The sequence below is a fragment of the Trinickia sp. Y13 genome, assembly GCF_029522115.1.
GTDB lineage: Bacteria > Pseudomonadota > Gammaproteobacteria > Burkholderiales > Burkholderiaceae > Trinickia.
The window spans coordinates 1-115,343 of sequence record NZ_JAKWFK010000013.1; the positions used below are offsets into that span (position 1 = coordinate 1).

General features: G+C 62.6%; 103 protein-coding genes and 1 tRNA gene (1 of these 104 running past the window's edge). 45 read left to right on the forward strand and 59 right to left on the reverse strand.

What is annotated here, in order from left to right; genetic code table 11:
• Window positions 1-109 precede the first annotated feature (109 nt).
• Window positions 110-1,015: a LysR substrate-binding domain-containing protein gene (locus MMB74_RS20680; RefSeq protein WP_277430663.1), complete on the forward strand. Its 906-nt coding sequence runs from the start codon at window positions 110-112 to the stop codon at window positions 1,013-1,015.
• Between the two features lie 843 nt (window positions 1,016-1,858).
• Here the strand turns inward: MMB74_RS20680 and MMB74_RS20685 are convergent.
• The 5 genes from MMB74_RS20685 to MMB74_RS20705 form a co-directional block, all read right to left on the reverse strand.
• Entirely contained in the window at window positions 1,859-2,476 is a 618-nt protein-coding gene (locus MMB74_RS20685) for a hypothetical protein (RefSeq protein WP_277430526.1), read from the reverse strand.
• Window positions 2,477-3,713: 1,237 nt separating this feature from the next.
• Entirely contained in the window at window positions 3,714-4,439 is a 726-nt protein-coding gene (locus tag MMB74_RS20690) for an amino acid ABC transporter ATP-binding protein (protein WP_277430527.1), read from the reverse strand.
• A 56-nt stretch (window positions 4,440-4,495) separates the two neighbouring features.
• A complete protein-coding gene (locus MMB74_RS20695) occupies window positions 4,496-5,155 on the reverse strand; it encodes an amino acid ABC transporter permease (protein ID WP_277430528.1) in 660 nt (219 codons plus the stop codon).
• A gap of 47 nt (window positions 5,156-5,202) precedes the next feature.
• Entirely contained in the window at window positions 5,203-6,000 is a 798-nt protein-coding gene (locus tag MMB74_RS20700; RefSeq protein WP_277430529.1) for a transporter substrate-binding domain-containing protein, read from the reverse strand.
• A 54-nt stretch (window positions 6,001-6,054) separates the two neighbouring features.
• Window positions 6,055-7,272, reverse strand: coding sequence for a MalY/PatB family protein (locus MMB74_RS20705; protein WP_277430664.1), 1,218 nt, complete (start codon window positions 7,270-7,272; stop codon window positions 6,055-6,057).
• A 144-nt stretch (window positions 7,273-7,416) separates the two neighbouring features.
• On the opposite strand from MMB74_RS20705, the gene MMB74_RS20710 reads away from it, so the two are divergent.
• Window positions 7,417-8,313, forward strand: a complete 897-nt coding sequence (locus tag MMB74_RS20710) for a LysR family transcriptional regulator (protein ID WP_277430530.1) — start codon at window positions 7,417-7,419, stop codon at window positions 8,311-8,313.
• A 79-nt stretch (window positions 8,314-8,392) separates the two neighbouring features.
• Here MMB74_RS20710 and MMB74_RS20715 read toward each other — a convergent pair whose 3' ends face one another.
• From MMB74_RS20715 to MMB74_RS20730, 4 genes are all read right to left on the reverse strand, one after another.
• Window positions 8,393-9,061: a cupin domain-containing protein gene (locus tag MMB74_RS20715; protein ID WP_277430531.1), complete on the reverse strand. Its 669-nt coding sequence runs from the start codon at window positions 9,059-9,061 to the stop codon at window positions 8,393-8,395.
• 44 nt (window positions 9,062-9,105) lie between these two features.
• A complete protein-coding gene (locus MMB74_RS20720) occupies window positions 9,106-9,405 on the reverse strand; it encodes an FCD domain-containing protein (RefSeq protein WP_277430532.1) in 300 nt (99 codons plus the stop codon).
• A gap of 61 nt (window positions 9,406-9,466) precedes the next feature.
• Complete coding sequence (locus MMB74_RS20725; RefSeq protein ID WP_277430533.1) at window positions 9,467-9,715, reverse strand: Arm DNA-binding domain-containing protein; 249 nt, start codon at window positions 9,713-9,715, stop codon at window positions 9,467-9,469.
• A gap of 137 nt (window positions 9,716-9,852) precedes the next feature.
• Window positions 9,853-9,943, reverse strand: a tRNA-Ser gene (locus MMB74_RS20730).
• 163 nt (window positions 9,944-10,106) lie between these two features.
• On the opposite strand from MMB74_RS20730, the gene MMB74_RS20735 reads away from it, so the two are divergent.
• Window positions 10,107-11,609, forward strand: a complete 1,503-nt coding sequence (locus MMB74_RS20735) for a DHA2 family efflux MFS transporter permease subunit (RefSeq protein WP_277430534.1) — start codon at window positions 10,107-10,109, stop codon at window positions 11,607-11,609.
• Window positions 11,610-11,696: 87 nt separating this feature from the next.
• On the opposite strand, the gene MMB74_RS20740 is transcribed toward MMB74_RS20735, so the two are convergent.
• The 3 genes from MMB74_RS20740 to acs all read right to left on the reverse strand — a co-directional run bounded on the left by MMB74_RS20740 (window position 11,697) and on the right by acs (window position 16,209).
• Window positions 11,697-13,715, reverse strand: coding sequence for a sodium:solute symporter family protein (locus MMB74_RS20740; RefSeq protein WP_277430535.1), 2,019 nt, complete (start codon window positions 13,713-13,715; stop codon window positions 11,697-11,699).
• Window positions 13,712-14,026 carry a sodium/substrate symporter small subunit gene (locus tag MMB74_RS20745; RefSeq protein WP_277430536.1) on the reverse strand — a complete coding sequence of 105 codons (315 nt, stop codon included), beginning with the start codon at window positions 14,024-14,026 and terminating at the stop codon, window positions 13,712-13,714. The genes MMB74_RS20740 and MMB74_RS20745 overlap by 4 nt, the downstream gene beginning before the upstream one ends.
• A gap of 200 nt (window positions 14,027-14,226) precedes the next feature.
• Window positions 14,227-16,209 carry an acetate--CoA ligase gene (gene acs, locus MMB74_RS20750; protein ID WP_277430537.1) on the reverse strand — a complete coding sequence of 661 codons (1,983 nt, stop codon included), beginning with the start codon at window positions 16,207-16,209 and terminating at the stop codon, window positions 14,227-14,229.
• A 389-nt stretch (window positions 16,210-16,598) separates the two neighbouring features.
• Here acs and MMB74_RS20755 point away from each other — a divergent pair, with 389 nt between their 5' ends.
• The 6 genes from MMB74_RS20755 to MMB74_RS20780 all read left to right on the forward strand — a co-directional run bounded on the left by MMB74_RS20755 (window position 16,599) and on the right by MMB74_RS20780 (window position 22,222).
• The gene (locus MMB74_RS20755; RefSeq protein WP_277430538.1) at window positions 16,599-17,501 is read left to right on the forward strand and encodes a DMT family transporter; all 903 of its coding nucleotides are present in this window, start codon (window positions 16,599-16,601) and stop codon (window positions 17,499-17,501) included.
• A 146-nt stretch (window positions 17,502-17,647) separates the two neighbouring features.
• The gene (locus tag MMB74_RS20760; protein WP_277430539.1) at window positions 17,648-19,183 is read left to right on the forward strand and encodes a fumarate hydratase; all 1,536 of its coding nucleotides are present in this window, start codon (window positions 17,648-17,650) and stop codon (window positions 19,181-19,183) included.
• 174 nt (window positions 19,184-19,357) lie between these two features.
• Complete coding sequence (bfr, locus tag MMB74_RS20765) at window positions 19,358-19,840, forward strand: bacterioferritin (protein ID WP_277430540.1); 483 nt, start codon at window positions 19,358-19,360, stop codon at window positions 19,838-19,840.
• A gap of 33 nt (window positions 19,841-19,873) precedes the next feature.
• Complete coding sequence (gene murI / locus MMB74_RS20770) at window positions 19,874-20,752, forward strand: glutamate racemase (protein ID WP_277430541.1); 879 nt, start codon at window positions 19,874-19,876, stop codon at window positions 20,750-20,752.
• A 205-nt stretch (window positions 20,753-20,957) separates the two neighbouring features.
• Window positions 20,958-21,200 carry a (2Fe-2S)-binding protein gene (locus MMB74_RS20775; RefSeq protein WP_277430542.1) on the forward strand — a complete coding sequence of 81 codons (243 nt, stop codon included), beginning with the start codon at window positions 20,958-20,960 and terminating at the stop codon, window positions 21,198-21,200.
• Between the two features lie 263 nt (window positions 21,201-21,463).
• Window positions 21,464-22,222 carry an energy transducer TonB gene (locus MMB74_RS20780; protein ID WP_277430543.1) on the forward strand — a complete coding sequence of 253 codons (759 nt, stop codon included), beginning with the start codon at window positions 21,464-21,466 and terminating at the stop codon, window positions 22,220-22,222.
• Window positions 22,223-22,673: 451 nt separating this feature from the next.
• Here the strand turns inward: MMB74_RS20780 and MMB74_RS20785 are convergent, their stop codons facing one another.
• A complete protein-coding gene (locus MMB74_RS20785; protein ID WP_277430544.1) occupies window positions 22,674-23,678 on the reverse strand; it encodes a LysR family transcriptional regulator in 1,005 nt (334 codons plus the stop codon).
• 125 nt (window positions 23,679-23,803) lie between these two features.
• Here MMB74_RS20785 and MMB74_RS20790 point away from each other — a divergent pair, with 125 nt between their 5' ends.
• From MMB74_RS20790 to MMB74_RS20805, 4 genes are all read left to right on the forward strand, one after another.
• A complete protein-coding gene (locus MMB74_RS20790) occupies window positions 23,804-24,676 on the forward strand; it encodes a pirin family protein (protein ID WP_277430545.1) in 873 nt (290 codons plus the stop codon).
• A gap of 133 nt (window positions 24,677-24,809) precedes the next feature.
• Entirely contained in the window at window positions 24,810-25,235 is a 426-nt protein-coding gene (locus MMB74_RS20795) for an OsmC family protein (protein ID WP_277430546.1), read from the forward strand.
• A 40-nt stretch (window positions 25,236-25,275) separates the two neighbouring features.
• Entirely contained in the window at window positions 25,276-25,758 is a 483-nt protein-coding gene (locus MMB74_RS20800) for an SRPBCC family protein (RefSeq protein ID WP_277430547.1), read from the forward strand.
• Window positions 25,759-25,912: 154 nt separating this feature from the next.
• Window positions 25,913-26,206: a hemin uptake protein HemP gene (locus MMB74_RS20805; protein WP_277430548.1), complete on the forward strand. Its 294-nt coding sequence runs from the start codon at window positions 25,913-25,915 to the stop codon at window positions 26,204-26,206.
• Window positions 26,207-26,538: 332 nt separating this feature from the next.
• On the opposite strand, the gene MMB74_RS20810 is transcribed toward MMB74_RS20805, so the two are convergent.
• The 5 genes from MMB74_RS20810 to uvrB form a co-directional block, all read right to left on the reverse strand.
• Window positions 26,539-27,951 (reverse strand): 4Fe-4S binding protein, encoded by a 1,413-nt coding sequence (locus tag MMB74_RS20810; RefSeq protein ID WP_277430549.1) that lies wholly within the window; start codon window positions 27,949-27,951, stop codon window positions 26,539-26,541.
• Window positions 27,948-28,790 (reverse strand): FTR1 family protein, encoded by an 843-nt coding sequence (locus MMB74_RS20815; RefSeq protein ID WP_277430550.1) that lies wholly within the window; start codon window positions 28,788-28,790, stop codon window positions 27,948-27,950. Before MMB74_RS20815 ends, MMB74_RS20810 begins: the two co-directional genes overlap by 4 nt.
• A 48-nt stretch (window positions 28,791-28,838) precedes the next feature.
• Complete coding sequence (locus tag MMB74_RS20820; RefSeq protein WP_277430551.1) at window positions 28,839-29,174, reverse strand: cupredoxin domain-containing protein; 336 nt, start codon at window positions 29,172-29,174, stop codon at window positions 28,839-28,841.
• Window positions 29,175-29,205: 31 nt separating this feature from the next.
• Window positions 29,206-29,754: an iron transporter gene (locus MMB74_RS20825; protein ID WP_277430552.1), complete on the reverse strand. Its 549-nt coding sequence runs from the start codon at window positions 29,752-29,754 to the stop codon at window positions 29,206-29,208.
• Window positions 29,755-30,033: 279 nt separating this feature from the next.
• Complete coding sequence (uvrB, locus tag MMB74_RS20830) at window positions 30,034-32,124, reverse strand: excinuclease ABC subunit UvrB (protein ID WP_277430553.1); 2,091 nt, start codon at window positions 32,122-32,124, stop codon at window positions 30,034-30,036.
• A 310-nt stretch (window positions 32,125-32,434) separates the two neighbouring features.
• On the opposite strand from uvrB, the gene MMB74_RS20835 reads away from it, so the two are divergent.
• Window positions 32,435-33,634: an amino acid aminotransferase gene (locus tag MMB74_RS20835; RefSeq protein WP_277430554.1), complete on the forward strand. Its 1,200-nt coding sequence runs from the start codon at window positions 32,435-32,437 to the stop codon at window positions 33,632-33,634.
• A 126-nt stretch (window positions 33,635-33,760) separates the two neighbouring features.
• Here the strand turns inward: MMB74_RS20835 and MMB74_RS20840 are convergent, their stop codons facing one another.
• Together MMB74_RS20840 and MMB74_RS20845 are read right to left on the reverse strand one after the other, a co-directional pair.
• Window positions 33,761-35,005, reverse strand: coding sequence for a patatin-like phospholipase family protein (locus tag MMB74_RS20840; RefSeq protein WP_277430555.1), 1,245 nt, complete (start codon window positions 35,003-35,005; stop codon window positions 33,761-33,763).
• Window positions 35,006-35,014: 9 nt separating this feature from the next.
• Entirely contained in the window at window positions 35,015-35,812 is a 798-nt protein-coding gene (locus tag MMB74_RS20845) for a 3-hydroxybutyrate dehydrogenase (RefSeq protein ID WP_277430556.1), read from the reverse strand.
• 193 nt (window positions 35,813-36,005) lie between these two features.
• On the opposite strand from MMB74_RS20845, the gene MMB74_RS20850 reads away from it, so the two are divergent.
• Window positions 36,006-36,977: an aldo/keto reductase gene (locus MMB74_RS20850; protein WP_277430557.1), complete on the forward strand. Its 972-nt coding sequence runs from the start codon at window positions 36,006-36,008 to the stop codon at window positions 36,975-36,977.
• Between the two features lie 142 nt (window positions 36,978-37,119).
• Window positions 37,120-37,965: a 23S rRNA (adenine(2030)-N(6))-methyltransferase RlmJ gene (locus MMB74_RS20855; RefSeq protein ID WP_277430558.1), complete on the forward strand. Its 846-nt coding sequence runs from the start codon at window positions 37,120-37,122 to the stop codon at window positions 37,963-37,965.
• Between the two features lie 79 nt (window positions 37,966-38,044).
• Here the strand turns inward: MMB74_RS20855 and MMB74_RS20860 are convergent, their stop codons facing one another.
• The 3 genes from MMB74_RS20860 to cueR form a co-directional block, all read right to left on the reverse strand.
• The gene (locus MMB74_RS20860; RefSeq protein WP_325340050.1) at window positions 38,045-38,323 is read right to left on the reverse strand and encodes a hypothetical protein; all 279 of its coding nucleotides are present in this window, start codon (window positions 38,321-38,323) and stop codon (window positions 38,045-38,047) included.
• Between the two features lie 325 nt (window positions 38,324-38,648).
• On the reverse strand, window positions 38,649-38,795 hold the full coding sequence (locus MMB74_RS20865; RefSeq protein ID WP_277430560.1) for a DUF3563 family protein: 147 nt from the start codon (window positions 38,793-38,795) through the stop codon (window positions 38,649-38,651).
• Between the two features lie 206 nt (window positions 38,796-39,001).
• On the reverse strand, window positions 39,002-39,433 hold the full coding sequence (gene cueR, locus MMB74_RS20870; RefSeq protein WP_277430561.1) for a Cu(I)-responsive transcriptional regulator: 432 nt from the start codon (window positions 39,431-39,433) through the stop codon (window positions 39,002-39,004).
• 145 nt (window positions 39,434-39,578) lie between these two features.
• Between cueR and MMB74_RS20875 the strand changes: the two genes are divergently transcribed.
• Entirely contained in the window at window positions 39,579-39,794 is a 216-nt protein-coding gene (locus MMB74_RS20875) for a copper ion binding protein (RefSeq protein WP_277430562.1), read from the forward strand.
• 135 nt (window positions 39,795-39,929) lie between these two features.
• On the opposite strand, the gene MMB74_RS20880 is transcribed toward MMB74_RS20875, so the two are convergent.
• From MMB74_RS20880 to imuA, 3 genes are read right to left on the reverse strand one after another with little or no spacing between them, the layout of a single operon-like run.
• Window positions 39,930-43,079: an error-prone DNA polymerase gene (locus tag MMB74_RS20880; protein ID WP_277430563.1), complete on the reverse strand. Its 3,150-nt coding sequence runs from the start codon at window positions 43,077-43,079 to the stop codon at window positions 39,930-39,932.
• Window positions 43,080-43,085: 6 nt separating this feature from the next.
• The gene (locus MMB74_RS20885; RefSeq protein WP_277430564.1) at window positions 43,086-44,561 is read right to left on the reverse strand and encodes a DNA polymerase Y family protein; all 1,476 of its coding nucleotides are present in this window, start codon (window positions 44,559-44,561) and stop codon (window positions 43,086-43,088) included.
• Window positions 44,491-45,198 (reverse strand): translesion DNA synthesis-associated protein ImuA, encoded by a 708-nt coding sequence (imuA, locus tag MMB74_RS20890; protein ID WP_277430565.1) that lies wholly within the window; start codon window positions 45,196-45,198, stop codon window positions 44,491-44,493. Before imuA ends, MMB74_RS20885 begins: the two co-directional genes overlap by 71 nt.
• A 327-nt stretch (window positions 45,199-45,525) precedes the next feature.
• Here imuA and MMB74_RS20895 point away from each other — a divergent pair, with 327 nt between their 5' ends.
• On the forward strand, window positions 45,526-46,422 hold the full coding sequence (locus tag MMB74_RS20895; protein ID WP_277430566.1) for a LuxR family transcriptional regulator: 897 nt from the start codon (window positions 45,526-45,528) through the stop codon (window positions 46,420-46,422).
• Between the two features lie 179 nt (window positions 46,423-46,601).
• Here MMB74_RS20895 and MMB74_RS20900 read toward each other — a convergent pair whose 3' ends face one another.
• Both MMB74_RS20900 and MMB74_RS20905 read right to left on the reverse strand, forming a co-directional pair.
• Window positions 46,602-48,116 (reverse strand): hypothetical protein, encoded by a 1,515-nt coding sequence (locus MMB74_RS20900; RefSeq protein ID WP_277430567.1) that lies wholly within the window; start codon window positions 48,114-48,116, stop codon window positions 46,602-46,604.
• Between the two features lie 95 nt (window positions 48,117-48,211).
• Window positions 48,212-49,984 carry a hypothetical protein gene (locus MMB74_RS20905; protein WP_277430568.1) on the reverse strand — a complete coding sequence of 591 codons (1,773 nt, stop codon included), beginning with the start codon at window positions 49,982-49,984 and terminating at the stop codon, window positions 48,212-48,214.
• A gap of 12 nt (window positions 49,985-49,996) precedes the next feature.
• Here MMB74_RS20905 and MMB74_RS20910 point away from each other — a divergent pair, with 12 nt between their 5' ends.
• Entirely contained in the window at window positions 49,997-50,317 is a 321-nt protein-coding gene (locus tag MMB74_RS20910; RefSeq protein ID WP_277430569.1) for a hypothetical protein, read from the forward strand.
• Window positions 50,318-50,956: 639 nt separating this feature from the next.
• On the opposite strand, the gene MMB74_RS20915 is transcribed toward MMB74_RS20910, so the two are convergent.
• The 8 genes from MMB74_RS20915 to MMB74_RS20950 all read right to left on the reverse strand — a co-directional run bounded on the left by MMB74_RS20915 (window position 50,957) and on the right by MMB74_RS20950 (window position 62,967).
• Complete coding sequence (locus tag MMB74_RS20915; protein ID WP_277430570.1) at window positions 50,957-51,442, reverse strand: hypothetical protein; 486 nt, start codon at window positions 51,440-51,442, stop codon at window positions 50,957-50,959.
• A gap of 872 nt (window positions 51,443-52,314) precedes the next feature.
• Window positions 52,315-53,379: a hypothetical protein gene (locus MMB74_RS20920; RefSeq protein ID WP_277430571.1), complete on the reverse strand. Its 1,065-nt coding sequence runs from the start codon at window positions 53,377-53,379 to the stop codon at window positions 52,315-52,317.
• A gap of 14 nt (window positions 53,380-53,393) precedes the next feature.
• Window positions 53,394-54,569 (reverse strand): cytochrome P450, encoded by a 1,176-nt coding sequence (locus tag MMB74_RS20925; protein WP_277430572.1) that lies wholly within the window; start codon window positions 54,567-54,569, stop codon window positions 53,394-53,396.
• Window positions 54,570-54,628: 59 nt separating this feature from the next.
• Window positions 54,629-55,261 carry a CatB-related O-acetyltransferase gene (locus MMB74_RS20930; protein ID WP_277430573.1) on the reverse strand — a complete coding sequence of 211 codons (633 nt, stop codon included), beginning with the start codon at window positions 55,259-55,261 and terminating at the stop codon, window positions 54,629-54,631.
• Window positions 55,262-56,071: 810 nt separating this feature from the next.
• The gene (locus MMB74_RS20935; protein WP_277430574.1) at window positions 56,072-56,383 is read right to left on the reverse strand and encodes a hypothetical protein; all 312 of its coding nucleotides are present in this window, start codon (window positions 56,381-56,383) and stop codon (window positions 56,072-56,074) included.
• 335 nt (window positions 56,384-56,718) lie between these two features.
• Window positions 56,719-61,536 carry a trehalase family glycosidase gene (locus MMB74_RS20940; protein WP_277430575.1) on the reverse strand — a complete coding sequence of 1,606 codons (4,818 nt, stop codon included), beginning with the start codon at window positions 61,534-61,536 and terminating at the stop codon, window positions 56,719-56,721.
• Window positions 61,537-61,673: 137 nt separating this feature from the next.
• Window positions 61,674-62,504 (reverse strand): CHAP domain-containing protein, encoded by an 831-nt coding sequence (locus MMB74_RS20945; protein ID WP_277430576.1) that lies wholly within the window; start codon window positions 62,502-62,504, stop codon window positions 61,674-61,676.
• 190 nt (window positions 62,505-62,694) lie between these two features.
• Window positions 62,695-62,967, reverse strand: coding sequence for a hypothetical protein (locus MMB74_RS20950; RefSeq protein WP_277430577.1), 273 nt, complete (start codon window positions 62,965-62,967; stop codon window positions 62,695-62,697).
• Between the two features lie 223 nt (window positions 62,968-63,190).
• Between MMB74_RS20950 and MMB74_RS20955 the strand changes: the two genes are divergently transcribed.
• On the forward strand, window positions 63,191-63,826 hold the full coding sequence (locus MMB74_RS20955; protein ID WP_277430578.1) for a DUF3455 domain-containing protein: 636 nt from the start codon (window positions 63,191-63,193) through the stop codon (window positions 63,824-63,826).
• A 3-nt stretch (window positions 63,827-63,829) separates the two neighbouring features.
• Here MMB74_RS20955 and MMB74_RS20960 read toward each other — a convergent pair whose 3' ends face one another.
• The 3 genes from MMB74_RS20960 to MMB74_RS20970 are packed head-to-tail and all read right to left on the reverse strand — an operon-like array spanning window position 63,830 to window position 68,183.
• The gene (locus MMB74_RS20960) at window positions 63,830-65,221 is read right to left on the reverse strand and encodes a polysaccharide pyruvyl transferase family protein (protein WP_277430579.1); all 1,392 of its coding nucleotides are present in this window, start codon (window positions 65,219-65,221) and stop codon (window positions 63,830-63,832) included.
• Window positions 65,218-67,086 carry a 2-succinyl-5-enolpyruvyl-6-hydroxy-3-cyclohexene-1-carboxylic-acid synthase gene (gene menD / locus MMB74_RS20965; protein WP_277430580.1) on the reverse strand — a complete coding sequence of 623 codons (1,869 nt, stop codon included), beginning with the start codon at window positions 67,084-67,086 and terminating at the stop codon, window positions 65,218-65,220. Before menD ends, MMB74_RS20960 begins: the two co-directional genes overlap by 4 nt.
• The gene (locus MMB74_RS20970; RefSeq protein WP_277430581.1) at window positions 67,083-68,183 is read right to left on the reverse strand and encodes an aromatic ring-hydroxylating dioxygenase subunit alpha; all 1,101 of its coding nucleotides are present in this window, start codon (window positions 68,181-68,183) and stop codon (window positions 67,083-67,085) included. The genes menD and MMB74_RS20970 overlap by 4 nt, the downstream gene beginning before the upstream one ends.
• Window positions 68,184-68,570: 387 nt before the next feature.
• On the opposite strand from MMB74_RS20970, the gene MMB74_RS20975 reads away from it, so the two are divergent.
• A complete protein-coding gene (locus tag MMB74_RS20975; protein WP_277430582.1) occupies window positions 68,571-69,542 on the forward strand; it encodes a response regulator transcription factor in 972 nt (323 codons plus the stop codon).
• A 34-nt stretch (window positions 69,543-69,576) separates the two neighbouring features.
• Here the strand turns inward: MMB74_RS20975 and sctC are convergent, their stop codons facing one another.
• The 13 genes from sctC to MMB74_RS21040 all read right to left on the reverse strand — a co-directional run bounded on the left by sctC (window position 69,577) and on the right by MMB74_RS21040 (window position 82,894).
• Window positions 69,577-71,421, reverse strand: coding sequence for a type III secretion system outer membrane ring subunit SctC (gene sctC, locus MMB74_RS20980; RefSeq protein ID WP_277430583.1), 1,845 nt, complete (start codon window positions 71,419-71,421; stop codon window positions 69,577-69,579).
• Window positions 71,422-71,506: 85 nt separating this feature from the next.
• Window positions 71,507-72,961: a helix-turn-helix transcriptional regulator gene (locus tag MMB74_RS20985; RefSeq protein ID WP_277430584.1), complete on the reverse strand. Its 1,455-nt coding sequence runs from the start codon at window positions 72,959-72,961 to the stop codon at window positions 71,507-71,509.
• A 266-nt stretch (window positions 72,962-73,227) separates the two neighbouring features.
• Entirely contained in the window at window positions 73,228-74,259 is a 1,032-nt protein-coding gene (locus MMB74_RS20990) for a hypothetical protein (protein WP_277430585.1), read from the reverse strand.
• Between the two features lie 143 nt (window positions 74,260-74,402).
• Window positions 74,403-74,702, reverse strand: coding sequence for a hypothetical protein (locus MMB74_RS20995; protein WP_277430586.1), 300 nt, complete (start codon window positions 74,700-74,702; stop codon window positions 74,403-74,405).
• 34 nt (window positions 74,703-74,736) lie between these two features.
• On the reverse strand, window positions 74,737-76,650 hold the full coding sequence (locus MMB74_RS21000; protein WP_277430587.1) for a hypothetical protein: 1,914 nt from the start codon (window positions 76,648-76,650) through the stop codon (window positions 74,737-74,739).
• Between the two features lie 222 nt (window positions 76,651-76,872).
• Window positions 76,873-77,685, reverse strand: a complete 813-nt coding sequence (gene sctT, locus MMB74_RS21005) for a type III secretion system export apparatus subunit SctT (protein ID WP_277430588.1) — start codon at window positions 77,683-77,685, stop codon at window positions 76,873-76,875.
• Between the two features lie 19 nt (window positions 77,686-77,704).
• A complete protein-coding gene (locus MMB74_RS21010) occupies window positions 77,705-78,217 on the reverse strand; it encodes a type III secretion protein SctO (protein WP_277430589.1) in 513 nt (170 codons plus the stop codon).
• A gap of 2 nt (window positions 78,218-78,219) precedes the next feature.
• Entirely contained in the window at window positions 78,220-79,551 is a 1,332-nt protein-coding gene (gene sctN, locus MMB74_RS21015; RefSeq protein ID WP_277430665.1) for a type III secretion system ATPase SctN, read from the reverse strand.
• 75 nt (window positions 79,552-79,626) lie between these two features.
• Entirely contained in the window at window positions 79,627-80,376 is a 750-nt protein-coding gene (gene sctL, locus MMB74_RS21020; RefSeq protein WP_277430590.1) for a type III secretion system stator protein SctL, read from the reverse strand.
• Window positions 80,361-81,074 carry a type III secretion protein HrpB4 gene (locus MMB74_RS21025; RefSeq protein WP_277430591.1) on the reverse strand — a complete coding sequence of 238 codons (714 nt, stop codon included), beginning with the start codon at window positions 81,072-81,074 and terminating at the stop codon, window positions 80,361-80,363. Before MMB74_RS21025 ends, sctL begins: the two co-directional genes overlap by 16 nt.
• Complete coding sequence (gene sctJ, locus MMB74_RS21030; protein ID WP_277430592.1) at window positions 81,074-81,865, reverse strand: type III secretion inner membrane ring lipoprotein SctJ; 792 nt, start codon at window positions 81,863-81,865, stop codon at window positions 81,074-81,076. The genes MMB74_RS21025 and sctJ overlap by 1 nt, the downstream gene beginning before the upstream one ends.
• A 27-nt stretch (window positions 81,866-81,892) precedes the next feature.
• The gene (locus MMB74_RS21035) at window positions 81,893-82,276 is read right to left on the reverse strand and encodes a type III secretion protein HrpB2 (protein ID WP_277430593.1); all 384 of its coding nucleotides are present in this window, start codon (window positions 82,274-82,276) and stop codon (window positions 81,893-81,895) included.
• A gap of 33 nt (window positions 82,277-82,309) precedes the next feature.
• Entirely contained in the window at window positions 82,310-82,894 is a 585-nt protein-coding gene (locus tag MMB74_RS21040; RefSeq protein ID WP_277430594.1) for an HrpB1 family type III secretion system apparatus protein, read from the reverse strand.
• Between the two features lie 374 nt (window positions 82,895-83,268).
• Between MMB74_RS21040 and sctU the strand changes: the two genes are divergently transcribed.
• The 11 genes from sctU (at window position 83,269) to MMB74_RS21095 (ending at window position 92,794) form a co-directional block, all read left to right on the forward strand.
• The gene (gene sctU / locus MMB74_RS21045; RefSeq protein WP_277430595.1) at window positions 83,269-84,372 is read left to right on the forward strand and encodes a type III secretion system export apparatus subunit SctU; all 1,104 of its coding nucleotides are present in this window, start codon (window positions 83,269-83,271) and stop codon (window positions 84,370-84,372) included.
• Window positions 84,373-84,382: 10 nt separating this feature from the next.
• A complete protein-coding gene (sctV, locus tag MMB74_RS21050; RefSeq protein WP_277430596.1) occupies window positions 84,383-86,467 on the forward strand; it encodes a type III secretion system export apparatus subunit SctV in 2,085 nt (694 codons plus the stop codon).
• 29 nt (window positions 86,468-86,496) lie between these two features.
• Window positions 86,497-87,138 carry a type III secretion system protein SctP gene (gene sctP, locus MMB74_RS21055; protein WP_277430597.1) on the forward strand — a complete coding sequence of 214 codons (642 nt, stop codon included), beginning with the start codon at window positions 86,497-86,499 and terminating at the stop codon, window positions 87,136-87,138.
• A gap of 168 nt (window positions 87,139-87,306) precedes the next feature.
• Window positions 87,307-88,470, forward strand: a complete 1,164-nt coding sequence (gene sctQ / locus MMB74_RS21060) for a type III secretion system cytoplasmic ring protein SctQ (RefSeq protein WP_277430598.1) — start codon at window positions 87,307-87,309, stop codon at window positions 88,468-88,470.
• Window positions 88,454-89,104, forward strand: a complete 651-nt coding sequence (gene sctR / locus MMB74_RS21065) for a type III secretion system export apparatus subunit SctR (RefSeq protein WP_277430599.1) — start codon at window positions 88,454-88,456, stop codon at window positions 89,102-89,104. Before sctQ ends, sctR begins: the two co-directional genes overlap by 17 nt.
• A 30-nt stretch (window positions 89,105-89,134) precedes the next feature.
• On the forward strand, window positions 89,135-89,398 hold the full coding sequence (sctS, locus tag MMB74_RS21070) for a type III secretion system export apparatus subunit SctS (RefSeq protein ID WP_277430600.1): 264 nt from the start codon (window positions 89,135-89,137) through the stop codon (window positions 89,396-89,398).
• Complete coding sequence (locus MMB74_RS21075; RefSeq protein ID WP_277430601.1) at window positions 89,395-90,207, forward strand: hypothetical protein; 813 nt, start codon at window positions 89,395-89,397, stop codon at window positions 90,205-90,207. The genes sctS and MMB74_RS21075 overlap by 4 nt, the downstream gene beginning before the upstream one ends.
• 152 nt (window positions 90,208-90,359) lie before the next feature.
• The gene (locus MMB74_RS21080) at window positions 90,360-91,625 is read left to right on the forward strand and encodes a secretion protein (RefSeq protein ID WP_277430602.1); all 1,266 of its coding nucleotides are present in this window, start codon (window positions 90,360-90,362) and stop codon (window positions 91,623-91,625) included.
• Window positions 91,626-91,644: 19 nt separating this feature from the next.
• Window positions 91,645-91,887: a type III secretion protein gene (locus MMB74_RS21085; protein WP_277430603.1), complete on the forward strand. Its 243-nt coding sequence runs from the start codon at window positions 91,645-91,647 to the stop codon at window positions 91,885-91,887.
• Window positions 91,888-91,996: 109 nt separating this feature from the next.
• Window positions 91,997-92,188 carry a hypothetical protein gene (locus MMB74_RS21090; RefSeq protein ID WP_277430604.1) on the forward strand — a complete coding sequence of 64 codons (192 nt, stop codon included), beginning with the start codon at window positions 91,997-91,999 and terminating at the stop codon, window positions 92,186-92,188.
• Between the two features lie 138 nt (window positions 92,189-92,326).
• Entirely contained in the window at window positions 92,327-92,794 is a 468-nt protein-coding gene (locus MMB74_RS21095) for a CesT family type III secretion system chaperone (RefSeq protein WP_277430605.1), read from the forward strand.
• 73 nt (window positions 92,795-92,867) lie between these two features.
• Here MMB74_RS21095 and MMB74_RS21100 read toward each other — a convergent pair whose 3' ends face one another.
• Entirely contained in the window at window positions 92,868-93,383 is a 516-nt protein-coding gene (locus tag MMB74_RS21100; RefSeq protein ID WP_277430606.1) for a hypothetical protein, read from the reverse strand.
• A 222-nt stretch (window positions 93,384-93,605) separates the two neighbouring features.
• Here MMB74_RS21100 and MMB74_RS21105 point away from each other — a divergent pair, with 222 nt between their 5' ends.
• Window positions 93,606-94,220 (forward strand): GNAT family protein, encoded by a 615-nt coding sequence (locus MMB74_RS21105; protein WP_277430607.1) that lies wholly within the window; start codon window positions 93,606-93,608, stop codon window positions 94,218-94,220.
• A gap of 84 nt (window positions 94,221-94,304) precedes the next feature.
• Window positions 94,305-95,831, forward strand: coding sequence for a hypothetical protein (locus MMB74_RS21110; protein ID WP_277430608.1), 1,527 nt, complete (start codon window positions 94,305-94,307; stop codon window positions 95,829-95,831).
• Between the two features lie 195 nt (window positions 95,832-96,026).
• Here MMB74_RS21110 and MMB74_RS21115 read toward each other — a convergent pair whose 3' ends face one another.
• Window positions 96,027-98,141 carry a winged helix-turn-helix domain-containing protein gene (locus MMB74_RS21115; protein ID WP_277430609.1) on the reverse strand — a complete coding sequence of 705 codons (2,115 nt, stop codon included), beginning with the start codon at window positions 98,139-98,141 and terminating at the stop codon, window positions 96,027-96,029.
• Between the two features lie 667 nt (window positions 98,142-98,808).
• On the opposite strand from MMB74_RS21115, the gene MMB74_RS21120 reads away from it, so the two are divergent.
• Window positions 98,809-99,966, forward strand: coding sequence for a hypothetical protein (locus tag MMB74_RS21120; RefSeq protein WP_277430610.1), 1,158 nt, complete (start codon window positions 98,809-98,811; stop codon window positions 99,964-99,966).
• A 92-nt stretch (window positions 99,967-100,058) separates the two neighbouring features.
• Here MMB74_RS21120 and MMB74_RS21125 read toward each other — a convergent pair whose 3' ends face one another.
• Window positions 100,059-100,523: a lytic transglycosylase domain-containing protein gene (locus MMB74_RS21125; protein WP_277430611.1), complete on the reverse strand. Its 465-nt coding sequence runs from the start codon at window positions 100,521-100,523 to the stop codon at window positions 100,059-100,061.
• A gap of 450 nt (window positions 100,524-100,973) precedes the next feature.
• On the opposite strand from MMB74_RS21125, the gene MMB74_RS21130 reads away from it, so the two are divergent.
• Window positions 100,974-101,681 carry a DUF3455 domain-containing protein gene (locus MMB74_RS21130; RefSeq protein ID WP_277430612.1) on the forward strand — a complete coding sequence of 236 codons (708 nt, stop codon included), beginning with the start codon at window positions 100,974-100,976 and terminating at the stop codon, window positions 101,679-101,681.
• A 36-nt stretch (window positions 101,682-101,717) separates the two neighbouring features.
• Here MMB74_RS21130 and MMB74_RS21135 read toward each other — a convergent pair whose 3' ends face one another.
• Window positions 101,718-104,963, reverse strand: coding sequence for an autotransporter (locus MMB74_RS21135; RefSeq protein WP_277430613.1), 3,246 nt, complete (start codon window positions 104,961-104,963; stop codon window positions 101,718-101,720).
• A gap of 559 nt (window positions 104,964-105,522) precedes the next feature.
• Here MMB74_RS21135 and MMB74_RS21140 point away from each other — a divergent pair.
• The 5 genes from MMB74_RS21140 (at window position 105,523) to MMB74_RS21160 (ending at window position 109,201) form a co-directional block, all read left to right on the forward strand.
• Window positions 105,523-106,020, forward strand: coding sequence for an HD domain-containing protein (locus MMB74_RS21140; protein WP_277430614.1), 498 nt, complete (start codon window positions 105,523-105,525; stop codon window positions 106,018-106,020).
• Between the two features lie 487 nt (window positions 106,021-106,507).
• Complete coding sequence (locus MMB74_RS21145; protein WP_277430615.1) at window positions 106,508-106,978, forward strand: hypothetical protein; 471 nt, start codon at window positions 106,508-106,510, stop codon at window positions 106,976-106,978.
• Window positions 106,979-107,026: 48 nt separating this feature from the next.
• Window positions 107,027-107,725, forward strand: a complete 699-nt coding sequence (locus tag MMB74_RS21150) for a 2OG-Fe(II) oxygenase (protein WP_277430616.1) — start codon at window positions 107,027-107,029, stop codon at window positions 107,723-107,725.
• A gap of 14 nt (window positions 107,726-107,739) precedes the next feature.
• Complete coding sequence (locus MMB74_RS21155; RefSeq protein WP_277430617.1) at window positions 107,740-108,417, forward strand: hypothetical protein; 678 nt, start codon at window positions 107,740-107,742, stop codon at window positions 108,415-108,417.
• A 64-nt stretch (window positions 108,418-108,481) separates the two neighbouring features.
• Window positions 108,482-109,201 (forward strand): 2OG-Fe(II) oxygenase, encoded by a 720-nt coding sequence (locus MMB74_RS21160; RefSeq protein ID WP_277430618.1) that lies wholly within the window; start codon window positions 108,482-108,484, stop codon window positions 109,199-109,201.
• A gap of 49 nt (window positions 109,202-109,250) precedes the next feature.
• Here the strand turns inward: MMB74_RS21160 and serB are convergent, their stop codons facing one another.
• Window positions 109,251-110,381 (reverse strand): phosphoserine phosphatase SerB, encoded by a 1,131-nt coding sequence (gene serB, locus MMB74_RS21165; RefSeq protein ID WP_277430619.1) that lies wholly within the window; start codon window positions 110,379-110,381, stop codon window positions 109,251-109,253.
• Window positions 110,382-110,632: 251 nt separating this feature from the next.
• On the opposite strand from serB, the gene MMB74_RS21170 reads away from it, so the two are divergent.
• Window positions 110,633-111,511, forward strand: a complete 879-nt coding sequence (locus tag MMB74_RS21170) for a LuxR family transcriptional regulator (protein ID WP_277430620.1) — start codon at window positions 110,633-110,635, stop codon at window positions 111,509-111,511.
• Between the two features lie 32 nt (window positions 111,512-111,543).
• Here the strand turns inward: MMB74_RS21170 and MMB74_RS21175 are convergent, their stop codons facing one another.
• Window positions 111,544-112,257 carry a hypothetical protein gene (locus MMB74_RS21175; RefSeq protein WP_277430621.1) on the reverse strand — a complete coding sequence of 238 codons (714 nt, stop codon included), beginning with the start codon at window positions 112,255-112,257 and terminating at the stop codon, window positions 111,544-111,546.
• 117 nt (window positions 112,258-112,374) lie between these two features.
• Here MMB74_RS21175 and MMB74_RS21180 point away from each other — a divergent pair, with 117 nt between their 5' ends.
• Window positions 112,375-112,509, forward strand: a complete 135-nt coding sequence (locus MMB74_RS21180; protein ID WP_277430622.1) for a hypothetical protein — start codon at window positions 112,375-112,377, stop codon at window positions 112,507-112,509.
• A gap of 473 nt (window positions 112,510-112,982) precedes the next feature.
• A complete protein-coding gene (locus tag MMB74_RS21185; RefSeq protein ID WP_277430623.1) occupies window positions 112,983-113,918 on the forward strand; it encodes a helix-turn-helix transcriptional regulator in 936 nt (311 codons plus the stop codon).
• Window positions 113,919-113,976: 58 nt separating this feature from the next.
• Here MMB74_RS21185 and MMB74_RS21190 read toward each other — a convergent pair whose 3' ends face one another.
• Window positions 113,977-114,768, reverse strand: coding sequence for an autoinducer binding domain-containing protein (locus MMB74_RS21190; protein ID WP_277430624.1), 792 nt, complete (start codon window positions 114,766-114,768; stop codon window positions 113,977-113,979).
• 127 nt (window positions 114,769-114,895) lie between these two features.
• Here MMB74_RS21190 and MMB74_RS21195 point away from each other — a divergent pair, with 127 nt between their 5' ends.
• Window positions 114,896-115,343: the 5' end (the start) of a LuxR family transcriptional regulator gene (locus MMB74_RS21195; RefSeq protein WP_277430625.1), read on the forward strand. Its footprint extends 452 nt past the window's final position; 448 of the gene's 900 nt are visible here — the first part of the coding sequence; the start codon lies at window positions 114,896-114,898; the stop codon falls past the right edge of the window.

Sequence of the window (115,343 nt, forward strand, 5' to 3'; positions counted from 1 at the left end):
GCCGGCTTCCGCGCGCTTGAGCGCGTCCATGATCTGGCTATCCGTGAACTTCGACTTCTTCATTGCGTAGAACTCCCTTTGCTGGAAATTCTACTTCTGATCCCGCTTACTGCAGGGGAGGATTACCCTGGCACTGTCCTCGTTTGAAGCGGCAGCACGCCACCAGAGCTTCACGAGAGCCGCCGATGAGCTCGCGGTGACGCAAAGCGCAATCTGCAGACAAATCGCCTCGTTGGAGGATTTTCTCGGTCTCAAGCTTTTTCGTCGAGATAGACGAGGGGTGGTGCTAACAGAAGCCGGGCTTGCCTACAGCCGCAAAGTGGCCGCTCGCCTCGACGACGTCGAACGCGATACGGTGGAGTTGATGGGCAGAGGCGGTACCGGGGGTACGCTCGAAGTTGCGGTTGTACCTACGTTCGCTACGAAGTGGCTGCTCCCGCGCATGCCGAAGTTCATGTCGGCCCATCCGGACATCACGCTCAACCTCACGACGCGCACGCGTCCGTTTCTGTTCGACGATACAGAGTTCGACGCTGCCTTATACGCGGGACCGGCAACGTGGCCCGGCACGCGAAGCCAGTTCCTGATGCGTGAGAGTTTGATCGCCGTGTGCAGTCCCGATCTCATCGCACCCAGAAAAACGCTGAAAACCTCCGATTGGCCCCGCTATCGTTTGCTGCAGCAAAGCACGCGACCATATGCGTGGCGCGATTGGTTCGCGTCACGCGGCATGCAGGTGGACGGCGACATGTCGGGGCCAAGGTTCGAGCTATTTTCTATGCAGACAGAGGCCGCCATTCAAGGGATGGGTATCGCGCTGATTCCACGCCTGCTGATCGAGGATGAGTTAAGCCGCCGCGTGTTGATTCCAGTCGTACAGCATGAATACCTGAGCGATCGATCGTACTTCCTCATCTATCCTGAGCAGAAATTGGACAGTGCGTCCCTAACAACTCTTCGTAAATGGATTGAGCGGGAGGCACGCAGCTATCGGGAGCCACTGGGCTTGGGGTGACCAGCGGCGCGGTCGGCGACGCGATCCGCCGTGGGCCATCGTAGTCGTGACAAGCGCAGCGATCGAAGTTCGGCGGCGGGGCGCTACCTGTTAGCGCCGATGTAAAAATGCCCCGTCCGTGCCGCATGCTTTTCATAGACAACACGCGTGTAGACGTCCGTACGCTTGAAGAGGAAGTAGTCCAAACGCGTACTGACCAAGCTGTAATTGGCATCACCCTTTCCGCCTGCTTCGCCGTTGCTCACCTGGCGGCTGCTGTTGCGAGCAACTCCGACGGCGGTCAGGTGCTGTCTGTTCACGGAACGGCTTTGATTGGTGACGGATAACGGCGCCCAACCGCATCGCCCGGTGCGTCGGCAAATCCAGGGGACTGGGCCGGACGGTGAGAGTCAGGAATTGCACTTATGTGCGCTTTGAGATCGAACTCGCGATCGGCATGCGCGCATCGGTGAGGGACCAACGCGTCCGACCAACATTCCCTGTATGGCCCGCTTCCGCGCGCACCTCTCGGCTATTCAAGGGTTTAAGAGATTGCCTGAGAATCGGCGAGAACGCGTGAGACTGGCGGAGAGAGGGTGAGACAAATGTCGGCCGGAAACCCGCGCCAGATATGAATTCCATCTTGTCGGGTGTGGCGCACCCACAACTCTACCCACAAACCCGCGCCCCGTTAAGTTCGCATAGCCCGCGTGCCTACGGAATTCTCACGAGCGTTGTCGCAATTGATCTTGACGAGCAGCCCCGGCTCCACGGCGCCTCCGCTACGGCCTACATCCTCTCCGGCACGACCGCGCTGATTTGCAGGGTTCGCGCGCCAACCTGCACCCGCTCCGAGATGAACCCCTACTTGCAGTTAGCCTGACCGCACTTGAAAAAGGATTTCACGGCGCCTGCCGTCTTGTACGGAAAGGTAGTCTCTTCGCCCTCTTGATACCCATCCATTCCCGTCATTGCGCTGTTGTCGACCACGCTTTTATTTTCGACCAGTCGTCCTTGCTCATCCTTGGTGTATGCATATACTTGATAGTACTTTCCATACGTGCCAATGCCACGAGAATTGACATTCCAATGGACAATAGTGAAAATATTTGACTTACCTTTGAGATTCATAAAGAAAATTGAGTCGACATTCGGCGCCCCACCCTCTATCGAGTACTTCGCGAATGTCGTTTTTTGACAGCTGCTTGAATTCTGCCTATAAATTGACACACTTATCGTCTGATCCGTTTCATCTTTTTCGATTGAAACGACAGAATCTTGATATATTTTACCCGCAGAAAACACTCCCGTCGACGGCGACACAGCCGGGCATGCGGCAGATTTCGTCTCGCTCGCATAGGCGATGGAAGCGGATGAAAGAAAAACACAGCACGCAAGGCCACAAAGAAAACGCCTAGTTGGGCTCTTGCGGAAGTCCCAAAAGCGGTGCGACTTTGTTGTATGCAATAAATCTTTCAGCATGTCTATTCTGGCCTCCGTTGATCTGCTGTGTCACTGCGGCAACATCGCCCGTATCTGCCACTGAATTTACGCTTCGAGTCACGACCCAATAGACGAATGCAGATTCCACTCCATACTCGAGATTCGAGAGAAGGAGATCGGGGTTAGCCACAAAATCTTTCTGATCATCTGGAAAACGACGATTGTGCTCTCTATTGAATATTTCGTAGTTAGCCTTGAACGTGGTTTGGATAAGGCCACGCCCCCTGTATTTATAGCCATCACCACTCGTCTCCGGACCGTTGTGGTATCTGTCTGCATAAACAAGGTTAGCCAGATACTCAGGACTGTGCGCATAGCGATCAGGATTGGTCCATAGCGCAGGTCGAAGTTGTCAGAAATTGCATACCACATCATCGTTGACTATATTGAATTTAGCCACATGATTCCCGCGAGGCGGCAATTTACACCCATAAACCTCTTTCATTCTTTTTTCGGAGCAATCCAACCTCTCTTCAATATTCTTGAATCCGCTCTCCGTCGCAACTTGAGAGAGAAAGTGCGCAATTCTTCTCGGCGTTGTTATCCCATACCCCTTCGCGTATTTGTTCAAATACGGCAAGATCTGTCGCGCGCGGACGGACCGTTCGTACGCTTGAGTGAGAAGGGATAAGTCCAACTTTCGACTTTCGTTGGCTGCTCTGGTTGTTGTGACACGCGTAATCCTTTTTCTTTTTTTCTATCTACTCTCATAGATAGCCGATCCGCTACCCGAAGGAGCCACGGGACGGATCGGCCTGTCGCTATTGTATGACGAGAACTGCTTACTGCGTCGAGTCGGGCCGGCAAAGCGGGCCGGGCGGGCCGTCGCCTCGATTTGTCCGGCGCATGAGTCTCAATATTGGCACCCCTGATTCGGGCATATGCGCCGTCAGAGCCCGGCAGATTGTTTTGCTCGCGTGTCGATTCCCCTGTTGTTCGAAATCGCCCGCCCACGCCTCCCAACCATCGCGATGTCGATCGCAACGGTCACGCTCGACAGCATGCAAGTCCCTTCCCGTTCGCAAGGCAATACCCCGCCGCTGTTATGCAACGCCTTCTCGAATGATCCGATCGTTGTCGACAGAGGTACCACCCAACTCTCATTCGGATCAAGAGCCGCCCTACGCTGGTGCCAAGCGCGGCCCTTCTCGCACGGACCTGACTGCTGCGGGGGCAACGCGCCGGGCCCGCGCCGGCCGCGATTGCCTCCCGTAAGTCAATGCAGAACCTTCGCGAGAAAATCTCGAGCGCGACTCGAACGGGGAGTGCCGAAGAAGCTGTCTTTGACGCAGTCCTCAACGATTACGCCTGCATCCATAAACAGAACTCGATCTGCGACCTTTTTGGCGAAGCCCATCTCATGGGTCACGCAGACCATCGTCATCCCCTCTTGTGCGAGCTCGATCATCACGTCCAAGACCTCGTTGATCATCTCGGGATCGAGCGCGGATGTCGGTTCGTCGAACAGGATCGCTGTCGGGTCCATCGATAACGCCCGCGCGATGGCCACCCGCTGCTGCTGCCCACCCGACATCTGCCCCGGATACTTGCTGGCGTGCGATTTCAGCCCCACGCGATCGAGCAGCGCCAATCCCTTCGCATCCGCTTCCTCGCGAGAGCGGCCCAGCACCTTCACCTGGGCCAGCGTCAGGTTCTGCAGCACACTCATGTGCGGGAACAGCTCGAAGTGCTGGAAGACCATTCCGACTCGCGTGCGCAGAGCGGTAAGGTCCGTTTTCGAATGCCCTACGCTCACGCCATCCACGGTGATCGAGCCTTTCTGAAAACTCTCCAATCCGTTGATGGTCTTGATCAGTGTCGATTTCCCAGAACCCGAGGGTCCGCATACAACGACCACCTCGCCCTTCTGAACGACCGTGCTGCAGCCATCCAGCACGCGGTGTTGGCCGTACCACTTCGAAACGTTATTGATGTCGATCATGTCATCTTCCGCGAACTGTATGTTTGCTCGATAGAGAGCAGCGCTTCGTGCGCTGCCTAATGCCGGGTCTGCAACGCAAGCCGCCCTTCCAGGCGACTCTGAACGGCAGACAGCAGCGAACTCAATACCCAGTACAGCGCGGCCGCGCCGAGATACAACGGCAACGGCTGAAACGTCGTTGCGATGACCTCTTGCGCAGAGCGAAGCAACTCCTTCACGGTGATCACGGAAACGAGCGACGTATCCTTGATCAGGCTGATGAGCGTATTGCCCATGGACGGCACCGCAAGGCGCAGCGCCTGCGGGCCCACCACGTAACGCAGCGTTTGAACGTAGGTCAGCCCCAAGCTGTGCGACGCGCTCCATTGCCCGCGAGCAATGCCCAGAATCGCGCCTCGCATGCTCTCTGAAAGATACGCACCGGCATTCAAAGTCAGCGTCAGGATCCCGGCTGTAGTTGGCGACAGCGAAATCCCCACGTCGGGCAAACCGTAGTACACGACGAACATCTGCACCAGGAGCGGCGTGCCCCGCATGACGCTGACATAGGCTTGCGCAAGACGATCCAACGCGCGATTGCCGCCGATTCTCAACACGGCCGTGAAGGCGCCGAGCACGAGCCCGAACGCCATCGCTGCAACCGCGAACTTCACGGTCAATACGACGCCCATCAACAACGTCGGGGCGTAATTCATCACCAAATTGAACTGGTCCATCTCGTCATTCTCCGGCTGGCCACTCGACCTGACTATCGACTAACGCATCAATTGCCGACAGGACGGCTGACATCCACACCGAACCATTTCTTCGAAATCTCGGCCAGCGTGCCGTCGTTTCGCATGGAAGTGAGCGCGTCGTTCACCGCAGCCGAAAACTTCGGATTGCCCTTGCGGAACGGAATGCCGATTTCATCGCTCGTGTTCTTCAACAGAGCGCCCCCACGAATCGGCACGTTCGACGTTTTGATGAGATAAGGCACGAACAACCGGTCGTTCAGATACGCATCGGCGCGACCGCCCACGAGATCGCTGAGCGCTTCAGACATGCCGGGGTAAGTTTGCACGTTGATGTCGGGGACCGATTTGGCCAAGTCCGCGAAGTTCGAACCGAGCGTGACCGCGACGCGCTTACCCTTCAGGTCGTCGAGACTCGGGTACTCGCTCTTGTCGTCCTTGCGCTCCAATACCTGAACCGCCGAGTAAGCATACGGAGGGCTGAAATCAAGCGACTCCCGCCGCTTTTGGGTGATGGTCACTTGATTGATCACGACATCGAACTTACCGGCCTGCAGGCCGCCGATCAGGCCCGACCATTCGCCGGTATAAAAGTCCGGCTTGACACCGAGCTTTGCGGCAAGCGCCCTAGCGACATCAACGTCAAAACCCTGCAAGATCCCGCGCGAATCGCGATAGTCGAACGGAGGATAGGTGCCCTCCATGGCGATCATCAGCGTGCCCCGCGCCTTGATCGTGTCGAGCAGATCTTGCGCATGTGCCCCGAAGGATACGCATGCAGCCGATACCGACAGCGCCGCCACCAAAACGGCCTTTTTAATGTTCATGATTTTGTCTCCAATGTAATAGGAATAAACGCTATGAGTGGGCTTGTCCGCCGCTCACAGTCCCGCCACCACTGCCGTAAGCCTGCGAATCGCCTCGTCCACCGTGGCGCGAGGGCAGCCGAGGTTCACCCGCATATAGCCATGTCCCTCGATGCCGAATTTTTGTCCCTTATCGAGCCAAAGGCGCGCTTGGGTCAGCATAAATTTGTCGAGTGCAACTGCATCCATCCCGAGCGCACGGCAATCCATCCACGCCAGGTATAGGGCGTCCGCCGGTAGCACCTTGATCTTCATCGTCGCCTCGTTCACGGCGTTTCGGAAGTGAGCATGGTTCGAGCGAAGGTAGGTCAGCATCTCCTCGAGCCACGGCTCGCCGTGTGCGTAGGCCGCCTCGGCCGCGACCATCCCGAGCGTGTTCACCAGCGGGAACATGTTTCTGTCGTACTGCCTAAGCAATTCGTCGCGCACACGCCGGTTCGGTATGAACACGTTGGCGCTTTGCAAACCGGGCAGATTGAATGTCTTGCTGGGCGCCGTGCAGGTGATACTGTTTTGCGCGAACTTGTCCCCTAGGGAAGCAAAGGGAATGTGCTTTTTCGCCGGGTTGATGATCAAGTCCTGATGGATCTCGTCAGAAATGACGAGGACGCCATGGCGCAGACAGATCTCGCCCATCGCACACAGCTCGCCCTCGGACCACACGTTGCCCGTCGGATTGTGTGGATGGCTGAGGATGAAGAGTTTCGTGTTGCCACGAATCGCCGCTTCGAAGGTCTGTTCGTTGAAGCGATAGCCTGTCTCGGTACGCTCGAGGGGAGCGAGCGCGAGGTGACGGCCATTCATCAGCACGTCATTGTGGAAGTGGGCGTAGACAGGCGGCTGAATCAGCACCGAGTCGCCAGGCGCGGAGAACGCTTGTACGGCTGTCTTCAATGTGGTGATGATGCCGGACGTCTGCGCCACCCATTCCTTGGACACTTCCCAGCCGAATCGCCTCGCTTGCCAGCTCACAACCGCATTCAGGTAACTATCGGTCGCACCACCGGGATAGCCGAAGATGCCGTGTTCTACCGCTTCATGAAGGGCGTCGATCACGGGCTGGGGGGCACGGAAATCCATGTCCGCGACCCACATGGGCAGCGGTTGCGCTTCGGCCTCGTCGGCCGACAGCAGCGTCTCCGCGATCGCCCATTTCATCGAGTTCGAGTTCTTGCGATCCGTCACCTGGTCGAATACGCAAGCAATGTTGCCGGTAGTGGCGCCTTCATTCATTGCTGCGGAGTATGCGTTCACATTTCCCTCCTGTTCGGTTGGGTGGCACGCGTGGGACGCGGCCTCGAATTTCGGTCAGAATAGCAACGCAATCCCATGAGCAGAAATGGTATGTTTTCATGGATGCATGAGCGGAGATCATAGATGCTAGACCGTCAACAACTTGCCGTCCTGCTGGAGGTCGATCGTTTGGGCAGCGTCACTGCCGCTGCTGAACGGCTTAACGTCACGCAGTCCGCGCTTTCGCACATGGTCCGAAAGATTGAAGAGCAGCACGGCGTCAAGATATGGACAAAGAACGGCCGGGCATTGCGGTTCACGCAAGCCGGGGCGTATTTGCTCGCCTTGGCGCAGCGCGTGTTGCCGCAAATCGATCACGCCGAACGGGTTCTTAGCTATTTCGCCGAGGGCCGGCGTGGGGCACTGCGCGTCGGCATGGAGTGCCATCCTTGCCAAAAGTGGCTGTCGCGGCTGACGCCTTCGTATCTGGCGGCCTGGCCGGACGTCGATTTCGATGTACGGACGGCCTTCCGATTCGACGGCGTCGCAGCGCTTCTCGGCCATGAGATCGACCTGCTCGTCACGCCCGATCCAATCGATTTACCGGAGATCCGATTCACGCCTGTGATCGACTACGAACTGGTTCTCGTCGTGCATGAGAAGCACCCTTTGGCCGCGCGTGCATTTGCGCAACCCCGAGATCTTGTCGGCGAAGAACTGATCACGGTTCCCGTGAGCGAGGAGCGACTCGATATCTACACACGGTTCCTTATCCCCGCTCATTGCAAACCCAAGAATCACCGAACCGCCGAAGCCACCGATCTCATGCTCCAGCTTGTGGCGGCGGAACGTGGAGTTTCCGTCCTGCCCGACTGGCTCGTTCGTGAAGAGGGGGCAGGACTGCCGGTTCGTCCGGTGCGGCTTGGCAAGCGCGGCATCACCAAGAGCATCAACCTGGGCGTTCGCCGCGGGGAGGAGGAAATCGCTTATATCGCCGGGTTCATGGCCATCGCGCGCGAAATGGGGGTCAGTCGGAGGTAATGCAGGCAGAGGGCCAAAGATCGAGATCGGCAGCGTCGCCGCACGCGGTTGGGCGCGGCGACACGCGTTGCTTGAATGCTTACGGCCCGACGGTGCCTTCGACTGCGGAGCAGGTCTTCATATAGAACGTCGCACCCATGCTGCCGGCCGCGATCGCCGGACATGCGCCCTGCGGTGCTCTAACCCAGGTACCGCGGTCATAGGACTGTGCTCCTATCACGACCTCTCCCTCCAGCACCAGCAGTTCGACGCTTTCCGTTGCGTCCGCGTAGGCCACTTCGCTCGCGCCAAGACGGCGGAGGCAAACGTGCTCGGTATCGTTCGAGAACAACGGACAGATTTCCCCATCCTGCCGGCGTTGCCAGGACCTCGGATGAGTCGTATCGATACGCACCACGCCGGTTTCACTCAGCTTCATCTGTCGAAGCTTGACGAAGATGACCGCGCCCTCTCTGCTCGACGGGCGATGGCTCGACCCCGGCGGGTTGCGCAAATACGAGCCTGCCGGATAATCCATACCTTCTTCAGAGAAGGTGCCGGAAAGGACGAAAATCTCCTCTCCCAGCGGATGCTGATGGCGCGGGAAAACGGAACCGGCTGCGTAGCGCACGACGCTCGTTGCTCGCGCTTCTTCGTCGCCCACGCGGTCCAACATCACGCGCTCTACCCCCGCTTGCGGGGAGGCGATCCATTGATACTCGCTCGGCCTAACGACAGCCCAGGCCGAAAAATCTGCGTTCACAAGCATGGGTGTTTCCCCTTGGTTCGCTTGTACAAGCTGCGCCGACGAGACTACAAGATCGCCAGCGATTCCGTCATGTTTTGCCGCATGTAGTCGAGAAACCGCTTCTGGAACAGCATCGTGTGCTCGTGCGCGGCTCTTTCGGCGGCATCGGCATCTTTCCTTGCGATCGCATCGATCAGTTCGTCATGGTCGCGCCCGAGCTTAGGTGTATCGACGTCGCGCACATCGGCCTTGTCGATAATCGGATAGGCATAGGTAGCGAGCGTGTTCTCCCACTGCTGGGCGTACTTCTTGTTTTTCCAACTGCCCTTATGGCGCGCAATATAGTCCACCGCCTGGCTGAACACCAGCCCCCCCGGCGACGCTAGGGCTGCGCGTTCGCGATTGGCCTTCTGCGCATCTATAGGATCAGCGCCATCGGCGACCGAGCTTGCGACAGCGGGCGGCCTCCACACGCGCTTCAGCGAGAGAGATAGCTGAAAGCGGCCCGAGCCCCATCCACCCGGAACGCCGCTCGATCATGTAGCGAAAGATCCAAGACCGAGCGCCGCTCGCCGATATCTGCAAATAGAGCCCACCACCGTCGGGGTAATAGCCCGGCGCGATCTCCCGCGAGATGCGCAAAGCATTGAGGCGATAAAGTTGTTTAGAGTCCATGGCCTACCCACAAACCATGCTGCGATTATGTGGGTAGCCCTGGGAGGCGGCAAGAACATTAAGACCAACAAAACGCCCGTCAGATAAGGCTGAGCGAGATTTGCTGAGAATCGGCGGGACCGCCTGAGAAGCTTGACTGGCGGAGAGAGGGGGATTCGAACCCCCGATAGGCTGTTAACCTATACACGCTTTCCAGGCGTGCGACTTAAACCGCTCATCCATCTCTCCGAGAGCCGAGGATTATAGCAGAGTCTGCAAGTGGTGCGCATGCGCTCGGCACAATCCACACGAAGGCCCGCTCGCCCCTCTACATCGGCCCACTTCGCCCAGCCTCCAAACGGATTCGTCATAGAATCGGACCCGTCCTCGAACACCGCCCCGGGAGTTCCCCATGACGCATTCGATCCAAGGCAACAAACGCTGGCTGGCGCTCATCGTTCTATGTCTCGGCGTGCTCATGATCGTGCTCGACACCACGATCGTCAACGTTGCGTTGCCCTCGATCGCCGCGGACCTCGGCTTCACCGAAACCTCGCTGGTGTGGGTCGTGAACGCCTACATGCTCACCTTCGGCGGTTGCCTGCTGCTTGGCGGACGCCTCGGCGATCTTTACGGCCATCGCAAGCTGTTCCTCGGCGGCATCACGCTCTTCACGCTCGCCTCCCTCGCCTGCGGCCTAGCGAACTCCCAGGCGCTACTGGTCTGCGCCCGCGCCGTCCAGGGCTTGGGCGGCGCCGTCGTCTCCGCCGTTTCGCTCTCGCTCATCATGAATCTGTTCACCGAGACCGGCGAACGCGCCAAAGCGATGGGCGTGTATGGCTTTGTCTGCGCGGGCGGCGGCAGCATCGGCGTATTGCTCGGCGGCTTGCTGACGAACCTGCTCAGCTGGCACTGGATCTTTCTCGTGAACCTGCCCATCGGCATCGCCGTCTACGCACTTTGCATGGCCCTCCTGCCCCAGGCACCCGGCCATGCTCACGGCGAACGGCTCGACGTGGCCGGCGCCGTGACCGTCACGGCTTCGTTGATGCTGGCCGTCTACGCCGTCGTCAACGGCAACAAAGCCGGTTGGACCTCGGTGCAAACGCTCGGCCTCTTGCTCGCGGCGCTCGTGCTCATGGCAGCGTTTCTAACCATCGAAGCCCGCGCGCAGCATCCGTTGATGCCGCTCGCCCTCTTCCGCCTGCGCAACGTCGCAACCGCCAACGTCGCTGGCGTCCTGTGGGCCGCCGCCATGTTCGCGTGGTTCTTCATCTCCGCGTTGTATCTGCAGCGCGTCCTCGGCTATCGCCCCTTGCAAGTCGGCTTGGCGTTCTTGCCGGCCAACCTGATCATGGCGTTGTTTTCGCTCGGCCTGTCGGCGCGCGTGGTGATGCGCTTCGGTCTGCGTCTTCCGCTGGCAGTAGGCCTGCTGGCCGCGGCGTGCGGTCTAGCGCTGTTCGCTCGCGCGCCCGTAGACGGCACCTTCGTATTCGACGTGTTGCCCGGCATGGTCCTGCTCGGCGTCGGCGCAGGCATCGCCTTCAATCCCATGCTGCTCGCCGCCATGAGCGACGTCGATCCGAGCGATTCCGGCCTCGCATCGGGCATCGTCAACACCTCATTCATGATGGGCGGCGCGCTCGGCCTCGCGGTGCTGGCAAGTCTCGCCGCCGCGCGCAGCGACGCGCTGCAGGCCTCGGCAAGCGCAGCGACGGCGCTCAATAGCGGCTATCACGTTGCGTTTTGGTTCGGGGCTCTCTTTGCTGCCGCAGCAGGCGCGATTGGCGGCTCGCTGCTGCGGCCGGGTCGACCCAGCGGCGCCGGCATGCAATCGGCCGCGGACCACGACAGCGCAACGCCAACCGGCCCCGCACCGACTAACCGAAAAGAAGCCACGAGGGAACACTACTGACCTGACCGCTCTGGGCACGCGCGGCCTCGCTCCGCCGCCATCCACTGCGCGTGCAACAGCGCGCCTTCGTCGTCTGAGGGTGCGCCTTTATGGATGCCGAATGTAATCGACGAGTGCCTTCGTATAAGCATCGGGCGCTCGATCGAGCAAGCTCACCACGATCGTCGCCGCGAACCCAGCCGGTACACCGAATACGCCGGAACTGATCGGATCGATGCCGAACCAGCGCGCCCCCGCGAACCCTGTCAGCTGCCTGAAATACGGATACGTCGAGACGATGTAATACACGCATACGCCCAACCCCGCGAGCATGCCCGCCACGGCGCCGCGCTGCGTCGTGCGCTTCCAAAACACGCCGAGCACGAGCACGGGGAAAAAACTCGACGCCGCAAGAGAAAATGCCGCGCCCACCAAGAACAAGATGTTCCCCGTATTGAGCGAGGCCACATACGACGCGAACAACGCCACGCCCAGCAGCAATATCTTCGAGATCGTCACGCGCCGCTGACTAGACGCCGAGGGATCGACCATGTGGTAGTAGACGTCGTGCGATAACGCATTGGCGATCGTCAGCAATAAACCATCGGCGGTCGACAACGCCGCTGCCAATGCCCCCGCCGCAACCAAGCCGGAGATGACATACGGCAACCCGGCAATTTCCGGCGCCGCCAGCACGATCATATCGGGCTGCATTCGAATCGCCGACCAGCGGATCACGCCCTCGCCGTTCCCGTCGCCAATGCTGAGCAGCGTCGGCTCCGCACGATGCCACTGCGTCACCCACGCAGGCCAGTCGGACATCGGCCGCCCCACGAGATGCGTCAACACCTCATACTTGATGAGCACCGCCAGCACCGGCGCGCTCACATAGAACAACGCAATGAAGAATAACGTCCACGCCACCGAACGCCGCGCAGAGCCGACGGACGTCGTCGTGTGATAGCGCGTCAGAATGTGCGGCAGACTCGCCGTGCCGAGCGACAAGCACAGCAATAGCGACAAAAAATTGCGTTCGTGCGTGCGCCGTTCGTCATCGTTAGGCGCGGGAAACGGTTCGTGCATCGGCACGGGATCGGTGGCGCGCGCGAGCAGGTCGTCACGCGCCTGCGTCCAAACGATACGGGCGGCGTGCGCATCGCGCGGAAATGCTTCGAGCGCGGCCTCGCGCTGATGAATCTCCCTGAGCGGCCCATTGCGTCGACGCAGGGTGTCCAACTCGCGCATGAGGCTCGCTTTCTCGTCGAGATACGAACCTGGCAACGCAGCGATTTGTGCGTCGATGTGAGCGGCTCGGTCCCGATACGCTGCGCGCACGCTGCGTTCTTCAGGCGCGTCGCGCACCGCGCGGTCCAGCTTCTCCATGCGCTGCATCAGCCGGCCATAGGTCAGTTGCGGCACCCATCCGAGGCCATCTTTGTGCGCGATCATCGACACCGGTATCAAGAACGCGCTGATGAGAATGATGTACTGCGCCACCTGCGTCCACGTCACCGCGCGCATGCCGCCAAGAAACGAACAGACGAGGATGCCGGCCAGCCCGCATGCGATGCCGATCGCAAAGTCCACGCCGATGAAACGCGTCGCGATGATCCCCACGCCTTGGATCTGCGCGACGAGATAAACGAACGAACACAGGATGGCCGCCATCGCGGCGATACCCCGCACGACGTTGCTCGAATAGCGTGTGCCCAAAAAATCGGGAATCGTATAGCGCGCGAGCTTGCGCACGTAGGGCGCAAGCAAGAACGCAACGAGACAGTAGCCGCCCGTCCATCCCATCAGATACGCGAGCCCATCGTAGCCCGTCGCGTAGATCGAGCCGGCCAAGCCGATGAAGGAAGCCGCGGAGAGCCAGTCCGCCGCTGTCGCCATGCCGTTGAATGCCGCGGGCACGCGCCGCCCCGCCACGTAGTATTCGACCAGATCGGATGTGCGCGACAGCAAGCCGATCACGGCATACACGGCGATCGGCACGAATAGGAATACATAGCCGACCCAAACACCCGGCCCCGCCGCACGTTCGACACGCCACATCGCATAGATGAACAGCAGGAAGCCGAGCGTATAGAGCGCATACGCGCGCACCAGCCGGTTCACGAGCTTCATCGCGCGGCGTCCTCAGTGGCGTCCCTAGTGGCGCCGCTCGCGGCATCGGTCACGACATCGGCATCGGCGGCCAGTCGCAAGCGCTGGTCCGCGCGCGTCATCGCCGCGATGTAGATGACGATCAGCAGCAGATAGATGAGAATCGCGCCTTGAGCGCCGAGGTAGAACGGCAATCGAAACCCGGCCACACGCACACTCGACAACGTCCGCGCGAAGAGGGGGACGACGAACGAGACGGCGAAGCCGATCAGCATCAGCACACTAATCAGCATCACATTGAAGCGCCAGTAACGCCGATGGGCAGCAGCCATTGCGCGCGATACCGGAGGCGGTTCGAGCGAGGTTTGTGCAATGGGATCGAAGGAGCGTGGCGCGGCCATGCGCCTATGTATCAAAAAGGCGCGGCACGGGCAATCGGGATTGTCCGCGCCGCGCCTGATCGCCGCGCCGCAAGTGGCCTAAAACGAGCACCGCACGCGCCGCTACGACGGGCGCGACGCGGCGCCGCCCGTCAACGCACCTGCGCGAGCTGATCGAGAATCGCGGGATTCTCCAGCGTCGAGACGTCTTGCGTGATCTCTTCGCCCTTGGCCAGCGAGCGCAGCAAGCGCCGCATGATCTTGCCGGAGCGGGTCTTCGGCAGGTTCTCGCCGAAGCGCACGTCCTTGGGCTTCGCGATCGGCCCGATCTCCTTGCCTACCCAAGCGCGCAACTCGTTGGCGAGCTTGACCGCCTCCTCGCCTTCCGGACGCGGCCGCTTGAGCACGACGAATGCGACAACGGCTTCCCCCGTCGTATCGTCGGGACGGCCCACCACGGCCGCTTCGGCGACCATCGGATTGGACACCAACGCCGACTCGATCTCCATCGTCCCGAGGCGGTGGCCCGAGACGTTGAGCACGTCGTCGATGCGGCCCATGATCGTGAAGTAGCCCGTTTCCTTGTCACGCACCGAGCCATCGCCAGCCAGATAGAGCTTGCCGCCCAACTCCTCCGGGAAATAGCTCTTCTTGAAGCGTTCGGGGTCGCCCCAGACGGTGCGCAGCATCGCCGGCCACGGCCGCTTCACGACGAGAATGCCGCCCTGCCCGTTCGGCACGTCCTGGCCCGTCTCGTCGACGATCGCAGCCATGATGCCCGGCAGCGGCAAAGTGCAGGAGCCCGGCACGAGCGGCGTCGCCCCCGGCATCGGCGCAATCATGTGCCCGCCCGTTTCCGTCTGCCACCACGTATCGACCACGGGGCAACGCGCACCGCCCACTTGCTCGTGATACCAGATCCACGCTTCAGGATTGATCGGTTCGCCAACGGTTCCGAGAATGCGCAAGCTCGACAAGTCGTAGCTCTTGGGATGCACCTTGGCGTCCGCCTCGGCAATCTTGATCAGCGAACGGATGGCCGTGGGCGCCGTATAGAAGATGCTGACCTTGTGCTTCTCGATCATGTTCCAGAAGCGGCCGCCGTCGGGGTAGGTCGGCACGCCTTCGAACACGACCTGCGTCGCGCCGAGCGCAAGCGGCCCATAGGTGATGTACGTGTGGCCCGTGACCCAGCCGATATCGGCCGTGCACCAGAACACGTCCGACGGCTTCCAGTCGAACGTCCATTTGATGGTCTGCGCGGCCCACAAGAGGTAGCCGCCCGTGCTGTGCTGCACGCCCTTGGGCTTGCCCGTCGAGCCCGACGTATAGAGCACGAACAAGGGATGCTCGGCGCCGACCCATTCGGGCTCGCAGGTATCGGCTTCCTGCGCGACAGCCTCGTGCATCCAAAGATCGCGCGATGCATCCCACTCGACCTTGCCGCCCGTGCGGCGATAGACGATCACGCTCTTGACGGCTTCGCATCCGCCCATCGCAAGCGCTTCGTCGGCAATCGCTTTGAGCGGCAGCGCCTTGCCGCCGCGCATTTGCTCGTCCGCCGTGACGAGCGCAACCGCGCCGACGTCCACGAGCCGCTCGTTGAGCGACTTCGACGAAAATCCGCCGAACACGACCGAATGCGGCGCGCCGATACGCGCGCAAGCCTGCATCGCGATGACGCCTTCGATCGACATCGGCATATAGATGACGACGCGATCGCCCTTCTTCACGCCGCGCCGCTTGAGCACATTGGCGAAGCGGCAGACGCGTTGCAACAAGTCCTGGTACGTGACGCGCGTGACGGCGCCGTCGTCGGCCTCGAAGACGATCGCCGTGCGATCGCCCTTGCCCGCTTCGACATGACGGTCCAGGCAGTTGTGCGACGCGTTCAGTTCGCCGTCCTCGAACCACGTGTAAAACGGCGCATTCGTTTCGTCGAGCACCTTGCTGAACGGCTTGCGCCACGTGAGGGTGTCGCGCGCGAGCTTCGCCCAAAAGCCGTCGTAATCCCGCTCGGCCTCGGCCATCAGCGCCCGGTATGCGTCCATTCCCGAAATCGTCGCCCCGGCCACGCTTTCCGCGGACGGCGCGAACACCCGACTTTCGTGAAGAACAGATTCAATCGCAGACATCGACAACTCCCTTATGGACAAGATGAAATCTGAATCCGGCGCCGGCCGATTTCGGCAGCGAACACATGCCGCGAAGCCGCGCGAGAAAGCATGAATGCCGCATCGCAACGAAGCCGGGCGCAATAACGCAGTATGCGGCAACGACCGGCGCTCCCGGCGCCGCTCACCGCCCAACATGACGCGAGGCGCCGCACCCCGCTCCGACAATAGTCACCGCACAGTAAAGGCAACAACTTACCGGCTACTTACAGTGCGCGCCATAGACCGTTCGGACAGTTCGGTAGATCGCGGAGCGCGTTGCAGGGCCTCGCTTCGAAGCCTCCTGCGGGTTTACGCTGCCACACGCATACCCCTACAATGCTAGCCGAACTTTCCCCCTGAGTTACAGCGTGAATCGATACGCCTGGTTCCTCATCGCCGCGATGCTGCTCGTCGGCAGCAACGTCGGCATCGGCAAGTCGATCGTCGCTTTCGTCCCCGTGCTCGTGTTCGCACTGCTGCGCTTCGTCATTGCGCTCGCCGTGCTCTGGCCGCTGCTGCGGCCGTCGAAGATGCGACGGGTCGCACGCGGCGAATGGCTCAATTTGTTTCTACAAGCGCTGTTCGGTACATTCGGGTTTACGCTGCTCATGCTGAGCGGCGTGGCGCGAACGAGCGCCGTCGCCGCCGGTGTCATCACGAGCACCATCCCCGCCGTCGTCGCGCTGTTCGCATGGGCGTTCCTCGGCGAACGGCCCAATCTGCGCGCAGTTGCGTCGATCGTGCTCGCAATGGTCGGCATCGTCGCGGTCAATCTGTCCCACACGCAGGCATCGGAGGGCGCAGCCGCCCAAGCCGGATCGCTGGTCGGCAACCTCATGGTGCTCGGCGCCGTCTGTTGCGAATCGCTCTATGTCATTTTGTCGCGGCGGCTCACGCAAACGCTCGCCGCCATCGATATTTGCGCCTACACCCATCTGTTCGGGTTTTTGCTGATGCTGCCGCTCGGCATCAAAGCGCTGGCGGGCTTCGACTATCGGGCCGTGCCGCCCGGCATCTGGGCGCTGACGCTCTGGTACGGGCTTTCGGCCAGCATCTTTTCCTTTTGGCTATGGATGAAGGGCATCCGCCACGTGCATGGCTCGCTCGCGGGCGTGTTCAGCGCCGTCCTGCCGATCGCGGCGGCGGCCTACGGCATCGTGTTCCTCCACGAGCGCCCGACGCTCGCCCACGGCATCGCGCTGGCGTGTGTCGTCACGGGCATTGCGATCGCGAGCGTCAACCTCAAGCGCGCGCCGCCCGTCGCACCGTGAGAGAAGTTCGGTCAGCGGCGCGGCGGGACGGCCGCTTGCGCAGCGCGGTACAATAACCCGATTTTTTGCGCCCTTTCAACGCCCTTCCGGCGCGCTGAAAAGTGCGATTGTTTCGACTTGCCGCTCCGTCCCCACAGCATCCAGCCATGACAGTCATCAAACAGGAAGACCTCATCCAGAGCGTCGCCGACGCGCTGCAGTACATCAGCTACTACCACCCGCTCGACTACATCCAGGCGCTCGGGCGTGCGTACGAGCTCGAACAAAGCCCCGCTGCGAAAGATGCGATCGCGCAGATCCTCACGAACAGCCGGATGTGCGCCGAAGGCCACCGGCCGATCTGCCAGGACACCGGCATCGTCACGGTCTTTTTGAAGATCGGCATGGACGTGCGTTGGGGCAGCGAGGCCGGCGCGGCCACGATGAGCGTGACCGACATGGTCAACGAAGGCGTGCGCCGCGGCTATCTGAATCCCGACAACGTGTTGCGCGCCTCGATCGTCAATCCGCCCGAAGGCGCCCGCAAGAACACGAAGGACAACACGCCTGCCGTCATCCACTATGAGATCGTGCCCGGCGACAAGGTCGACGTGCAGGTCGCGGCCAAGGGCGGCGGCTCGGAAAACAAGTCGAAGTTCGCGATGCTGAACCCCTCGGATTCGATCGTCGATTGGGTCCTGAAGACGGTGCCGACGATGGGCGCGGGCTGGTGCCCGCCCGGCATGCTCGGCATCGGCATCGGCGGCACGGCCGAGAAGGCGATGCTGATGGCCAAGGAATCGCTGATGGATCCCATCGACATCCAGGACATCATCGCGCGCGGTCCGCGCGATTGGATCGAAGAGCTACGCGTCGAGTTGCACGAGAAGGTGAACGCGCTCGGTATCGGCGCTCAGGGCCTCGGCGGCTTGGCAACGGTGCTCGATGTGAAGATCATGGCAGCGCCCACGCACGCGGCATCCAAACCGATCGCCATCATCCCGAACTGCGCGGCGACGCGCCATGCGCACTTCACGTTGGACGGCACGGGCGCGGCCCATCTCGAAGCGCCGCCGCTCGACGCTTGGCCGAAGGTGCATTGGCAGCCGAACACGGAGACGAGCAAGCGCGTCGATCTGAACACGCTCACGCCCGAGGAAGTCGCGAGCTGGAAGCCGGGGCAAACGCTGCTGCTGTCGGGCAAGATGCTGACCGGGCGCGACGCGGCGCACAAGCGCATCGCCGACATGCTGGCCAAGGGCGAGAAGCTGCCCGTGGACTTCACGAATCGCGTGATCTATTACGTCGGCCCGGTCGATCCGGTCCGCGACGAAGTGGTGGGGCCCGCAGGCCCGACCACGGCCACGCGCATGGATAAGTTCACCGAGATGATGCTCGCGCAAACGGGGCTCATCTCGATGGTCGGCAAGGCCGAGCGCGGCCCCGTCGCCATCGACGCGATCAAGAAGCACAAGGCGGCCTACCTGATGGCAGTGGGCGGCGCGGCGTATCTCGTGTCGAAGGCGATTCGCGGCGCGAAGGTGCTCGCGTTCGAAGATCTCGGGATGGAAGCCATCTACGAGTTCGACGTCGCCGATATGCCGGTGACGGTCGCCGTCGATTCGACCGGCACGTCGGTGCACCAAACGGGTCCGAAGGAGTGGCAAGCCAAAATCGGCAAGCTCCCGGTCGTCACGGCATAAGCGGCCTATCTCGAAAGAGAAGGCTGTGTTTGACGAGGAAAGCCGGGTGAATTCCCGGCTTTTTCGATGGTGCGCTTGGCCGTTCGGCCGGCTACAGGCGTCAAACCTTGGCTTTTGCGGGTTGAGCGTTTATCGTTGGCGTTCAACAAACACAGCCCACATGAAGGAACCGACATGCAAGGCGACACGAAAGTCATCGAATATTTGAACGCGCAACTGAAGAACGAGCTGACGGCGATCAACCAGTACTTCTTGCATGCGCGCATGTACAAGCATTGGGGGCTCGAAAAGCTCGGCAAACACGAGTACGACGAGTCGATCGGCGAAATGAAGCATGCCGATATGTTGATCGAACGCGTTTTCATGCTCGACGGCCTGCCCAATCTGCAGGATCTGCACAAGCTCTTGATCGGCGAAGAAACGAAAGAAATCCTCGAGTGCGATTTGAAGCTCGAGCAAGGCTCGCAAGCAACCTGCAAGGAAGCGATCGCCTACTGCGAATCGGTTCGCGATTTCGTCTCCCGCGGCATTTTCTCGACGATCCTCGACGACACCGAAGAGCACATCGATTGGCTGGAAACGCAACTCGATTTGATCGACAAGATCGGCATCCAGAACTATCAGCAATCGGCGATGGGCTCGTCGTCCGAGTCCTGATCGAGCCGATGACGCACGCTTGAGCCGCCAGCCATGATCGTTCAGCACGAATCCCCCTCCTCCGCGCTCGCCACACCGAGCAACCAAGCGCCGATCGGCATTTTCGATTCGGGGCTTGGCGGGTTGTCGGTGCTACGGGCCGTACGGGCGCTACTGCCGCATGAAGCGCTGCTCTATGTCGCCGATTCGCAGCACGCGCCCTACGGCTCGCGCGACAACGAGTTCATCACCGAGCGCACGCTCGCCATCGGCAAATGGCTCGTCTCGCAAGGGGCCAAGGCCCTCGTCGTCGCCTGCAATACGGCAACCGCCGAGGCGATCGCGCTTGCGCGCACGCAGCTGTCGATCCCGATCATCGGCGTCGAGCCCGGCATCAAGCCTGCAGCCAGTCAATCGGCTTCCCGCATTGCGGGCGTGCTGGCGACACAAGTCACACTGCGCAGCGAGCGCTTCCGCTCGTTGATCGAGCGTTACGCAGCCGATTGCCGGTTCATTTGCCAACCGGGGCACGGGCTCGTGGAAGCCGTCGAGCGATGCGAGACCGACACGCCCGCAGTGCGGGCGTTGCTGGCAAGCTATATCGAACCGATGCTGACAGCCGGGGCGGATACGCTCGTGCTGGGTTGCACGCACTACCCGTTTCTCGATGCCCCGATACGTGCGATCGCCGGGTCGCGGCTCACCCTCATCGATACCAGTGTGGCCATCGCGAGGCAACTCGAGCGGGTGCTCGATGCGAACGGTCTGCGCGCGCCCGCCGGCGAGCTTGCGCCGCCGCCGAGGCTGTGTTCGACCGGCGACGGAGCGCACTTGCACAGGCTCGCATCGACGCTGCTCGGGCTGAATACACCGGTCGAACGAGTAACGATCGACACGCATCCCATCGCCCACGGCAATCCCGCGGCGGCCTAGCGCTCCCTCTTCCTGTCGAATGGGCGTCGCGGCTCCCGGCGACGCTCAACCCGCGCGTTCACTCATTACTCCGCAGTTGGAAATTAGGGTCCGACACGACGCAATGATGTTGCTCGGCTGGTACAAAAAAATCAGACGCCGTGCTTGCCAAGCGCTGGAAACGTAATGATAATAGTTCGCATTAACGTTTTGCTGTCACCGAGCCATGATCGTCTGCGTGTGCAAGTCCGTATCCGACCGCAAGATCCGCGCAGCCATCGCGGACGGGGCCGACTCATTCGAAGCATTGCAATTCGAGCTTGGCGTGGCGACCTGCTGCGGCAAGTGCGAGCAGTCGGTGCGTGAAGTGATGGCCCAGTGCGGCATCTGCGAAAGCCAATGCGGCGTCGAGCGGCGAGCCCCGGCTCAACCCGCTCACATAACGTTTTACGAGCGCAAAGCTGCTTAAGCCCGCGGCCACGCACGCTTTCCGCTTCCCCATATCGGCACGCCAGTTCGCTACCGCCAGCAGCCGCCCGTTTCGCTCTAGGAGTTCGAGATGGAATTGCTTATCGGTTTCGTTGCGACGGTGTGTATCTCTTGGCTGATCTGCCGCCCTTAGCTGGACTAGACATCGTCCGGTCAATTGCGGATGCAGCGTCGCACGACGTTCGCGATAAGATGCGAGCTTCCTCCCTTGCTTCCCGGCTTTGAGCCTGTCGCGTTTTCGGCATGTTTCGTTCGCGCATCGTTCCTTCTTTCGTGTTTGTGGCGCTCGCCCACGCGGCGCTGCTCGCCGTCCTCGCGACGCGCACCGACGCACCGGTTCCACGGCACTTGCAGTCCGCGGCCATGATGGCTCAGTTGCTCGCGCCCGCACCCAATGCCGACCGCACGTTCGCGCCCCCTGTTCCCGAGCAAACCGCACGAACCCAGCACACCCAAACCGACAACCGCGCAGCGCAGCACGCCGGGGCACGGCACGCTCCCGCACCGCCCGCAACGGTGGTTCGACCCGCGGCCGATGCCGCGCCCCACCCTGTCGCACAAGCGGCGGCCGCGCCGCCAGATCAAACCACCCGGCAAGCCGCACAGGCCGCCGCGAACGCGAGCCCCGCGAGCGCCGCGAATACCGTGCGCCCGCCCGAATCGGGGTCGGTGAATGCCGCCGCGGCGTCCGCTGCGCGCGCGACGATCGCGTTGGCTGCGCCGAAGCGCGTCGAGCGCGCGGACTGTCGCATCGTCAAACCGTCGTACCCCGACTTGTCCAAGCGGCGCGAGGAAACCGGCACTGCCACCGTGCGGTTCGTCATCGACACGGCCGGCGCGATCGGCAACATCACGCTCGTCAAAAGCAGCGGCTTCTCACGGCTCGACGATGCAGCAATTCAAGCACTGCGGGAAAGCGCGTGCCGCCCTTACGATGAAAACGGCACCCCGATACGCGTTTCGTTCGAACAAGCTTTCACGTTCGGGCTCGACGACGATTGAGCAGCGGCCAGCGCCTCGTTCGTATGCAGGCTCGTATGCAGTTGCTGTGCGGGCCGTGTTTCTCTGCTGTCGAACATGAGACGAGCGCGACCATGCGGACCGCCCGCCACGACGCGACCGAGACAAAGACGGAAGGGATATGAAGTAAAAGGCCCCCATCGGGCGATGAGGGCCTTTTTTTGCGCGCACGCAGCGCCTTCGGGCGGCGGGCTCGTTGGCCATCGGACTGGCTCGAGCACCGCATGCGATCGCCGTACCCTGTACGGACCACGCTTTCAGCCCTATCCGGCTCGCTATAAAAGCAGCCGTCTGGTTTCGCATTGGACGCCCCAACGCGAAGGCACTTCACTATAGATCGGCCCGCTCGACGCTACAAGATGGCGGCCATTGAAACTACTGATCGTCAGCGCAGCTTAAATGGCAAAAACGATGCGCCCGAGCGCTCGTTTCATCAACGGGCCGGTTCGGCCACCGTCACGGGCGCGGCCATGCTCGCCAATTGCGCCGCCTTGAACTGCTCGCGAGTCGGGCATTCGGCCATTTTGTGAGTGTTCTCATCGAGCTTTTCGACGAGATAGTCGACGAATGCCCGCACCGCCGGCACCATGCCCTGCCTCGAGACGAACACGGCGAAAAGCTGCGGCGTCGGCAGCGTCCACCCGGGCATGACGGGCGAGAGTTGGCCCGCGCGCAACGCGGCACCGTACATCATCTCGGGCAGCGCAGCGATGCCGATACCGTCGAGCACCGCTTCTCGTATCGTCGACAAATCGGCTGTCACCAGACGTGGCTCGTGCTCGTGAACGTGCCGGTGCCCGTCGGGCGCGATGAGCGTAAAAACGTGACGACCATCCGCACTGGGCGTGTCGAGCGTCTCGAAGCGCCCCAGATCGGCCGGCGCGACGGGCGGCGCATGTTGGCTCAGCAAACTAGGCGCACCGACCAGCAACTGCTGCGTCCGCCACAACGGCCGTACGACGATGTTGGCGTTGTCCGGCGGATCGGAGCGCACACGCAGCGCCACGTCGATCGAATCTTCGTAAAGATCGATGACGCGATTGGTCACACGGATCGAAACGCGAACCTCGGGATAGCGCAGCAGGAATTCGGGAAGGATATTCGAGAGGATCGTCTGCGAAACCGTCACGGGGACGCTCACGCGCACGGTGCCTCGCGGGGCCGAGCGTAGTTCTTGCACGGCATTCATCGCCGCTTGCGCTTCGGCAAGCATGACTTGGCAATGCCGAAAGAAGCGCTCGCCTGCCTCCGTCAGCGAAAGCTTGCGCGTGGAGCGTTGGAGCAAGCGCACGCCGATCGACGTTTCGAGCTCGGCCACGCGCCGCGATAGGCGAGATTTGGAAATACCCAGCACGCGTTCGGCAGCCGAAAAACCACCGTGTTCGACGACTTGCGCGAAGTACATCAAGTCATTGAGATTTTGCGAATCGAGTTGCATGTCATCGTTCCAACGGTAGGACAATCTATTGCCGCGGCTACGGCTAAAACGCGCGCGCATCGGTTCATATAATAGACCTCACCCGCTCACCCAACGCACGCGCGTTTCACCGAGGACCATCGTTCATGGCCGCATCCCGCACGATCCGCCACACCATCGCAGCTGCTCGCACGGTCGAGGGAGGCGGTTTCGTCGTTCATCGGCCGTTCCCGACCCGCATGTTATCGGACTTCGACCCGTTCCTGCTGCTCGACGAAATGGGCCCTGCCGACTATGCGCCCGGCCAAGCGAAGGGCGCGCCCGATCACCCGCATCGTGGCTTCGAAACCGTCACGTACCTGCTCGAAGGCAGCTTCGCGCATCGAGATTCCGCAGGCCATCGCGGCGTGCTTCGTCCCGGCGACGTGCAGTGGATGACGGCCGGCGCCGGCGTCGTGCACAGCGAAATGCCGGACCCCGCGCTCGTTCGCACCGGCGGCCGCGTGCATGGATTGCAGTTGTGGGTGAACTTGCCGCGAAAAGACAAGATGATCGAGCCGCGCTATCAGGAAATTCCGTCGGAGCGCATCCCGACGGCGAGAAGCAGCGACGGCAAAATCAGCGTCAGAGTCATCGCGGGCGAAGCGCTGGGTGTCAAAGCGGTGATCGAAACGCGCACACCCATCCTGTACCAACACTTCACGCTCGAGCCGGGCGCATCGATCACGCAACCGGTGCCGAGCGCCTATCGCGTCTTCGCGTACGCGCTGAACGGTACCGGACGCTACGGCGACGAACAGCGCGAAATCGGTGCGCAACGAATGGTCGTGTTCGGCGATGACGGCGAGGCCGTTACGCTGACCGCCGGCGCGGAGCGACTCGACGTTCTGCTGATCGGCGGTGTGCCGTTGAACGAGCCAGTCGTGCGGCACGGCCCCTTCGTCATGAACACGGAAGACGAGATCCGCCAAGCCATCGTCGACTATCAAGCCGGACGGATGGGCCAGATCGCTCATTGAAGCGGCAACGGCCCGCGCCGCTCGCGGACCGCACCGCGGCGCGGATGTCTGAGAATTGCGTCACAATAGCCGCTCGCGCCGCCGGAACATGCGAGCAGATCGATCGGACGGCGCGCTTTCCAGGAGGATGGGCATGAGCGAGCGCGTTGTGACGGCAACCATCGGTGCGGTGAGCTATCAAGTCGACTTCGACGATGGCGCCCATCATTTATGGCACGCCGACGAACCCACCGAGCTGGGCGGCGGCGACCGCGCGCCCACCCCGGTATCGCTTTTGCTTTCCGGATTAGGTGCATGCACGTCCATCACGCTGAAAATGTATGCGCAGCGCAAGGGCTGGCCGCTCGCGGACGTGCAGGTATCGCTATCGATGAAAACCGGCGACCAGGGCTCGACGATCGATCGCAAGATCGTCTTGCACGGTGAACTCACGGACGAACAACGAGAACGTCTGCTGCAAATCGCAAACGCGTGCCCCGTTCATAGGATCTTGACGCGCCCAATCGAGATCAACACCGGGCTTGCCGCCACGTTGCCTGCGATGCCCGACGACGCGTAAGCTGCCCGCCCGTTGTATTTGACTGCAGAAGGAACTTCACTTGAATTTCGAACACCTCGTCCAAGTCAACGATCCGCTCAACCCGCTTGCGGAAACGCTGACGCGCGAGCAGTTGTGGGAAGGTCTCGTGCTGCGCGCGGAGCAACCTCAGCTTTTCGTGCTGGGACTCGACAGTTGCACGATCCTGTCGCGCACCGGCGATACGCTCGAGCGCGAGTTGCACTACGGTCATGCTACCGTGCGCGATCGCGTGACGCTGACGCCGCATGAGAGCGTGCGCTACGACATTCTCGCGACGGAAGCTTACGTTGGTGGTTCGCTCACGATGACGATCGAGCAACCGGACGCGCTGCAACTGTTTCTGCGGTTCGAGTACGAGACGACGCTGCCCACGCCCGATACCGAAGACGCCCGGCAAACCAGCGAGATCGTGAAATCGGCCTACCGGGAAGCGGATATCGACACCGTGCGCCTCATTCGGGAATATTCCCGCGCACCGCGACGGCCCGACGCGCTCCACTGAAACGGCAAGCGGCGCGAATCGCTCGGGCATACGGCCATCGCGTCCGATGGCCGCGCCCTATCAACGGGCTATCTCAATGAATTTGTTTTTTGCAATCGATAATGATTCTCATTTATAATTCATCTCATCGAATCTACTATCAAATGCTAAGAGCATGAGCGAACCCACTCGGCAGCCTATGTTAACGTTGAGAGCGTCCACGAGCAGTTCGGCGCGCCCGCGCTCGGCAAACCGAACGACTGCAGCGCTCGTCACGCCGCGAACCGGCGCCCATCGCGAACAACACCGTGAAACGGCAGGTCAGCCCGCGCACCGCGGGGAAAAAACGGAACGCACGCTTTCAAGCGATCACTTATTGCAAGGCCAACATCTCGTCTTTATCGCTCACAACGGCGAGCGGTATCAGTTGCGCCAGACGCGTCTCGGAAAGCTCATTCTGACGAAGTAAGTACCGGGTATTGTGGGGACCACCTCCTTGAGAGGTGTTAGGCAGTAGCCAGCGCAACGGCAAGCACGCGAGTCTAGACCCCTTCGTGCGCATTCTTCAGCTACGTTGCAGCCAGCCATGCCGCTTTTTTGGGGGCGATGTCTTGTCGCTCGTTCTAGCCGAACTCGGTCTCGCCCCTTGTTGGGGAGCCGATTTCGCTTTCGCTTCTTTTACTTCGTTCGCTTCTTTTACTTCCTTCGTTTCCGTTCGCCCCAAACGGCATCGGCCGCCCGGCGATGCGTCTGAAGCGCATACATCGCCCTTACCGCCCTCACCGCCCTTGCCGTTTATCCCTAGCGCGTAAAGCCCCAGAACATCAACCACCACGCGCTGTCAGCCACCGCGAGCGCGGCGACGAAGCACGTCATCGCACCCACGCGTACGAGAACGCGCGACGCATATCGACCCGTAATGCCCCATGCAAGCCGTGCGCTCCACGCATTCGCGATTGCCAGCACGCCGATGCGAACGGTGGACGCCCAATCGAGCGGAACGTGCTCAGCTCGAAGCAACGACAACGTCGTAGCGGACAACCCCAGGAACACACCCGTTCCGGCAACGGGGATGAGCGCCTGCGCTAGGTGGTGCAAGCGCGCACGATCGAACCGGCCGAGTACACGTGTGCCCGCCGCCAGCAACGCCAGCAGTGTGGTGCCGTACACGAGCGCCGTCGCCAAGATGTAGCCGATCAGCAAGGTGCCGTCGAGCCAAGAAAATACGTCGTTCTGATCGGGGTAATGCGTAAAGATGAACCACGGCGCGTTGGTATCGAGCATCCACGTCACATCATGGTCGATGAGCCAGGTCGCGAGCCATTGCTTGATGTCGATGAACCACGGGCTCACCGTCCAGTGAAACGCGCCGATCGCGATGCCGAGCAGACCGTACAAAATGAGCGCCGTATCCCAGCCATTAGCCGCATCGCGACCAAGTTCCACGACTTCCTGCGAAGGCGAGCGCCACGCCAGTGAAATCGCATCGCGATGGCCGCTGCAACGACCGCACATATGGCAGGCCGCCGCCCCCTTCATGCTTCTCAATGGAACCAAGGGCGCACAGTTGATCGGGATGACGCGATGACCGCGCTCGCCTCCCGTGTACGAGCGCCGCCATGCGGCCTCGTCGACTCGATAGTGGAACGGCGCAAGACGCGCCAGCAGTGCAAATACGCCATTGACGGGACACAGATAACGACACCAGATGCGCTTGTCGCGTCCATACAGGAAGCCGATCACCATCGCCGCCAACGTGGAGCCGCCCAATACGAGCAGCACGGCCCGCGGATACTGATAGACGCTAACCATTTGGCCATAAATCGTCGTCAGGCCGAACGCGACGAATGGCCACCCACCCCACCGCATCCACCGCGGAATCGCCCGCCCCCGGCCGTGACGGCTCGCGAACTCCGCCAACGCGCCTTCCGGGCACAGCACGCCACACCAAACGCGGCCAAGCAAAACCATCGAGAGCAACACGAACGGCCACCAGATGCCCCAAAACACGAACTGGGCCGCCAACGTGAGATTGTTCCAGAGATGCGCGGCATGATCGGGCAGCGGCAAACACGCGGGCACGATGATGAGAAAGGCATAGACCGCGACGACGGTCCATTGAATCGCGCGAATCGTTGCGCCATTGCGCTGCATCCACGCGCCGACGCGGGCAAGCCGCCCAGCGCCGGCGTCAGACAATGGCGTCGTGCTCATGCCGTCCGCCCCGCTTGCGCGGCCGGCATCCGGCCGGCGCGCCGTGCAAGCCAACCCACCACGAGCCAGTACAACGCATAGACGATGAGGTTGGTGAGAGACGGATGCGCGCGATAGCCCGTAAGCGTTGCCACCAGCGAACCGACTGTGCTCGAATCGTCGAGGATCGCAGAACTATTCCATACCTGCGAAATGCCGAGCGGCAGGATTTCCTTGTCGATCAGCTTGTCCGCCCCCGTTTGCAGCAGGCCGGCGCCGAGCAGCAACAGCATGATTTCAGTGACGCGGAAAAAGCGGCGCCACGAGAAGATGCGGCCGCCCAATTGCAGGATGTAGAACGTCAGGAATGCGAGACCGAGCCCCAGTGCAATGGCGAGCACGTCGCTTTCCCTCACATGTCCCGACTGCCCGAACCCGAGCCCATAGAGGAAGATGACCGTCTCGCTCCCTTCTCGGGCAATCGCCAAGGCGACGAGCACGGCGACGCCCCAACCGTTGCCGTCGCGCGTGCGCTCCTGCAGCGAGCGCTCCATGTCGCGCTTGAGCGTGCGGCCGTGACGCTTCATCCATAGCACCATCTGCACGATCAGCACGCACGCGACGAGCACCATGCCTATCTGGAAGTAGTCGGCCGCATCGCCCGAAAGGAATTCACTGAACCCGACGAGCGCCGCACCGAGGGCCACGGCTGCCAGCATGCCGGCGCCGACACCCGCCCACAGATACGGCAATCCGCGCCGCGCGTCGGTGTCGCCATTCTTTAGCCACGCGTACAGAATGCCTACGACAAGCAAAGCCTCGACGCTCTCGCGCCATACGACGAACAATACCTGGCCCATCCGATGCTCTCCGCGCGCACGACGTTCGACGGCCGTGCGCAAAAACCGCTACTTCACGACGATGACGCCTTGCGCCGCTTGATGAAAATCGTCGAAAAACTTGTATTCGCCCGGCGACTGGGGAGCGACCACCACGACCGATTCAGCGCCCGGCGCGAGGACCTTTTCTTTGCGCAGCTGGACGCTTTCGAACTCGGCGGCGCCCTTGCCGGTGTTGCGCACTTCGATGCGGATGCGCTTGCCTGCGGGCACCTCGATGCGCGCGGGCGTCAGCTTGCCGTCGGCCATTTCCAACTTGACGGTGACCGCATCGTCCGCCGCCCGCACCGACATGCAAGCGACGGCAAGCGAACAGGCCAGCGCGACTTTCAAACGCAAATTCATGCTTTCGCTCCCCTATCTCGAGCCATGCGGCTTAATAGCCGCCCTTCTTGCCGATACCGGCGAACGTGAAGTCGTACTGCAACGTGATGGGCCTGAACCACGGGCCCACGCCGGTTTCTTTGTCGACATGACGGCCAAACGCCATGTGGCCCGTTTGCATGGGCGGCTCGACGACGAGCGTCAAATGGTATTTGCCGGGACCGGCCAGCTTGACGTTATCGCCATAATGAGGGCCATCGTCGGCCACCATCGGCATCAAATCGCCCTTGATCGACTGCGCGCCACCCGCCTTCTTCAGTTCGTAGTGAACCTGCAGATAAGGCATCCAATCGCCTTCCGCAAAACCCGTGGGATTGTTCTTGACCGCGTGGATGTCGGCCTCGAGGTGGATGTCGGAATCCGACGCCTTGCGCATCATCCCTTCCGGATCCATCGTGACCGGCTGCAAGTAGACGGCGCCGATTTCCATGCCGCCCTGAACCTGGGGCTTGCCGATCGGATACTCGGCCGCCGACGCGACCATTGCGGCCAACGCCGCCACGACCGCCACGCCGCTCTTCATCCAGGTGGAACGCTGCATCGAAAACTCCTCTTTTCTTTAACTAACCGAAATATTCAACGACACCGCGCACCGCGCTTTGCCGAGAGCCGCCTAGCCGTTCGCAGCCGGCGCGCTCATGCGCCCGATTTCAGCCGAATCCCGAGCCGACGAACCGGGCCACGAGAAAGGACGAGGAACACGAACACAAACGCAAATGCGAACGATTATCAATCAGCGGCAAGTGTACACGAATGGCATCGTTAAGACAAAGCGACCCTTGCGCGCATGGGGTCGCCCCTGCCTCGTCCGCCAAATGGGTTAGCTCGCACCCGTGACCGAATCGCCCACGTTCGCGCCGAAGGCCCGCTCGCGCAGCACGGCCAGTTGATCGCGCGCGGCCGCGGCCTTTTCGAATTCTAAGTTCTTGGCGTGCTCCATCATCTGCTTTTCCAGCCGCTTGAGCTCCTTGGCCAGCTCCTTTTCCGACATATCCTCGAACTTCGCGCGCTGCTGCATTTCTTTCAGTTCGGCACGGGCATCGTCGGCGTTGTAGACACCGTCGATGATGTCTTTGATGCGTTTGACGACGCCGCGCGGGGTAATGCCCATGCGTTCGTTGTAGGCGATCTGCTTGGCGCGCCGCCGCTCCGTCTCGTCGATCGCGCGACGCATCGAATCGGTGATGCGATCGCCGTACAGAATCGCGGTGCCGTGGACGTTACGCGCGGCGCGACCGATCGTTTGTATCAGCGAGCGTTCTGCGCGCAGGAAACCTTCCTTGTCGGCGTCGAGGATCGCGACGAGCGAGACCTCCGGAATGTCGAGCCCCTCGCGCAACAAGTTGATGCCCACGAGCACGTCGAATGCGCCCAACCGCAAATCGCGGATGATTTCGACGCGCTCGACGGTATCGATGTCGCTATGCAAGTAGCGCACCTTCACGCCATGGTCGGCGAGAAACTCCGTCAACTGCTCGGCCATGCGCTTGGTCAAAACGGTGACGAGCACGCGTTCGTTGACCGCCACGCGCGCGTTGATCTCGCTCAGGACGTCGTCGACCTGCGACGTGGCCGGTCGCACCTGCACGAGCGGATCGACTAGGCCCGTCGGACGCACCACCTGCTCGACGACCTGCCCCGTCTGCTTTTTCTCGTAGTCGGCCGGCGTGGCGGAAACGAAGACGGCCTGGCGCATCTTGCGCTCGAACTCGTGGAACTTCAGCGGCCGATTGTCCAGCGCCGAAGGCAGCCGAAAGCCGTACTGCACGAGATTTTCCTTGCGCGAGCGATCGCCGTTGTACATGGCGTTCAGTTGCCCGATGAGCACGTGCGATTCGTCGAGCAACATCAACGCATCGGGCGGCAGGTAATCGACGAGCGTCGGCGGCGGCTCGCCGGGCGCGGCGCCGGAGAAATGGCGCGAATAGTTTTCGATGCCCTTGCAAAAGCCGAGCTCCTGCAACATTTCCAGATCGAAACGCGTGCGCTGCTCCAGACGCTGCGCTTCGACGAGCTTGCCTTCGCTATGAAAAAACTCGAGGCGCTCGCGCAGCTCCGCTTTGATGGTCTCGACGGCGCGCATGACGGTTTCGCGCGGCGTCACGTAGTGCGACGACGGGTACACCGTAAAGCGCGGGATCTTTTGCCGCACGCGCCCCGTCAGCGGATCGAACAACTGCAGCGACTCCACCTCGTCGTCGAACAGCTCGATGCGCAGCGCCATTTCGGCATGCTCGGCCGGAAACACGTCGATCGTATCGCCGCGCACCCGGAACGCGCCGCGCTGGAAATCGGCCTCGTTTCGGTTGTACTGCATCGCGATCAACCGCGCGATGACGTCGCGCTGACCGATCTTGTCGCCCGTGCGCAGGGTCAAGATCATCTGGTGGTACTCGCTTGGATTGCCGATACCGTAAATGGCAGACACCGTCGCTACGATCACCACGTCGCGCCGCTCCATCAAGCTCTTGGTGGCCGACAGCCGCATTTGCTCGATGTGCTCGTTGATCGACGAGTCTTTTTCGATGAACAAGTCGCGCTGCGGCACATACGCTTCCGGCTGGTAGTAGTCGTAGTACGAAACGAAGTACTCGACCGCATTGCGCGGAAAAAACTCGCGAAACTCCGAATAGAGCTGCGCGGCGAGCGTCTTGTTCGGCGCGAACACGATCGCGGGACGACCGAGCCGGGCGATGACGTTGGCCATCGTGAACGTCTTGCCCGAGCCCGTCACGCCAAGCAGGGTCTGATAGGACAAGCCGTCCTCGACGCCCTCGACGAGTTGTGCGATGGCGCTCGGCTGATCGCCGGCCGGCGGATAGGGCTGATAAAGATGAAACGGGGAACCCTCGAATTCGACGAACTTCGATTCGTCGAGGGCTTCGGCGGCATGCGGCTGAGCTTCGGACATGGGAAAGGCGCTTCCTTCGCCGACAAAAGAGCCATTTTAGCGTTTCGCGGGCGCACGAGCAGCGCCGCGTCCGCTCGCGCGCGCCCGCTCGACGCAAAAAGTGCACGGTCGTTCAGGGCGTTAGCAGCGTCTCAGCCTTCGAAAACACCCAAAAGCGGCGCCTGGATTGGTTACAATCTCATATTTAGCGCCCGCGAAACCGCCATCGTCGAGTCGACCCGTCGAGTGGATCGGCCTGCCCGGCGACACCGGCCGGACGAAAGCGGCGCACGCATCGGCCCGCCAGTTTCTTACTACCGTCATAGACACCATGTCCCTGTTCTCCGCTGTCGAACTCGCCCCCCGCGACCCGATCCTCGGCCTCAACGAGGCCTTCAACGCCGATACGCGCCCGACCAAAGTCAACCTGGGCGTGGGCGTCTATACGAACGAAGAAGGCAAGATCCCGCTGTTGCGCGCCGTGCGCGAGGCAGAGAAGGCGCGTATCGAGGCGGCGCTGCCGCGCGGCTACCTGCCCATCGAAGGTATTGCCGCCTACGACGCAGCCGTGCAGAAGTTGCTGCTCGGCGACGCGTCGCCGCTGATCGCCGCGGGTCGCGTCGTCACAGCGCAAGCGTTGGGCGGCACGGGCGCGCTCAAGATTGGCGCCGATTTCCTCAAGCGCCTGAACCCGGCCGCCAAAGTCGCGATCAGCGATCCGAGCTGGGAAAATCATCGCGCGTTGTTCGAAAGCGCAGGCTTCGAAGTGGTCGCTTATCCCTACTACGATGCGCAGACGCACGGTGTCAATTTCGAGGCGATGCTCGCCGCGCTCAACGGCTACGCCGCCGGCACGATCGTCGTGTTGCATGCCTGCTGCCATAACCCGACCGGCGTCGACCTGAGCGATGCGCAGTGGAAGCAAATCGTCGAAGTGGTCAAGGCGCGCAACCTCGTCCCGTTCCTCGACATCGCCTATCAAGGGTTCGGCGACGGCATCGACGCCGATGCCGCAGCCGTGCGGCTGTTCGCAGCAGCCGAATTGAACGTGTTCGTGTCGTCTTCGTTCTCGAAGTCGTTTTCGCTGTACGGCGAACGCGTCGGCGCCCTCACGATCATCACGGATAGCAAGGACGAAGGCGCACGCGTGCTCTCGCAACTGAAGCGCGTGATTCGCACGAACTACTCGAACCCGCCGACGCACGGCGGCGCGATCGTCGCAACGGTGCTCGGCACGCCGGCACTGCGCGCCACGTGGGAAGAAGAGCTCGGGCAAATGCGCGATCGCATCCGCGCGATGCGCAACGGCCTCGTCGAACGCCTCAAAGCCGCCGGCGTAACGCGCGATTTCGGCTTCGTCAACGCGCAGCGCGGCATGTTCTCGTACTCCGGCTTGACTTCGGCCCAAGTGGATCGCCTGCGCGAGGAATTCGGCATCTATGCGGTGGGCACGGGCCGCATCTGCGTGGCCGCGCTCAACACGCGCAACCTCGATGCAGTCGCCAACGCGATCGCCCATGTGCTGAAGTAAGGCTTCGCAACGCCGGTCAGCCGCGCTCGCGTGCCGTGCGTCGCATGGCCCCGGCGTTTGCGTGACCCCGGCTTGACGGCTGGACCCGACGATGGCGCCCTTTCACGGGCGCCATTTCGTTTTCGGTCACCGCAAATCGCGATGGATGTCGTGCGTGACGAACCCTGCGTCGTTCTGCGGCATCTCCAGCCAGCCCGGTTGCGCGAGGCTATCGCGAATGTCGCGCAAACCGCAACGCCAATGCTCGTGCATGGCCGACGCACCGAACTGATAGTCCTTGAAATTGCCGTCGAACTCCTTGTCGCGGTAAATCAGCTGAAACACGTTGTATCGATGCGACGACGACAGTTCCTGGGCGAGCCTGCACCACGGATCGTCTCGATGCTCGGGCGCCACCCGCGCAAGCACCTCGCGCAACACATGCCTGAAGCGCTGCGAGTGCTCCATCATGTCCGTCACCATCCGGGTGCGGCTCGAGTATTGGATGTCCTTCATTCGCCCCTGCACGTCCGTCAGGTTCGTGGGAACGGGACCGCGGGCGCTCCATAGATCCACCTGGAACGCGAGCGTATCGCGGCGGGGCGATGCCTGGACGACTTCGGAGAGCGGCGTATTGGACATGAGCCCCCCGTCCCAGTAAAACTCGCCCTCGATCTCCGTCGCGGCGAACCCCGGCGGCAACGATCCCGAGGCAATGAAATGCTCGGCCTTGAGCTTCTGATGCTGGTTGTCGAAGTAAGCAAAGTTGCCGGTGCCGACGTTGACCGCGGCGACCGACACGCGCGTCTCGCCCGAATTGATGCGATCGAAATCGCATAGACGCTCGAGCGTCGCTTTCAACGGCGCGGTGTCGTACCAACTGGCCGTGTCGGGCGAACTCGAAACGAACGGCAGCGGCGGCGGCATGCGCGGCACGAAGAACCCCTTTTGGCCGTCGACGATGGCGCTTAGCGCCTGCATCGTCGTGAAGGCCGTGCGCACGGGCGCCGCCGAGTCGAACAACGCGTGCTCGATCGCGCGGGGAATCGGCACGCCGTACGCAGGCTGGCACACCATCTCCCAGAAGGCCTTCAACTTCCCCACGCGATGCTCGGGCGCGTTGCCCGCGATGATCGCGGTGTTGATGGCCCCGATCGATATGCCGGCGACCCAATTGGGCACGATACCGGCTTCATGCAATCCCTCGTAGACGCCGGCTTGATAGGCGCCGAGCGCGCCGCCCCCTTGCAAGACGAGCGCAACCGTCTCGTAAGGAGGCAAGGCCACGGACGGCGCTACGCTCGCCGCTCGCACCGCCCTGGCGTGCCCGCCGGTATCGCTCGTCGAAGCAGCGGCGCTTGCGCGCACGCGTGTGGCTTTGCGCTCCCCCATGAGATCTCCTTATTGCATGCACCAGCCGTGCGAGACGATGAACGACTGCCCCGTCAGCGCGGCGCTCGGGAACGTGCAAAGGAACAGCACGGTCTGCGCGACATCTTCCACGGTGGTAAAGATGCCGTCCACCGTCTGGCCGAGCATGACGCGCTTCACCACGTCTTCTTCGCTGATCCCGAGCTCTTTCGCCTGCTCGGGAATTTGTTTGTCGACGAGCGGCGTGCGCACGAAACCGGGACATACGACGTGCGAGCGCACGTTGTGCGCCGCGCCTTCTTTCGCGAGCACGCGCGAGAGGCCGAGCAGCGCATGCTTGGCCGCGACGTAGGCCGACTTCAACGGCGACGCCTCATGCGAATGGACGGAACCCATGTAGATGACGATCCCGCCGCGATCGCCTTTATACATGTGCTTGAGCGCAGCCTTGGTGGTGAGAAAGGCCCCATCGACGTGGATCGCCTGCATTTTCTTCCAATCGGAGAAGCTGTAGCTCTCGATGGGGTTGACGATCTGAATGCCCGCGTTCGATACGAGGATGTCGACCGAACCGAACTGCGCGGCGACTTCGTCGATGCCGCTATTCACGGCTTCCTCGTTCGTCACATCCATGGCCACGCCCATGGCCTTGCCGCCGGCGGCGCGAATTTGGTCGGCCACCGCTTGCGCACCGGCCAGATTCAAATCGGCGATCGCCACGGCCGCACCCTGCGCCGCCAACGTGAGCGCGATTTCTTTGCCGATCCCGCTCGCGGCGCCCGTCACCACTGCGGCCTTACCGTTCAGACTCGTATTCAACGACGACATTCGTCACCCCTTAAGCATGCATGGACAATGACATCATGGCGCACGGCGTGCGACAAGCTAGCCGAACGTCATATGACCTTCGGCCGAATGGAGCAGCACGACCGACTTCGCTATTGTGCCCCATCGGCCGGCGTCAACGCGACTTGGCGCGAATGGGATTAAGCTCTGCGGGTCGACTTTTTAGGAGGCATACATGAATTACCGGCGACTCGGCCGTTCTGGCCTGCAAGTGAGCGAACTTTCTTTGGGCTCGTGGGTGACTTACGGCAATCAAGTTGATCGGCGCGCCGCGCGCGAATCGCTGGCGGCGGCGCGCGACGCGGGCGTGAATTTCTTCGATAACGCGGAAGTCTACGCGGGCGGCCAAGCCGAGGAGATCATGGGGCAAGCGCTCAAGGAACTGGCCTGGCCGCGCGTGAGCTACGTCATCTCCACGAAGTTCTACTGGGGCTTGCACGAGGCGCCCAACCAATATCACACGCTCAATCGCAAGTATCTGCATAACGCGATCGACGGTTCGCTGGCTCGCCTACAACTCGATTACGTCGACCTTGTGTTTTGCCATCGCGCCGATCCGCATACCCCGCTCGAAGAGACGGTTTGGGCAATGAGCGACATGATCGCTCGCGGCAAAGCGCTCTACTGGGGCACCTCCGAATGGAGCGCCGACGAGATTCGCGCCGCTTACGAGATTGCCGAGCGCCACCATCTGCACAAGCCGGTGATGGAACAACCGCAGTACAACTTGTTCTGCCGCAAGCGTGTCGAACAGGAATACAAGCGGCTCTATGAAGATATCGGGCTCGGCCTGACAACTTGGAGCCCGCTCGCGTCGGGCTTGTTGACCGGGAAGTATCGTTCGGGCGTGCCCGCGGGCAGCCGCGCGCAATTGGAGGGCTACGACTGGTTGCGCGCGCGCCTTATCGATGCCGACAAGAACGAACGCGTCGGCAAGCTCGAGCAGGTGGCGTACGAACTTGGCTGCAGCGTCGGGCAGTTGGCGATCGCGTGGGTGCTCAAGAATCCGCGCGTCAGCACGGTGATCACCGGCGCATCGAGAGTCGAGCAAATCGCGGAAAACATGAAAGCGGGCGACGTCGCAGCGCGCATCACGCCCGAGGTCGCGCAACGAATCGAGGAAATCGTCGCAGGCGTCGAGCCGTAGCGGCGCGCAAAGCGAGCCGGGCGCTGCCGTACAATACGCGCCCTGCCCGCGCGTTCGGAAGGCTCGAGCGCGCCGGCTCGCGGCTCGTTCCGCACGCATTGGCGCCGCGCAGCCGCCCTGAAGTTTTGACTCTTTCGCCCGTATGCTCAGCTACCGTCACGCGTTTCATGCCGGCAATCACGCCGATGTCCTCAAGCACGCCGTCCTCGTGCAGTTGCTGCGCTACTTAGGGCAGAAGGACAAGGCCTATTGGTACATCGACACGCACGCCGGTGCGGGCGTGTACTCGCTCGTCGAAGGTTACGCGACCAAAACCGCCGAGTTCGAAACGGGCATCGCCAAGCTCTGGCAGCGCTCGGATTTGCCCGAAGTGCTGGAAGATTACCTCGCGCAGATTCGCGCGCTGAACCCCGATGGGCAGTTGCGCTACTACCCCGGTTCGCCGTATCTGGCGTGGCGCTTGATGCGCGCCCAGGACCGGATGCGGCTTTTCGAACTCCACACGACCGAGATCGAGGTGCTGCGTCACAATTTTCGCGACGCCGGGCGCCGTGCAATGCTGTACGCCGGCGACGGCTTCGACGGCATCAAAGCGATCCTGCCTCCGCCGCCGCGGCGCGCGCTGGTGCTCGTCGATCCGTCGTTCGAGGATAAGCGCGACTACGCTCGCACGCTCGGCTGCATCGAGGAAAGCCTGAAGCGGTTCGCCACCGGCATGTACGCCATCTGGTATCCGCAGGTGACGCGCATCGAGTCGCAGCGATTCCCCGATCAGTTGAAAGCATTGCAACCGACCAACTGGCTGCATGTCACGCTGACGGTGAGCCGTCCGCCGTCGGACGGCTACGGGCTCTACGGCAGCGGCATGTTCATCGTGAACCCGCCCTATACGCTCGCGGCTCAGATGAAGAAGACCCTGCCCTACCTCGTCGATGCGCTGGGGCAAGACGACACGGCCCAATTCACGGTGGACTCGCGCGTTGCTTAATGGCGCTTAGCGGACCTGGTCAGCGCTTAGCGGCTCGATATAGCCAGGACGCGCCTGGCGTGCGCCGGCTCGATGGGTCCTACTGGCGGTAACCCGGCGCCATCCGATAGCGGGAACCGGTGGCCGGTGCGGCCCCGTTCGTGCCCGGCAGCGCGATATAGGGCGCGACGACGATCGGCGGTTGGCCGCTCGTCGAATCGAGTTCCGTGGGTGTGGGCAACTGCTGCGCCGGCACCATGGGCGCACGCGAGAACGGGGCGTTTTGCAGCACGACGCCGCTTCGTCCGTCGTGAATGCCCGTTTGCGAATCGAGCACCAACGGTTGGCCCTGGGCCAACGCATAGGAGGCGATCCCCATCAATGCGAGACATGCCGTCGTTCGAACGGCCGTACGTGAACGAGGTGAAGAAGAAAAGCCCATGGGGATCGTCCGCAAAAGTACGTCGTGGCATATGGCGAAAAACGCGCCACGAATGGTCGTACCTTAACGCGCTAGCTACGTCCGCGCTAGTCGCATCGATGCCGATGCAGTGGCGCCGCCACTACGCGGTGCGAACTTGCACGGCTGGGCCGATCTGCTCCGCATACGACAAAGCCTCGCCGAGCCAGCGAGGCTTTCAGATAACGTGCATCTTCGCGCGAAAAATGGGCGCGCTAGCGGCGGTCGTGCGCCGCAGGTACGGTCAGTTCGAGTAGCCGTTGATTTCGAGCGAGCGCAGGCGGTGCTCGAGATCGACGATGTCCGACGACGAAGCCAAATACGCTTCGCGGCGGGCGCGTTCGGCCGATTCAAACCAGTTGCTGAGCTTTTCGAGGATGTAGGCAAACATGATGTTCTCCAAGGGTCGGGTTATGTCCCCAGCGGATCGCGCATCAGGGATTTCCCGTAAAAGGGTTAACCCGGATTATAGAGATGTCGGCCGAAATTGCGAGTGAAATGCTTGAATAGTGTGCATTCCGCTTTGGAATGGTGCCCAGCCCGCACTACGCGTGTCATAAATGCACCATGGTTGTGCATTTCAAGCGAATAACCCGCTCACCCTTGTGGGCAATGGCTTTGCGCGTGATCGCCCGGCGCCTGATCGCTCGCCAAGCCCTCGAGAATGGGGCAGTCCGGGCGCGTATCGCCATGACAGTGCTGGGCTAGATGAGTCAGCGTGTCGCGCATTTCCGACAATTCCGCGATGCGGCGTTCGAGATCGGCCACGTGCTGGAGCGCAATCGCTTTCACCTCGGCGCTGGCGCGCGAGCGGTCTTGCCAGAGCGCCAACAGTTTGCGAATGTCGTCGATCGAGAACCCGAGGTGGCGCGCTTGACGAATGAACCGCAAGGTATGGACTTCCGGCTGGCCATAGACGCGATAGCCTGCATCGGTACGCCCCTTCGGGGCCAGCAAGTCGACGCTTTCGTAATAACGGATCATTTTTGCGGTCACGCCCGATTCGCGCGCCGCTTCTCCGATGTTCATGCTTCGCTCCGGTTGAATGCCCAAAGCGTATACCTTCCCATGGCGGGAAGGTATACGCTTCATCGGAACGGGCCGCTGTAAGCGCGGCATGGAGACTCGAACCACCTCGTTATCGTCCCAACCTTTTTGAAGGGGAAACCTTGCAATGATCGAATTTCAAGTGGAAGGCATGAGCTGTCAGCATTGCGTGAGCGCCGTAACCAAGGCGATTCGTGCACTGGACTCGGCCGCGCTCGTCGAAGTGAACCTCGAGAACGGCCGAGTGCGTGTCCAATCGCAGGCGAGCTCCGAGCGGATAGGCAGTGCGATCGTCGACGCCGGTTACGAGGTAAAGGGCAACCGGACGATCGTCGATGCATGATCGGCGGGGCTGATCGGTCCTCGCCGCAGTCCCCGAACCGCACGCGGCGGCTGCGGCGTATCGCCGCGCCGCCAGCCTTCAAATAAAGGCCCGCGCGAGCGGCGCGATGCCGCGGCCATCCCCTGCTTTCACCCCTCAATGGAAATTCCGGCTCTCCGACTGCAACCCGCCCAAAAGATGCGACAGATCGACGAGCCGCTTGGCCACGAGATGCCGCACTTGCCCCTGACACTGCCATACGCCGTATACGGCAAGCAACGAAGCGCCGAGCACTTCCTTGCGCTGCTTTTCGAGCAGGCTCGGCCAGATGATGACGTTGACGTTGCCCGTTTCATCCTCGAGCGTCATGAAGATCACGCCTTTGGCCGTGCCCGGCCGCTGACGAACCGTCACGATGCCGCAGCCGCGAGCGGGCTGGCCGTTGCGGTAGCCGTTCAATTTCGCTGCCGGCATGAGCCGCTTTTCCAGTAGCCGAGCGCGCAACAAAGCAAGCGGATGGCGTCGCAGCGTCAACCCCGACGAACGGTAATCGGCCACGATGTTTTGCCCTTCCGTCGGGGCGCCGAGGGCGGGCGTATCGTCGGTCCCTACCGCCGCTGCCAGCATATCCTTCTCGGGCACGGCGGCCACCGAATGCCATAGCGCTTCGCGACGATTGCCGGCGAGCCTCGATAGCGCATTGGCATCGGCGAGCACATGCAAATCGTGCCGATCGAGCTGCGCGCGCCGCGCGAGATCGTGCACGCTCTCGAACGCTCTCACTGCCCGCGCGTTTTCGATACGCTCGGCCACCTCCTGCTTCATGCCGCGCAAAAGCGATAGTCCCAGGCGCACGGCCGGACGCGCCGCCCCCGCCATCGGTTCGAGCACGGCGTCCCATCCACTGATCGTCACATCGGCCGGCAGCACCCGCACGCCGCGCCTTCTCGCATCCTGCACGAGCTGCGACGGGGAATAGAACCCCATCGGCTGGCTGCCCAGCAACGCCGCCAGAAAAGCCTCGGGCTCATGGCACTTGAGCCAACTGCTCGTATAGACGAGCAGCGCGAAGCTCGCCGCATGGCTTTCCGGAAAGCCATATTCGCCGAAGCCCTTGATCTGTTCGAAAATCGCATCGGCGAAGCTGCGCTCGTAGCCGCGTTCCAGCATCCCATTGACGATGCGGTCGTAGTACTTCCGCAAATCGCCTTTGCGTTTCCATGCCGCCATCGCACGCCGCAATTGATCGGCTTCGCCCGGGCTGAAGCCGGCCGCGATGATCGCCACCTGCATCACCTGCTCCTGAAAGATGGGCACCCCAAGCGTGCGGCCCAAAGCGACCTCCAAATCCTTGCTCGGGTAGGTGACGGTTTCGATCTTTTGGCGCCTGCGCAAATACGGATGCACGGCGCCGCCTTGAATCGGCCCGGGCCGCACGATCGCCACTTCGATCACGAGATCGTAGAAGGTGCGCGGCTGCAGTCGCGGCAGCATGCTCATCTGCGCGCGCGATTCGATCTGAAAGACGCCCACCGTATCCGCACGCGAAATCATCTCGTAGGTCTTGGCGTCCTCGGGCGGCACGTCCTGCATGTCGAAACGCTCGCCGCGCCGCTCGGAAACGAGATCGAGCGCGCGCCGTATCACCGACAGCATGCCGAGCGCCAATACATCGACCTTTAGCAGTCCTAATGATTCGAGATCGTCTTTGTCCCATTGAATCACCGAGCGATCGGGCATCGCCGCATTCTCGACGGGCACGAGCCGCGTCAGTTTGCCCCGGCTGATGACGAACCCGCCCGAGTGTTGCGAGAGATGGCGCGGAAAATTCAGCAACTGCGCGGCAAGCTTCGCCCAGGCTTGAATCAACGGCTGATTGGGATCGAGCCCGGACTCTTCGAAACGCGCCAGCAAATCGCGGCTCGTATCGAACCAATGGTGCGACTTCGCCACCGCGTCGACGATCTGCGGATCGACGCCGAGCGCCTTGCCCGTTTCGCGCAATGCGCCGCGCGGGCGATAAGTCGAGACGGCCGCCGCAATCGCCGCGCGATGCCGGCCGTATTTGCGATAGATGTACTGCATCACGATCTCGCGCCGCTGATGCTCGAAATCGACGTCGATGTCGGGCGGCTCGCCCCGTTCCTTGCTGATGAACCGCTCGAACAGCATGTTGCCGCGCGCGGGATCGACTTCGGTAATGCCGAGGCAATAGCAGACGGCGGAATTGGCGGCCGACCCGCGCCCTTGGCACAAAATGTTTTGACTGCGCGCATAGCGCACGATGTCGAACACCGTCAGGAAGTACGCCTCGTAACGCAGCTCGGCAATCAGGGCGAGTTCGTGTTCGATCTGCTTTTGCACCTCGTGAGGGATGCCGGCGGGAAAACGCCGCCGCGCCCCCTCGTATGTTTCTTTCCGCAAATAGGCGGTAGGCGTGAAACCCGCGGGTACGAGCTCGTCGGGGTACTCGTAGCGAAGCTCGTCGAGCGAGAACCGGCATCGCGACATGACATTGAGCGTTTCGCGCAGCGTCTCGTCGGGATAAAGATTGACGAGCCGCAAACGCGAACGCAGATGCTGCTCGGCATTGGGCGCGAGTTCGTAGCCGCATTCGTGGATGGGCCTGCCCACACGAATGGCCGTCATCGTATCTTGCAGCGGCTTGCGCGAGCGAACATGCATGACGACATGACCAAGCGCCACGACCGGCACCCCCTGACGATGCGCGACATGCTCGATCGCGCCGCGATGCAGGTCGTCCATCGCGCGCCGATGCAGCACGAGGCCCGCCCAGGCGCGGCCGGAGAACGTTTCATCGAGCCATTCGAGCTGTGCCGCAAGCGCCTCTTCCTTTGCCGGGAAATCGGGCACGAGGATAGCCAGGCAATCGGGCATCCCGCGCAAATGCGCGAACTCGCTCTCCGGGCGGGAGAGATCGTACGGCGTCAGCCGATACTCGCCTTTCGGCGCACGCGTGCGCGCCAACGTGATGAGTTCCGACAAATTGCCGTACCCCTCGCGGTTTTGAGCGAGCAAGACGAGGCCGAACGACGGCGAGCCATCGGCATGGCGCAAGCGGAAATACGAGCCGATGACGAGCGGCAACCCCACCTCCTTCGCAGCCTCGTGCGCACGGACGACGCCCGCGAGCGAGCATTCGTCGGTGATCGCAAGCCCCGCATAACCGAGCTGGGCCGCGCGCTCGACGAGTTCTTGCGCATGCGACGCGCCATGAAGGAACGTGAAGTTGGAAAAGCAAAAAAGCTCGGCGTACGCCGGCAGCCCACTGAGACCGGGAACCATCGCACATCATCCAAATAGGCCGTGGAGAAACCAGCGCGGCCCCGCTTCGGCGTCGCGGCTACTGACACGCTCGCGGTAAATCCAGTAATAGCTTTTGTCGTCGGCCTCGGCGACGAAGTAATCGCGCGTGACGAGTTCGCCGTCGAACCAGCCCGCCTCGATGCGCTCGGCCGGCGAAACGACGCGCAGCGGCGATCCGTAAAACGGGCGATGCGCGCGCGTGAGCAAACGCACGGGCTCGGCGAGCAGCCAGGCCGGCCGCGGCAAGCCTTCGGGCAGCGTGCTTTTCGCGCGGGGCGCATCGAGCGTAAGCGGCGCCCAACGATTGGCGACCTCCGGCCGGTAATCGGCGAGCGGCGCGGGACGCAAGACGTTTTCTTCGCCAAGCCGCGCTACCAGCAGTTCGAGCAACCGCGCATGGCTTTGCGCCGACGCGCCCGGATCCGGAAAAAGCTGATCGGCCGCAGGCACCGCCGCTTCGACCTTCACAGCCTCGAGCCGCACCGCGATCATCGGAGCCGTCAATTCGATGCGATGCAGCCGCTCCTTCAGCAACCGCAGCAGATGCCCCTCTTGCCAAGCAGGCTCGCCAAGCGCGATTTCGATCGACGTAGGCGCCACCGCTTGCCGGCCGCGCTCGTGTTCGAGCGAAAGCGTGACGGCCGTCACGGCCAATTGCTTTGCGCAAAGCCAGCCGCACAACTGCACGATCAGGCGATGCGCAGCATGCAGTGCGCCCTCCGCATGCTCGATGCGATCGGGCAATTCCAGCCGTGCGGAAAACGTGGGCGGCAACGCGAGCCAATCGAACAACTCGGGCGCCATGCCGAACGCGCGATCGAGCGAGTCGAGCATATGCTCGCCACAGCGGCGCTGTAACCCGGCCCGAGGCAAGCGGCAAATATCGGCAATCGTCGCGCAGCCTAGACCGGCGAACCACTCCGCGAACGGCCGCGCTTCGGGCACGGCGATCATCGGAAGCGGCGATAAGACCCGTTCGAGCGAGCCGAGCCGCACCACACGGCGATTGCCATAGCGCGCCAGCAACCATGCGCCCTGCCCCGTGGGCGCAAGGCCGATGCGCGCCGTAAAGCCCAGCGTGTCGAGCATCGCCCGCGCCTGCCGGCACAAGGCACGCAGACCGCCGAAAAGCCTCAGACTCGCGCCGACTTCGACGATGACCACCGCTTCGTCGGCAAGCGCGACATCGGGCGAAAACCGCATCAGCGCCACACCGACTTCGTGTTGAGCCGCAGCTTCGCGCGCCGCATCGCGCTCGTACAGATGAACATCGGCAGACAACGTGAGCACGCCGCCGCGCTTCATGCCAAGACGGATACCCGCCGCACGCGCCGCCGCATCGGCGATGACGACCTTGTCTTTCTCGAGCGCGGCGCTGCCGCCCGGCGGCTCAGGCAGCCACTTCGGCCGGAATACTTCGAGCGCCAGTTTCGGCAAATGGACGGCGAGAAAGACGCGCATGGCGAGACAGCAAAACAGGCGTAGGTTGAAGAGGAATCGATAAAGGCTCCGTGCGCGAGGGCCCTCGTCGCTTCACGATATCGACCATCAGCCCTTCAGCCGAAGGCCGCAGCGCCAGCCGCAACAGCGCGGGCGAGGCGTCTTGCGCAATCGTCGAAGGCCGCACCATCACGAACAGCGTTTCACCCGACTGCGCCGCTAGATGCAGACGCCGCAGCGACGACGGCTGCGCATACGGCGCCCAGAAGATCAACGCGCCGCAACTGCCGGCCCGCAGGATTTGCTCGGCAGACCACAGCGCATCGCCTGTTTTCGGCGCTTTGACATGCAACAGCCGATCGAGCGGCAGCCCGATGTAGCCGAGTCCCAAGCCATTGGGAACTTGCGGCGGCTGCAACAACGCGATCGGCCGTTCGCCCAGCGCGCTCAAAGCAGGCTGCAGCAGCCGCATCTCGCCGATCCCCGCCTGCTGGACGAGCAAATCGACCAGCGCGCCGAGAGGCCAACCGCCGCCGGGCAACTCGGCCGACAATGCCGGATAGCCCGTTTCCACTACGCGAGTTCGGCCGCGCGCAAGCTGCGAAGCCCGCCATAGCGACGGGTGGATCTCTTCGGCACGGAAGGAGTCGGCAAGCATCGGGCACACCAATCACTGTATATCCATACAGGATCTTACACGCAATCGAGCGTAGAGGAACTGGAACTTTTTATGCCCCTCTGCTTTTCTCGCAGCTTTCAGCCACGCCCCGAGATTTCGTAAATTCCCCTGAATCTCGTAGCATTCCGTTCTTCCCTACTACGAAATACCAAGCGGCACGGACCCGACGCCGTCAATAAAATCCTTTCAGAGACAGCGGGTGCTACCCGCAGGTGCAACCCGACGGCCAGCCGTCTCCGTCCGCGCCTCCCGCAAGCCGCCCGGCGCTGCGCTCGCTTCCAAAAACAACGATAGATAGGAAACCCCATGTCATATCTGGACGTGGTCGACGAACGCGAAGACCTGCACTGCGCATCGACATCGGCGCATTACCCGGCGCCCGATTTCAAGTCGAGCACGCGTTGCGAGATTCGCTATATCGACGAAATGGACGTGACCCCGATCGCACGCGCCGAGGAGACCGGCGACGCGACCTTCCTCGCTGCGGAACTGGGCGCGGCCCGCACGACCGACGAACGCATTCGCATGATTCGCGGCATTTTGAACATCATCGGCTTTAGCGGCCTCGGTTACGCCGCCTTGAAGCTCGACGCGAGAAAGCAGCCCGAACATGCCTATCTGTTGCGCAACTACCTGTCGACGGACTTGTTGCCGCTCGCGCTCGAAGGCGGCTATTTGCTGCGCGATCCGCATATGCGGCGCGCCTTCGAGTCGAGCCGGCCGCACGTGTGGGACATGCGCTCGCTCGTGAACGCCTCGCGCAAGGACGGCATCGATCCGCCGCTGCGGCGGTTCTTCGACGGCATGCGCGAAAACGGCCTAGCGAGCGGCCTGGCCTTCAGCTTGCCGATCCCGCGCACGTCGATGCGCGCGCTCATCATGTTCGCCGGGCCGCCCGAGCATTGCGACTGGATCACCGACAGCGTCATCGCCCAGGCGATCGGCCTGGGGCTATCGCTGCACCAGCGCTGCGCGGCATACGTGCAAGCGATCTGCCGTCAAGAAAGCGCGAGCGGGCTGTCGCAACTGCAGCAGCGCATCTTGGGCGCAGTCGTCGTCGGCATGTCGGATAAGGCGATCGCCGCGCGCCTCAATACGACCGTCCACAACGTCGACTATCACCTGCGCCAGTTGCGCGAAAAGTTCGGCGCCCGCAATCGCAGCCAACTCGCGTTTCTCGCGGGCAAGATGCAGGCGGTATGAGGGAGTAGGCGTCGACGTTGTCGCGAGCGGTTACTGCGCCTGGGCCAGGGTAAGCCAGCCGGACCACGCCCAGTCCGTCGAAACATGCGTGCGACGATGCTTTCGATCGCTAGCGCCCTTTCCGTCGGCTCTTCGATCAACGACGATCGACACCGAGCGGCGCCGTATGGGACGCGACTTCAACGGCTCGGCGGTTGGCACGATTTGACGTCTTGCCTCGGAACGTCCTTCAACTTGCGGGTATCGAAGCCCCACGGGCCATTCACTACGGACAGCACGATCGGCTCGCTAACGAGCGAGCGCTCCGTCGGCTGAGTAGCGCTCGGCTTCGACTCCGGTCCACGTAGTTGGGGCAGGTGCTCCGCCCACGCGATCGCTTCGGCCTCCTCCTCGGGCCGAAGCAGATGGACACGCTCGGCGATACCGAGCGCCTGGGCCATCCCGTTCATCGCGCGCACGATGTTGAGCGTAAAAGCCAATGACCATGCTTGCTGCCCCGTGACGGGCTCCCCGCGCTTCATCTTGCGCAATACATCGGCAGCGACATCGAGCCCGCCCTCGAAGCTAGGCGAGGTCAGCGCATCGGGCAGGAAATACTTTCCGTTGTTGAAGATCACGTTGCCGTCCCCTCCCACATCGAGCACTTCCCGCGAGTCATTCATAAAGCGGATGCCATGCACGAGAAAATCTCGCACGCTATCGCCCGCTTCATCGCCTAGGCGACTCGCGTCGTATAAGGCTTCGAGCTTCGTGCCCTTTATGACATAGCGGAACTGAGCCTCGTCGAAATCGGCTGGCCGGTTCAGAACAAGGCTGTCGTTGAGGGCGGCGTAGCGCTCCGGCTCTGGATAGTCGGTGAGACGTTCGATGAAACGCAGGCTCAGGCTAAAGTTCAACGAAGAAGGATCGGATAGCTGAGGCAAGAAATCTTGCTCTCGCACGATCGTCAGTAAGCGATAGGTCGCTGCGGGATCGATCTTGGGCAATATCCGCGACTCGTCGGGCACCACGCCACCCTGCAGCATGTATTGCAGAGCGGCGCCACGCACGGGCACGTAGTCTGTCTGGACGCATTGACCAGGCACGGCGCCATCCGGAAAACCGGCGGTGAGTCGCGCGTACCGCTTCATTTCGTTCGCCGCGAGCCGCTGGCCTCCAGCCTCTATCGCCGGCGGCGTTCGTTGACTCGCTTCTCTGCCGAACAGCGCATTCCACAGGGCCACTTGCCCCATCGACCACGTGCTGATTTTGACGACCTTCCCGGGACGGTTTGGATCCAAGTACACCGCGTGGTCCGTGCCGTGTCCTATCAGCTTCAGCGGTTGCCCCGCAAGAGGATCCACGTTCAGTTGCGCCCAACGGTTCGCCGCTTGCAGTCGCTTCTTCAGCGTTCCGTCGACGGTCGGCGTGATGGCCTTGGCCGCTTTCATCGTCGTTTGGAACGCGCTTTCGTCGAACGTTCGGAGACCGACGATCTCGCGCATACGATCGCTCAACTCGCGGCTCGTCCCTTCGATGCGAACCTTCGCCCGCCGCGGCAAACGTGCGCTGAGATCGGCCACCGCCGCGCCGCCGCTGACCGCCGGTGTCGCTCTCGACACATCGTCGCGACCGCGGTTTTCGTCCCCAGTGGCTAATCCCGAGCCATCGAATCCGCCAGTCGCTTGGCGTGTCACGCCATTTCGTTTAACCATCGTGCCTACCATCCTTGCACTATCGTCGTGCGCGCAACCATGAAGCGCTCATGCGCTAACGGACCATCGCGCCTATCCGAAGCATGACGCGGCTATTACGGGTTGAGCGCCTGCGGCTCTTGCGTCCCGTCGATGCCGCCTTCGCCCTGAGTGCCACGTGGTGAATCCACCGACTCGCGCCTTCTCACGAATCGCTTCCAGCGCGAATCGAACGAGCGACCGTATGCCCAAATCGAGGCGGCTCCCACGATCGTCTCGAACGACCCGGCGATCGCATACAGCACGGGCTGATGCAGAAACCACGGCCCCAACGCATAGCCGACGACCGGTGAGGACAACGTCCCGGCCATTAGACCGAGCCGTGCAGGGTTGACTCCAACGGCTTCTTTGACGCCCGCGACGAGCGAGTTTTGACGCATCGACAGCTTGCCTTCCTTGCCCAGCGCGCGCAGCAACTTTCGTTGATTGAAGCGCGACAGACGAGCGTGCACCGCCGTGCGCTCCTCTTGTGTGGCACCGCTCTTTTCGAGCGACTGGTCAACGATACGCAGCAGATCGCGTTTGGAGATCTTCGCCTGTTCGACCTTGTCGAGCAGCGCACGCGTCTTCTCGTCGAGAACGAGATCCGGCGGCAGTTTGTTTTCGCGCTCGAGGCGCTTGTAGTTCTTCGCGAAATACTGAATCGACAGTACGGATGTGACGAACGATAGGAACACGGCGCTGGTGGAAAACATCGCGCCACCCGCGTGATCGCCGAGTTCTTTCACGACTTCGTCGATCGAGCCGGCCATCCCCAGCGAAAGCACCGCAGCGGGCCCCGCGATAGCCACTCGTTGAAGCAGCTCTTGATTGGAAACCCCCGCTTCTTTCAGCGCTGAGATCTCCGCGCTTTCGGCCGCGGCGTCGTCGCCGGCGGCCGCGATCGCCTTGGCGACGGGACCGAGATTCAGGCCTTTTTCAACGAGTTCGACGACAGGCGCCAAAACCGCTAGCGACGTGATGATCGCCTTGGCGCCTTCGGAGGTTCGATTGGCATCGTCGAACGTCATTCTGCGGCGCGCGTATTCACGGCCGAAGAGTTCGTTCAACGCGTGATTGACCTGATCGACCCGAGCCTCGTTTCCGCCCGTAGGCGACACGACTGCCACCGACATCGCGCTTTCGGAAAAGTCTTTGATCAGGTCGATCGACTTTCGGACGTCGAGCGCATCCTCGAGTGCGTCATCGCTCTGACGTGTCGCGATCGCGCTGCGGAACGGGTCGTCCTTGAACTTGGTCAATGCAACGCGCTTGCTCTTGGCGTTAGCCTCGCGAATCTTGGCAAGATCGTCGTCAGTGACCGTCGGCTCGACGCCGGCTTCGACAAAGTCTCTAAACCAAGTCGAAATGAAGTTGTGCTGAGAGCTGTTCGCGACGTGCCGCATCGCGTCCAGCACGGCATCCGGCGTCTTCGTGCTGCGAATGAACGTGAGCTTCGCGCCGTCTCGTTGTAGCCCATGCAGTATCGGCGCGAGTTCCGGGTGAAGTTCGACAAGTCGCTCGACTTCTCGAGGCGCCGCCTTGTTGATATCGAAGCTCTGCTGCTCGAAGTGCTCCTCGATGAAGGCAGCGGCTTCCGGACCGCTTTCGATATTCAACGCGCTCAGCATCTTTTGCCGCGCAGCCAGCATGGCCTGGGCATCCTGCGGCAACTGCGCTATCACGCCGGGCGGCCACTCGACCAAGTGCTCGGCGTCAAATTCGAGCGATGGCTCCCCCTGGACGCGCAGCTTCAGCGGCTGCAACCAGCTCGGCCCGCCCTCGGCTGCGGGCGCGACGAAGACCGCGTTGCGCTGGGCGTTGCTTAGACCCTCGAACCAAGTCTCCATGGCGGCAGCCTGATGGTCGTCCGCGGCCTTTCCCTCTACACGCTGCTGAAGATGCTCCTCGACCTTGGCGATGCGCTGCCCTTCTGTTTTCAAGCCGGGAAGAGCCTTTCGAGTCGCCTCTATCACCCTGCGCGTCCTCGATGGTTGAGCGAAACCGACATGCCGCTTGATCGCTGCCGGACTGACGTTCACTTCCGCAGCCTCGGCGGCATCGAGCATTTCTACTGCGTAGGTGATGACGCTGTCGTCAGGGAGCTCTCCGATACCGCGCCGCTCGCCCCTCAACCCGTGTTTCCGCGGCGCGAGACCATCCACTCCCGCGGGGCCGGGTGATGGCTGGACGACGGTTGGTTTCTTTCGTTTCGCTGCATCGGAATTTCTGTTGCTGTCGTCGCCCGATGACGTTGGGCTAGAGGATGACACTCTGACCATAAGACTGGCTCCCGTTGGGGGTTCATAGAGATTAGGGCCGCGCTGCTATGCACCGCGTTCCGGGTATTAGCGTGCCGGCTAAGATGTCACGCCGACATGAGTCAGCAGCGCATCGCAGATGCGCGCGTCACCGCTATGTGTTCCATCGTTGATGCGAGCAGGATCGGCTGCATGGCCGATCTTCGCGGTCGCGACTAGAGCGCTCCGATTCGGACGCATCGATCGATGCTCGCGCGATTGCGTCCGGCGCATTGGCTAAGAGGGCCATGGGGCCCGGGGTACCACGTTCCAAATCATCCCTCGGCTCACATCACTCGCCACATTGAAAGACGGCGGCCGTATCGGTGTGCGAGCCGGTGAAACGGATGCATGAAACTCTACCGTCTGGGCGAGCGCGCCATCGCTTCGCATACGAAGCCGGCTTCACTCGAACGAAGATCGCCGTATCGCGTCTCTGTCCGCGAATCGCTCACACACGCCGCCCAAGCGCCTGACACCCGCGAATGGCCATGGCACGCCATCCGGAGCGACAAAAAAGCGTCACCGAGGCTCAGTTTTGGCAAGCCATTTCTCATACACCCGCAGCGGTTCGATCTCGCGTTCGATCCGTTTGGCCATAACCTGCATCGCAAGACGATTGCGCACAGCAGCCAACGCCGGCCACATCGGATGCTCGAGAGACGCTGACAGGGTAGCCGCGTAGTTCTGATAGTAGGCCTCGCCGCCAAACGGCTGAGCCAGCACATTGCTTTTGGGCGCCGCGTGCAGAAAGTCCATCGTTATCCGCCGCCTTTCAGGCTCGGATTCTCGCGCAAGCATCCGCTCGAGCGTCGAAACGTCCGCATCGTGCGCATCGAGAAGTAATGCAAGCCGTGTGCGTTGCGGCCCGCTGAGCGATCGCGTGTCGATTTGCAATCGATGGTTAAAAGGAGCCGTTGCAACCACGGCATCCGGAAAACGCTGGGCGGCGCGCCATTCAGTCAGCGACAGCGGATGAGTGCGATCGCGAGCAAGGTCGATGACCATCGGCTCGATCTCGCCTCGAATCGGATGTCGGGTCATGACCGCTATCGCAAAGTGATTGCTGTATTGCGAATCGCCGCGTTGCGGGACCCCCCAACGCGAGCCGATAAGTACCCCGGGCCGGCCATCGTTCATAGGCGAGAACGCGAATTCGAATTGCCCAACCGTGAAGCCCGAAGCGCTTTCGTCGTCGTGCGCCCCTATCGCCGAGCCGCGTTGCAGTCGCTCGGCAAACGGAATATCGGTGAAACGCGATGGCGCAGACATGATCTCCCCCGTGGCATGCGCTCGTTCGAGGCCTTGTGGAGAAACGTCCGGCACGAACATGGCGGCCACGCGCAAAGCATCTTTCGGTATCCCGGCTTGCAGCAATTCGAGCGCCCAAAGCCGAGATTTTGCCCCGCATGCACTGACGATGCGGTCGGGCGTGCGAGCTCGTTGCGCCAGATAAGCCGTCATTTCGTGGGTTTGCGCGAAATCGACATAGGCACCCGCGTGGGCATCGCGTGCAAACCGAAAAGCGGGTGCCTCGTGCGCTTGCCGGCTCGACGCGAGCGCGAATGCGTCCGGATCGGCCGCCGCCCCCGGCGGCCTGCCGCCGTCCACGCGAAGGCTCAGTAGAGCGTCAAGCCAAGGAGAACCGCACTTGGGCAGGGATTCGACAAAGGCTGCTTGCGGGCCGGGCTGGACGGCTGCGGAATCTGAACCTGCGCGCAAGGAGTCGCGATTCGAGTCGATCGGGCCGGGATTGATCATAGGGAGTAATGTGGACGAATGGCCCGCACGCATGGCGGTGCCAGTGCGCAGGCCAATTCGATGCGAGTTCAGCGGTGAAGGGAGGACTTTCGGGACGATCGGACTACGTCGGGCCGCTGCTAGGAACGCATCTCGTCGTTGATTGCGCCCAACATGCCGTTCAGATCCCCCAGCATGTCTTGCGCGAGCCGTGTCAGGGTTCGCGCCTGCTCCGCGGCAGGCGAGTCCGCCTCGCCGTCTACGACAAGCGAATTCGCCTCGAGCGCAGCTTTCACCGCCTCGTTCGTCAAGTGCGCCGCTGCCGATGCATCCTGAAATGCAAGCACTCGCTTATGTAGACGCGACAGTTGCTCGTCCAAGACCTTGAAAGTCGTTTCGGCCCGCCTCTGCTCCGAGTACGCGACGTTTTCGGCTTCGTGAAGCCGGGACGCTTCGGGGTCTTCGCGCGACGTCACTCGATCTAGCGCGTCTTGCATCAATCGATCGAAGGGGTCGCGCCCGCCTACCGCGCCAACGTCATAGTCCGCGAGCTCAGCCACGCCCGCGACGCTCGGCTCGCGCAACCATGTCGCCACGCGCGTGGCGAAGCCGTCGTCGATCGGGCCGACCTCTCCCGGAAAGCTGCCCCTCACTTCGTCGATCACCGCTTCGACATACCAATTCACCGCCCGCTCCTCGGCCTTCTTGGATACATCGATCGCCTGAGCCAGATCCCGGGCGGCAACACGCGCTTCTGATCGCGCCCGCATGTACGCGCTCCGAGTTTCGTGCAGCGTCGCGTCGACGGACTCGACAACGCGTGGCAAAGCCTGCGCGCTCTGTTGCAATGCGCGACGCTCATCCGCGATCGAACGCGGACCGGCGATCGGAATCGGCAACTCGCTTACGGCGGCCGGTTCGTTCGTTGTAACGCGTCGCGCAACATCCTCGGCATCAGCGCCCGGCGCGAGGGCAAAGCGCGATTCGTCCGAGCGCGCTTCATTCACGTCTTCGTTGCCGACGCGCGGCCCGCTTTTTCGCGAAACGCCCTCGCGCTTGTACTTTCTGAGGCCTTCCCAAAACGTCGCGCTGGATTGACGAAGCGGCGCCGAGTCGACCTTTGCGTCCTGCTCGCCGTTCGGGTCGATATTGAATGACTCAAATCCGCGCCAGCCCTTTCCTGCCGGGTCAATTCCTTCGTTCATGTATGGTTCCAAGGTCAATTGCTTCGATTTGAATGCATCAGCCAGAGATCTCGATAACCATGCACCCGCCCGTTTTGGCGGCGCACGCTCTTCTCTTCATCGATGACGAGTTCGGGCATGCGATCGACGAGCGCGCCCACGAGCACCTCGATTTGCATGATCGACAACATGCGGCCAATACAAGCGTGAGCTCCCATTCCAAACGTCAACGAGCGCCCCTCTTTTCGGTCCGGGTCGATTTCATGGGGAGACTCGAATTCGTGTGGGTCACGGTTCGCGGCCCCCAGCAACAACAAGATCTTGTCGCCGCCTCTAATTTGGCGGCCGCCGAGTTCGGTATCTCGAGCGGCATATCGGATGATCGCGTGGGCGGCAGTGTCATAGCGCATCAATTCACGTACCGTCGACCGGATCGAAGATCTGTCGGCACACCACCTTTGCCAAATGCTTCGGTCTTTGAGTGCATGCGCGACCACGTTGCCGATCGACACCGTCGTGGTGACGAAGCCCGTCACGAACAGAAAGAGAAAGTTGCCCACGATTTCCGAGCGGCTGATCTCCCCTTCTCGTTCGAGCCGCAAAAAGCGGCTAACCGGATGGTCCGGCGTCGCGTCCCGATCGACGCCGTCGATATACGCTTCCAACATCTCGACGAAGTGCTGCGTGCCCTCCTCCAGATGCGCCCGTTCGGCATCGGTCAGGAACAGCGAACCCATCAATTGCATTGCCGGCGCGGACGCACGGAGCCAGACCAGCGATTGTTCCGGCGCGATCCCGAGCATCCGGCAAATCGTGCGAATCGGCAGCGATAGGGCTGCCTCCGCAAGATTGAATTGCGGCACATGCTCGAGCGGTGCGAGCAGGCGCGCCACTTCCCGAGCCACGAACGCTTGAAGATCGGCAACGGCTTCGGCGCAAAACAGCGGCGCCATCAACCTGCGCAACCGCTCGTGCGACGCGGGACCTTGCAGCAGAATCATGTCCTTCAGGCACGCCGGGTGTTTCGAAGTCACTTGCGTGCGAAAGGCTTCGTCGGAATTTTGAAGGATTCTGACGATGACCTCGTGGGACGAAATCAGCCATACGCCGCTGGCGTCCCGATACACCGGTTCGGTCCTGCGTAAATGATCGTAGATCGGATAGGGATCGTTCGTGCCGCTTCCCAGGATCAACGGGACAATGCTGTCCATGGCCCAATCGGGCTCGCCGGATGTCGCGAGCGAATCGCGAACGTTGTTCGACGAAGGTTTCATTGAGCGTGAACCAGTGCGTCGAGGTCCAGGCTGCACAGCGCGGCCACATGCCGTGCAATCTTCTCGGGCGACCAATTCCACCATGCGATCGATCTCAGCGTGGCGATCGTTTCTTCGTCGAACCGATAGCGAAGCACGCGCGCCGGGTTGCCGCCCACGACCGCGTAAGGAGCAACGTCGGACGTGACCACGGCATTGGCGCCGATAATGGCTCCGTCGCCGACTTTCACGCCGGGCAAGAATGTCGCCCCGTTGCCGATCCAAACGTCGTTTCCTATCACCGTGTCGCCCTTGTTATGTAGCTTCGCTCCGGGAATGTCTCGAGGGTCTTGCGCAAACAAATGAAACGGAAAATTGCTGAACCAATCGAGACGATGATTGGCGCCGTTCATCAGAAACCTCACGCCTGCCGCGATCGAGCAGAAGCGGCCGATAATCAACTGGTCGCCGATCGATTCGAAGTGATAGAGCACATTTCGCTCAAAGGCATCCGCGCCGTTTCGGTCGGCGTAGTAAGTGAAATCACCAACCACGACGTTGGGGCGCGTGACCGCATTCTTTAAAAACGTCACCGATGGCAAGCCTGGGACCGGATGGCTATCGTCGGGATTCGGAATGACAAAGGGCATGAATCGAATCGCACAGTTCTCTTATCAGAGAGATATCATGCGCGTCGATCGCGCATGATCATGCGGTTGCCGCGAAGCACACGCTGCCTCCGCGAAGCAAGGTTCGTTTTCCGCCCTGTGCAGTCGCATAGAAAGCAGCTCGTATCGGCTACAGACGGGGCTGGATGCTCTTCGAGCACGTTCAGTTGACGTTCACCAAGCTGCGCGATACAACGCCAAGCCCAGCACCAGCTCCACTGTCCTACGCACGGTCGATCTTACTCGACCAGCCCAACGCGAACGCTTAGCTAGATCGCATGATGCTGATCGAACCTGCTAAAGCCGAAATTCGGCGCTAGCAGGTAGCGCAGCATCTGAGATTATCCGCCTCGGGTCGGCATCGATTCGGCCGTGCGACTAGCTGCGGCGAAACCCGTTGTTGAACCTCGATCCTTTAAACTGATCCTGGGCGGCTTCTTCCGCCTCCTTCTGCCCCGGCAGATCAGCGAGGTGCGCCGGAGTTTGCCGTGTCGTGGGGCTTGCGTCGGAGGAGGACGACGACTGAGCGCCGCTCGAGTCCGAGGACGAAGAACTGCTTTTTCCCGTAACAGCAGAAGCAATACGACTAACGATTCCCATATAAATATCCTTAAGAGGAATGGTTGATGGACGACACAAATCTTCGGCGAGGCCGGCCATCGAAACGGCCGGCCTCGCCGAATTTCTATGATTTGGATGAAGATGCGATGCTTAACTCGAACGCTCGCCGCCGATAGCCTAAAAATGCGGTTTCCGGTTCTATCTTTCCGGGATGCCGGTCATTCAGAATGACTAACTCGCATCACGCTGCAGGAATTTGAAGTCCGGGAATGTTTCATTAAACGTCACGAAGCGGCCGTCACGCATCTGCTCCCGCAATTCGTCTTGCATGACCTGGCGTGCAAACGGCGTCATCGGCTCCCTGCCACGCCAGGAGTCGATAGAGGGACCCACCTCGATCCGCGGAGTGCGGCGGCCCGAGCCGCTATCGGCCACCCGAATCAGCGACACGATTTGATTGGACCGGTCGTCCAAGCGTGCTACGTAAATCACGCCACGGAAGTCGGGACCAAGCGTATGCAATTCGCTGTAGCGTTCCTGCAAAGCGGGCGCATAAACCGAGGCATCGGGTATACGCCCTTGCGGCGCAACGCACTGAGCAGCAGGACGCGCCCGGGACGCGAGCCGGGACTCCCGCGTTCTAACGGCACGATCAAGCAGCGATCGTAGAGGCCCGGTCACACGACCTTGCATATCGGCCGCACTCGCACCCCGCTCGCTTGCCCCCTTGCTCCGTTCCGCAACCCTTGCCGACAACCGCGCTGCAGCTCCCGACAGTCTAGCCTTAAGCATTAATCTCATTCTCCTATTTCATGCTGCGCGCGTTACGCCAACTCAACCGGAACAACGACGCGCGTTTGCTCGAACGCTTGTGCCGATTACTCGCCTGGGCGCTGGAAGGCCGACTGCATGCGCTCGGTCATCTGGCGTTGCTGCTGCGCCATAAGCTCGAGCTGGGCGATGGCTAGGTTCAGTGGATCGTCATCGGATCTGGGCAGGCCATGCGCGTCTTGATAGTCATGCACCTTTGCCTGATGTTCGCGCAAATACTGCAACGTCGATTCCGGTTGCATCGGACGATCGAGGATCGCCTGGACCTCCGGATAGAGCGAAGCGAAATAGGCGAGCGTCTCGTTGGTCATCGTCATGTCGGCTTCGACCTTGTACTCGCCGCCACCGCCCGGCGTGCCGTCGAAGCCGTTCTTCTCGAACGTATGACCCGTAAGTATGTACGTCGCCCAAGCCGCTTCCGCAAACGCGATCGCAACCCTCTTTGCTTTTTCGTGCTCGCCGATACGCTCGAGGCCTTCGACGGCCTTCAGGTTGTGCATGGCCCATATCCGCTTGCGCGAGTCCCATTGCTCGTGGCTCCAGTCGGCGGCCGTCGACCCGAGGCCGCCAGGCGTGGCCAGTCGTTCCAACATGGCCGAGACTTCCTCGACGGCTTCCGGCGTGTTCTCCTTCGTGGCGATGCCCGCCCACAGCAGGTTAGCGATTTCCGCCGTGTCGAGCGGGTGAAGCTCGTTCTCTCGCAGGCGAAGGTAGGCGCCGACGTTGACACGCCCATCCGGGGACGTCCTGATGAACGCACGTCGTAGCCCTTCGATCCGCTGATCGTGCACTTGCTGAACCTGCTCGGCCATGTCGTGATGTCCGGCGGCTCTCAGTGCACGGACGATGACTTCCTCCGCCTTGGCGAGGTGCGCGTTTTCCTGCAAGGAGCCCAAGAACGGCAGCTCCGGGCGGCCATCGACAGGGCTGTCGTGCGCAACGCTCATGTCGATGCCGCTCGCGGCGCTTTGCCGGTAGTGCGCGTACACGAACTCGGGGTCGATGCCCGCCTGCAGTGCCTTACGCGCCGCTCTCACATCCTCGACATAACCCTCGGGTCGTGCGCCGTCCGCATAGTCTCGGTTCCTGAGCACGATGTCGCCTTCGGGCATCATCGCCACACCGTTGAACACCTGACCGGCCGTGATATCGCCGATGCCGCGTTGACGATTTCGATATTCGATCATCATCGCCTTCAGGTACGGCACCAGATGCCGGTCGTCGCCGAGCGCCGTCGCATAATCTCCGGCATTGAGCGTGAACGACAGAGGCTGCACGCGGCCGCTGTACTGCGCTTCATTGCCGTTGTGGACCTCCCCGTCGTGCTCGATCTCGTAAGCATCGTTGTCGAGGCAAATACGCGCACGATCGAATCGGCGAGCGGCCAAGAGACCCTTGACCGTCGGAATGCCATCCCACCCGTAGCGCGCGAACCAGAACCGACGCGACGGCACGGGCTGCGGGTAGTGAGGCAACGGCCTCGTGGACGCACCCATCGGCGGATTCCGCATATCGGTGACGTTCTCTTCTCGCATCCGTTCGACGTGCGCGCCCAGCGGCACGGCAGGATACGGTTCGTACTTCCACGGTTCACCTGGGGGAATCTGTCTCTCGAAGTTCTCGTTCAGGAAGTCGGTCAGGTCGAACTCGGACCAGACCTCGAGCGATTCGAGATCGAGTTCGTCGATCGGCACATCCTCTCCGCCAAGCTGCCCGGTCTTCTTGAACCAATAGTCAGCCTTGAGCTTCTTGAAATCGCGCATGATCTCATCGGGCTCGCGCGTGCTCCCATCGGGCTTGCGCTTGGGCACGCACGTGATGAACGAGATGCTATCGTCGCCGCCGAAGAATTCCCTGAGCCGTTGACCGATCGCGCTATGCCCGCCGTGGATGTCGGTGCGAAGCTGGACCAGTTTGAACAGATCGCCGTAAGTATCCGCGTGCGTGGGTACGAGTTTCGGCTCGACTCGCCATGCCTTGGGGTAGCGGCTAAAGAGATTGCGCAGTTGCTCCTGCATCGGCGACATCTTGAAACCTGGCGCCGCGGGGGCGAACCGCGACGGCTCGTTCCTCTTGAGCAACCGGCCGCGTTGTTCGCGCGGCGTAACCTGCTCCGCCGGCGTCGTGCCATTCAAGCGGTTCGGTCCCACGGGTGCACTGACGGGCTCGCTCGATCGCATCTTCAAGCCGCGCATCGCATGCAGGAAATAGACATAGGCCGCCGGCCCGCCGCCCCTTTGCGCATCTATGGTGCGGCGCTCGGTAATGTCGTAATCGCCCCAGAAATTTTCGCGAGCCATCGCGTCGCGCATAGCGGCGCCTGCCATGCCGGGGTCGCCACCGGCCTGTGCGATCGTTTTCGCGAAATCGAGAAGATCGGCCAGTTTCCGTTGCTCCTCGGGCTTTGCATACTGCAGCACCTGCACACTGCGACCACCTCGCGTCAGGGGCAGTTCCGGCGGCAACGCCAAATCGGGCGCGAGCGGCGGCACGAGCACGTCGCTGCCCGCCTGATTCGTCCGCCATTTCTCGTAGGTGTCCGGATCCATCGTGACTTGGCGATACACCCTGCCGGTGTCGTCTACGCTGAGCGTCACGTTGCGGGAGAGCTTGAAGCTGCTCTTCTTCCACAACGGATGGAAGTAGGCGCCGAGCCCCGCGCTCCCGCTGATCGGCCCCGCCGGGGTTTGGTGCGTGCCGAGCGGCACGCCGGGCAGGTTCTGACTGACCCCGAACACGCCGAGGCTTCGCCCGACGTCTTCTTCCAAACTGGTGACGTTCGCTCCCCCCTGCTGGCGGGCAGCCTTGTTGCCGCGCGATACGCCGGCCTGCGGCGCGATGCTGGCCCAGCCATTTGTCGGATGGTGAGGGATGGTGATGGCCGCGACGCCGGTCAACAACGCAAAAGTCGCCTTCGAGTTTTCGGCGGTGCTACGCGGAATGACCGACATATGAGGGTCTAGCCACGCTGCTTTGGTGAGGCCTTCCCACGATCCTTGCCTGAGCGCATCGACTGCCTTGCCCGCTCGTTGCTTCACCTGCTCGAACGTCTCGCCTTTGTCGCCCGTGATGCGGATGGTCACAGCTTCACCCTTCGCATCCTCCCTATGTCCTCCAATTTCACCTACCGCATAACCGCCAACGAGTTTCGGCACCAGATTCCATTGGGCGACGAGACCCATCACCTTTGTACGTGTCGTCCGATCGACCGAACGAACCGTGATGTCGACATACGCTCCATCCGGCCCCTCGTTCGCACTCAGCGAAACAGCGCTCTCGCGCCCGCGCAACTTGGCGACGGTTGGCAAAGGCGTGACACTCGGCACCCATGGGATGTAGCTCAACGCGTCGGCCACGAAATTCGCCCATCCCGTTATGTTCCTGCCGCGGACGCCGTTCGATGAAAACTCGATTTCGGAGCCCGGCTGCATGCCGTCGAGCAGGCTGCCGAAACCTTCGGCGCGGCTCGCCCAGCCCCCGTTCAAACGCGAGAGCGCGTTGATGGGATTGCCAACTGCCGGATCTTGCTCGAGGCCTCGTGCGCGCGCCATCGCTTGCAACGAATCGATATCGAGCGGCTCGGCAATCTCGGCGGCGATGTCCTGCCACACGGAAAGGTTTTCCAGCGTCTTCTTGTCGATATTGAGCAACTCGGCGGTTGCCTTAGCGATCTTGCCTTCGGCAAGATGCCCGACCTTCATCGGGGCACGGAATCCCTTGCGGTCGATTCGCTCGCTCATGACCGTGAGTTTCGCGACCAGCGCTGCGTCGGCGATCACCTTGGCGCGTAGCGTGTCCGGTCTCTCGCCGCCCGTCGGCAAGCTGCTTCGCGCATGTTTCGAGATACCGCTCATGGCTTGTTGCGTCAGTGCATCCATGAGGCGTTGGTCGTTGACCGGAAACCGTTCGCCTTTGAATGCGCGTGCGATCCAACTCGCCGGTTGACCGCCTCGGCCGAGAATGCCCCTTACCGTCTTGCGCACGTCGGACAGGGTGTCCGCATCCGTCACGCCTGCACTGCTAAACAGAAATGCGGCTTCGAGTTGATCGGCGGTCGGATCGTCCGACTGCACGGCCAGCAGCGCGCGGGCCGCGACAGCGATGCTTTTCGATTCCGGGGAGCCGGAGTCAAGCGCTTGCCGCGCCAATTCGCTCGCCTCTTCGAGGTTGGTTGGGCGTCCATTGGCGGCAGGGTGGTTGATCAAATGGCCGGCGGCCGTCAACGCGGTCGTCGTCCGCTGGCGTTGTTCATCGGTATCGGTCAGCTTCACCCACGGCGACGGCGCCATCGTCTCCAACACCTTCCAACCCAGCGGCGTTTTAGCGAGTGCGCAGTGGGCCGCGAAGATGTCGGCCTGCGTCGTTGGGTCGGCTTGCTCGGGATGATGCCAATTGCGGATGACCGCCGCCGCGCGCGCAGGATCTTGACGCGTCGCATTGGCAAGGACGAACGCGAGCATCACGCCGTTCGAATAACGCTGCCCGGTAGCCGGCTGCATGCTCAGCAGCGTCGTGGTGAGCTGCACATGCTCGGGATCGGCCGGGTCGAGCCCCGGGAACGATGACGCGATGGTCTGTCGCGCTAAGTCCTCTTCCGCCAATATGCCTTCATCGCCAAAGACGGCCGGCGAATAGCCTGCGACGCTTGCGAAGTGAGCATTGACGGCGTGCTCGAAATCCTTGGAAAAATCGGCAACGTCGGTGCCCTTGTGCCGGCGAAGCCCGCGCAGCAAGCCCGCGCGCTTGGGCACTTCCGGCGCGACGAGCGGCGGCGTGCCGCTAGGACCGTTGCTCGAGCCGTTTGTGGGAGTGAGCGATCGAGCGGCGCCGGACGAGCTCGGACCAGAAACTTTTCGCGACGCCATACGCGTCTCCTTTTGAGTTCTCTGAATTTAACGGAGTCTTAGTAGCGATCTCGTCCATTCACGCGCGACTCCGGTCTCGAGGCCGGAGAGTCGCGCGCGACGAGTGCGGGGATGGGCCTGCCACAGCAGCTACAGCGTTACTCAGATAGAATTTCCACGCTGCGGCGATTGCACGTACTACTGTCTTTGCAGACCGCCTGCGATCCATCTCTCAGAACGTTGTTCGATCCAATCAACACGATATTGCCGTTCTTGTCGACATGGTCGACGAACTCGACATGCTGATCGCCACCGACGATGCAGACATCGCCCCTTTTCGCGTGGCTCTTGCTCACCTCATGCCAGCCATCCTTATGCAAGAGCTCGCTTCTGAGCGTGGCGACGCTGTTGGTATGTTGCGACGCCGGGATCAAGCCGGCTTCCTCGAGAACGGCCGAGGCGAAATTCGCGCAGTCCTTGTGATTCGAGACGCCGTGATCCATCTTCACATCCTGATTCCTGACGATCGAATCTGCAGAGCGGCCCTCCAATTTCTCGGCAATGTCCGCAGGGTTCCCGCCGGGCCCGATGGGCGCATGACTGCCGCGGTCGTTCGGCGCGGAATAGTTCACAGGTTGCATGCCGTTCCCGCCAGCGGTGCCACCGCCGCTTCCACCAGCCGATGACATCGCCTCGCTAATCCATGAAATCAGCGCCGACAGAATCGGCAGCAGCGAACTAATCAAACCACTGTTGAGCGAAATGCCGGCGGAGCTCGCGTTGGTGCCCGAGGACGAATCGATTTGTTGCATCTCCTTTTCCCACTTGTCGAAGTCCGACTGCGAGGAGGTTGCCGCTGGTTGGTAGATTTGTTTCCACTCGCCCTCCCATTTCTGGAAGTCCGCTTGCGAGGAAGATGCCGTTGGTTGGAAGATTTCCGTCGTCCTGATGTATGTCCCAGGAAGGTACGAAGTTGCGCTAGTTGCCATGGCTTTCCCTCAATGAAATATACCTGCAAGCGCCCGGCGGATCGCTGCGATCCGTCGTCGGCGCACAAGAACGAACTCCCTACCCAGCTAGCGAAAAATCACGGATAGAACGACGTGGGTCGCGCACTGGGGTCACGCTGCCGCAATGCGTCGAAGCAACGAAGCGTCGCTACCGGCCGCGAGCGGCGCGTTACGCGCTCTCTTCACCATCGCCGTCGCTGCCGTCTTTGTGATCGGCCTTCTTCAATGCAGAAGTGAAGCCGCCCGCCCCATTCGCGCCCATCGCCGCCGACATCGACATCATCGTCGTCATCAGCGCGCTGGCCATCGCGCCGTCCATCGCGCTCGAGCCGTCGTTCCCGCCGATGCCTAGCAGCGACTCGGCCCCGTTCACGATTGGCGAGATGCCGGTCACGTCGCCCACCACCGACACGGCACCACTGAGAATGTCTCCGATTGACATGGATTTTCCTCGGCGTAGTTGAAGGGTCCCCGTTGCATGGTCTGCCATACGCCATCGGCGCGGCTCCAACTCGCGGGGTAACCTACTATGACGCGAATCGAATTCGCGAAAGGTGCAACCCGCGCATCGGTGCGTGGAAAAACGAAATTGTCGAGTGAAAAGCGAACTGAAAGCATCTGTCGCGCTAACATGCGACGTGTCCCCATATGAGCCCGCGCCGGAAATGAAACATCGCGCCCCGTCCCGCTTCGCGCGTCTTGCGAATCGAGTGGCATCGATCGCGCTGCTGGCCAGCGCTATCGCCGGCTGTGCCGGGCCGCCCGCCACGCAGCGGGTTCCCCCTTCGAGCGAGCGGGTTCTCCCTACGAACGAGACGCTGCCCGCCTCGCTACGGGCGACGCCGCAGGAAGTCTTGCAAGAGGCGCTGAGCGCGGTAGGCGAGACGACGTACGAATGCCGAAGCGACGGCAACCGCTCGTCTTGGGCGCTGACGGGCTCCGAGGCGACACTGGTCGATCGCGCGCGGCACAGCGTGGGCACGGCCATGCCCGGTCATCATTTCGTCGCGTACGATGGCAGTCGATTCGCCGGCGCGCCGGCGGGCGAGGAGATCGTTACCGCAGGCGCTTTGACGTGGGAGCGCCTCGTCCCGCGCGACGAGGATGAGCTGCAGAGCGGTCACGGCCTCTTCGCGCAGGTCACCTCCGTGCAGCGCGTGCTGACCTCCGGAGGCGTACCGCCTGTCGCCACTTGCAGCCAACGAGGACAATCGCTGCTCGTGCCGTACACCGCAACGTATCTTTTCTATCGCGCGGCCAATGCCGCGTCCACCGATACGACGTCGACGGCCACGCGTTGATCCTCATCGCGCCATGGCAGCGGCCAACTCGGCGCCCATCTGCGCGAAGCGCGCTCGCTCGCCGTTCGCAAACGCCAAACAATGCGCCCGCAACGCGGGCCAATCTTGCCTATCGTCGAACAGCCGCGCGAGCGCCTTCTCGTCACCGTCGGCATCGCTGCAGGCGGCATACCACCCGTCTAGGCCCGCCTCCGTCAGCAACCGTTCCACGCGTTCGTCCAACGTCAGGCCGAACACCGGCACGCCGCGCGACAGCGCCAGCACCGCCGCGTGATATCGCGTCGTCACCACGCAGCTCGCGTGCGCAACGACGCCGGCGACATCCTCGAGCGCCGCGACACCGCGCGCGACGATCGGCGGTTGGAAGTCGAGCTGCGCCGCAATGTCGGCGCACGCGGGACGATCTAGCTGCTCCATCGCGACCAGCACGGGCGAGAAGCCTCGGGCGCGCAATTGCACCGCGATCCGCGCGAAACGCATGACGTACTCGCGGTACGCGAATGCGCGCTCCCTGTCCCACGTGTGGAAATAAGCGCCGGCATAACGAGGCGGAGTACCGATGTCTTCGGCCGAGTCCGCCGCGCTCGGCGCAGCGCGCGCGGTCACCGGCCACCAGAACGGATTGGTCGGGCATAAAGCCACGACCTTCTCGCCGAGTCCCGCAACGCATGCCGTGCGCAAGGGCACATACGTCCATGCGCAATCCGCGCCCGAACGAGCGGCAATACCGAGCGCGGCCAGATCGTGCCGGGCCGACTCGTTCCGGCAGAGGATGTCGACGCCGTCCGCGCTCTGCTGCGCAAAGCGAGTGAGCGCGCCGGTCATCTTGCCGCTGTCCACCCCGTACGCGAAAGCGCGGCTCCCATGGGCGACAGCAAGCGCCACGCCGCCGATCAGGATGCCCGCGAGCGCGTCTGAAAACTTCGACGTGTACGTCGACCCCTCGACGTTGATCACGAGGTCATACGCCGGCATCGCGTAGTCGAGCGCATCGGGTATGTAAGGGGCATGCAGCGGCATTTTGCGGACCGACGCCAACACGGGATGATCGAGCAGGCCGCCGAGCACGAACAGCTCGAGCTCCAGCCGGCGCGGCGCAAACAGATGATGCAATTGGCGAATCGTTTCGATCGTACGTAGATCCGCGCCGGTGTTGCCCGCGCCGGCATAACTGAGCAACAGCACGCGCAAGGGTCTGTCCGGACCGGTTCCTCGCGACGCGCGGGCGAATCCTTCGCGGCGCGAGCGAGCGCGTGCGGACTCGATGCGCGCGAGCATATCCGCAAGGAACACGGCCTCGGGTTCATCCGCACGCTCGTAGCGTTGCAGCGCCGCAAGGGATGCGGCCGATCGCCGATCGGCGAGCTCGGATATCTCGGATATCGGTGCGCTCATCGCATCTGCGTCGGTTGCGCGAGCGTGCTAGCGAGCACACCCAACTGTTCGACGGCCGAATGCACAGGCACATCGACTTCGACGATCGTGACGCCCGCATGAGCGCGGCCCGCCGCAAGGGCCTGCCTCAGCGATAACCGATCCTTGGCGTGCGCATAGGCGAGCCCGAAGCCCCGCGCCAGCGCGTCGAAATCGATGCGATACGGATTGCGGATGGCTCGCTCGAAGCCCGGCGCGGTCGATACGGGTAGAAAATCGAAGATCGCCCCGCCACGGTTGTGCATCACGCAAACGCAGGCCGGCGTGCTCAGTCGCTGTGCGCTACTCAAAGCCGGCAAATCGTGCAAAAAAGCCTGGTCGCCAATCACGAGCAGCCCCGTGTCGCCGCGCCCGATGGCTTCACCGAAAAAAGTCGACAAGGTGCCGTCGATACCGGATACGCCGCGACTGACGTAGCACGTCTGCGCCTCTTCGCGATTATCGTAGAGGATATCGGCGTGCCGCACCGACAGTGAGTTGCCGATGTGAACGAATGCGAAGTCGCGCGTAGCGAAAATCTCCTGGGCGGCCGCGACCTCTCCCCAAGGCAGGGCTTGCACGAGCGCCTGTCGAATCGAACGCCCGCGCTCGGCAAGCGCGGCCCAGGCGTCGCGCCATTCACGCGTGACGCACCCCGCTTCCACCGCATCGGGGGCGCCACCGCTCACGTGCTCGATCAACGCATCGCCAAGCATCGCAAGATCGCGCGCAGACGGCGCAACGAGCACATCTCGCGGATCGAGCGTCGGATGCAGATAGTCACGCTCGCAAACGCCACGCGCGACCTTGATGGTCGGCGCGGGGTGCGCGCTCAGATACGCAAGAACTGGTGGCGAGACGGGCGCAAGGCCGAGACGGACGATCAATTCGGGCGGATATTTCGCTAGCGGCGAACGCTGGGCCAGGACATCGAAGCCATTGACGACCAGCGCGTCGCCATGCCGGTGACCGGCCAGGCCCGCGCGCACGCCGCTCGACGCATCCGCGAGAATCGGAAACCCGGTCGCGCGCCCCATTTCGAGAATCGCGCCGGGTGCAACCGCGGGATCCGGCCCGGCGACGATCAGTCCGCGCAGCGGCCCGCTGCCGCGAGAGGAACGCGCGAGCACGCGCGCGACGATCTCACCAGGCGTCTGGCCGGCGCCCGGCTTGCGCCGGCCCTGCGGATCCCAACGCTTCGGCTGCGCGCCCGCGCAAGCTGCGGCTTCGCGCGTAGGCGTGCTCACGGGAGAAGGTTCGCTCGAATCGAACATGCCCTCGAGCGGCAGGTTGACATGAACTGGCCCGTCGACGCACGCCGCCACCGCGCGCGCCACATCCTCTTTCATCCTGGCAATCGCCCCGGGCTCGTCGATGGGATCGGGCAAGTCCAGTTGGCTGCGCACGAATGCCCGGCACGCCCCGATGTGATCGCACATCTGGCCGAATCCCGCGCCGCGCAAATGCCGTGGCCGATCGCAGCTCAGCACCACGAGCGGGAGATGGCATGCCTCGGCCTCGATCAGCGCCGGAACCAGATTGCCGACCGCAGAGCCGGACGTAGTGACGATCGCGACCGGTTCGTCGGTGGCTTTCGCCATGCCTAGCGCAATGAACGCGCCGCTGCGTTCGTCGACCGCGTTCACCCGCTCGATCATGCGTGCGTCGGCGTCCAACAGGATGCACAGCAGCGATGCGCGCGCTCCACCTGACAGCACCACGCGCCGGACGCCAAACTCACTCACCGCGTCGACGATGCATCGCAGCCACACTTCGTTCAACGACAGCGGTGTCGACCGCCTGCAGTCGTCCACGTCGCTGCGCAAAACCGCGGCGGACTCGCTCATCGACCCGCCTCCATCTCCGCTCGCGCGAGCACGCGCTGCGTGGCGTCGGAGACACCGGCATCGCCCGCGGCCGATTCGTTCGCGATCAGGCGCTCCATGATCCGTCGCGCGCGGATCGCCCCGGCGTCGATCGACAGCATCACGGGACGCATGGCCCAAAACTCGCGCGTCCCGATGGCCCGCTGCTGAGCCTCGAGCATCGGCAAATCTTCGTCCCGGAACGGCTTCATCAAGCCCTCGACCGAGGTTTGCACGAGCGCCGCGCCTGCCTCGCCCATTTCGCGCGGCAGGCCGAATGCAAAAAAGTAGTGCGTGCTCGCCTCCGTTTCCGGCGTCAGCCAATGCGCCGATATGCCGACTCGCGTCGCTTCGAGCGGCGCATCCGTTTCGCGCACGCGAACGACGATGGTCAAGAGACCAGGCGGCTCCCAGCGCACATCGAGCCCGCGATCGGCTCGCTTGCCCGGCGCCACGCTGAATGCTTGCGCAACGAACGGCTGCAGCATCTCCGCGCTCGTTTCGCGACACACCCACACTTTGTCGCCGTCGTCGGCGTGGCGCAGCGTGGCGCGCGCCATGGCGTCGCTGCCGAGCGTGTCCGGATGCAAGTATTGAAAGTGGCTCAAGTCGAGAAGGTTATCCGCGCTCAATTGATAGTTGGCCTGCGTGAGCAGATAACCTTCGCTCGTGAAGTAATGGTCCGGATCGAGAAATGGGAAATCTCGCAGCGGCACGTTATCGGCAAGCTCCGGTTTCCCCGGCCAAATCCAAACCGCACCATAACGCTCGCGCGTGGGGTATCGACGTACCGTCGCGGCCGGGGGCAGCTTGCCATCGCCATGCGGATTGAACACGCAATTGCCCGTCGCGCCAAAGCGCAACCCGTGATACGGACACTCGAGCGCGCCGTCGACGACGCGCCCGCGCGACAATGGGGCAAAGCGATGCGGGCAACGATCGTCGAGTGCGACCACCGCGCCGTGTTCGTCTCGGTAAAGCACGATCGGACGATCGAGCAGTGTGCGCGAAAACGGCGAGCCAGCCGTGACCTCCTTGCTGAAGGCAGCGACATACCAAGCATCGTGAAGAAACGCCATACGAGTGAACTCCGCGTCAATTGCCGCGCTCGATCGAGCCATCTGCGGCGGCATATCCGTGGCGTCCATGATAAGGATGCGCCGTGGCAATACGTTCAACAATTCTCAGATTGGTTTTCCTACGAAAAACAGTAGATTGCCTTATCTCAGATTCGCCCATTTCACTCAAAAGGCTAACAATAAGCTGACCGGAATAAATACCGGTTTTTATCGTGGCGATGGCAAAACTTTACCGATTTCGTGCAATGCCCGGCATGCTACAAACGGTTACAAACATGATAAATGCGGCACCTCTACTATGGCGTCGTTCGCTCCGAACTCGATCGCCGGGTTGCAGTTCTCTTTGCGAGGGAGTCCGGCTGGCGATCGGATTCACACGGAGGAAAAATGATGCTCGCAGTAATGACCCAAGACGCCGCCTTGTTCAGCTTGATCTGCCAATGCCTCGAAGCAGAGGGCACGCAGTGCAGCCGGTTTGACGATCACGTCGCGCTTGCGCGCGCGGTGTATCGCGAGGACTACGGGGCAATCCTGGTCGACGCGGCCGCGGGCATCGATCCTATGCTTCCGGTTCTGGCTCGGCGCGCCTGCTATGCCGACCGTCGTGCACCACTCATCGTGGTGGGCGCATCCGACGATCGAAACAGCATCGCGCAACTGGTCGATGCGGGCGCCGACGATGTCGTGCTCTCCCCCATCGATCCACGCGAGCTGGCGTTGCGCGTGCATATCGCGTTGCGGCGCTTTCAGCCTGCTCAGCCCGGCGATGCCGACGACTGCCTCGAGTACGGCGCTTATCGACTGGACCGCCGCACCTGCACCGTATTCGTGGAAGGGGAACCCATCCGGCTCACCACGCGTGAGTTCGCGATTGCGTGGCTGCTGTTCTCGCGTCCCGGCGAATACGCAAGCCGCCGCCACATCGCGGGCGCCGTATGGAGCAGCTCGGAAGATATCGTTGGACGCACGCTGGAACAGCACATCTACAAGCTGCGCAAGAAGCTCGATCTGAGCGGCCAGCATGGCATCCATCTGCGCACGATGTATGCCCATGGCTATCGCGTCGAAATGTCCGAGGTCAAAGACGTCGAGCCGGTCGCGCCGGATATCTCAACCGTGGCGCTCGCACCGAGCAATGTCACTCCCCTCGCACCGCGCGCGGAGAAAACCGAACGCGCGCCCCATCACGCAGCCTGTGCGGAAATCCATCCCGCCGACAGCGAGACCGCGCGCAATGCGCCGTCGTGGCCCGATCCGGCAGCGGCGGCCGTGCGCGCGGCGTGCAGCGCCGGCACGGCGAAGGCCATGTGTCTCACATGGCCCGAAGTTTCACGTTCGCCGTATCGCCGCGGCAGTTAATCCTCCTTCGCTAGACGCCGCCGCGTGCAAAGACTCAGAACTCGATGATGCGCGGCGACAAGAGGAACAGGCGCTCCATGTGGCTGTGCTGATTGTTCCGCGTGCGAAACAGCGCGCCGATGAGCGGTATCTTCGATAACCCCGGTACACCGGATTCGCCGTTGGTCGCGCTGTCGAGCCGGTAGCCGCCGATCAGCAAGCTCTCGCCCTGCCCCACGAAGGCTTCGGTATTGATCGTGCTCGTCGTGATGATGGGGATGTTGTCGACGCTCTGACCAGTCAACGAGCCATCTTCGACATGCACGTTCAGCTTGATCTGCATTTGGCCGTTCTCTTCGACGACGAGTGGCAGCACGCGCAGCGAGACGCCCGTCGACACGCTGTAAAGATCGGCGGACGTATAACCCGACACGCGCACGAAGAAGCGTGTTTGGTTGTCCATGATCGCCTCGACGTTGTTCAGCGTCGCGACCTTCGGACTTGCATCGATCCGTGCCAGATCGCTCTGTTGGAGCGCATCGATCCGCGTGAGCAGATAACGGCCCGCATTGCCGAGCACTGCCGTGAGCGAGGCGCCCGCGGGCGTCGTATCGATGACGGTCGTGCCGTCCGCCAAGGTCTGTGTGCCGAACGTCGGTTGGATATTGCCGTTGTAGCCGTTTTGTTGCGTCATGCCGGTGCCTGTCTGCAAATCGACGTGACTGTTGTGCGCGCGCCAGTCGACGCCGATCTGCTTGAGCGCGTTGTCGTCGATCTCGATGATGTGCGCTTCGATTTCGATCAATTTCGGCTTCACGTCGAGCTTGTCGATCAACCCCTGATACTGCCCCTCGCGCTGCGGCACATCGCGAATCAAGACGGAGTTCGTTCGAGGATCGGCTTCGATCACCGGCAACGATTGCGGTCCGCTTCCAGAGTAGGCGGCGCTAGCGCTGCTGCCGTCGCCGCCGTAAAGCGTGTTGGAAAGACCCGACAGCATCGGCATGCCGGACGCAGCGCCGCCCCCCGCTCCCATGCCGCTCAGCAGGCCCGACAGCCCCGTCCCGAAGCTGCCGTTGCTCGGCATGGCGTTCGGCAATGGCGGATTGATGCCTGCGGTCAGGCCGTTGCCGGCAGCGCTGCCGCTCACATCTTGCATGGGCTGCATGCGCTGCATCGTCGGTTCCTTGGCGGCCCGATAATCGAATCCGCCGAGCGCCCCAGGCCCCGCGCCATTCGCGCCTTTCGGGTGATACATGTTGGACAGCACGCTCGCCACGCCCGGCACGGTCACGGATTTGCCATCTATCTCGACTTTATGATCGGCCGCCCATGCGTGCTGCAGCTTGAAGACGCGAATCACCGAGCCGGTGCGCTGATCGGCGTTTTGGTCGAGCCGTTTCGCGACTTCGGCCACGAGTTGCACATAGGGCGCCGGTCCACTCACGAGCGCCGTGCCTTGACTCGCGTCATAGACGATGGGGAAACGCGGGCTCTCGATATGCAGTTGCACGAGCGCGCTATTCAGATCGTCGGTGCTGGCGTGATCGAGCTTGATCACCTGACGCGTCACGGTATTGACATCGCTGATCGACAGCACGACGCCGTCGTAGAACCACACCAAGCCGAAGGTCGATGAAAGCGTGTCGAGAAAGCGCTGAGGCGACATATCGAAATGCCCCGTGACCGTGCCGTGCACGTCGCTCGAAATTGTCGCGGGCACCCCCTGGCCGGCGGCGAAATCGCGCAATACGTCTTTTAGGTCTCGCCCCTCCGCCACCACGTGAACCATGTTGCCATGCCATTTGATGGGCGCCGCGGCATCGGCGACGGTTCCCGCACCGACCAACGAAAGGCACGCCGCCGCCCAGGCTGCGCACATGAGCCGTTTTTGCTTCATTGTTTCCCCGATCGAAAGTGAACCGCGACACCCACGCCGCGGCGTTGCAAATGAACCGCGATAGCCTTGCGCCGGACTGCCGGGCTTATCGTTCTAGCGTTTCGGAAGGTGCTTCTTGAAACTGCCGGCGATAACCGCTAACGAGCGTCGAACGGTTATGCACGCCCCACTTGGTCGCCGCGTCCAATACGTTGCGATCGCTCACCGCGGGGTCGTTCAATAGTTCGGCGCGAATGCGCTCCATGCGTTGACGCCGAATCAATTCGGTCGGCGACAAGCCAAGGAAGTTTTTGAAGGCGTTCTGCAAGGCGCGTTCGGTGACGCCAACCTCGGCGGCCACCTCGCGCACCGATAGGTCGTGGCGATCCAGGTTCTCTTGCAGATAACGATATGCGCGCCGGTATTTTGCCGGCAGCCTTGCGCCGACGTCGTCCAGCTGCGGCGCCGTGCGGGCGGCACGATTCGCAAACGGCGCGATCGCCAATGCGTCGTCGCGCAAGCATTGCGTGGTGATCAATGCGTAGCGGCTGTAGTACTGCATCGATTCGCGTGCTCGCCCCTGCGCTTGGCGCAACTTCGAGACGCAGTACAAATACTCGAGCTGACGCCGTCCAATGGCGCCCGCGTAATCGACGCGATGAAGCGGCTCCATCAGCATCTCGGCCAATTGCGGCGCCTCCAACGCAAGCGCCGCGAGTACGACCTCGAGCCGAGTGGTGCAAGCGTACTCGTTCAATCCGGCGCGCTGCGCCCAGTTCAAATGCGCGATCACGCCTTCCATCGCCGCACGGCTGCCGGCAGCGAGCTCGCGCAGGTCGCGCAGGTAACCGATGCGCTGGCGCAGCAGCGGCGTAGCGACACGCATGGCCTGCGCTTCGCAGATGTCGGCGCTATCGCCCGCAGCCGCACCGGTCGATGGACGCGCATCGACCATCCCCGATCGCCAATAGACATGATCGACGAGCGGCGCGCAGGCGAGCAGCTCTCGCTGCACGGCGAGATCGAAGCGCAATGTCGCGATCAGATCGCGCCAATGAGTCGCGCCACTCTCGTTCGACGCGTCGACCAATTGCGCCAACTCGTCCAACGCATCGGACGCATCGCCGGAGCGGCCAAGCTGGTGCAGCGTGCAAACGATGCCGAAGCGCGCTTCCAATTGCAGCAGTGGATGGATCTCCTTCTCGTCCATGACGCGCGTGAAGCACGAGAACGAGGTGGTGAGCCGATGCCGAAAGAAGGCTTGCCAGCCCGCGTTGCGGCACGATGCGGCTCGAATCGCATAGCGGGGCGAGCGAATCGCTTTCTGTGCGCGTCGATATTGCTCCTCCAATTCGTCGCCGATCCCGCTCACCATTTCCAGGTCGGCACGAAGCTGCAGCAACCACGGCAGCTCCTCGCTCCGGTGCCCGCCTTCGAGCCAGCGGCTCGCCTGGGTACGGGCTGCACTGAAATTGCCTTCGCACAGCTTGTCGAGAAATCCGTCGGGCAGGCCTCGCACCGTAAGTGCAGACGCGAGAGGGAAATAGGCGGCCGTAAACATCGCGCAACTCCTCGTGAATGTGCCACGCTCGCGCGTCGATGGCGTGAGCGCACGCGAAAGAGAAGCGGCGCTCACGGCATTTCGATTCGCTGAGTCAGCAGCGCGACCGAGAGTGCAACCCACAAGGTGCAACCGATCGCATTCGCCTAATTTAGCGAAATGCGATTTGTATATCCCTCAACAAATCTGATTACCTCCGTGAAATTGAGAAGGATTGAGGATTGTTCGAGAAATGCCGTAAAACGTGCCGACGCCGGACCTTGAAACTACGAAACAGGCCCATCGCTAGGCATCTTTGGGACGGCTTCCACTGCTTGATATAACTGCGTCAATGCATGCTTTGCTTGCCCCGCGAGTTCCTCGGCGAAGCGCTGCACTTCAGGGGTGCCGGATTCCGGCCCTTGCCCGGATGGCGCGGCATTGAGCGCACGCTTGACCGCTCGCGTCGCATGCTGGGCAAGCTCCCATGCTTCGCGAAGGCCGAAGATCCGTGTCTCATAGGCATCCATCTGGCCCGGGCGGACCTCGTCGAATGCAGTGCGCGCGTCGAGGCCAGGTGGCAATTGCCGACGCGCATCGGCCCGGACTGGCTCGGTCTGCGCCACCGGGTTGCGAGCGGTCTTGCGCTGTGGCAGCGCCTTGGATGCCGCAAGTCGTGTTTGACGCAGTTGCACGTCGAGGTCATCGACGATTGCCGAGACTTGCCGCGCAGCCGACTCCAACGCCTCGCGGCTATCCAGCCTCGAACCGTCGCTGCCTGCGTCTTGCGGCAGCGCCGGATCTTTCTCCACAAACGGCTCGTAGCTGTTCGGCGTCGTGTGGATAAACGGGTTCAGCGGCAATTCCCGCGAACCCGCGATCGGCGGTTCCGATCGACTCGCGCGCGCGGCCAACCTCGGCGCGCCATGGGTAGCGGATAAGACGCCTGCCCCCGCGGCATCCAGTTCCGCATTCAACCGTGCGATCTGCTCCTCGGCGAAGCGATCTATCGGTCCCTTCTTGGCTTCGAGCGCCCGATGATTGCCCGACGGAGCGGCTGAAAGCGCGCGGCGGCGAGAGCCGCCTGCCGGCGGCGCGCTCGACGAGCGCCTGCCCTGGGTCCCGTCGCTTTGCTCGTCGTGGAGCGTTCGCGCGGCATTCGTTTCTTCGTAGCCCGCAAGCCCCGATAAACTGCGTGACCGGGACGGGTTGACCGGTAGTGGACGCACGTCCTTCGAACGACGGCCCTCTGCCTGCGAGGGCAGCTCGGCGTTGCCGCTGTTCCAGCGCGGAGCGTCCCGCTTGATGTTTTTGTCCATGGCTGTCCATCCACATAGGGTATGCGCGTAAGCTACGACATTCCTACGTAAAACAGCCAAGGTGATGCGAAGCGCCGGAAGGTCCGGCGAACCCCTCGCGTTGGACTACGCGGCGCTACTCGCAAGTGCGCCGCCGCGCGAGCTCACGCCCACTCTTTGACCAAACGCTGGTGGCCTTCGCGCGCTTCGCTTTCGGTCGCATGCCGCACGCTCGCGAGCGGTTGTTGCGTGTCGACGTCGAACACGACCGATTCGAACAGTTCGAGGGCGCCGGGATCAGATGGGCTTTCATACTGGATGCCCAGCCAAATGGTCGAAATCCAACGGCCGTTCGGCAGCGTGGTCTTCTCGACTTGCGCGTAGCTCGCATCGCCTTGCAACGCCCGCCACGTATTCGCATCCGTCGGCGTGCCGTCTCTCAAATAATAGGTATTCGTCATCATCTGCCTTTATGGTTCAACCTGCCGTGCCGCTCGTCTACGCCGTCGCTTCGCGCGGAACCAGCTTTTCAACTCTGGTCAAATCCATCTCTTTGAGCTTCGGCGCGAGATGCTGCGTAATGAACTGCCGCGTCTTCCAGCCGAAAAACTCTAGATATGAAGTATTACCGGGCCGCTGCAGTCCAGAGGCCATGCCGACGAAGAAGACGTCGTGCGCTTTGCCGTCTACGTGCAAACGCGTACACAGCGCGCTCTCATCGAACGCCGGATCGTCACCGTGCACCGGCACTTTCATTTCCGGCGTCAATTTAGACGCAAGCTTACTCATAAAATTCGCGCTTGCCGACTTCATGCCCATCGCCAGAATCACTCGCCCGCTTTGCAGCTTATGTAAGCTGCCATCCTTGTTGCGCACCCCCAGCTCGGATTGCCCGGTTCCCTCCCCCGCCGTGATCGTTTCGAGCCGCCCTGGTTGCACCTGAACAAGTCCTTCATCGAAATACGGTTTGAGCCCTGCATAGGGTCCCCACAATCCGTTATCGATGTCCTCGCGACTCTTCGGGCCAATCCACACGATCTTGCGATTGCCAAGCAGCTCCCGCATCGACAGGCCCGCTTTCTCGGCAACCTCGCGGATGCGCAGCAACGGGGTCTTGGACGAGTCGCCCCAGCCGACGACCGTGATGTCGCCCGGCGCCGCGCGCACGATATCCAAAATGTGCTCGTCCGGCGCATCGACCGTGGCGCGCAGCATGTCCTCACTGTGCATCACCGCTTGATTCGGCAGCGCTCTTTCTCTCAAAGCCGTGAGCCGCGCCGTTTGATCGTCGATGTACGCTTTGGAAGCCGGATCTTTCAATGGCACGCTGGGCCGCCCCAACCCGGTGGCGTCGATGACGTGATCGGTCAGCACATGCACCGTCCGGCCCGACGCGTTATCCCGCATCGTAACGCGATACCGTCCTTGCTTGTTTTCCACTTCCTCGATATCGGTGACGACCGTATTGACGAGAACCGGCGAGCCCTTTCTCGATGCGGCATACAAGCCGATTGCCGCCGCATCGCCGATATCGGCGGCTGTCGGATAGAGATCGGGGTTCAAATCCTCGACTTGCACGGGACTACCGTGCAGCGGATTTTGCGAGCGCATTGGGTTGCCGAACGCGGCGTGATCGCTGCCCGCATAGCCACCGCGCGTTTCGCTGTTCAGCAGATGCATCCGCACCGAGCCGAAGTTGCCGTCGCCGCTACTGGATGCGTCGACGACCAAATTGTAGTCCGCGAACCCGAACTCATGCGAGCAATGGGCGATCGTTTGCCCTTGCGGGCCGCCCCCGATCGTCACCTGCGGAATGAAAAACTCCCGCTCGGACAGGCGCGTCCGGATCTCCTCCGACCGGGCCTGAAGATCCGCCCGTATCGCATGCATCAAGGATGAGCGGGTGGCCTCGGGCGCTGCCAACATCAGCATTTCAAGCCGCAACAGCCTGTCCTCGGGGTTGCTCACACCCTTGGCGAGGGCCTCTGCGGAATAGTGGCGCAGCTTTGCACCCGCTTCGCCGCGCAGATCCGGATCTTCGAGCACGCGGCTGCGCAGCGTCCCGACGGCGCCGTCCGACAGCGGAGACTCGAGCGTCAGAAGCCGCTTCACGTCGTCGTGACTCGAGACATCGTATCCGAGCTTCGTGAGCTCTTCGCCGAGTATGGCGAGCAAGTGCTCGCTCTCAGCGCCGGCCGAAGCGCTACCGGCCGCGACGTCATCGCCACGCTCCGTCGCCGCACCACGCGTGCGCGCCGCGCCGGCCGAGAAACGCCGGCCGACGGCGCTTCCCGCTACGCCTCGCAAGGCGCCTAACGCATTGGACTCCTGCAATTGCGTGGCATCGCCGGCTGGAGCGTTATTGTCGGCGCCGGCAGAGCCGCCCGCCCCCGTTCCTTGAACCGGACGCAAAGTTCCCGCGGAATGCGGGCGATGATTTCCTGAGGTACGCATACTGCACCCGTCTCCCAAACAAAGACTCTTTCCATTTGACGAAGGCCCAATTCAGAGCCGCCTCGACGCTACCGCAATGGCATAAGCTGAACGATGCCATGCTCAAGGTTCGACAGTGGGTGGGAGCGCGAAGCAGTGCCTAATACACCGAAGGAACGGTCTGACTTGCTCAGTGTGTTGCTACTTGGCCGAACTCGACATGGCTTTCAATTGCGGGCCGAGGCCCTTCAATACCAACTGATCTTTCACCTGATTGATGAAGATGCCGATAAAGAGCGCGAGCATTAGAACTGTCAAAGCGCCCTTGACCGGTTGCGCCAAACTAATCAAATCGAGTTTCTCGGCGGACTTCGAAATAAATCCGAATGCAAAATCCACCAGCACCAAAATGAACAACATCGGTGCGGCAAGCTTCGCCGTGGTCTCCATCAAAGTGTCGGTCTGCCGCAATACGAAACTCTCGAGCACGCTCGCCGCCACAGGGGTACTCGACGTGAGCGGCCACCATTGATAAGACTCGTACAACACCCCCAGCAGAAACGTCATCCCTCCCAGCGCCCAGAATGCGACCCCGGCCACCTGCGCCAGCAAAGTGCCGGTCGGCGTCGAATGTTCCTGGTGCAAGGGATTCATCATCTGCGCGTTGTTGTACCCGGTCAGATCGTCGACATAAATGCCGGCCGCCTCCGCCACCCAGAACACGGTCGAGGCGGCAAAACCCAATACCAGTCCAATCACGATCTCTCTGACGGCGATTTCCACGAGCGCCAGGTTGGATAACGTCGCCATCATCGATTCAGGCTGCCCATAGGCAATGAACGAACTGAACAGCAACACGATCCCGTTGCGCACGACGCCCTGCAGGATGCTGTCGGACGTGGGCGGAAAGATGAACAACATCACATAGAGCCGCAACGAACACAGCCCCAACACCGTGAAGGCTTGTGTCAGCGTGATACCGAGCTGCGAAAGTGTCGTCAAGCTGTCGTTCATTCGTGACTCATGGGTTGCGTCATACGGTGGGTCCTTCAGCCAAGCGCATTCGTGCAAGCACCGCCTCTTCGGCCTCTTCGTCCGCGGCGTCGTTTGCGGCGTTCGCGCGCATGCGCTCGATATCCTCGATGCGCTCTTTGCAAAGGTCGATGCGCCCACGGTTTCCCGCAATCGCACGGATCGTGGCGGCGACCTCGTCCTCGTGCGCGCGCACGATCTGTTCGGCCTCGGCCAACGCCTTTTCGCACTCCCGTAGCCGCTGCTCGACGATCTCCGTGTACCGCATGCTCGCGTTCATGTCCGCGAGCGAAAACGCCTCGTCGCCGCACATCATGCGCGCGATGCGGTCGCGGTAAGCCTGCAGGAGATCGCTTTCATGACGCACCGCTTCGCGCTTGGCGTCGCGCTGCGCTTCGAGCATCGCATGCTCCTCGCGTTGAGACGCCAGCTTCGCTCGCAATGTCTCCTCGAGCTGCGTGCGGCGCTCGACGGTCCGCTCTAGCGCGGCGGTGCGTCGATCGGTAGAGGGCATCTTCAACGGCTCCGGCTGCCCGCGAGCGCGAATAACCGCGCCTGCGTATCCTGGGCAGCGGCGAACTCCCCCGTCCCTTGAGAGAAGAAGGCGCGAATCGCGTCGATCTTGCTCACCGCTTCGTCGGCAACCGGATCTCCCCCCGGCTTGTATTCGCCGATCTGCAACAGCATCTCGACTTCGCGATACTTGGCAAGCAGCTCACGTACGCGTGCGGCGGCGCGCATATGGTCGGCCGACGTCACTTGCGGCATCACGCGGGACAGACTTCCCAAGACGTCGATCGCAGGGTATTGATTTTTCGCCGCGATCTCGCGCGACAGGATCATGTGGCCGTCGAGGATCCCTCGCACTTCTTCTGCGATGGGGTCGCTGCCGGATTCGTCTTCGGCCAAAACCGTGTAGAGCGCGGTGATCGAACCGTGCGAGCCCATGCCAGCACGTTCGAGCAAACGCGGCAGCTCCGCGAAGATCGAAGGCGGAAAGCCGCGCCGCGCGGGCGGCTCGCCGGCCGCAAGCCCGATCTCCCGCTGGGCGCGGGCAAAACGAGTCAGCGAATCCATCATGAGCAGCACCCGCTTGCCCTGATCGCGGAAATGCTCGGCGATGGCCGTTGCGACATAGGCTGCCTTCGCGCGCTCGATAGACGATCGGTCCGATGTCGCGCACACGACCACCGATCGCGCCATGCCTTCGGGCCCGAGAATCATTTCCACGAACTCGCGCACTTCTCTGCCGCGCTCGCCGATCAGCGCGATCACGGTCACATCGCACGGCGTGCCGCGCGCGAACATCCCCAGCAACGTGCTCTTGCCGACGCCGGCCGGGGCGAAAATGCCCATGCGCTGACCTTCCGCCAATGTCATCATGCCGTCGACCACACGCACGCCGGTCGGCAAGGGCGCGTCAATCAACTGGCGGCTCATGGGGTCCGGCGAATTGGCGAACACCGGTCTTTCTTCGTCCGCTTCGATCGGCCCCATGCCATCGATGGGATGCCCGAGTGCGTCGATCACCCTGCCGAGCAACGCGTCGCCGACCGGGACAGACAACGGACGCCCGAGCCCGATGACCTGTGTCGAGCGCGATACGTCGCCAAGCCGCGCAAAAGGCGACAGCAACGCGACATCGCGCGTAAAGCCGATCACCTCGGCATGTTGCAGCAGCGTGCCATTGGCCGACCTAAGCTCGCATAACTCGCCCAGACTCACGTCGAGCCCGCCCACTTTCATGAGCGTGCCGATCACCTCCAAAACTTTGCCGCTACGCGCGACGTTGCTCGCCGAGAGCAGCTCTCGTTCGATCGCGTCGGCTAAATCCTCCACGGCGGGCATGCGCCGCTGGCTCGGCTGCACGGCAAACGCGGCGAAATCGATTTGTGGCGTTTCCATCGGATCGTCCGATCGGGGTCAGTCCGCCGCCGCATCGGCAGCGTCGGCAATGTTGTGCAGCTCGCGCAGCGAATGCTTGAGCGCACGCGCCACCGCCGAGCGCATCGCTCGCAATTGGGTGGTCAAGCTCGCATCGATCGAACCGAAATCCGATTCGCAGATGCAACTGCCCGCCTCGAGCCGCTTGTCCGCCACGACCGAAAGCGGGAACGGGCGCCCGAGTTCGCGCCAGCGCGCCGACAGTTTCTCGAACGCACTGCACGCTTTCTCGTAGTCGACCGGGCTCACGCTGACGCGTAAATACGTTGCGCCTTCGACGATGCGGTCGATCGTCGTCAATGCGCGCTCGAACAGCGTTTCCGATTGCTGCACTCGCACGATCTGCTCGACGGCGAGCGTGACGATCTCCGCGAGACGCTCGCGCAGCTTCGTCTGAATCTGCCGTTGCTCGTCGCCCACATCGGCAAGCCGATCCATCCAATCGGCCAACGCTTGCTTCTCTCCCGCTTGATAGCCGCGTTGCGCCGCGGATTCGTACTCCTGGTGCGCCTGTTCGACGATCGTCTCGGCCTCGGCGTGCGCCGCATCGACGATGGCCCGCGCTTCCTCCCGCGCCTGCGTGAGAATGGCATCACGGTCCTCGGCGAGCTGTGCGTAGCCTTCGTCGATCTCCACCAACGCACCGAACGCATCGCGCGGAATCACGTCGGCATGCGCCCCGACCCGCGCATCCGGCAAGGCTCGATCCGATCTCAACCAAATAACCATGCCCACTCCGGAATCAGTTCTGGCAACCGTGCGAAGAGCCGAGCGGCGCCGAAGGCGTCGACCTCGCGAGCGCTTTCATGAACCCATGACGGCGAGCGCATACCGCGCGGCAACGCAAGGCACAGCAGAGAAAACGGCGCGGCGTGGGCGGGCGCATCGCGCATGAGCAATGCGCTCCCCTCGCATGCCAGCGCTTGCGCGTCGAGCGTATCCAACGCGCTCGCCGGCGAGCGAACCGTCGAGCGGGCGATCTCGGGCACGCTCGTCGTGTCGCGCGCGCCTTCCATGAGCCGGTCGATCGGGATGCCGATCCATTCCGAAAGCTGCTGGCGGCTGCGCTTGTCGATCAAGCGCCGCACGTCGGCGCGACGCAGCATCAGCGCACGCATCCGCAAAACGCGCAGCCCCCACTCCGGCGGCAATGCATCGAGCACGGCCAAGTTCGGCGCGCGCAAAGCATCCAGCGGGGGAGGCTGCACGCCCGCCATGCTCGTGAGCGAGCGCGACAGCGCATCGATTCGTGCGCGTCCCGCGCTCGCGAGCGCGGGACGCAACGGCTCGAGCGCTTCGGTCGCGACGCCGAGCGCCGCGGCGAGCCACGACGGATGCGCCCAGCGCGCAGCGTCGCGGACATTGCGCTCATACGCGGCAAAGGCAGCCGCCATCCGCGCGAACGGAAACATAGCGGGCGCGCCCATCAGGTCGCCGACGAAGATTTGCGGTTCTGGATCCGCGCAAGCAGCGCTTTGAGCTTGGCGCGAAGCGCCTCTTTTTCAACCGCCGCCGGAATGCCTCGTTTCGTCCACAAGTACAACCCTGCCGCGCAGACGAGAAAGACCAACGCGGCGCCCGCAATCAGACGCACCGGCCACGACGTCCGCGGCACCTTCGACACGTCCAGCGGATCGGCCGGGACAGCAGTCACGCTGACGGCTTCGTACGTGAGGCCTTCGACGCTGTGCATCACGAGCGTCTTGATCTGCGGCAGCAAGGCGTTCACATCGGAATCGGAACGGTATTTGATGAACACCGAGGCCGACGAAGGCTTGATCTGCTGTGCGAGCGGATCGTTGTTCGGCAGCACGATTTGCACGCGGGCGACGATCACGCCGTCGATTTTCGACAACGTCGCCGCGAGCTCCTGCTCGAGGCCGTAGATGAAACGAACGCGCTCCTCGGTCGGAGTCGACACGAGACCGTCCTTCTTGAACAGCATGCCGAGATCGTCGTACTTGTTGTGCGGCAACCCGCGAGCGCGCAGCACTTGCATCGCACGCAGAACCTGGTCCTTGTCCACTTCGAGCGTCCAGGTCTTGCCGTTGTCCGATGTGTCCTTCGACGCATCGACCCCCTGTTCCAACAGCGCGACGACCATCTCGTTGGCGTCCCGTTCCGACAGATTGCCGTACAGTTCCTTGTTGCAGCCCGCCAACGCAGCAAGCACCGCGAACGTCATGCACAGCATGCCGGTGCGCGCGACGCTCGCCATCGTGCCCCTCCTCGTGTGCCGCATGGCTTATTGATTCTTCATCAAGGTGTCGAGCGACGATCTGGACGAATTCATGACGCCCATTTTCGCTTGCATATCGAGTTGCGTGCCGGCGATTTCGAGCACGACCTTGGTGCCGGCCGCCGTCATCTCTTGCATCGACATGCCCGCCGCGTTTTGAGTCAACGAAAGCGCGTCGTTCACCGATTGCTGCAACTCGGCATCCTGCGCCGCCGCCAGCTTCGCCACCACGTTCGCATCGCCTCCCGTTTCGTGGGGCGCTTCCATGCGCGGGCTCTGCATCAACGATTTGAACTTGTCGCCGAGCTGCTGCATGGACGGATCGGTCGCCGGCTGCGTAGTTGTCTGCAATGCAGCCTTCACTTGTTCTGGGGTAATGACGACGCTCATGTCCAACCTCCGGGATTTTCAATAGGATCGAAATCAAATGCGCAGATAGTTCGCTTGCGGCGGCACGCCAGCGCGAGCCGATCCTGCCGGCTCGCTCGTCGAAGCGTTCTGCTCGGCCGCTGCCGCGGGCGATCCCTCGTTCAACGTCGCAATCGACGCCGGCAACTCGAACCTCCCTCCATTGCGGTAGGCGCGAACGGCCGCCCGCAGGTCTTCGCGCGCCTCGAGCACGCGAACGAGTTGGAGCGTGTCGCTGCTCGGATCCTGCTCGATCGCCTCGCTCGCGCTGAGCCGCCAGCTCGGGTCGCCCTTGACGGCAAGACAGAACGCCAACAGCGCTTTGGCGTACGAGAATTCCGGCGCATTCGCGATGACCCACGAGAACACACGGATCGCGTCATCCCATCGGCCGTGCAACATGTGCAACAACCCAGTGAATGCCTCTAGCTCGGCCAGTTTCGGGCGCAGCACGCGCACGGCGTCCAGCACCATTTCGACATCGAATGGGTCGCCTTCCACGGCGGGGAATTTACTGGTAAGCGCCACCGACACGGTCTCGATCAAACCGCTGACAATGTCCTGACTGCAGTCCAGATAATCGGGCGATGTGACGCTCATGGCGCGAAGCTCCTGCAAGGTAGGGGTCTGCGGAACGCAAGCCGCGCGCTGCACAGCCGCTCGCATTCCGATGGTCGACGACAGCCTAACGATACTCAGCCGCCCGCCTTTCCCGACACCGAGACCACGAAGTGGGCGATGCTGCGGCGAACTTCGGCAAATCGATCGCGCGTCCTGCGCAACGAACGTGAGTGATGGGACCGGTGCACGCGTTGTTTCGACACTGCGACGCGCTTCGCCGTGCCATCGCCTGGTTCGCGTCGACTAGCGCCAGCGGCGTGCAATCCAGTTACCGTCCATCATGGATTTGCATGGCGCGAGGCGGTTCGCGATGCACGCCGCAAGAGCCGAGACGCAGTCTGCAGGGGTAGCCGATGAGTGAAGAAAAAACCGAAGAGCCCACAGAAAAACGGCTGCGCGACGCACGCGAAGACGGCGAGGTTGCGAAAAGCACCGACCTGACCGACGCCATCACGATGGCCGCCGCGCTCGCCACGCTGATGCTGGCGTCGGGCGCATTCGCGGGCGCGTTGCGTTCGATCGTCGCCACGGCGCTCCAATTCGTATCGGGCGATCACTCGCTCGAACATGTGTTCGCCAAGATGATCAGCCTCGGTGGGCGGGCGTTGATCGTGATCGTGCCGTGCGTCTTGGCCGCGGCCGCGGCAGCGCTCGCCGCACTGATTCCGCAGATCGGTTTTCAGATCAGCATGAAGCCGGTGGTGCCCGATCTAGCCAATGCCAGCCCGGTTTCTGGCATCAAGCAGATCTTCTCGTCGCGCACGCTGATCGAGCTGGCGAAGATGCTCGTCAAGTCGGTCGTCATCGGCTTCACGATGTGGGTGACGATCAAATGGATGTTGCCGCTCGTCGTCGGATCGCTGTATCAACCGTTGCCGCAGTTGTCGAAGATGTTCTGGGACATGCTGATCAAGCTGTGCTGTATCGCGGCAGTGGCGTTCGCGGTGATCGGCGCCATCGATCTGAAGATCCAGCAATTGATGTTCATGCGCAAGCAGCGCATGTCGAAGGACGAAGTAAAGCGTGAGCACAAGGAGCAGGAAGGCGACCCATTGATCAAAGGCGAGCGCAGAAAGCTCGCGCGCCAATTTGCAACGGAGGATCCGCCTCGCCTACGCGTGGGCTTTGCCAATGCGTTGATCGTCAATCCCACGCACTACGCCGTGGCTATCCGCTATGCCCCCGACGAGCATCCGCTACCGCTCGTCACGGCGAAGGGCATGGATGAGACGGCCGCGCAATTGCGGCACTTCGCACAGGAGGCGAGCGTTCCGATCATCGGCAATCCGCCGGTCGCGCGAGCGCTCTACAAAGTGGGGATAGACGAGCCGATTCCCGAGGAGTTGTTCGAAACCGTCGCGGCCATCTTGCGCTGGGTCGATTCGATCGGCGCACAGGAGCGGATGCGCGCGGCAAAAAACGCGTCCCGCCACGGCATGAACCAAGCGGCGCCTTGAGAGAGCCCAGATGTTCAAGACATTGAAAATACCTGCATTCGGCGAAGTCGGCATCGCGCTACTCGTCGTGGCGATCATCTCGCTGATGATCTTGCCGCTGCCGCCGGCGCTGATCGACATGCTGCTCGCGCTCAACATCACCATCAGCGTCACCTTGTTGATGATCACGATGTACGTGCCGAACGTAATCTCCCTATCGGTGTTTCCGTCGCTGCTGCTGTTCACCACGCTCTATCGGCTGTCGCTCAACATTGCGTCGACCAAGTCGATCTTGCTGCATGCGGACGCAGGTCACATCATCGAGAGCTTCGGCGAACTCGTGGTTGGCGGCAATCTCGTGGTGGGTCTCGTCGTATTCGTCATCATCACGACCGTGCAATTCATCGTGATCGCGAAAGGCTCGGAACGGGTGGCGGAGGTCGGCGCGCGCTTCACGCTCGATGCCTTGCCTGGCAAACAGATGAGTATCGATGCGGATTTGCGCTCCAACTTGCTCACGCCCGAGGAGGCGCGCCGCAAGCGCGCCAAGCTCGCGATCGAGAGCCAGTTGCATGGCGGCATGGACGGCGCGATGAAGTTCGTCAAAGGCGATGCGATCGCGGGCCTCATCATTACCGCCATCAACATCGTGGCCGGTATCGCAGTGGGCGTCGCCTATCACGACATGTCCGCGGGCGATGCAGCCAATCGGTTCTCCATCTTGTCGGTGGGTGACGCGATGGTGTCGCAGATCCCCTCGCTACTGCTTTCCGTGGCGGCCGGCGTGATGATCACGCGCGTCGGAGACGAAGGCGAATCCAAGCCGCTCTCGCTCGGCGACGAGATCGGCAAGCAACTGACCACCAGTGCGCGCGCGCTTTATTTTGCGAGCTTGCTGTTGCTGGGCTTTGCCGCGGTGCCGGGCTTTCCGAGTGGGCTGTTCTTGCTGCTGGCCGCCACGCTGGCGTTTTGCGGCTACCGCCTCGGCAAGCGCGAGCCCGCAGCCGAGACACATGCGAGCGAGGCTGTCACCGCCATGCAGCGAGCCGGCTCGAAGATCGATGTGCCAGCGATCCTCACGCGCGCGCCACAGTTTGCGTGTCCCGTCGGCGTGCGCATCTCCCCCGATCTCGTCGACCGCCTATCGCCTGCTGCGCTCGACAAATCCTTCGGCGCCGAACGTGCACGCTTGCAGGAATATCTCGGCCTGCCTTTCCCGGGCATCACGATCTGGACCAACGACGCGCTGCCGCCGTCGACGTGCGAACTGCTCATGCACGACGTGCCCTATTGCGCGATCGAAATGCCGCCGGGAAAGGTGATGTTGCCCGACGTCAATTCGTTCGGCGTCGATAGCACGCTTCATGCGGAAATCGCCGCCTTGACCGATCGGTGCGAGCAACGGGGCGGCCTCGACGGCGGCCCGGGCCCTACCTGGTGGATCGACGAAAAACAGTTGCCGGCCAAAATGCCGGCGTGGCGCCCCGAACAGGTGATCGCACATGCCTCCGTTGCGATGCTGCGCCGGCACGCATCGCTCTTTTTGGGCATTCAGGAAGTGCAGTGGATTCTCGATCAACAGAATGCGGATTATCCGGGGCTCGTGACCGAAGTGCAAAAGGTGCTGCCGCCGCAGCGCATTGCCGATGTGTTGCGGCGCCTGCTCGAAGAGCAGATTCCCATCCGCAACGTCCGCAGCATCATGGAAAGCTTGATCGTCTGGGGCGCCAAAGAAAAGGACATGTTGATGTTGACCGAGTATGTGCGCAGCGACATCGCTCGCTTCCTCGCGCATCGCGCCACCGGCGGCACGCGGCAGTTGCCTGCGGTCATGCTCGATCTGCCGGTCGAACAGCACATTCGCCAGTGCATCAAGCAGACGCCGACCGGCAATTACCTCGCGTTGCCGCCGGAGGAAGCAGGCTACCTGATCGATCAGATCCAGTCGTTCGTCGGCGAGACCCCGCGTGACGGCGTGGCGCTCGTCACGTCGATGGATATTCGCCGATACGTGAGGCGGATGATCGAAGCGCGCCTGAGCTGGCTCTCCGTCTATTCCTATCAAGAACTCGGCGAGCATGTGGATCTGCAGCCGCTTGGCCGCGTGACTATCTAAGCCGCCCGGCCCTCATCGTTAGGACATCCATGATCGAATCTCGCGTGCGGCGCATCATCCCTGGCGAGCTCAGGGCGCAGCAAAAGGCCGACGATGCGCGGGCGCGACGGTTCGACTACGCGGCGCTTGCACGGCGCGCACGCCCCGGCCGCGCGCCTGTCGGCCCATCGGATGACGAACAGGAGACGGCGGCAAGCGCTGTCGTCGACGAGCCCGCGCATCTTTTTCATTGGCGCGAAGACACGAGCGACGATGGTCACGCCAGCGAGCAGATCGATGCCGACGATGGAGCCGCGGCCAGTCAGCGCGAAGCGCTAGTGCAACAGGTTTCCCGCGCGTCGGTGCCTGTCGTCGACGCGCTGTTTCGCACGCAAGCGCATTTCTTGGAGTTGGCGGCGTCCCTCGCGAGCGAAGTGGCCGCGTTCTGCGCCGACCCCGCTATCGGCAGCGCCGGCAATTGGGACGTCCAGATGCCGCTCGATAAAACGATCCTGCCCGACACGACTTTATATCTCTCGCTTTCGCCGTTCCAGCTTTCGCTTCGTTTCGATACATCCAGCATAGACACAAAAACTTTACTCTTGCATCACAGCACCATGCTCGAGCGCGAAATAGACTCGCTCCTGAAAGCGTGGAACGCACCGCGCGACATCGAATTGATGGTGTGGTGAGTGAGATCGCCGGATCCCCACGCAGTGCATGAACGCTGCCCAATCGATGACCATCGCATGGATTACCCGATCGCCGAAATGCCTACGAATGTCGAGCACGTCGATAGGCACGCCCTACCCTCGATCGTCCCCGGCGAAACTCGACGAGCCGGAGAGCCCGATAGCGCAATGCACACCGGCAGATTGCCGTTGCGGGCCATTTCACCGCTCGTCGCTCGCACGGCGAGGCTCGTGTGCAACGCCCAGAGCGCTTCGATCGCACAACGTCTGCCAGGCATCGACGCATGGCAAGCGTGCGCGCACGACGCAGGCGCCGCATCGTTCGACCGTTTCGAGGAGCCAGGCTTGCTCGAGCTCGCTCATTCGGCCGGGCGCATTTTCGTCACGTTCGACCTGGCCGCCTACCCTGCCCTCGACATCGCGGCATGGCCCGCGCGCGGCGGAACGGCAGCGCCTGCCGATGCCGAACGAGCGTTGCGCGTCGCCGTGGCCGGCGTGATACTCGAGCCGCTGCTCGCGCGCCTGTCGACGCTGGGGCTGGGCGATCTGCGCGTGGTGCGGTTGACGCGCGACGCCCGCGAAATCGCAACACGCGCCGATCTTGCAAGAATCGATCTGTCCTTCACGCTCGACGGGCGCGCTCATGCCGCCTTCGTCGCCATCGACCCAGCGCTGCTGCCGCTGCTGGAAAGCTTGCACGCCTCGCAAGCCGCCCGCGCCGTGCAGGCGGCGTTGCAAAGCCCCGATGCACTCTCCCCCGGACAGACAACGCTCGCGGACTGCCTCGTCCCCGGACGGATCGTTTTGGGTGCGCGACGTCTGTCGATCGAAACGCTACGCGCGCTCGCCCCGGGCGACGTGCTGCTGCGCTCGCTCGCAAGCACCCTCTCGCCCCTCGTCACCGGCGCAGCCGAGCACGCCGCGGCCAGCGCCGTCGCCGCATGGGGCACGCCCGGCCTTGCCCGCCTGCACGCACCCGTGACGATCGACAAGCACACGCTTCTCATTGTGAAAGAGCCGACAATGACCGATAAATCTTACCCAGCCGACTCCGGCGATTCGCTCGCCTCCAATCAACAGGAGAGCCCGATCGATATCGGCGAGTTGGACCTGCCCGTTCAGTTCGAAGTCGATACCGTGGCCTTGCCGCTATCGCAGCTCTACGCGCTGCGCCCCGGCTACGTGCTCGAACTCTCCACGCCCGTCGCCGAGGCGCAGTTGAAGCTCGTCACGCATGGCCAGACGATCGGCTACGGCGAACTCGTCACGGTCGGCGAACACCTTGGCATCCGAATCCTCAAAATGGCGCACGGCGATGGTCCAATTCAGTAACGTCACCGGCCTACTGCTCGTCGTCCTCGCGATCAGCCTGATCCCGTTCGTGGCAATGGTCGTCACCTCATACGCGAAGATCGTGGTCGTGCTCGGTTTGCTGCGCAATGCGTTGGGCGTGCAACAGGTGCCGCCCAACATGGTGCTCAACGGGATCGCCATCCTCGTCTCGCTGTACATCATGGCGCCCATCGGCATGCAGGCCGCTCAATCGTTGGAAGGGCAACAAATCGACGGCCAACCGACGCAGGCCCTGATCCAAGTGTTCGGCGCCGCCCGAGAACCGTTCCGCCGCTTTCTCGAGAAACACGCGCACGAGCGCGAGAAGCGTTTCTTCATCCGCTCCGCTAGCGTCGTGTGGCCGAAGGAGACCGCGAGCGCGCTTCACGAAAACGACATGATCGTGCTGGCCCCCGCCTTCACCCTGAGCGAACTGACGGACGCATTCAAGATCGGCTTCTTGCTTTACATCGCGTTCATCGTGATCGACTTGATCATCGCCAACGTTCTGTTGGCGATGGGGCTGAATCAGGTGCAGCCGACCAACGTTGCAATTCCATTCAAGTTGCTGCTGTTCGTCGTGATGGACGGTTGGTCGACGTTGATCCACGGTCTCGTAACCACGTACCGTTAGCGTGCGGCATCAAACGCGGAAGACAACAGCATGGATATCGATACCCTCATTCGCTTCACCACGCAGGGCATGTTGCTTTGCTTGTACGTGTCGCTGCCGATCGTGATCGTCGCATCGGTCGCCGGGCTCGCGGTGTCGTTCCTACAGGCGATTACGTCGATGCAGGACCAGACGTTGTCGCACGGCGTGAAACTCGTGGCCGTGATGATCGCAATTGCGATCGCTGCGCCGATTTCCGCGGCGGCCATCTTGCATTTCGCCAATGAGGTCATGCAGACGGCGATACCGCAATGAAAACGACCCGAGCGACGACGCCGTCGGCCGCCGCGAATCTCGGCACGGCCCACGAGGCGCAGCGCACTGCCGAGAGTCATGACGAGGCGCGACGCCAAGCGGTGCTCTATCGCGGCACGCGTTTCACCAATGCGCAAAGCGAGCCGTCCGATACCACGCCTGTGTCCCCGCAAGCCCGCAAGCGCCGCGCGAGACTTCCCCAGGCGCGAAGAAGCGCGGGCCGAGGGCGCGAAGAGGAGTCCGGCCACATCGGTTCGAATGAAGAAGAACACGGCGCCATCCGCAGTCACAGCAGGGACGGCGGGGGATCGGGCAGTGATGGCGGCGATTCGCACGGCGGCCAAGGCGGTCGCGAGGACGCCCGCGCAAGGGTGCCCGACGTGCGCAGCGTCGCGACCACGCCGGTGCGCCCCTACACGGGCGGCGCGCTGCCTCTGCGCGCCGCGCGAACGAGCGACCCGGAGCACGCCGAAGCGGTGCGCGCCGCCTTTTGCGACGCACTACTCGCGCTTCGAGACGATCCGAGCGCAATGCGCGTCGTCGCGGTTGCGGAACTGCAACTGGACCGCCTCGATGCCGTGCACGCATGTCAATCGCTTCGCTCCCCTGAAGCGATGGGCACGCTACGTCAACGGCTCATCGATGCAAGCAAAGACTCGCGTGGCAAAAAATCCCCATTCAATTTGCTGTTGCCATTGTTTCTGCTCATGAGCGAACGGCCGCTCACCTCGACCAGAGAGAAGGAATCGCGCGGCAGGTTGATGTTGCAACGTAACGCTACGCTCGCGCGCAGTCAGCGCGCTCAGTGAGCCGGAGAAACATCGAATGGGCGTGCTTTCGCGCGTCCATTGCCGGCTTCGCATGAGTCAGAGCATGACTTCGTGCAACGACTAAAGTAGCGTCAACGGCCACTGCGTACGCATGCTCGCTGCCGCGATCCGATCAACTCAACCGTCACAAGATGAAATTACTGCGCATTCTGACTGGCGTCCATGCAGGGGTGGAATTGCACCTCGGTGCCGGCTCGCATCGGATAGGATCCGACGATGATGCCGACATTCGCATCTCCGACTGGAGCGGCGCCGACGTTCTGCTGACGGTCGACGAGACGGGCATCGTGAGTGCGCAGCGTGTGCTTCCCGAATTACAGGCGCTCACGCAACCCGAGGCGCAGCACACGCCTGCGAACGACGGCGCCGAAACGATGGACCCCGGCACGGTGCTCTTGATCGATTTCGTGCCGATGCGGTTCGACGACACGGTGCTTTGCGTCGGCGCGAGCGATGCCGTTTGGCCCAGCGACCTCGACCTGTTGTCGACCTTGCTCGTCAAGCCGCAAGAGGCTCGTCACGAAGCTGAGCGCTCGCGTCAGCGCAAGCTCGTCGGCGCAGTGCTCGGTTGCGCGATGCTCGGCGCCGTGGTCGTAATCGGTTCCGTGCTGATCACGACGGTCGTGAGCCGTGCGGCGCTTCCGCGCGATTCGGGCGATCTGGCGCAACGTGTGAATCGGGCCCTCGCGCAAGCGCATATGAGCGAATTGCATGCGCGGCCGCACGGCAATAACGTCATCGTCAGCGGCATGGTGCCCACCACAGAGGACGACGCAACGGTGCGCAGGGTGCTGACGCAGTTGTCCTCGACGGCGATCAAGCGCCAGTACGACATCGCTCAAAACGACGCACGCGATATCGAAGATGCACTCGGCGCTCAGCAGGTGCACGTAGCGTATGCCGGCCAGGGCGCGTTCAACATCATCGGCAAGGTGGCCAATCCGGCTGACGTCCAAGCTGCGCTGACACGTATCCGCCACGATCTGAGCACGAACGTGAAGGAGTTGCGCATGCAGCTCACGCAGTCGAACGACGCTGCGCCGCCGCCCCCTTCCTTTTCGGAGTTGATGTCATCGGATGACGTGCGCTATGCGACAACGCCCGATGGCGTCAAGCATATCTACGTCGATCCGGAAATAGCCGACGCCCCCGCATCCGACGCGAGCGTCGGGGCAACCGCGGCAGCGGACGGCGCCTCCGCAGCGCAACCGGCCGTCGCCCAGCCGGGCGCAGCCAGCGGTGTCGCGCTGGCCGCGGCGAGCCAACCGAGCGCTGCACCCGGTGCCGCCCCGCTCGCAGCGAGCCAGCCGAATGCCGCACGCGGCGTCGCGCAACCGGTGGGCACCACCGCGCCCCCTTCTGCCGTCGCGTCGGCGTTCCTGCCGTTACCGAAATAAATCACCGGAGATGATGGAAATGTATGAGCCATTCGAATCTTGCGCGACCGACTTCCGAAACTTGAAGGGCACGCTGGCAGATCCTGCCGCGAGAGCGCGCTTGACCGCGATTCGGGAGGCGCTCGAAGCGAGTGCAAAGAACATCAGCGCGGCCACGGGCGCTACCGAGATCGATCGCGACAATCTCGCCAAGCTGTATCGGGGCATGTTGGCCGCGAGCCGAATCGTTTCTCACTTGCAGGATAGGCAAGTGGCGTCTTAGCGCGTCGCGCTAGCAGTACCGGATACAGGTATCGAGCTGTTCTTGCACGGAGTCGTCCGTGTCTTATGTGTAATCAGGCAACTTTTCAACTTCTGACCAAGGAGGGCATATGGGTAGTCTCACTTCTCTCGGTGCAATGGCAACGGCGGACGCCGAACAGGGCATCATGACGGCGGCCAGCATGAAGTTCCAAACGGATTCGGCCAACAATAGCTTGCAAGTGAGCGCGGCCGATGCCGTTGCCAAATTGGCGACGTCCATCGGGAACAAAGTCTCCCAGGTTTCGGGCGCGGCGCACTGACGTAGCGGGTTGATTGAAGCCCGCGCGTGCGTCTCTCGTGCGCGCTGTCGTACCGATGTCGGCCGGCATGAGCCACTGGCGCGTGCCGGCCGTTTTCTCTAGCGGCTCGTTCACTCCCCATTCCTTGCCCCGAGTGCCTTGACCACCTCAGACGGTTCAGAACGCTACGCGCAATTGGTCCGCGATCTCTGCGATACGGTAGGGCTGCCCGATGTCGACCACGTATTGCGCACTCGCCAAATCGAAGTCGAAGGCTTCGACGTCCGGCTCGATTACTTCGACAACGACCTGGACGCGATGTATGCGAACTTCCATTACGGCGCGGTGACGGCTGGGCGCACGCTAACCGTATTTCGGTTGATGCTCGAGGCGAATCTCGTGATTTACGCGCAGGATCAGGCGCAACTCGGACTCGACACCGATACGGGCGGTATCGTGCTGGTACTGCGAGTGCCGATGACGCATGACGTCGATGGGAACGTGCTAGCCGATCTGCTCGCGCACTACGCCGAGCATGGCCGCTATTGGCGGCAGAACATCATCGAATCGACCGACGAGATGTTCGAAGGTCTCGTCTCTGGCGAATTCATTTGGCTGAGGGCATGATCCGGCAGAAGCCGATCAGGACCGAACCCGAGCAGCGCCGGTAACGATCGGCACGCCGCTCGAGCAAGCATCCTCAATGCACGTTAGCCATCGCCCTTGCAATAGCGTGAATGAGTCCAGACATGCTCTCGCCGATTTTCATCAATGAATTCCATAGATGATGCAATGGCGATTGCCCGTCGTTGAACATTGGCGGGCGCATCGGCTGATTGGGCGGCATCATCGGCATCGGCGGTTGCCGAACTTGCTGCGGCGGCATCTGCGCCGGATTTCGCATCGAGGGACCGGCTACGCCGGGCGGCACGGAGTAGCCCGTCGGAACGAACGGCGCAGCCGTTGCTGCCTCCGAAGACGATGCGGCTTCGGGCGGCGCACCGGCGGCATTTCCGCTTGTGCGAAAGGAGCCGCGCGACCACTTCGTCGGCGTCGCGCCTTTGCCTTTGGTTGCCAGTAGCTTCAGTGGCCCGGACAACGCGCGTGCTTCCGCCGCCCCGGCATCGATCTGCGGCGCGGGTGTGGCGGCCGGCCCCATGGGCGCCGGTGCCGCTGTGGGGCGTGCAACGGTGAGTTTGGTAGTGGGCGTGCTCATCGCAATAAACCTGTCTGTCGAAATCGCGGAACCGGCGTCGAGATGCCGAACGTGCTATGACGATAGGCCGAACGATCGACAGGCGCTGCGATGCATGCGAAGCGGACGTTAGCCGCCCGAACACCTTCGCTCCGACACGCTCAGGTTCGCAACACCGGCCCTGTTCGCGCCGAGCACGCCACACAATGCAACTCGCACGAACAACCGCGTAGGGAGTGCTCGATGTCCGCGTTTCACGCGCCCGAATTGATCGAATCCGACGAACTCCTTTTGCGCCCGCCCGAACCTCGCGACGCGCAAGCGCTGTTCGACGAAATGTTCAGCGATCCCGACACGGTGCGGCATCTCACCTATCTTCGCCATGCGACACTCGACGACACGCTCGCGTTCATCGATATGGCGCAGAAGGATTGGCAAAGCGGCGAGCTGCCGCGTTGGGTGCTGGAAGACAAGGCGAGCGGCCGGCTCACGGGGATGATCGAATTGCAGCCGCGGCCGCCCCGTGCGGAATTCGGCGTCATCATCAGCCGTCGCGGCGGCGCCCGGCGGCGACGCGCAGGGCTCGACGCTTTGCGCAAATTCCTCAAATGGTTGATCGCCCAGCCCCAGATCTATCGTGTCTTTGCATGCTGCGCAGTCGACGGTAACGCTTACACCGCAATGGAACGTCTCGGCTTCACGCTCGAAGCGAAGCTGACCAACTATGAGGCTCGCCCCAATCTCGGGCTGCCCGCCGGCGACAGCTATCTGTACGCCATGACTCGCCCTTTGGCGCCGCCCCACGTGGGGGACGCGCTTGCATGGATGGATCAGCATTTCAGTGTCGAGCTCGACTGAAGCTGGGCGCCAGCTTGCCGACGCTCGCCGACTCTCAAACGCTGGCGCGCGCTCGGGCTGGCGTATTTTCAGAGGACCACATCGATGTCCACCACAATGCCTAGATTGATTTCGGCGCCGATTCCTGCACCCTCGGGCGCGTCCACCGGGGCGGACGTTGGGCAGTCGAACGGGCCTGAGAGCGCAAGCGCTGCCCGCCCGCAGGCGACCGATAGCGCTCGCGGCGGCCGGCTCCACAAGCTGTCCGAACTGCTGACTTCGCGTCGATCCGGGACGGCGAGCGACGCACCGCGAGCGACGTTCAGAGCGCGCGGCGTGGACACGTCTGCGCCCGTCCCTCCGGTCGATTCGAATGCGCACCGCCAACAGGCGAACTACGGTCCCGCCTATTCCTCGTACACCCGGCCCAACCCCGCCCAGGTGCGCTACGGCGCTGCAGGACTGCGCGGCGCCGGCCGAGCATTGACGGCGATAGGGCATGGCGCCGCCGCGCTGGCCATCGGCGTGCTGGGCGCAGCTGCGATGAGCAGTTTCGGGTTCTTCCCAGTGCTGATCGGCGTCGCCGCCTACACGTATATACGGCGCGCGCATTACTACAACCTCGCGAATGGCGGCATGGGGCCGTATGGCGGAATGAACCAGTACGGCGGCATGAACCAATATGGAGGCATGAACCCGTACGGTGGCATGAATCAATATGGAGGCATGAACCCGTATGGCGGCGTGAACCAGTACGGTGCCATGAACCAGTATGGAGGCATGAATCCGTACGACGGCATGAACCAGTACGGCGGAATGCGCCCGTACGGCGGCATGGATCAATACGGCGGCATGAACCCGTACGGCGCCATGAACCCGAATGAAGACATGACCCCTTACGGCGGCGTGAACCCATACCAAGATCCGTCGCGGCCGCACCGCCCGTGGCAACAGCCACATCGACATCAAGCATGGCAACAGCCCGATCTATACCAGGCGTGGCAAGAACCCGACCCGTATCAAGGCTCACTGCAGCAGCCCATGATGCCGCCTGAGGCGGTCTCGGTTGCGCGCGCCCCGCGGGCGCAGCCTCAACATGCCTGGCCGGCAGCACAACCTCTCCCGCCCCAAGCAGTAGCACAGCCTCGCCCCGCACCGCCGGCGGCGCAGCCTCGCCCCGCGCAGCCGGCGGCACAGCCGGTCCCCGGCAGTCAGGCGGTTGCGCAGCCTCGCCTGCCCCAACCGGCGGCGCAACCGCGCCATGCCCGACCCGACGTGCAACCCGAGCCCGATGAGCGGCCTGCGCGGGGGCCGCGACACGCCAAGCCGGAGGAGGCGCAGCCTCGCCCCCACCTGCCCCCTTCGCGGCCTCGTCATGCCAAGCCGGCGGCCCCCCCTAGTTCATCGGCGCCCCAGTCTGTCGCGCCCATCGAAGAAGAAGAAATCGCCGCTAGCCGGGCCGGCAATGCGTCATCAGGCTATTGGGCCGGCGGCAACGGCGTGACCACCCTCTCGCAGCGCTTCGCGCAGCCAGCGGCTCAAACCGCGGGACACGTGCAACGCCCCGCACCGAGCGAGCAGAATCCGAGCCTGGTAGACGCGGGCGACTTCTTGGCGCCCTCCAATGCCTGACGATAGGAGCACGACTGGGTGGCCAATGATTCACGCCTGCCATCGCGTTCGCGGCGTCAAATTCAAAGGCGTGGCGAAGGGGGACTGAGCGCGGGCCGGCGCGCGAAGGCATACCAAGCTCGCTAGAGCTTCATCGCGCCCGGCTGGCCGCGCGTGGAAGCCTACGCGCGCACCACATGGCGCAACGATCGGCCCTTACGCTTCGACGTGGCGCCAGTCTTCCAGACAAGGTTGCACATTCCCTTCGTAGGTGGGGAGCGCCCCTCCCGTTCGACGCATTTCCCACGTTTCCGGCAAACACTCGATGAGACCGGCGAGCGCATGTCGTCGATAGACATCGTCGCCGCAAGCGCTGGCAAGCTCGTACAGCTTGCGCCACGCGGTCGTGGTCTCATGGCGCGGCCCCTGCGTCAGAAGCAACTCGTTGGCCAGCGCCTTCCACAACCTCATTTCCTCTCGCGTGCGCAGCGACGCGCTCGCACTGACCCGCGTCAGCACGATCCGAATCATGCGCAGGTACTCTGTCGCCAGCGACAGCGCACGCCAGATCGACGCCGACGCCTCTATCAGCGCAATTGCGATTTCGCACCGGTCGTTGAATACGGACCATTTGAGCGCGGCGCGAAGCTCGTCGAGTTCGAGCTCGATGCGCCCCCTCTCATCGCCAGCCGGACAGACACCGAACTGCAAATCCGTCGAAAGCCGTGCCACGAGCGAACGAGCATGCGCTGCGGCCGCCCGTCCCAATTCGTTTCTCTGCGCTAACGCATCGCTCGCGAACAGACGGACTGGCCCTGGGAGCCGCAACACAGCAGCGCCCTTGCCCTCGATCCGCTCGACTAAGCCCACACCGAGCAGACCGTCCAGATGCGCTTCGCACCGCGCTCGCGTTCGAGCCGCGTCCGCATTGCTGCCATCCCCCGGCGGCGCGATCTGCACCAACATACCGATCGCCGCATCGCGGCTGAACTCGCCGCCGAAAATGCCGAGCCATCGCAGTTGCGCTCGCGTTTCGTCATCGAGATCGTCGTGGAGCAGTTCGACTACCGTCGCGATCGCGGCCTCGGGCGAGAGCGCGGTGTCGGCCCTTCCCGCGCGGCGAGCCACACGCTCGTCCAGCGTGTTCGCAAACGCCAGCATCGCGGCCTCGAGCGGCACACCATCGTTCATGCGATGGGCAATCGCCGACGCGGCAAGTTCGAGCGCAAGCGGTGCGCCGCCGAGCCGACGGGTGACCAGCGCGGCCATCGAGACTGCGTCCGGCGCGCAACCATCCGGCTCGGACTCAGCGGACCCATCGGCATCGGTTCGCGCGCGCTGGCTCAGCTTGTGCCGATCCGTATCGCGCAGGACTGCGAGACGGGTGAGCAGCAGTCGACACGCATCGGATGCGAGGGCTTCTTCGATTCTGCAATCGCGAAGATGCGGCGCGCTCAGCGGACCGACCGCCACGACTTGTTCCTGGCTGATCCACAGAGGCTCGGTGGAGGTGACGATCACCTGCAGTGCGGGCGTAGCGCTCAGAAGCCTTGCGAGCACTTCGCCGAGCGACGCTCTCAACCGTGCGCAGCAATCGACGATCAGCAGCAAGCGCCGCGCACCGATCGCGGCGGCCAATTGTTCGGGCGTGCTGCATTCGTTTGCCCGCTCGATCCGCAGCGCCAGCGCAAGGGGACGAACGAGATTCTCCGGAGGCGAATGCGGAGAGAGCGCAACCGCCCCTATCCCGTCGGGGAAATGGGAGGCCACGCGCCGCGCGACCTCGTGCGCGAGACGCGTCTTCCCCAGTCCGGATGCGCCCACCAATGTAATGGCGCGGGCCGTCGACATCAGGCCGAGCAGTTCGGAGAGCTCCGCGTAGCGGCCGATAAACGGCGTGCGACGCAGCGGCACGCATGCTGTCGAAGGGTTGGGAATGCCGAGCGCAGCGCTGAGCGGATAGGCGGGCGCCGACTCGCTCGCGGCGGGCGCCTGGCTTTGTGCCTCCAAGCTTTTGGCGGAGCCGGCGAAGCGATAGCCGAATCCTGCCATCGTCGCAATCAAATCCCGATCCTCACCCAGCGCACGGCGCAACGCCGATACCTGTACCTGCACGGAATTGATCTCGACGTTCGGGCGGCCCCAAATGCGGTTTGCGAGCTCGGCGAACGAGACCGGCCGGCCATCGGCTTCAACGAGCGCGGACAAGAGCGCTAGCGCGCGAGCGCCGACGGCAACGGGCGCGCCATCCGCGGTGAGACGGAGCGGGTCTTGTGACAATCGATACCGGCCGAAAACAACGACGGGTCGCGTAAGTCGCAGCAGCGTCACCTTGAATCTCCGAGGGGCCCGTATACATTCTCGTCGCGAACCGCGTCGCTAAATGCGCAAATATTCGTAGTTTTGCGAACTTTCGGAACGCTTCGTTTGAACTCATTTACGCCCCGAAGAAGTAGGAAGGCGAGCGCGGCGGGAACGTCCGTCCGAATCTGCCCCCATGGCGCGGCGCCGCGATGTCGCTGGGCCCGACCGCGCGCGCTTCGTTGCGCAAACGACGCCTTCGTGCCCAGGGGGTGAGCCGCGCTGGCGGCCCTGTATCGTCTCGTGCATTGAACGTGTATCGCCGTATGACAGAACGATGTCGTTCAGCATTCGAGATTCGGAATCAACCGTCGCATTCACGTCGCACCGAAGGATCGCTATGTCCGACTTTAGAGTTTCCGGTGGAGTGCCACAGGGCGTGCCGCCCGAGCATGCAGGACAATCGCCGGCGCGCCCTGCGCAGCCGCCCGCCGGCCGCCCGACCAGCCAGGCAGCGGGGCAATTCGGGCCGGGCATCCCGCCACGGCCGACACGCACCCCTACCGCGAGCATGAGGCAGCCGCAACCGGGCAGGCTACAGAAACTCGTAGATTTCTTTAGCAGCGCGAGGCAGCCCTCGGGGCATGCTCCCCAACAGGGAAACGTGGCGCCCGGCCAACCTCCCCGGCAAGCGCCGGTGAGCTACGGCCAACCGTACCCCAACGGCGGCCCGGGGCAGGCGCAGCCCTACGCGCAGTCCTACCCGGCGACGACGCAACCCAGTCGTGCGCGCGGCTACGTGCGCCCAGCGCTGATCGGCGGAGCAATCTCTGCGGCATTGCCGACGCTGGAACTGTTTGCCGCCTTACCGAGCGGCGGAGGCGGCCTCGGAGCAGGCACGATGCTGGGATTTGGGATCCCGATCATCTTGCGCTCGTTCGTGTTCGGCGCCGGCGTCGGTGCGGGAGTGAAAGCGATTCGGCAATACCTGCGAAAACGCGCGCAACAGCAACCCGCCGCCTGGCAAGGGCAGCAACCGGGGCAGCAGATGTACCCGATGCAACAACCCGGTGGCATGCCCCCGCCGGGTTACGCTCCGCCGCCTCAACCGCCCGGCGGGTATCAGCAAGGCTATCCGGCCTATGCTGGGCCGCCGCAGCAATGGCCCGTTAGCCCGCCCCCCTTTTGGCCGCAACAAGGCGGCGCCCCTGCTGCACCGCAACCGCCCATGGCAGCGCAGCCTTTGGGGACGTTCGGCCCGCCGCATCCGAGCTATAACGCGCCCCGGCAGCAACCGGCCGCACAAGCGCAAACCGGCGCCTTCGGGCCGCCGCCGGCAGGCTACGGCGCGCCCGCGACGCCGCCGCGAGCGCAACAAGCGGGTCGTGCGTCGCCGCCGCCCGTGCCGCCGCAGCCGCCGCAGCAATACGACGCTCGCGCCCCTCAACCCGCGCCTACCGCCGAACGCGCGTATCCCAACAATTCGGCGGGCGCGCAGACCGCCGAACAAGTGCTACAAAGGTTTGCGCCGGACCAGCGAATGAAGGTCTTCAGCCAGATGCTGCAGGGGCTACAGAATTATCCTGTCGTGAGCGAACGCGCGTCGGGATTTGCGAATCTCGCGCAAGCGATTCCCCAGCTGTCGTCCGACGCGCGCACGCCGGGAGGCCGTGTCGATGAACAGCTCCTCGCCTTCCGCAGGCTGTACGCCGAAAAGAAGAACTTGCCTATCCGCGGCGCCGATACGCTTCATGCCGCATTGCGCGAGGTATTCGGTTCGCTGACGGCCGGGGCGCAAGCCGCATTCTTGCGTGACAACAAGGATGCCGATTTCCCCGCGCCGAAGACCGCTTAAAGACCGCTTAAAGCGCAGGCCGGAGCGCTGCGGCGACCCGGCCGATTTTCGTCCAACGCCGCTCGATCCCAACGCGGCGCCGGACTGTCCTGCTACTCGGAGGCAAGCGCGCTCGTGGACCGCATGGATGCGCGGGCCTCGTTCACCGCGCTCGTTCCTTGTTGCGGCAACACTCCCCAGCGCCGCAAAATAGCGGCGATCTGGCGCGCGTATCCGTCGCGCAGCGCGGGCGTCGCGGAATGATAGGCGCCTACCGCCGCCCAGGTGTTGCCGTATTTGTTGATTTGCCGGCGCAGTTGCCAAGCCGCGATATAAATGTTCTTGCAGGGCGACATCAGCGCCTCTCTGTCGATGCCGTATTGCGCCAGCGTAGCCAAATGAATGGTGTTGATCTGCATCACGCCGTAATCGATCGAACCGTTCGCATTGACATGCTTGGCGTCGGGACGATTACGCGATTCCTGCCATGCGATCGCGCGCAGTATCAGCGGATTGACATGTTGATACGCAGCCGCATCGTCGAAGCAGTTGCCATACGCGAGCGATGCTGCGCCCATGCCCCAGATTCCGATTAGGCAGGCGAAACCGGCGCGCGCGAGAGAACGCGCACGCTCCATGGAGACGGCAAAGCCTCCGCGGCGCGACGCTCTACGCGCTGAAAGTGAAGATGAGACGCTCATTGAAGTCTAAATAGGCACATGAGGCCGTCATTGTTTTGATGCGCCATTGTGCGTCCAACGCTGCGGCTTCACGCCCGCATGAGCGAAGTTCGAACGATGAAAACGAACGCGAGCAGGTCCTCTCCCTCCTTCGCGGTCTCGACGCATTGCTCGGCGATCTCCATGCGATAGCGAAGTGTTGAGTGCACAGGCGAAGAAGCGGCGTCGAAGCGCATAACGCACCCAGTATGATTGGCCATCTTGACTAAGCGGCACGAACGGCGCGCGCGTGAACGCGGCGCCGTTCTCCGCCCAACAGTGGCCGGGCAGCCGGTCGGGGGACATGTCATGCAGCGTAAACATCACGAAATCGCGACTGGCGCAGCAAGCCGATTCGGCCCGCGCGCCGGCATGGCCGGCCGTCGGCCGTCCATCTCGGCACATGCCCTATCCATCGCTTTGCTCATCGTCGCGGCCGGCTGCGCTGCGCCGCCCTCGCCTCCTGTCAACAGCGACTTGCCGGAAGGACTACGCGCATACCCGGGCGCCGTACTGGACGATGTATTGAGCGCGAGCGGCCAGGTCGTCTACGAATGCAATCGCAGCGGCGCCGATCTGTCGTGGGCGTATCGAGGCGTCGAATCGTCGCTCTTCGATTCGGCCGGAAAACGTATCGGAACGACCACGCCAGGCGGCTATTTCATGGCCGACGACGGAAGCTACGCCGTCACACGGGTCGACGCCAAAGCGTCGATGGGCCAGCAGGACTTGCCTTGGGCGCGACTCGTTTCGCGCTTCAATGCAGGCGCGCAAGCCGGTACTGGGCGCTTCGCCCGGACCCAGCTGATCCAACGTGTCAACACCAAGGGGGGCGTGGCGCCTGAGGGCATGTGCGCGAACGAAGGCGCCGTGCTCTATGCGCCCTATCGCGCCACTTATCTGATCTATCGAGCACCCGCCAGCACGAACGCCGCACGACCGGGTTCCAGCACGGACGCTGCCGCAGTGCACAGCGCCTCGCTGTCCGGCAAGACGCTTCCCATGCCCTCCCGCTGAACGCGAACCACCGCGGCGCGTCCCGCGGCCCATAGCCTATGAGACCGCGTCGGACGCTGTCCAATGCCCCTGTTCGTCGATTGCCTCCAGCACGGGGAACGGCACGCTCAAGTTCGCGAAATCGTGGTCTCCGGTCGCGCTCGTTCGGGTATTGAGCGAGACGCCGATGTTCAGCCCCGGGCTGCGCGTCGCGCTGTTGCGCTCTCTGATCGACAGCTTGCGCGGCACCCACGCCTTTGGATTGCCGAGGATGGCGCCCCGCCGCGCGTGAACGAATGCATCCACGTCCGGATCATGACCGCTTTGCTGCGCGAGCGCCGTCAGCATATCGATCGACGCGGCCGGGTCGCGAAGCAATCTCAAACCGTATTTGTACGCGTGATTGAACTGGCGATTATGGCGCACCGTCGATATGTACTCCTGCACGCGCGCGCGCGCGAGCGACAGCGGATCGGCCAGTGCCTCGGAGGCGCTCGAGAAGCTCTGCGCCTGCGACTCATGATGTCCTGCCAACATAGGCACCAGATGAGCACGCGCACCCTCGATCGTATCCGCGTATCGCGTTCCGCTGAGTTCTTCGCGCTCGAGCGTGCATGCTCGATAGTTGAGCTTGTCGTTTTCGATCGACAGCGTCAGTTTGGCGGTGCCGCCATTGTCGGCGAGTCCGACCGTCGCAACCAACGCGTCCAGAGAAAGCAATCCCACGCTGCTGCGCCCGTTCGCATCGAGCGAGTGCGAGAATCCCGGCGCAACGCCGCCGCGCCACTGCACGAGGTTGCCCGCCCCCACGTACCGCTGCTCGATCCGATGTCGACCGCTTCGCTCGATCATGCTGCCTTCCTGCCGTGATTTTTCCCAGCCCATCCCCATGGAGGGTCCCGCGCTGACGCCGAAGAGCTTCGCCGTTTTGCCCGTTTTCGGATTGCGCGCCGACCGCGGGCCGAAGCTCAAGAGCTTGGCGCTCGCGGTCGCATCGACCGTTACGCCACGCTTGGAGGTCCTGGCGCGAGTGTCGGTCCATCCGATCGAGACGTCGGGATGGTCGAGCCCGATATCCGCAAGTCGATTGAACGAGCCGTTGGCCCCGTCGTCGTGCGGCTGCGATGCTTCGGCCAAGAAATGCTCCACGACGGCCCAAAAAGCCGCTCGCGTCGCCTTGTCGTCGAATCCGCTGCCGTCGGGTTTGAGCCGGTGAGGAACGCGCACCGTGACGCCCGAGGCCTCCGTCAACTCCTGAGCGTGCAGCGTGACGTTCGTGGCAAGCCCCACGCGCAGGTTCGTCAACGCCATTTCGACGTCATAGCCGACAAGCACGCCGGCCCCCACTTGCCTTTGCGACGTCTTTGCCCTGCCGACGAACATTTCGAAACCATGCGTGCCATGGGCGAACTCGACTACCGTTTCGCGCGAGCGCGATGCGCGCAACGTGAGCCGCGGCGAAATGGGAAAAACGCCCGCGTGCATCATCGCGTTCAGACCGCTCGTGCTCACGCGCTGACTACCGCCGTCCGCCAACCGCAAACGCGCACTGGAGGGCAAAGTCTCTATCACCTCTTTGAGCATCGCGCGCACGTCATCGACGCGTTCGGTCTCGAGTGTCGCCCCGATCTGGCCGCCGAATTCCCCGAACAACTCTTCGGCGGCCGTGCGCGCGAAGGACCTCGCCGGGAGCGCCGGTCCACTCGGGCGAGCCAGCGAGCGCAGACGGTCGAGCGACGTCCAAAACGGCGAGTCGTCGGGCACGCGGGCGACCTTGCCCCATAGGGCGAGCCGCTCCGGCGTATAGGCTCGCTTGGCGATCGACTTGAACGGCTTGGTCTTGGCCAGTTGCTGCGGCGTCATCGCGGCCCAGCACGCCGTGGCTCGTCGCAAGTCGGCCAAGACGTCAGGGTGCGCCCCTTTCACCTTGTCCAGTTCGGCACACATCTGTTGCGCACGCCGTGCCACTGCGACGATAGCGTCTTCGTCCATCCGTTCGTGCGCAAAGCCGCCGCGCTCGAGCCACGTATGCAAGGCGGCCAGTTCGACCAGCGAATGTTTCGGTCGCGCATGCGTGAGCACCGCTGCGCTTTGCATCTCCGGGTTCAGCGTCAACGTCGAGAGGCTCTCGCGCAGGCCCTGCCGATACAGTTCCTGCTCCTGCTTCGCCGTCTTTCTCGTCGCACCTTGCGTCCCGAGCCGCAATGCGGACAAGGGCGATCCTTCCCGCCCACGGAACAATCGCGGCAACAGCGTTTTCCATCTGCTTTCGCCAACACGCGGAATGGTTTTCGACACGAACTTGTTCAGACGCTCGCGAACCTTCGACAACTCGGTGCCGCGTCCGTCTTCGGTGAACGACTGCTGCCACGCGAAGAGCGCTCCTTTTTGATCCGGCGTCAGCGCGGCGCGCCCCCGCTCCAGCCGGACCGAAGCGGCGTCGAAGGCGCGCCTAGCCAAAGCGTGCGGCCCGCGTTCATCGCTCCTGAGAGGACCGCCGCCAAGCTTGGCTCGCAACGAGACCGCGCCAAGCGCGCCATCGTGCATGCGGAGCGCGGACGCCTCCCGTGGCAATGGATCGAGCACATCGGCGCTCTCGAGCAGCGTCTTGAACGCCGTCCGATGCGCATCGTCCTTGAACGGCGCCGAGGTCGCGGCGCGCAATGCGTCGATTATCCCGAAGCCTTCGGTCGAACGGGCGAGCAAGCGCACGGTCAGCCAGGCCTCTCGGTCGGTTTCGCTCGAAGACACGCAAGTGTGAGGCGTGTCGAAATCGAGCGAGGCGATGCGCTCGAGCGCACTGTGCGCCGCCGCGGCATGCGTGATGCCCGCCTGCCGCAGCGCCAACGCCAGAAGCGCGCCGCGCATGGCTGCTGCAGCTTCGGTCCTAGGCGGCAGGGTGCTGCCCGAAGCGACCTCGAGCGCCGCGCGCGCCAACACACTCGCTTGCGCGCCGTAATGCGACCGATCCTCGAAAAGTTGCCGCACGTAGGCACGCAGCGCCTCGGCGCTCGTGATCGTATCGAGGGGCGTCTCGACGAACAATACGGCCGGATACGCATCGGATCCCGTGCGAGCGCGCGGGCTTTCGATCACCTGCGATACGAGCCGAGCGGTATCAATCCGCGGCGCGTTCCCGGCTGTCTCGGCGATGGGGGCGCTTGCCTCGCCGCGCTTGCCGCTTTGAACGAAACGCGTCGAACCCGAGCTATGGCCGTGCTTCGTGTGCTGGTAAAACGCCGTGCTCACATCGACCCTGCGCGCGCCGAGCGCATGCCTCGCACGCGATAGCGTCCGCTTCATTTTTTCAAGCGCTCCGTGAGGGATCACCGGCTGCGGCGCGCCCGGCGCGCAAGGCTGCGAACCCGCGCTCGACGATCCGGGCGTTGCCCCCTCGGCTACACCGGCCGAGTGCACATCAGGCTGCTTTTCGCCGGCAGTGCTGCGCGGCGAGACTTTGCGCCAGTTGAAATCGGGCATGACGGCATGGCGTAGTGGAACCGGGTCGCACTATGCGGGCCGAATGTGACAGGCCGCTTCATTTGCCATGTCGCGGCCCGAAGCGGTGGACTGACGAACGAAACGCGGCTAGCGCCGTTCTCGTAGGGTCCCGCTCTTGCCGCCCCCATAACTACGTTCTTTGCCCTCCGAAACAGCGCCTAAAACGCGAAGAACTTCGTTTCACCAACGACGCCTTCGCATGGATGACCGCATTGGCGGTGGCCTTATAGTCTTATAACGACACTGCTTGCACATCAATCGATTTTCACCATTTCACGCAAACAGGTCTTTAAATCCGATAATCGATCGATGGCTTGTTTCTCCCCATTCGATCAAGCATTTTCTTTCACGAATACCGAACATGAACAACGAAGGATCGACATACGATCGTCGCGGCCTATTAGCGCACCTAGAACGCAATTTCAAAATAGATTGGCATGGCATCCATGGCATCAATCACTGGCTTCGCGTACATTGCTTCGGCACGCAAATCGGGATGCGCAGCGGTGCGGACTTGGCCGTCGTCGAATTGTTCGCCTATCTGCATGACTGCTGCCGAATCGCCGAGCGGCTCGATCCCCTGCACGGAGAAAGAGGGGCGGAATTCGCCCGTCGATTGAATGGCACGTTTTACACTTTGTCCGAGCTGCAGCTCGATCAGCTATGCACCGCCATTCGCTTTCACAGCGATGGCTGGATACACACGGATCCGACTATTCAGTCGTGTTGGGATGGTGACCGCCTGGATTTAGGTCGAGTCGGCATACAACCTCATCCTGATTTTCTATCGACTCACGCAAAGCAATTCCTCGAAGAAGCTTCAGCTGAACTCACCGATATTTCACTAGAGAGTCTCTAATTCAAGCTGATGATCGACGCCCTCTATTAGGATGCTCGATTAACCCAATTCATGCACCTTTCTTCCAACGCATGAATGCTCGGTCTTGTAGACCATTTTTATCCTTACCCCTTCCATTAACAGGGAAATCGATATGCCGATCACTGTTTCCGGTATCAACACCATTTCGCCCATCTCCACCGGCACGCCCGCTACGACGCCGCATGGAGATCGAAAGGCCCCCACCCCGCAGGGTCAACCCGCTCGATCACCGGTTCTCGCCCAAAACCTCGCAATGCTGGGGCAATTGCGCCGACAGGGGGGCGCCGTGGACCGCCAAGACGCTGCATGGGAACCGCCCCGCAGCGGAGACGTGAAGGGCCTGTAACGGCCTCGAGGCAAGCGCGCCGTTCGTGCTTGCCTCGAGACCCAGGAGCCGAATGCTCTAGGGTTCGGTGCGATCGCATCGCGACGCCCTCCCCGACGCGCTCCGCGCCGGACCCGATGCATGCCTGACCATTTCTGGATCCGTATGCTCGAAAAACCACCCATCTTGTATCACGGCAGCCCTTATCTTTTCGACGAGGCGATGCCCTCGTTCCCGACGCCAACAACCGATCCGCGATGCCGCAAGGGCGTTTATGCGTCGGATGACCGACGAATCGGCCTCGTGTTTGCCTTGCGATGCCGCGAGACAAAGACTGGCGCTTTGCAGCGGCCACGGTGGTGGCGCAAGCACAACGAAGTCTTCGTTGCCGTGATCCACGACACGATCGATTGGGACGCAACGGGCTTTTTGTACCACCTGCCGCCCGCCACGTTCTCGTGCGAGAACGGATGGGAATGGCGCTCGACGACGAAAGTCACCCCGATTGGCCGCGAGACCGTCAGGGCCGCAGACTTCTTGGGGCTCGCCTCGCAATCGGCGCACGAAACCATCTACGAGGTAAGGGAACACGCCTACGACCCGGCGGCCTGATGCGCCATCGACCGATCATCGTCATTCTTTTCCGCGAGCTCAACCCCTATGGACCAACCTCGAATCGATATCCGTGAAAACAGGATTATCTTGCCGGACGGTCATCGCACTCGCGTGCTGACCTATAAGACACCGCTCGGGCCCACGCCGCAAGTCGTCGTGCTCGAAGGCTTCCTGACGCATGCCGAATGCGACGAGTTGATCCAGCTCGCACGAAATAGGCTCAGCCCCGCCGAAGTCGTCAGTTCGAAAACGGGCGACGCCTTCGTGTCACCGGCGCGCGTTGCCGATATGGTGGCTTTCGACGGCGCCGAATACGAACTGACCCGGCGAATTGAAGCGCGAATCGAAGCGCTGACGCAATGGCCCGTCGATCGCTTCCAGGATGTCCAAATCATCCGATACGGCATTGGCGGGCAATACAAGCCGCATCACGACTGCTACAACCCCGACATGCCCGCGTTCAAGAAGATTCTGGAGATCAACGGACAGCGGCTTGCGACGTTTCTGATGTATCTGAACGACTGCCCAAGCTCGGGAGCCACCGCGTTTCCGCGTCTGGATGGCTTGTTTGTCTGCCCACAAAAAGGTAACGCGCTGTTTTTCCGCTATCCGCCGAACGCCGATGGCAAGCCCGACACAAGCTGCCTGCATGCCGCTGGCCCCGTCTTCGAAGGGGAGAAGTGGATCGCGACGACGTGGCTTTGCGAGCGCCAATCCCCCACCTCGACGCCCATCAAGTTTTGACATCGCCAAACATCATGGACACCACCTACCCTTGGATCAGCATCGAGAAAAACATACTGACCTGCCCCGACGGACACCGCGTCAAGCTGCACGCGTACTCGATTTCGCCGGAGCTCGCCCCGCAAATCGTCGTATTGGGCGGCTTGTTGTCGGAGACGGAGTGCGACGATTTGGTGTCGCTATCGGGCGCGAGGCTCCAGCCCGCGATGGCCGCTGATCTCTGCTCCTCGACGCCGTCGCACCGGCCCGCAGAGACGGTCGAACACGCTCATTTCGCCCGCGCCGAAAACGACGTCATCGCAAAGATCGAGGCACGCATCGCGACGCTATCGCAGTGGCCGGCCGCCGACGCCTATGGGTTGCGCGTCACGCGTTACCGCGAGGGCCGCGACCTCGCGACATATGGCGGCGCCGTCGATCTGAAGGATACGGCGCGCGACGCCGATGCCCAAGACGCTCGACGGCCGATTGCCACCGTCGTGATGTATCTCAACGATGCCCCGACCGCGGGCGAAATTTCGTTTGCCCAAACGGGTCTCTCAGTCTGCGCGCACAAAGGCAACGCATTGTTTTTCAACTACCCCGATCTCGGAGAGACGGCCGGCGGCCTCGGCACGCTCGGCGGGTTGACGATTCCCGCCGGCGAAACATGGATCGCCACGAAGTGGTTGGCGCGAAACCAACATGAATAGCGCAGGCGACGCGCCACGCGTTAAGCGGCAGAAGGCGGAACAACAGAAAAGCGAAACCCGACGCATGAATTCGCCACACGCAACGCATCCCTCGATCGAGCTACGGGAGAACGCCGTGCGCTTCCCCGACGGCCGCGTTACCCGGATACTCGCCCACCGCGTTTTCACGCCTGCGTCCTCGCAGATGGTTCTTCTGGAAGGCTTTCTGACCGATGCCGAATGCGACGCGTTGATCGCGCTATCGAGCGGGACGCTCGAACCCGCGCGGGTAGTCAGCGCGGTAACGCGTGAGGATTCTTTCACGACTGCGCGAATCGGACATGTCGGCCTGCTTTTCGGGGCCGAGCACGATTTGATCCAGCGCATCGAAACGCGAATCGAGGCGCTAACACGCTGGCCCCGCTCGCACTTTCAGCCCATGCAGCTGTCGTACTACGGCATGGGCGACGGATTCAAGCTGCATCACGACTTCTTCGATCCGGCTATCCCCGCGTATCACGGTGCTTTAAAACGACAGGGCCAAAGACTGGCCACGCTCATCGTGTATTTGAACGACTGCGCGGGCTCGGGGAACACGGTGTTTCCCGCGCTAGACGGCCTGTTCGTAGCGCCGCAAAAAGGAAACGCGCTGTTCTTCAGCTATCCGGGAACGGCGACCGACCCGGATCGACGCTTCGTGCACGGCTCCACGCCGGTATCGGCCGGCCACAAATGGATCGCAACGACATGGCTGTGCGCTCGGCCCCAAGATCGCGCTCGGCGAGCGCAAGGGAGCCGCGACTGATCGACCATTCCATTGCAAGCGGCCCCTTTCCCCCGGGGCCGCCTTGGGACTATGACCCTACCCTCGAAAGAAACAAATTGGGTAGCGCGTCGAGTCCAGTGTGCTTCACCTCGTGGATCACGCCGCCGCGTTTTCTAGCCGCTTCGGCCACGCCGTTTTTGGCGTGGTATGCAATGCCGACGTCCGCTTCGCCCAGCATCGGCACATCGTTCGAGCCGTCGCCCACCGCAGCTGCCATCGCGCCCGCCGGACGCCTCGCGCGCACTTGATTGGCTTTGGCCAGCGCATCGAACACCTCGCCGATCACGCGCCCGGTCAGCACCTCGCCATCCGTTTCGAGCACGTTCGCCGCTTGAAAATCGAGGCCCAGATCCGCCTTCAACGGCACCGTGAAATGAGTGAAACCACCCGACAGCACGCCCACCTCGGCCCCAACCCCCTTGAACGCAGCAATCATTTCCCGTGCGCCAGGACTCAACTCGACGTGTTCGCGATAGACCTCCCGCAATTCGGAAACGGGAAAGCCCTCTAGAAGCGCCACGCGTTCGCGCAGGCTCTCGGCAAAATCGATCTCGCCATTCATCGCCCGCGTCGTGATCGCCTCGATCTGTTTCCCGATGTCGCGCCCGGTCACGCCGCGCGCGTCCAAAATCGACTGCCATTTGCGCGCGATGGCATCGATGCACTCCCCCAAAATCAGGGTTGAGTCCATATCCGATGCGACGAGCCCGACACGATCGATGCTGCGCCAGCCCGGAACGACCGCGGTGTCCACACCGTGGCGATCGGCGAGCGCCTGCAATTGCATCGCACGCTCCGGCGCCACTCGTCCAACGTCATGCAGGCGATAGGCATCGCCCGTTGCAAGCGGCAGGCGCACAGTGGAGCCGCCCGGGCGCATCAAACGAATGAATTCGTCCAACACATGTTCGGGCAGATACGGCGCTTGGACGACGACATGGTTCAAGCGGTCTTCAACCACCGTCGCGGATGCACGCACGGGCGCACGGGGGCGCTTCGCGCCCAACATGGCCAGCGCGGCCAACTCGTTCGACGACTCGCCCATGCGCGAGGGTCCGCCCCTCGCCGCGGTCTCGCTCGGCGACGTCGGCGGTTTGTCGGACAGCGTCTTCACGGACGCGTGGCCGCGCGGCTGCACGTTTAGGGATGTTCTGGCCATACGGGAATCGAGTGGAGTGAAATTGCCCCGAAGCGGGAGCGGAATCGCCGCAATGCTGCGACGCAAAGTGTAAGAGTGCCGCGCCTCGCGCCGAACCATGAGATTCGTAGTAAGCGGTGAATCCATCGGAACACGAGCACGAAACACTACTGAATGACGCAGTTCCCCGGCCGATATCCACGCGACTATAGTCGAGAACCATGAAACGTCGCGCGACCATGCGCCGTGCCGCACATATGACGGAGGACTTGATGACACACCCCGAAACGCGCAAGCGCTCATCGACAGGAAGCGGCCAGCCGAACGCCCGACACGCGATCGACTTCATCGAAGTCGCCGACTGTCAACTCGTCGTAGGTAAGAATGCAGTGCGTCGCGGCGAATCGAACGGCCGCGATCGGGTTTCCGAAATTGCGACCGACCTCGCCAACGCACATTCCGCGCACGAGCGCCAACAATTGCTGCGGATCGCGCTGCGCACGATAGGCTTCGATTGGTTCTGCTACTGTCGGCTCGTGCGGCTCGGTGAAATGGTCAACCGCGCCCGTTACTTCGATCTGTGCTCTCCGCCGGGATGGGCGCAGCGCTATGTCGACCAGCGCTACTTCGATATCGATCCGCGCATGGCCTTCGCGTGTCGCCACAACGGCCCTCTCGTCTGGGACCACGACACGCTCGCAGCCGACGGCGCCATTGCAGTGGGCGAATCCGGTGGCCGGATGCGCCGTTTTATCGAAGATGCGGATGCTTGCGGCACGCGCAGCGGCATCGCGTTCGGGCTCGTCGATCCGGCCAGTCTCGAGCACAGCGTGATGATCTTCAGCTCCGTCAACCGAACGAGCGAATGGATCGACGATCGCGTTGTCGGGCAAGCCTATGCGCTAGGCCTCGGCGTGCACGCATTCTTGGCCGAGCAAATGGCTTCGATGGCGCAAACGCCCACCCTATCCGATCTACAGCGGCGCATCCTCAACTTCACCGCGACTGGTCTGAGCGACCGCGAAATCGCGCAGCAACTGAATATGTCGCGCAGCAACGTCGACTATCACATGCGGCAGATCCGCAAGAAGTACGGCGTACTCAATCGCGTGCAGCTCGCGTACCTCGCGGGACGGCTGCTCGTCGTCTGAAGCGTGCGCGTCGACATCCCGGCGAGCGGATATCAGTCACCGCCGGGACCCGCTTCACCATGGCCGCGCAGATCGATCCATTGAACCTGCGGATAGGCCTGTCGAGCATAGTCGCGCAAAATGGCCGGAAAGCGCGCGGCGTCCAGCAACAAGCTCCATCGCAACGACAGCGAAACCGCTACTAAGCCACGCTCGGCACGCCCATCGGCGACCGAGCCGTCGGTCAACACGACCGCGCGTATCGCCGTTTCCCGGCCCGGGCGCAAGAAAGGCGACACCATTCCCGGGGCCATTTCCAAGCAGGCCAACGGATCGAGCTTGGGCGGATTGACGTGCAGTTTCTTGGCGGCCGCCCTCGCCAGACCAAGACGCTCGGCCAGATCCCTGAGCAGCGCGCGCGAGAGTACGGCGTCGCCGATCGCGGTGCATAGAACGAATCTGCCGCCCAACTCGATCGTCACCGTCTTTTGCACGCGAGCAGGCGCGACGATGCTGTCTTTCTCGGCGGCCGTCAATGAAGGGCGATGCGCGCGAAAATAGGGCTCCGCGCCGTGCGCGCGGCAAACGTCGCACAACAGCTCGACGCTTTCGTGCGGCAAGGTTACATCGCCCCATAGCCGCGGGTCGTCGCTGCGCAATGGCACTCGCGCGGCCAGTAGCCCTGCGCCCGAATGCGCCGGTGTGACGGACTGAGCGCCGACCTCGCGCTGATGCCGCTCTTGTTCGCGGTCGATGGGTCCGTACACGTGAAACTCTCCTGGTCATCGCACAATAGGGCAGGCTGCGGCCCGGCGCCTACGCTGCTCGCTACGACGCGCCAATCGGCGTCGCTTGCGTACCACCTCGCGCAAGCGCAAGTTCGCATGAGCGCAAAGCATAGCGTGCCGGCTATCGCACGGCGCGGCGCGCGCGAAGCCATTGCCGCGTGGCCGAAGAACGCTTCGCTCGATGCCACGCCTAGCATTGCGCGCAAGATGGGGGCACCGGTGGCGCGCTAGCCGCATATTGCCGCGACGCCGCAGCCGGCGCCAGCGAGTGCGCAGGCAGTGCGGCGCTCGCCCCCCGCGGCGAATCGTTGCGCCCGCATCCGATTGGCTTCGCATTACTACACGCCGCTCGAGGCGCCGGTGATACCCTGATGTCTTTGCCGGGCCCCGATTCCAGCGCAAACATGGCACAGCGCGTTGGTCGCGCGTGCCGCGCTTCGCCTGCCTTCCGGATGGCTTTCAAAAACCCAGTAGGCGGGTCTTACCTGCCCTCGCGCTTGCACGAGGCATCTCTTACCGGGTGCGGTTGATCGCCGCGAAAGTGCCGAGCTGAAAACGCGAACTTTCGTAGTGATGCCCGGTTGGCGCACGCAAATCCATAGGGCGACTACTACTTCGCTGCTGGCGCGAACGCAGCCGCCGCTGGAATACTGTTCTCTTTCACGTTCGGCATGCGGGGGCATGCTTTTCCCGGAGCAAGAAACATGAAGCGGTATGGCACGAGCGATACGAATACCGATTTTTCGAACTTCCAGGTTTTCGGCGACGCCGATCTCGACGGCGCGGCCGATGCACTCCCCGACTGCGACGCGCCAGGTGGCCAGCGGCTTGCCGGCATCGGCCATGAGCTAGCGAAAGCGGACAGCGCGCAAGCACGCCAGGCATTGCTGCGTGCGGCCCTGCGCGCGGCCGGTTTCGATGCGCTGTGCTATATGCGCGTCTCGCGCATCGGCGACACGATCAACCGGCTCGCCTACTTCAACGCGTTTTCCCCAACGGGCTGGGCGCAACGCTACTTGTGCGAGCGCTTCTATGAAATCGATGCGCGGCTCGCCTATTCATCCCGGCACGAATGGCCGATGCTGTGGGACCTGTCGACGATCGCCACTGCCGCACCGGTTGCCGGCGCGGGCGCTCAGGCCGCCGCCGCGGCGCTTCCGGCCGTCCCGCATCACACGGCGGCCGTTGCACGCACGGCGCGATTCGCGGCGGCCGCGCGTGAAGCCGGCATCCTGTCGGGGGTGTCGTTCGGCCTGGGGACCCCCGATGCACTCGACCGGTGCGTCGTCATCTTTTCGAGCGCCGTGGCTACGAAGGCGAGGCTGCCCGACATGGCGATCGGCCATGCGTACGCGCTCGCGGTAGGCTTGCACGAATTTCTGGCGCTGCGCGCGCCGCAACTGCATCGGCCGACCTATTCGGTCGAGTTGAGCGACATCCAGCGCTCGATTTTGGAATTCGTCACGCGCGGTCTAAACGACAAGGACATTGCCGAACGCATCGGCACATCGCATCACAACGTCGATTACTACGTGCGCCAACTCAAAAAGCTCTACCGCGCAACCAATCGCGTGCAACTCGCTTACATCGCCGGATGCGTGCTCGGCGCGTCCAACGCGCGCAGCGACGCCAACCTATAGCGCTGGCCCGAAGCGCAGGGTCGAACTCGATGTTCGACACTTCCTGAAAGCGACTGCGTTAGGCATGCCTCCATCCCCAGCGCGCCGCGAGATAGGCAAGCTGCGCGCGGTTCTCGACATTGAAGGCCTTTTGCAACGTCTTCACGTGATGAGTGATGCGATGCAACGAAGACGACATTTGCATGGCAATTTCGTGATCGGACGATCCCTTCACGAGCCGCTCCAATACATCCGCCTGCTCGCGCGTCAACGTGACGATACGCGCGCGCCGCGCCCGGTCGTCGATATACGGCTGCATCAGGCGGCTCACGGTCAAGCTGGCCGCCAGTACGCCGCCCATCACCCGATCGTCGATCCAGCGCGTATCGAGCGCTTCCGACGTCAAGCTGAGCGCAACGCGTAAATCGGCGCGCGGCGCCGGGAGCCCCAAAATCAGGCCGCTGTGCATGCCGTGTGCACGCAACGTCGAAAGAAGGCTGCGCACCCGCGGTTCGCCGGCGTTGGGACGCGCCTCCAATTGATCGAGATGCCAGGTGACGGGCAGGCCGCTTTCACGCAGCGAATTAAGTCGGGGATCGGTTTCATAGAGCCGATTCTTCAAATAAGCGGTGGTAAATGACATGTCTCCCAGCTCGCGCATCGTATAGGCACGGAGGATGCGGCGCCCGATCGTTTCCAACGCCATATAGGCGAGGGTCGAAAAACCCGCCTGCCGCAAGCGCTCGCGGCATTCACGCAATTGCGCCTCGTGCGCCGGCAAGTCGATCCCCGGATCGATTTCGCGCAGATACGCCAGCGCATCGGCTTGCGAAAACCACACAAGCGCCGGATATTCGTCGTCAATTGTCATCGAAAGAGGACCTCGTCCGCCGGTATCGTTTTTTTACGTTTATTATTACGCGATGTTACGCGCGCCCATGCGGTTCGATCAAACCATGTATCACGCCGCGGCATGACTCTCGATCGGAGGCTCATCGATGCATTACCCTGCATTGCGCAAGGACGAATCGGCGCTTGCGCCACTCTCGCAGACGTGCGGTTCCGAACCGGCAGCGGGCGCTCGCGCCCGCCCGATCGAGGTAGTCTGGTGCAACGACCCGCGCCAGCTCGGTGCGCCTGCCCGCCATGCTCCGCGGCTCGGCGTCGCCGCTGCGCTGGCCGCTGCGCAAAACGCCTGTGAGCGTGGCCGCATGGTAAGCGGGCTGCTCCATCTGATCGGGTTTTCAACCTTCGCTTATTTCGGGCTCGAAGTCGTGCGCGACCGAATCGAACGCCTGTTCTTGCACGAAGCCTTCACGCCCGGCACCTACCGCGGCGAGTACGTGCGCGAACGCTACCATGAGGTGGACCCCCGCACGCAGGCGGCCCGTCGCGGAAGCCTGCCGCTTGTGTGGGATTTACAACAGTTGCGGACGCAACCATCCG

Coding starts and splice junctions, on each gene's coding strand:
- sctS (WP_277430600.1), top strand. CDS start 89,135: ATGGATATCGATACCCTCATTCGCTTCACCACGCAGGGCATGTTGCTT.
- sctQ (WP_277430598.1), top strand. CDS start 87,307: ATGCACACCGGCAGATTGCCGTTGCGGGCCATTTCACCGCTCGTCGCT.
- MMB74_RS20805 (WP_277430548.1), top strand. CDS start 25,913: ATGAGCGAACCCACTCGGCAGCCTATGTTAACGTTGAGAGCGTCCACG.
- MMB74_RS21035 (WP_277430593.1), bottom strand. CDS start 82,276: ATGAGCGTCGTCATTACCCCAGAACAAGTGAAGGCTGCATTGCAGACA.
- cueR (WP_277430561.1), bottom strand. CDS start 39,433: ATGAACATCGGAGAAGCGGCGCGCGAATCGGGCGTGACCGCAAAAATG.
- MMB74_RS20995 (WP_277430586.1), bottom strand. CDS start 74,702: ATGATGACGAATACCTATTATTTGAGAGACGGCACGCCGACGGATGCG.
- bfr (WP_277430540.1), top strand. CDS start 19,358: ATGCAAGGCGACACGAAAGTCATCGAATATTTGAACGCGCAACTGAAG.
- MMB74_RS20895 (WP_277430566.1), top strand. CDS start 45,526: ATGTCATATCTGGACGTGGTCGACGAACGCGAAGACCTGCACTGCGCA.
- MMB74_RS20955 (WP_277430578.1), top strand. CDS start 63,191: ATGAAACATCGCGCCCCGTCCCGCTTCGCGCGTCTTGCGAATCGAGTG.
- uvrB (WP_277430553.1), bottom strand. CDS start 32,124: ATGTCCGAAGCTCAGCCGCATGCCGCCGAAGCCCTCGACGAATCGAAG.
- MMB74_RS20985 (WP_277430584.1), bottom strand. CDS start 72,961: ATGTTTACGGCCGCCTATTTCCCTCTCGCGTCTGCACTTACGGTGCGA.
- MMB74_RS20990 (WP_277430585.1), bottom strand. CDS start 74,259: ATGGACAAAAACATCAAGCGGGACGCTCCGCGCTGGAACAGCGGCAAC.
- MMB74_RS20845 (WP_277430556.1), bottom strand. CDS start 35,812: ATGTCGTCGTTGAATACGAGTCTGAACGGTAAGGCCGCAGTGGTGACG.
- MMB74_RS20970 (WP_277430581.1), bottom strand. CDS start 68,183: ATGGCGTTTCTTCACGATGCTTGGTATGTCGCTGCCTTCAGCAAGGAG.
- MMB74_RS20940 (WP_277430575.1), bottom strand. CDS start 61,536: ATGGCGTCGCGAAAAGTTTCTGGTCCGAGCTCGTCCGGCGCCGCTCGA.
- MMB74_RS21075 (WP_277430601.1), top strand. CDS start 89,395: ATGAAAACGACCCGAGCGACGACGCCGTCGGCCGCCGCGAATCTCGGC.
- MMB74_RS20775 (WP_277430542.1), top strand. CDS start 20,958: ATGATCGTCTGCGTGTGCAAGTCCGTATCCGACCGCAAGATCCGCGCA.
- MMB74_RS20785 (WP_277430544.1), bottom strand. CDS start 23,678: ATGCAACTCGATTCGCAAAATCTCAATGACTTGATGTACTTCGCGCAA.
- MMB74_RS20695 (WP_277430528.1), bottom strand. CDS start 5,155: ATGGACCAGTTCAATTTGGTGATGAATTACGCCCCGACGTTGTTGATG.
- MMB74_RS20860 (WP_325340050.1), bottom strand. CDS start 38,323: ATGGGGATCGCCTCCTATGCGTTGGCCCAGGGCCAACCGTTGGTGCTC.
- sctU (WP_277430595.1), top strand. CDS start 83,269: ATGAGTGAAGAAAAAACCGAAGAGCCCACAGAAAAACGGCTGCGCGAC.
- MMB74_RS20735 (WP_277430534.1), top strand. CDS start 10,107: ATGACGCATTCGATCCAAGGCAACAAACGCTGGCTGGCGCTCATCGTT.
- acs (WP_277430537.1), bottom strand. CDS start 16,209: ATGTCTGCGATTGAATCTGTTCTTCACGAAAGTCGGGTGTTCGCGCCG.
- MMB74_RS20925 (WP_277430572.1), bottom strand. CDS start 54,569: ATGGACAGCATTGTCCCGTTGATCCTGGGAAGCGGCACGAACGATCCC.
- MMB74_RS20810 (WP_277430549.1), bottom strand. CDS start 27,951: ATGAGCACGACGCCATTGTCTGACGCCGGCGCTGGGCGGCTTGCCCGC.
- MMB74_RS20915 (WP_277430570.1), bottom strand. CDS start 51,442: ATGGTCATCGACCTTGCTCGCGATCGCACTCATCCGCTGTCGCTGACT.
- MMB74_RS20960 (WP_277430579.1), bottom strand. CDS start 65,221: ATGAGCGCACCGATATCCGAGATATCCGAGCTCGCCGATCGGCGATCG.
- MMB74_RS21110 (WP_277430608.1), top strand. CDS start 94,305: ATGTCCACCACAATGCCTAGATTGATTTCGGCGCCGATTCCTGCACCC.
- sctR (WP_277430599.1), top strand. CDS start 88,454: ATGGTCCAATTCAGTAACGTCACCGGCCTACTGCTCGTCGTCCTCGCG.
- MMB74_RS21105 (WP_277430607.1), top strand. CDS start 93,606: ATGTCCGCGTTTCACGCGCCCGAATTGATCGAATCCGACGAACTCCTT.
- sctN (WP_277430665.1), bottom strand. CDS start 79,551: ATGCCCGCCGTGGAGGATTTAGCCGACGCGATCGAACGAGAGCTGCTC.
- sctL (WP_277430590.1), bottom strand. CDS start 80,376: ATGGTTATTTGGTTGAGATCGGATCGAGCCTTGCCGGATGCGCGGGTC.
- MMB74_RS20920 (WP_277430571.1), bottom strand. CDS start 53,379: ATGAACGAAGGAATTGACCCGGCAGGAAAGGGCTGGCGCGGATTTGAG.
- MMB74_RS21145 (WP_277430615.1), top strand. CDS start 106,508: ATGCCTGACCATTTCTGGATCCGTATGCTCGAAAAACCACCCATCTTG.
- MMB74_RS21190 (WP_277430624.1), bottom strand. CDS start 114,768: ATGACAATTGACGACGAATATCCGGCGCTTGTGTGGTTTTCGCAAGCC.
- MMB74_RS21040 (WP_277430594.1), bottom strand. CDS start 82,894: ATGAGCGTCACATCGCCCGATTATCTGGACTGCAGTCAGGACATTGTC.
- MMB74_RS20930 (WP_277430573.1), bottom strand. CDS start 55,261: ATGCCCTTTGTCATTCCGAATCCCGACGATAGCCATCCGGTCCCAGGC.
- MMB74_RS20975 (WP_277430582.1), top strand. CDS start 68,571: ATGATGCTCGCAGTAATGACCCAAGACGCCGCCTTGTTCAGCTTGATC.
- MMB74_RS21085 (WP_277430603.1), top strand. CDS start 91,645: ATGTATGAGCCATTCGAATCTTGCGCGACCGACTTCCGAAACTTGAAG.
- MMB74_RS20865 (WP_277430560.1), bottom strand. CDS start 38,795: ATGTTTGCCTACATCCTCGAAAAGCTCAGCAACTGGTTTGAATCGGCC.
- sctV (WP_277430596.1), top strand. CDS start 84,383: ATGTTCAAGACATTGAAAATACCTGCATTCGGCGAAGTCGGCATCGCG.
- MMB74_RS21160 (WP_277430618.1), top strand. CDS start 108,482: ATGAATTCGCCACACGCAACGCATCCCTCGATCGAGCTACGGGAGAAC.
- MMB74_RS21125 (WP_277430611.1), bottom strand. CDS start 100,523: ATGGGCGCAGCATCGCTCGCGTATGGCAACTGCTTCGACGATGCGGCT.
- MMB74_RS21140 (WP_277430614.1), top strand. CDS start 105,523: ATGAACAACGAAGGATCGACATACGATCGTCGCGGCCTATTAGCGCAC.
- MMB74_RS21150 (WP_277430616.1), top strand. CDS start 107,027: ATGGACCAACCTCGAATCGATATCCGTGAAAACAGGATTATCTTGCCG.
- MMB74_RS21100 (WP_277430606.1), bottom strand. CDS start 93,383: ATGAGCACGCCCACTACCAAACTCACCGTTGCACGCCCCACAGCGGCA.
- MMB74_RS20910 (WP_277430569.1), top strand. CDS start 49,997: ATGGTCGTCCGCGGCCTTTCCCTCTACACGCTGCTGAAGATGCTCCTC.
- MMB74_RS20815 (WP_277430550.1), bottom strand. CDS start 28,790: ATGGGCCAGGTATTGTTCGTCGTATGGCGCGAGAGCGTCGAGGCTTTG.
- MMB74_RS20840 (WP_277430555.1), bottom strand. CDS start 35,005: ATGGGGGAGCGCAAAGCCACACGCGTGCGCGCAAGCGCCGCTGCTTCG.
- MMB74_RS21185 (WP_277430623.1), top strand. CDS start 112,983: ATGAAGCGGTATGGCACGAGCGATACGAATACCGATTTTTCGAACTTC.
- MMB74_RS21025 (WP_277430591.1), bottom strand. CDS start 81,074: ATGGGCGCGCCCGCTATGTTTCCGTTCGCGCGGATGGCGGCTGCCTTT.
- MMB74_RS20885 (WP_277430564.1), bottom strand. CDS start 44,561: ATGCGCGTCTTTCTCGCCGTCCATTTGCCGAAACTGGCGCTCGAAGTA.
- MMB74_RS20700 (WP_277430529.1), bottom strand. CDS start 6,000: ATGAACATTAAAAAGGCCGTTTTGGTGGCGGCGCTGTCGGTATCGGCT.
- MMB74_RS20790 (WP_277430545.1), top strand. CDS start 23,804: ATGGCCGCATCCCGCACGATCCGCCACACCATCGCAGCTGCTCGCACG.
- MMB74_RS20705 (WP_277430664.1), bottom strand. CDS start 7,272: ATGAATGAAGGCGCCACTACCGGCAACATTGCTTGCGTATTCGACCAG.
- MMB74_RS20875 (WP_277430562.1), top strand. CDS start 39,579: ATGATCGAATTTCAAGTGGAAGGCATGAGCTGTCAGCATTGCGTGAGC.
- MMB74_RS20820 (WP_277430551.1), bottom strand. CDS start 29,174: ATGAATTTGCGTTTGAAAGTCGCGCTGGCCTGTTCGCTTGCCGTCGCT.
- serB (WP_277430619.1), bottom strand. CDS start 110,381: ATGGCCAGAACATCCCTAAACGTGCAGCCGCGCGGCCACGCGTCCGTG.
- MMB74_RS20900 (WP_277430567.1), bottom strand. CDS start 48,116: ATGGTTAAACGAAATGGCGTGACACGCCAAGCGACTGGCGGATTCGAT.
- MMB74_RS21170 (WP_277430620.1), top strand. CDS start 110,633: ATGACACACCCCGAAACGCGCAAGCGCTCATCGACAGGAAGCGGCCAG.
- sctT (WP_277430588.1), bottom strand. CDS start 77,685: ATGAACGACAGCTTGACGACACTTTCGCAGCTCGGTATCACGCTGACA.
- MMB74_RS20880 (WP_277430563.1), bottom strand. CDS start 43,079: ATGGTTCCCGGTCTCAGTGGGCTGCCGGCGTACGCCGAGCTTTTTTGC.
- MMB74_RS21080 (WP_277430602.1), top strand. CDS start 90,360: ATGAAATTACTGCGCATTCTGACTGGCGTCCATGCAGGGGTGGAATTG.
- MMB74_RS20945 (WP_277430576.1), bottom strand. CDS start 62,504: ATGGCAACTAGCGCAACTTCGTACCTTCCTGGGACATACATCAGGACG.
- MMB74_RS21155 (WP_277430617.1), top strand. CDS start 107,740: ATGGACACCACCTACCCTTGGATCAGCATCGAGAAAAACATACTGACC.
- MMB74_RS20855 (WP_277430558.1), top strand. CDS start 37,120: ATGCTCAGCTACCGTCACGCGTTTCATGCCGGCAATCACGCCGATGTC.
- MMB74_RS20905 (WP_277430568.1), bottom strand. CDS start 49,984: ATGGAGACTTGGTTCGAGGGTCTAAGCAACGCCCAGCGCAACGCGGTC.
- MMB74_RS20715 (WP_277430531.1), bottom strand. CDS start 9,061: ATGCTTGTGAACGCAGATTTTTCGGCCTGGGCTGTCGTTAGGCCGAGC.
- MMB74_RS20760 (WP_277430539.1), top strand. CDS start 17,648: ATGACAGTCATCAAACAGGAAGACCTCATCCAGAGCGTCGCCGACGCG.
- MMB74_RS21180 (WP_277430622.1), top strand. CDS start 112,375: ATGAGCGCAAAGCATAGCGTGCCGGCTATCGCACGGCGCGGCGCGCGC.
- MMB74_RS20710 (WP_277430530.1), top strand. CDS start 7,417: ATGCTAGACCGTCAACAACTTGCCGTCCTGCTGGAGGTCGATCGTTTG.
- MMB74_RS21010 (WP_277430589.1), bottom strand. CDS start 78,217: ATGCCCTCTACCGATCGACGCACCGCCGCGCTAGAGCGGACCGTCGAG.
- imuA (WP_277430565.1), bottom strand. CDS start 45,198: ATGCTTGCCGACTCCTTCCGTGCCGAAGAGATCCACCCGTCGCTATGG.
- MMB74_RS20825 (WP_277430552.1), bottom strand. CDS start 29,754: ATGCAGCGTTCCACCTGGATGAAGAGCGGCGTGGCGGTCGTGGCGGCG.
- MMB74_RS20685 (WP_277430526.1), bottom strand. CDS start 2,476: ATGCTGAAAGATTTATTGCATACAACAAAGTCGCACCGCTTTTGGGAC.
- sctJ (WP_277430592.1), bottom strand. CDS start 81,865: ATGGCGAGCGTCGCGCGCACCGGCATGCTGTGCATGACGTTCGCGGTG.
- menD (WP_277430580.1), bottom strand. CDS start 67,086: ATGAGCGAGTCCGCCGCGGTTTTGCGCAGCGACGTGGACGACTGCAGG.
- sctP (WP_277430597.1), top strand. CDS start 86,497: ATGATCGAATCTCGCGTGCGGCGCATCATCCCTGGCGAGCTCAGGGCG.
- murI (WP_277430541.1), top strand. CDS start 19,874: ATGATCGTTCAGCACGAATCCCCCTCCTCCGCGCTCGCCACACCGAGC.
- MMB74_RS20745 (WP_277430536.1), bottom strand. CDS start 14,026: ATGGCTGCTGCCCATCGGCGTTACTGGCGCTTCAATGTGATGCTGATT.
- MMB74_RS21090 (WP_277430604.1), top strand. CDS start 91,997: ATGGGTAGTCTCACTTCTCTCGGTGCAATGGCAACGGCGGACGCCGAA.
- MMB74_RS20780 (WP_277430543.1), top strand. CDS start 21,464: ATGTTTCGTTCGCGCATCGTTCCTTCTTTCGTGTTTGTGGCGCTCGCC.
- sctC (WP_277430583.1), bottom strand. CDS start 71,421: ATGAAGCAAAAACGGCTCATGTGCGCAGCCTGGGCGGCGGCGTGCCTT.
- MMB74_RS20740 (WP_277430535.1), bottom strand. CDS start 13,715: ATGAAGCTCGTGAACCGGCTGGTGCGCGCGTATGCGCTCTATACGCTC.
- MMB74_RS20690 (WP_277430527.1), bottom strand. CDS start 4,439: ATGATCGACATCAATAACGTTTCGAAGTGGTACGGCCAACACCGCGTG.
- MMB74_RS20850 (WP_277430557.1), top strand. CDS start 36,006: ATGAATTACCGGCGACTCGGCCGTTCTGGCCTGCAAGTGAGCGAACTT.
- MMB74_RS20795 (WP_277430546.1), top strand. CDS start 24,810: ATGAGCGAGCGCGTTGTGACGGCAACCATCGGTGCGGTGAGCTATCAA.
- MMB74_RS21135 (WP_277430613.1), bottom strand. CDS start 104,963: ATGAAGCGGACGCTATCGCGTGCGAGGCATGCGCTCGGCGCGCGCAGG.
- MMB74_RS21130 (WP_277430612.1), top strand. CDS start 100,974: ATGCAGCGTAAACATCACGAAATCGCGACTGGCGCAGCAAGCCGATTC.
- MMB74_RS20835 (WP_277430554.1), top strand. CDS start 32,435: ATGTCCCTGTTCTCCGCTGTCGAACTCGCCCCCCGCGACCCGATCCTC.
- MMB74_RS20950 (WP_277430577.1), bottom strand. CDS start 62,967: ATGTCAATCGGAGACATTCTCAGTGGTGCCGTGTCGGTGGTGGGCGAC.
- MMB74_RS20725 (WP_277430533.1), bottom strand. CDS start 9,715: ATGGACTCTAAACAACTTTATCGCCTCAATGCTTTGCGCATCTCGCGG.